Source organism: Mesorhizobium sp. M0145 (assembly GCF_040322355.1).
Classification (GTDB): Bacteria; Pseudomonadota; Alphaproteobacteria; order Rhizobiales; family Rhizobiaceae; genus Mesorhizobium.
In genome coordinates this window covers 280,597-389,729 of the sequence record NZ_JAMYTK010000001.1, presented here as the reverse complement: position 1 = coordinate 389,729, position 109,133 = coordinate 280,597, and the positions used below count along the sequence as shown (strand labels likewise).

The following is a 109,133-nucleotide window of genomic DNA, read 5'->3' as shown; positions in this document are numbered from 1 at the left end:
GGGCATGACCGGGCTTGGGCCCATAGGCAAACGCGTGCCGAGGCGGGAATGTTCCGGCACTCGGACCCGGTATTCCGACAAGGGCCGGCGAGAGCGCCGGGCTGCCTTTGATGGCTCGGTCGGCATCCGGCGGCTTAATCTACTAAATTGATAGAATTTAGAAAAATCTGTTTTGTGGTTAGCTCCTCCGGCCGCTAGAAAGGCAGCGGATCAAGGGCTGCAACAGCAGCTTCAATCTGCTCCGCATTTGAATGTGGAATATTTTTCTCTTGGCCTTCATGCTTGCAGAAAAGAGATTGCCTGCTACGAAGCGATGCGCGAGTGGGTGCCTTCTGGTTTTTCGCGCCCCCGCGTAGAACTGACAAACGGTTCCAGGATTCCGCTCGTCATGCCGCAAGCCACGCCCAAGCTCAATGCCTTTCCCGTCTTCATGCGGGTCGAGGGCGAAGCCATAGCCATCGTCGGCGGCGCAGAGGAAGCGCTGGCCAAGGCGCGGCTGCTCGCGCAGTCGAGCGCTGTGCTGCGCATCGTCAGCGATGAAACAAGCCCGGAGCTGCTGGCCTTTATCGCCGAGACGGGGGCCGCCCACATCGCCGACGCCTATGATGCAGCACATCTCAATGGTGCGGTGATGGTGTTTGCCGCCAGCGGCGACGAGGCGCTCGATCGCCGCGTTGCCGGGGATGCGCGCCGGCTGGGCATTCCGGTCAATGCCGTCGACCGGCCGGAGCTATGCGATTTCTTCACGCCGGCACTGGTCAACCGCGCGCCGGTCGCCATTGCCATCGGCACGGAAGGTGCCGGCCCGGTGCTGGCGCAGATGCTGCGCAGCCGCATCGACCGCATGCTGGCGCCCTCGCTCGGTCCGCTCGCGGCGCTCGCCGCATCGTTTCGCGACACCGCCGAAAGACTGCTGCCGAAGGGCAATGCCCGCCGCCGCTTCTGGAGCGATTTCTTTGGCGGCGCGCCGGCCCGCGCTGTCGAGGCCGGCGAGCTTTCGCAGGCGCATGATGCGGCCGTCGGCCTGCTGCTTTCGACAGAACCGGCATCGGGCCATATCGCGCTTGTTGGCGCCGGTCCAGGCGCCGAGGACCTTTTGACGCTGCGCGCCCATCGCCTGCTGATGGAAGCCGACGTGATCGTCCATGACGCGCTGGTGCCGGAGGCGATCGTCGCCATGGGCCGTCGCGATGCCGAGCGCCTGCCGGTCGGCAAGCGCAAGGGGTGCCATTCCAAGAGCCAGGCCGAGATCAATGCGCTGCTGGTCGAGCTTGGCCACGCCGGCAAGCGTGTCGTGCGGCTGAAGTCCGGCGACCCGCTCGTGTTCGGCCGGGCCGGCGAGGAGATGGCGGCACTTCGCGATGCCGGCGTCGCCTACGAAGTGGTTCCGGGCGTCACCGCGGCCTTCGCCGCCGCCGCCGATTTCGAACTGCCGCTGACGCTGCGCGGCGTGTCGTCGTCGATGGTGTTCACCACCGGCCACGACCTCAAGGGAAATTCGCTGCCAGACTGGGCAAAGCTCGCCATTTCCGGCGCGACGGTCGCCGTCTATATGGGCCGCTCGGTCGCCGCCGAGGTCGCCGGCCGGCTGATCGAAGCCGGCCTGTCGCCGGATACGGCCGTCGCCGTGGTCGAGAATGCCAGCCTTGCCAACCGCCGCCGTTTCCACGGCACGCTCGCCGACCTGCCGTCGCTGGAGGCGCGCGCCGACCTCAGCGGCCCGGTGATGACCATCATCGGCGACGCGGTCGCCGGCGCCAATTTCGAACGGTCCGAGCCGCTGGCGGCACACAGGCAGGAAAGCGTGGCCCGTGCTGCCGCGCAAGGAGTGAACCAATGAAAGTCCTGACCGCGAACCGCCTCACCGACGGCATAGCCGTCTGGTACGCCAATGGCGGCTGGGCCGAGACCATCGACCATGCCGACATCGCCCATGACAAGGCGGCCGAGGACCGGCTGGAGGCGATCGGCGCCGAGGCCTCCGCCAACAACGAAGTGGTCGACGTCAACCTGATCGACGTGACCGTGGCCAACGGCACGGTCGAAGCGGTCCGGCTGCGTGAAAAGATCCGTGCCGCCGGCCCGACCACCCGCAACGATTTGGGCAAGCAGGCCCGTCCGCAAGCCGCACGCGCGGCATAGATGACCCAAGCATGATCCCGATCATGCTCGAACGAAGAAAATAACGGGCGGACGCGCCCGGAAAGACCTGAATATGTACCGTTACGATGAGTTCGACCACGATTTCGTCAAGGCCCGCGTCGCCGAGTTCAGCGACCAGGTCGCGCGGCGCCTTGCCGGCGAGATCACCGAGGACCAGTTCCGGCCGCTGCGGCTGATGAACGGAGTCTATCTGCAGCTGCATGCCTATATGCTGCGCATCGCGGTGCCCTACGGCACGCTGAACAGCAAGCAGCTGCGCATGCTTGGCCACATCGCCCGCAAATACGACAAGGGTTACGGCCATTTCACGACGCGCCAGAACATCCAGTTCAACTGGCCGGCGCTGTCGGACATCCCGGCGATCCTGGCTGATCTGGCAAGCGTCGAGATGCACGCTATCCAGACCAGCGGCAATTGCATCCGCAACGTCACCGCCGACCACTTCGCCGGCGCCGCCGCTGACGAGATAGCCGATCCGCGCCCCTATGCCGAAATCCTGCGGCAATGGTCCTCGGTGCATCCGGAGTTCTCGTTCCTGCCGCGAAAATTCAAGATCGCGGTGACCGGCGCCGAGCGCGACCGCGCCGCCATCCAGACGCACGACATCGGCCTGCACCTGAAGAAGAACGCTGCCGGCGAGCTCGGTTTCGCCGTCTATGTCGGCGGCGGCCAGGGCCGCACGCCGATGGTGGCCAAGAAGATCCGCGATTTCCTGCCCGAAGCGGATCTGTTGTCCTACTGCACGGCGATCCTGCGCGTTTACAACCTCTACGGCCGGCGCGACAACAAGTTCAAGGCGCGCATCAAGATCCTGGTCCATGAGACCGGCGTCGAGGAGATCACCCGCCAGGTCGAGGCCGAATGGCAGGAGTTGAAGGACGCCGAGCTGAGGCTGCCGGAAGAAGACATCCGCGCCATCGATGCCTATTTCGCGCCGCCTCCGCTTGTCGACCGGCCGGAAGGCGACGAGGCGGTCAAGCTTGCCCGCCTCGACTCGAAGCGCTTTTCCGAATGGCTGGACCAGAATGTGGTCACCCATCGCCATCCCGACTACGCGGCGGTGACCATCTCGCTCAAGGGCATTGGCGAGACGCCGGGCGATGCCTCCGACAGCCAGATGGAAGCGGTCGCCGACATTGCCGAAAAATATTCATTCGACGAGCTGCGCGTCAGTCACGAGCAGAACCTGATCCTGCCGCATGTCGCGCGGGCCGACCTCAAGGCGGTCTATGACGCGCTTGTCGATATCGGGCTGGCGACGGCCAATTCCAACCTGATCAGCGACATCATCTCCTGCCCCGGCCTCGACTATTGCGCGCTGGCAACGGCGCGCTCGATTCCCGTGGCGCAGGAAATCTCGCGGCGCTTCGCCTCGTTGGAGCGCCAGCGCGAGATCGGCGAATTGAAGCTGAAGATTTCCGGCTGCATCAATGCCTGCGGCCATCACCATGTCGGCCATATCGGCATCCTGGGCGTCGAGAAGAAAGGCGCCGAGCTCTACCAGGTGACGCTCGGCGGCTCGGCCGACGAGAACACCTCGGTCGGCGAGATCATCGGCCGCGGCTTCAGTTCGGAAGAGATCACCGACGCCATCGAGCAGATCGTCGAGACCTATCTCGGGCTTCGGCTGGACAGAAACGAAAGATTCATCGACGCCTACCGCCGAGTCGGTCCCGCGCCGTTCAAGGAGGCGCTCTATGCTGGCGAAGCCAAGGCCGCTTGACCGTATTGTCGACGTGGAGGCCGGCATCGCCGCCCAAGCGGCGGGTCTCGACGCTCTCTACGGCCATCTGAAGCCGCTGGAGATCATCGAGCGGTCGACCCGGGAGTTCTTTCACGGCGAAATCGCCGCCGTCTCGTCCTTCGGCGCGGATTCGGCGGTGCTGCTGCACATGATCGCCGAGATCGACCGCACGCTGCCGGTGATCTTTCTCGACACCGGCAAGCATTTCGAGGAGACGCTCGGCTATCGTGACGCGCTGGCCGCCGATTTCGGGCTGAGCGATATCCGGGTGATCAGGCCCGACGATGCGGCGCTGGCAAGGATCGACCCGACCGGCAATCTGAACGAGACCGACACCGACGCCTGCTGCGACGTGCGCAAGGTCGAGCCGCTGGCGCGCGGCGTCGAGCCGTTCCGCGCCTGGTTCACCGGCCGCAAGCGCTTCCAGGCGGCGACCCGGGCAGCGCTGCCGGTGTTCGAGGCGGTCGGCTCGCGCATCCGCATCAATCCGCTGGCGCACTGGACGACATCGGACCAGGCCGGCTACATGCGCGCGCATGCGCTGCGTGAGAACCCGCTGGTCGCCTATGGCTATCTGTCGATCGGCTGTTTCCCATGCACGCAGCCGGTGCAACCGGGCGACGACGCGCGCAGCGGCCGCTGGGCCGGGCACGCCAAGACCGAATGCGGCATCCACTTGTCGGGGCTGGAAAGGTCGCTGACCGACGCCTCGCTTTAGGATATGTTGATATTCAGCCGGCCTGCAAACGGCGGCTTCCTGCGCTTCCGGCGCTCACGTACCCAAAGTACGCTCCGCTCCGGTTCTCGGAAGCCACCCAGTTTGGTCGCTTCGCGCCCGCCGTCGGCTTCGGCTCGGCCTGACCTGAATCTCAACGCACCCTGAGGTGTTTTGCACTTTAGAATCTTTGGACTTGGGAATTTTCTTGATGAGCGACTTGATAGCCGAAAACGCCATGAGGCTGTGGACACCGGATGGGTTCCGCGAGGACGAGTGGGTTCATGCCGAAAGCGCCGAGGCGCTGGTCGGCAATGGCCGTTTCATCCTGCCGTTGCAGGCGTTTCTCGGCCTCGATCCGGAGGTGCGGCGGTCGGCGAAGGAGCGCATCGGTGTGCTGCTGCAGCCCGGCGATCAGCTCGAAAAGATCGCAGGCCTGCTCGATCAGCTGTCGCTGGTGGCGCTGGCGTTTCCGGCGTTCAATGACGGCCGCTCGTTCTCCAAGGGCGAATTGCTGCGCAGCCGTTATCATTTTGCAGGCGCTATGCGCGCCACCGGGCAGGTGCTGATTGATCAGCTGCCGCATATGCTGCGCCTCGGCTTCGATGAATTCGAGATATCGCACCCGGTGCTGCTGAAGCGGCTCGAGCAAGGTCGGACCGGCGGACTGCCGCTGTCCTACCAGCCGGCGGTGAAGCCGGAGGCCAAAGGCCCGAAATATTCGTGGCGGCGGGTGCGCGCCGGCTGATCTGCTCCAGGGGACCAGAAGCCCTATCTGGTCGGACCACATTCCCGATTCAGCCTTTTATTTTGCGCCTCTCCGCCTTAGGATAGGCCCATTATTTCGTGATCCGAATAAATGTGGCCACAAGGGAGGAACCGGGTATGGCTGGCAAGAAGATATTGATGCTCGTTGGCGAGTTCAGCGAGGAGTACGAGATTTTCGTCTTTGAACAGGCCATGCATGCGGTGGGCCACACCGTCCATGTCGTTTGCCCCGACAAGAAGGCCGGCGATATCCTGAAGACCTCGCTGCACGACTTCGAGGGCCACCAGACCTATACGGAAAAGCTCGGCCACGACTACATCCTCAACAAGACGTTTTCTGAGGTCAATCCGGCCGACTACGATGCCGTCTACGCGGCGGGCGGGCGCGGGCCGGAATATATCCGCATCGACAAGCGCGTGCAGGCGCTGGTGCGGCATTTCCATGAGACGGGAAAACCGGTCTTCACCATCTGCCACGGCGTGCAGATCCTGATCGCGGTCGACGGCGTGGTGCGCGGCCGCGAAGTCGCGGCGCTGCAATATTGCGAGCCGGAAGTCACGCTGGCCGGCGGCATCTATATCGATGTTGCGCCGACCGGCGCCCATGTCGACGGCAATCTGGTGTCGGCCAAGGGCTGGCCGGGCCTTGCCGCGTTCATGCGCGAATGCCTGAAAGTGCTGGGCACCGAGATCCGCCAGGGCGATGTCCTGATGCGCGACCAGCGCCAGGCGGCTTAAGCTCGGAATGTGGAGCCCCGCCGCACCTTGATGCGGCGGTGCGTCTACACGGCCATCCGCGCTTCGCGGAACGATACCAGCTTGCTGCGGCTCTCGTCCCACAGCGCCAGCTTGACGCAGCGCAGGCTGTCGAGGAGTGTGACGCGGCCGATCTCACGCAGCTCCGGATAGTCCCTCAGCACTTCCGGAAGCCGGTAGCATGGCACCTTGGCCGAGAGGTGGTGCACGTGGTGGACGCCGATATTGCCGGTGATCCAGTTCAGCACCGGCGGCAGGTCGTAATAGGACGAACCGTGCAGGGCAGCGTGCTGGAATTCCCACTCGGAGTCCTTTGTCCACTCCGTCTCTTCGAACTGATGCTGGACATAGAACAGCCAGATGCCGGCCGATCCGGCGAGGATGACGATCGGCAAATGCACGACCAGAAACGCGCCGGGGCCAACGAACCAGATGAGCAGAGCGGCTATGACCGTGATGGCTAGGTTGGTGGACATCGACGACACCCAAGGGGTGAGGCCGCCCCGCATCATGCCCAAGGGCAGTCTCTGCTCGAAAATGAAAATCCAGATCGGGCCAAGGCCGAACATCACCAGCGGATGGCGATAGAGGCGATAGGCGAGCCGGCCCCGCCACGACAGTTGCCGGTATTCGGCGACGGTCAGTGTCTTGATGTCGCCGGTGCCGCGCTCGTCGAGATTGCCGGCGCTGGCGTGATGGGTTGCGTGGGCGCGGCGCCAGCAATCGTAGGGCGTCAGCGTCAGCACGCCAAGGACGCGGCCGATCCAGTCGTCGGCATAGCGATTGGCAAAGAAGGAGCCGTGGCCGCAATCGTGCTGGATCATGAAGATCCGCACCAGAAAGCCGGCGGCCGGAAGGATGAGGACCAGACCCCACCAATGGCCATAGGCATAAGCGGCCGAGGACAATCCCCACAGCGTGGCGAAAGGAATGAGGGTGATGGCGAGTTCGACGGCGCTGCGACGCCTGTCGGGCTTTTTATAGCGCGACAGGATTTTCAACCAGGCGCGCTTGCTGTTTGCCACAGCTTCGGGGGAAATCATGTTCATCATGAAACATAGGCGGAGCAGGGCGCTGCCGCAAGGCGGCGATCACGCAAAGTTACTGCGGGTAAATGTCGCGCGATGGCGAGGAATTGGTGGCCGCAGTCGCCGGGCGCACGGCCTGCAATGGTGTCTACCGACGGCGCCCGCCTGCGACCACCTTGGCTTCCACGCCGTCCAGGCGGTCGAGCAATTCCTTCAGACGGTCGGGAATATCGGACTCCGTGCGGAAGGCCGGCAAGGTGCGCAGAAAGCGCTTGGTCGCCTCGGTGCCGAGCTGGCGCCGGATATCGGCGGCGAGCCCGTCGCGTTTTTCGCCATTCCTGCGGGGCATCATCCAAAATCCTGTGTCGGCTTCGAAACTCTTCCAAGGGAGGAATGGTTCCCGCATTGTAGTGTCCCGGCAAGCAAAGCCGTCGGGTACGGTAAAGTTTGAATTAAAATCGAGAGGTCTGCGCCGTCCGCCATCAAGCAGCGACAGCGGCTGCAGTATCGCTTGCCCCTTGATTTTTGGCCGCTAAACCTCGATATCGGGCGCAAATCCACACCATTCGAAAATGACGGGAAACGGCGATGAGCGACCAGGCAAAAGACGAACGCGCGCCCGATGAAGCCGAGAAGACCGAGGCTGCCGCGGAGCCGAGGGAAGGTGGCGTCGACGGCGACTATGAAGCGCTTGTGCGGCTTCTGAAGGAAAACGAAGAGCTGAAGGATCGCGCGCTGCGCGTCGCGGCCGACATGGAGAACTTGCGTCGCCGCACCGCCCGCGACGTCCACGATGCGCGCGCCTATGCGGTTGCCAATTTTGCCCGCGACATGCTTTCGGTGTCAGACAATCTGCGCCGTGCGCTGGATGCCATCCCGGAGGAGGCCAAGGCTTCGGGCGATGCCGGCTTCAAGGCGCTGATCGACGGCGTCGAGATCACCGAGCGCGCCATGCTGTCGGCGCTGGAACGCCACGGCGTGAAGAAGCTCGAGCCCGAGGGCGAGAAATTCGATCCGAATTTCCACCAGGCGATGTTCGAGGTGCCCAATCCCGACGTACCGGCCAACACGGTCGTGCAGGTCGTGCAGCCCGGCTATTCGATCGGCGAGCGTGTTCTGCGGCCGGCCATGGTCGGCGTCGCCAAGGGCGGCCCCAAGCATGTCGCAAGCGAAGCGCCAGTGGAGCCGGGGCCGGTCAACGAGCAGGCTGAGAAGGATGCGTGAATGGTGAATGGTGAATAGTGAATGGTTAGTAGTGAATGGTTAGTAGTGAATGGTGAGTAGTGAATGGTGAGTAGTCAATTGCTGCTCCAGCAGTCAGTGCTAGGTTCTATTCACTATTCACTATTCACTATTCACTATTCACTATTCACTCACTATTCACTACTCAGGCCGCAAACCGCTGCGCTTCTCCGCCATAATAATTGACGTAGCGGGCGCCGATCTCCTTGACCGGCATCACCACGAACACGTCGACCGTCGAGAATTCACGGTCGATGACGCAACCGTCGCCAATGCGCGCGCCGACGCGCAGATAGCCCTTGACCAGTGGCGGCATCGCGGCGATCGCCGCCTTGGTATTGACCGCCTCGATCGGCATCAGATCCATGGAACAATAGCGCCCGGCGACGGCACGCACGTCCCAGGATGAATTCGTCCGGCAGTGGTGGGCAAGATAGGTCAGCGCCTCTGCATGTGCCGCCGGCACGGTGCCGTGGAACGACGCGCAGCCGGTCATCACGCCGATGCCGTAATGGTTGATGTAGGCCCAGATGCCTTGCCACAGCGCCTCGATGGTGCGCTTCGAGCGGTATTCCGGCAGAACGCAGGAGCGGCCGAGCTCGAGGAAGCGCTGGCCGGGATGCCGCGCGATCAGCTTGGTCAGTTCGAATTCACCTTCGGAATAGAAGCCTCCGGCGGCCGCGGCAATCTCCTGCCGCAGCAGGCGGTAGGTGCCGACGATGCGGCGATGCTCGGGGCCGGAAAGCGAAGTATCGAAGACCAGCAGATGGTCGCAGAGGGGATCGAAGCGGTCGGCATCGCGGCGGTCCTGCATCTGGAACAGGTCCTTCCTGGCACCAAGCTCGTCGTAGAACACCCGGTAGCGCACTTCCTGCGCGGCAGCGATCTCGGCCTCGTTGCGGGCGAGCCGCACTTCGAGATTGCCGATGCGGCCGAGCGATGCGCCTTTTATGACGGCATCGGCGTTCCGGCCGACGAGCAAAGGCCCGCTGGCGTTCGGCCGAGCATCACATTCCGGCATGACTGTATGCACGAGTGATTCTCCTTCGAGCCATCCCTCTTGGCACGGGGATACGGTGTAGGTGCAACAGGATTGTGACAGTACCGTGATACGCCTCTGCGGGCAATACTTCGTCGGCTGGGTAATCTATCAACCGTCTATGTTGTGCCTCAGGCGGCCGCTTGCCCTTCGACCGCATGAACCAGGGCATCGGGGTCGAGCGGCTTGGTGACGAAGCCGCTGGCACCGTGAGCGAGCACGGCGTGGCGGGTCTTTTCCTGGCTGTCGGCCGACAGCACCATGATCGGCACCGGCGGCACCGCGGTCTCCTCCTCATGGCGGCGGATGGCGGCGATGGCGTCCAGGCCGTCCATGACAGGCATATGCAAGTCCATCAGCACCACGTCGTAACGGTGCTTGTGGCCGGTGCTGATGACCGCCTCGACGGCGGCCTTGCCGTTGCCGACCACTTTCACGCGATGCCCGGCCTTCAGCAGCGTGGCGCGGGCCAGCATGGCGTTGATGTCGTTGTCCTCGGCGATCAGCACCGACAGGCCCTGCTGGCGGGCGCCAATGGCGTGCCCCGCCTGCGCGCCGCGCTTTTGCAGTTGCGGCTCGGCGATGACCGGCGCGTGGCTGGTCAAAAGCACGCGCAGCAATGTCTCGCCGCGCACCGGCCTCGCAAGGAAGGTGGCGTAACCATTGGCACGGAACTCGCCAAGCATGCCACGGTCGGTCGGTGCGATCAGCGTCACTGCCTCGCAATCGGCAAATCCGCTCTGGCGCAGGCGCCTGAGCAGCCTGCCGTCGCTTTGCTCCATGGCAGCATCAATCAGCAGCACGTCGCAGCTCTCGGCGAAAGGGGTGGCCTGGGCGGCGGCGGTGGCCAGATCGACCGTGCCGCCATTGGCGCGAATGGTGCGGGCGAGGGCTTCGGCCTCGACCAGGTTCTTCGATACGATCACCGCATGCCGGCCCGACAGCGCGTCCTGGCGGATCTGCGGCGCCTCGACGGCGGAAATAGCGGGAATCTCGAAGACGAATTCGGACCCCTGGCCAAGCCGGCTCGACACAGAGATAGTGCCGCCCATGGCGATCACCAGGCGTTTGGAAATGGCGAGACCGAGGCCGGCACCGCCATGCGCACGGGTCGAGGTGCCGTCAGCCTGTTCGAAGTCCTCGAATATGCGCTCCATGTCCTCCTCGCGCAGACCGGGTCCGGTGTCGGTGATGGTGAAGCGGATGCGGTCGGTGGTTTCGGTGCGGACGCGGGCGATGCTTGCCAGGACGCCGCCGCTGTCGGTGAACTTGACGGCGTTGCCGATGAGATTGAGCAGCACCTGCCTGACCCTGCCGGGGTCGGCGGTGATCAGCTGCGGCACGTCGGGTTCGACATGACAGCCGAGGCCGATATCCTTGGCAAAAGCCCGCGCCGCCAAAAGCTCGACGACATTGTCGGCGATCTCGCGCACCGACATCGGCTGCGGTTCGGGATCGAAGCGGCCGGCCTCGATCTTGGAGTAATCGAGCAGGTCCTCGATCAGCGCCAGCAGCGCGCTGGCCGAGGTCGAGATGGCGCCGACATAGGTCCGCTGCTCGGGCGAAAGGCTGGTGTCGGCGAGAAGCCGGGCCATGCCCATGATGCCGTTCATCGGCGTGCGGATCTCGTGGCTGACGGTGGCGAGGAAGCGCGATTTGGCCTGGCTCGCATATTCGGCCCGCTCGCGGGCGGTGATCAGCGAGGATTCGGCGCGCTTGCGAGCGGTGATGTCGCGGGCGATGGCGCGATGCGAAACGGCGCCGCTGTCCTTGTCGCGCACCGACAGCTCGATCCAAGAGAACCAGCGTGGGCCGTCCGGCGTGCGAATGGCGACGTCGGTGGAACTCAGGCATTCATGGTCGGAAAACGCGGCGTCGGGGACGATGCCGACATCGATGCCTAGTTCGGCCAGGGTCTTGCCGGCAAGGTCGCGCTGGTCGGTTTCGACAAGGTCGGCGAAAACCTTGTTGGCGTAGACAATGTGGCCGTCGCGGTCACGATGGAGGACGAGATCGCCGAGTGCATCGATCAGCCCGCGAAAGCGCTCCTCGCTCTCCTGCATCTCCCACATGCGGTCGGCCAGCGTCTCGATTTCGGCGCGGCTGCGGGCGGTCGTGGCATCGAGCAGGGCCACCGCGCGGCGCTCGGTGCGCCTGTTGCGCAGATGCATGGCGAGCCCGGCGATGGCTGTCGCCAAAAGGCCGATGGTGATGAAGATCGGCGCCCCGGTCAGATGCGAAAAGCCTGCCAGCACGACGATGGCGACGAGCGTCAGGAAGGGCAGGCCTTCGCGGTTGGAGGCCGGCAGTTCCGGCGCCAGCGGTGGCGCGGCGACAAGCTGCCGTCCTGGCGCCGCGGGGGCCGTCCCGTCGGCCCGTTCGGCTGGTTCCGCCTCTCTGATGCCGGGTTCCGCAATCATACGGAACTCCTGCCAGAGAGAGCTTATCGAAGGTTGTGGTTGATCGCTCGAATTTTAGCGGTCACGCTCTTTTTTATCCCTTGGGGGCTCACATATCCACTACCACGCGGCCGCGGATCTTGCCCTCGACGATGTCATGCGCGGCGCCGATGATGCCGTCGAAGCCGATGCTCGTCGACAGGCTGGCAAGCTTTGCGTGGTCGAGATCGGCGCCGATGCGGCGCCAGGCCTCGAGGCGGACCGCCTTAGGCGCCATCACCGAATCGATGCCGAGCAGCGAGACGCCGCGCAGGATGAAGGGGGCGACGCTTGCCGGCAGGTCCATGCCGCCGGCGAGGCCGCAAGCGGCGACGGCGCCGCCATAGGAGGTCATCGACAGAACGTTGGCCAGCGTGTGACTGCCGACTGCATCGACGCCGCCGGCCCAGCGTTCCTTGGCGAGCGGTTTTGCCGGCTGGGTGAGCTCGTCGCGTGAAATCACTTCCGCGGCGCCGAGGTCGATCAGATAGGGGCTTTCGGCAGCGCGGCCGGTCGAGGCGATGACGTGATAGCCGAGGCTGGACAGGATTGAGACCGCGACCGAGCCGACGCCACCGGCAGCGCCGGTCACCACCACCGGGCCGCGATCGGGCACGATGCCGTGGCGCTCCAGCGCGATGACGCAAAGCATGGCGGTGTAGCCGGCGGTGCCGACCGCCATCGCATCATGCGGGCTCATGCCGTCCGGCAACGGCACCAGCCAGTCGCTCTTGACGCGGGCGCGCCCTGCAAAGGCGCCGAAATGCGTCTCGCCGACGCCCCAGCCGTTCAATATGACCTTTTCACCCTTGCGCCAGTCGGGATTGGAAGACGAGATGACGGTACCGGCGAAATCGATGCCCGGCACCAGCGGCCAGCGGCGGATCACCGGCGCCTTGCCGGTAATTGCAAGACCGTCCTTGTAGTTCACCGTCGTCGCCTCGACCGCGACAGTGACGTCGCCCTCCATCAGGTCTGCCTCGGTAAGCTCGGTCACCGCGACTGACTGGTTTTTCTCGGCGTCACGCGAAACGAGGATGGCTTTGAAGGTTTCGGGCATTTTTTCTCCTCGGGCTTGCAGATCAGAATGTGCGGCGCCAGGCGAGTGAGGTCAATCGCTCGACGCTCCGCGCCGCCAGCCAATGAGTTCGTCGAAGACGACCAGCACGGCACCGACCGAAATGAAGGCATCGGCGAGGTTGAAGATCGCGAAGGACCAGACCGGCGTGTGAAACAGAATATAGTCGATGACATGACCGTAGATAGCGCGGTCGATCAGATTGCCGAGCGCGCCGCCGACGATCAGCGCGAAGCCGATGCGGGCAAGCAGGTGGCCCGGCGGCGTGCGGGCCGCAAGGTAGAGCACGAAAGCGACCACCACAACCGCGACGACCACCAGGCCGGTGTCGCCGAAGGACGAAAACAGCGAAAACGCGATGCCGGTGTTGTAGGTGCGGTACAGCGCCAGGAAAGGCAGGAGATCGAGCTTTTCCTGAAAGGCAAGGCCGGTCTCGACCAGATATTTCAGCCACTGGTCGAGCGCTATCGCGGCGACAACCAGAAAAGCGTAGGGGCTCCAGGACTTCATAGTTTGCAGTTTCACGGTTTGGGACGTCACGATCGGGCATCCTCCGGGCCGAGCTTCAGCGCGCCGCGCCGGATCTCGAACAGCATGACGCCGGTGGCCACCGCAAGGTTGAGCGAATCGGCGCGGCCGGCCTGCGGTATCCGCAGCAGTTTGTCGCAGCTTGCGGCAAGCTCGTCAGGCAGGCCTTGCTGCTCGTTACCCATCATCAAAAGCACCGGGCCTTTTGAAAAATCGACCGAGCGGTAGTCGACCGCACCCTTCAGATGGGTGCCGGCGACGAGGCCGGGAAAGCTCGTTCGCCAGGCGAGAAAAGCTTCGGGCGACGCCTTGGCGACCGGCACGGCGAAAATCGAGCCCATGGTGGCGCGCACCGTTTCGACCGAAAAGGGATCGGTGGTCTCGCCGACCAAGATGACGCCCCTGGCCCCGACAGCGTCGACCGTGCGGATGACGGTGCCGAGATTGCCGGGGTCGCGGACGCGGTCGAGCGCCACCCAGACGTCGCCGTCACGGGCGCGGATGTCCTTCAACGGCAGGAATTTCTGCGAGAACACGCCGACGACCATTTGCGGATTGTCGCGGCGGGTGATGGCGACCAGCACTTTTTCCGAAACTTCAAGGACGGTGCCGCCGGCGGCGACCGTGCGCGCCGCGATCTTTTCAACCGCCGTATTGCCACGTCCGGCCTTGGCGAAGACCAATGTCCTGATCGACCAGCCGAGATCGAGCGCGTCGATGACCAGCTTCAGGCCTTCGGCCATGAAGGCATTCTGCTGGTCACGGAATTTCTTCAGCGCGAGCGCCTTGATGTCCTTGACCAGCGGGTTGGCGAGGCTGGTGACTTCCTTCACCTGCCCTGGCGCGCCCGCGTGCCGTTCGTACGCACTCATTCAGGCCACCCAGCGTGAGAACAGCGAGGTCGACAGCGCCCGACCGGCAGATTTCTCGCGGATGATCAATTCACCCGACTCGACCGTGCCGCCCATGCCGGCGAAGGTGTCGCGCATCACGGCATGGATGGCGAAAAAAGAGGCGCGGATCGAATAGGCGGTCAGCACAACAGCGAGCGGCTTCGGCGTCAGGATCGCGCGGCAGATATCGGTCAGCGCCGGCAAATCCTCGAACAGCTGCCAGACCTCGCCCTTCGGTCCGCGGCCATAGGCGGGCGGGTCGAACAGGATGATGTCGTAGCGGCTGCCGCGGCGCTCCTCGCGTTCGGCGAATTTCACGGCATCATCGACGATCCAGCGGATCGGCTTTTGCGACAAGCCCGCCATTTCTTGGTTTTCGCGCGCCCAGCCGATCGCCTTCTTGGAAGCATCGACGTGGGTGACCTCGGCGCCGGCACGCGCCGCCACCAAGGAGGCAAGGCCGGTGTAACCGAACAGGTTCAACACCTTCACCGGCCGTTTTGCCGCCGCGATCAGTCCGGCCATGTGGTCCCAGTGCGAGGCCTGCTCGGGAAAGACGCCGACATGGCGAAACGAGGTGAAGCGGCCGAGATAATCGATGCCGTCATGCTTCATCGGCCAGGTCTCGCCGAGCGGCGTCTTGGGGAAACGCCAGCGGCCGATGCCTTCCTCGTCGGTATCGCCGGTGAAAATGGCGTCGGCGCGCTCCCAGTCCCTGGCCGGCAAAGCCTTTTGCCAGATCGCCTGGCCCTCCGGCCGAACGATGCGGTAGGGGCCGTATTGCTCGAGTTTTTCTCCGGCGCCGCTGTCGAGCAGCGCGTAGTCCTGATTGGGGCCGACCTCGAGGATCAGCGGCAGATGTTCGGCAGGCAGCGCGCCATCGCGGCGGGATAGAGGGCGCGGCGTGGCTTTCGGCTCGGACCGGTCCTGCAGTTTAGGCTCCGAACCGGCGGTCAGGCCGGCGTCGCGCCGCCGCGGCTGCTCCGCCCCGCCCTTCGCGGGCGGGCGGCTGTCGCGGCGTTTGTCGCGAAAAGGTTTCAAGAAGGCGCATCTCCGGAAGGCGGCTCGCCGCTTCTGCCACAGCACATTGACCGGCGCAACAAAAGGGCTGCCGACGTGTGCAACCGGATCAGCCGCGCCTGATCGAAAGCAGGCCGACTGCGAGCGCTATGAAACCAACGGCCTTGAAGCCGGTGACGACCATATGGCCGGTTTCCCAGCTGCTCCGGACACTTTCGAAATTGTCCGGGATCGGTCCAGGCACCCAGGTGGCCAGGACATCGTTTGCCGGTTTGACCAGGGTAAACCACGCCACGAGGGCCATCAGATAAAGCACGGTGGCGGCCAAAATCCACCAGAATGCCGGGCGGTCGCTGCGCAGCATCCAGGCGAGAAGCCCCGGACAGGCGATCGCGGCCACGTCCAGCGGTGCGCCGACAATCGCGAAGAATTGGAACTGAGCGTTGAAGACAGTGGTTTCACGCCAGAGCGAAGGCGGCCATCTGGTCAGCCGCGGCACCGATTCCAGCACATGGGCGAAGGATGGTCCGAGGCTGAGCGCAGCGACGATGGCGGTCAAAACCGACCAGAACAACAGGAACCCGCGTATATCCATAATGGCCGGACAACGGCGTCAGGGCGCAGACGTTCCCGTCCGCCACCATGTCGCTTGCCGCCGAAAGTGCTGGGGCTCTATCGTGATTGAAACCAGGTCATGATTCATGTCCCGTGCTGAACGCCTGCTCGACCTGATCCAGATCCTGCGCCGGCATCGCCGGCCGGTCAGCGGCCGCAGCCTTGCGGGCGAAATGGGTGTGTCGATCCGCACGCTCTATCGCGATATCGCCACGCTGCAGGGGCAGGGCGCGCCGATCGAGGGCGAGGCGGGGTTGGGTTACGTGCTCAGGCCCGGTTTCATGCTGCCGCCCTTGATGTTCACCGATGAGGAGATCGAGGCGATCGTGCTCGGTTCGCGCTGGGTGGCCAAGCAGCCGGACTGGCGGCTTGCGAACGCCGCCACCGACGCGCTGGCCAAGATCGCCGCGGTGCTGCCGGACGATTTGCGCGAAGAGCTCGATGCCTCGACGCTGCTGGTCGGGTCGCGCACCGAGGTCACCGAAGGCATCGATCTCGGTGTGGTGCGGCAGGCCATCCGCGAGGAGCGCAAGCTGAGCTTTGTCTATCGCGACGCCGGCGGCGCTGCCTCCGAGCGCACCGTCTGGCCGTTCGCACTCGGCTTCTTCGACAAGGTGCGCGTCGTCGCGGCCTGGTGCGAGATGCGCCAGGATTTCAGGCACTTTCGCGCCGACCGGATATCCGGTCTCAATGCCACCGAGATGCGCTATCCGCGCCGCCGTCAGGTGCTGCTCAAAGAATGGCGGGCGACGCTCGACACGCCAAGCTAAGGCTGCTGCTCAGTTGAGACTGCTGCCAGAATCTGGCAGTGGCATACGCTATGCTCCTCCAGTCGAAACCATCTGGAGAGCAATTCATGACACCGCCGAATTTCGTCATCCTCTATGTCGACAAGCCTGAGCAAAGCGGCGCCTTCTATAGCGCGCTGCTTGGGCGGCAGCCGGTCGAGACCTCGCCGACCTTCGTGCTGTTCGTGCTCGACAACGGCTTCAAGCTCGGCCTCTGGTCGCGTCACACCGTGGAACCGGCCGCCGCGGCAGCAGGCGGTGGCGCCGAGATCGTCTTTGCGCTGGACACGCCGGGTGCCGTCGACGCCACCCATGCCGAGTGGGCCGGCCGCGGGCTGAAAATTCTGCAGACGCCGACCGACATGGATTTCGGCCGCACCTTCGTCGCGCTTGATCCCGACAGCCACCGGCTGCGGGTTTATTGGCAAAGGGAGTAAGGCAGTAGGGGAGTAGGGCAGTAGGGGAGTATGTGACAGGAAATATAGCTGGCGCGGCGCCGCACGATCAGTACAGTTTCCTACTGCCCTACTGCCCTACTGCCCTACTGCCCTACGCTTGCGCGATACACGGCAATGCCAGCGGCGAGGTCCTCGAGGGCTGCGCCGACCGACTTGAACAGCGTGATCTCGTCGTCGTTCTGCCGGCCTTTTTTCTGGCCGCGCGTGAGTTCATAAAGGTCGGCGACGATGGCTTCCGGCTTCAACACGCCGGAGGCCAGCGGCTGGACGATGTCACCGGCTTCCTTGGTGGCGCCGGCGCGGGTATCGACATAGACGCGGGCGCGTGCAATCGCGTCGTCGTCGCTTTCGCGCATCGCCGGCGTGAAGCCGCCGACCAGATCGACATGGGTTCCGGGCTTCAAGAGGGCGCCCCTGATCAGTGGCGTGGTGGTGATGGTCGCCGATGACACAATATCGGCCTGGCCGAGTTCGGCGTCGAGATCGCCTGCGGCTTCGGCCGCAAAACCCTCGGCACGCAATTTTGCCACGACCTTTTCGGCATTGGCCGGCGTGCGGTTCCAGATGCGGATGTTCTTGATCGGACGCACCGCCGAATGCGCCCTTGCAAGGAATGGCGACAGCGCACCGGCACCGACCACCAGCAGCCGCGAGGCGTCCTTGCGGGCCAGATAGGAGGCGGCCAGCGCCGAGGCACAGGCGGTACGCCACTGCGTCAGCCGCTGGCCGTCGATCAAGGCCTGCGGCTCGCCGGTGGCGCCGTCGAGCAACAGGTAGAGACCCATCACCGCAGGCTTGCCGACGGCATTGTTGTCGGGCGACACGGTGACGATCTTGACGCCGATATGGCCACCGGCCGAGGTGCCGGCGGCGTTGAAGTCCGTCCAGGCCGGCATCAAAAGCAGGGTCGAGGCGGCGCCGTCGGGCCGCTCGACCGTGTGATGGTGCCTGACCGGCTGCACGGCGCCGTCGCGAAAAGCGGCGCGCAATGTCTCGACCAGCCCGGGAAAGGTCAGCGCGCGGTCGACCTCGGCGGCGGAAATGGTCAGCATGAAAGGCTCCGTGGAGAACTAGGCCAGCTGCGCTTCAGGCCCGAGCCGCGGCTCAGTTCGTCGGCTTCGGCAAGGCCGGGCCCTGCGACGCGGTGGGCGCGCGGCTGACCGCCTGGCGCAGGTTCTCGGCCTCGGCGCCGCGCTGGCGCGCCAGCTTGCGGTAGCGGCCCTGCTTGATCCAGGTCGCCAGGCTGCCGACGATCATGCCGATGGCCAGCGCCAGGAACAGGAAAATGAAGAGCGGCACGGTCAGCGTCAGCGCCGGATTGCCGGGATTGAACGGATCGAGTGTGAAGGCCACCGGTTCGCGGTTGGCTACGGCCAACGCAATCAGGATGACGGCCAGCGGCACGAAAACCACGATGAGAATGAAGCGATTGAACATGTTTTTCCGTTCGGAAGCAAATGCACCAGCGGTGGCGGGCGCCGCGCCTATTTGCCTCCGTTCAGCCTTTCACGCAATTCCTTGCCGGTCTTGAAGAACGGTACCCATTTCTCCTCGACCTCTACGGATTCGCCGGTGCGCGGGTTGCGCCCGGTGCGGGCAGGGCGATTTTTCACCGAAAACGCGCCGAAGCCGCGCAACTCGACCCGGTTGCCCTCGGCAAGCGCGTCGGTGATTTCATCGAAGATGGCGCTGACAATGTTTTCGACGTCGCGCAGGAAAAGATGCGGATTACGCGTGGCGATGATCTGCACAAGTTCGGATTTGATCATGAAAAGGCTCCCCGTAAAAGCAGTGCCGCCGAAATTATCAGAATGATTTTATTTGGTTTTTCACTCGTCCCAAGCGGTTCCTCAAGGGTGCCAGACGGAAACGAGACCGTCAAGAAACAAGCGGTCCGCTCCAATTTCGTGAAGCACGTCGCCGCCATGGCCGGCCAGGCCAAGCGCAGCACCGACGGTCTGCGCCATCGCCTTGGAGAACAGGAAACCACCACGTTTTTCCGTGTCCTTCCATTCCACCACCTTGAGCTTGGCATCGACACCCTTGCCTGCAAGCCAGTCGATTGCTTCGGCCTCGCCGCCGACCGCGTCGATCAATCTGTTGGTGACCGCCTGCCGGCCGGTGAAGATCGACCCGTCTGCGAGCGCCAGCGCCTCCGGCTTGGTCATGTTGCGGCGCTCGGCGACGATGCCGACGAACCAGTCGTAGCTGTCGAGGATGAGCTTGCGGACCATGGCGCGCTCATCCTCATTGGTCGGCTTGAAGGGAGAAGGCGAGGCCTTCAAGGGCGAGGATTTCACCTCCTCCAGCTTGACGCCGAGCTTGTCCATGAGGCCGCTGACGTCCGGGTACTGGATCAGCACGCCGATCGAGCCGACGATCGAGGATTTGCGTGCGACAATATGGTCGGCCGCGGTGGCGATCATGTAGCCCGCCGAAGCCGCGAGCGTGCCGACCTCGGCCACCACCGGCTTGTCGGCAGCGAGCTTGCGCACTGCCTCGTAGATCGATTCGCCACCGACGGTGGTGCCGCCGGGTGAATCGATCGACAGGATCACAGCCTTGACGCGCGGCGACTGACGGATGGCCTCCAGCCGCTTGATCAGTTCTTCGTCTTCGGTGATGGTACCTTCGATCTTGACCTTGGCGATGTGGTCGACAGCCGCGCCGGTGAAGTCGTCACCATAGATCCACGCCGAAAAGGCGATCAGCCCGGCTGCGGCGACGATAATCGCCGCGACACGCCAGAATGTCAGCTTGCGGCGCAAGCGGCGGCGGTCGATCAGGTCGTCGGCTCTCAATGCCATGGTCAGCCTCGTAGTCGGTGGGAGCAGATGCTTTTAAAGCAACCATTCGCGCCCGGCTACCGTTTCCTGACGGCCTTGCGGCAAAGGCCGTCTTAGGCATTCGCGGCAAGCCTCAACCTGTCACGTTCTACAGGCTCTAACACTGTGCGCCCATATCTGGTATGAGGTACAGGCTGCGCTGGGGCCATTTTCATTGTACAGAGGCGGCTGTCACATTTTTGCGGTTTTCCTCGGCTTGTGCTTGCTTGAGGGCGCCGGCACCCCACCTATAGGGCGGCCTGGCGGGCAGGGGTTTAGAAGAAGCAGTCATGTTAGCGGGACCAATCGAACCGACCAACACCGAGACGGAGTTGGCTCCCAAGGCCGCAGGCCGGGCGCGGGTCGACGCGTTTGACATTGCGCAGCGTCATTCGCGCCTGGTCCGTATCCTCAAGCTGGCCGTGCCGCTGGTCGCTGCCGTGATTGCGGTCGCGTTTCCGGTCTATTCCTATCTCATGGCTCCCGCTGCAATCGAGGTGCAGGCCGACGGCGGCGCCTTTGCCGATGGCAAGCTGGTGATGGCCAACCCCAAGCTCAACGGCTTCACCAAACAGAACCTGCCCTATTCGATGACAGCCCTGCGCGCCATACAGGATGTCAGCAAACAAGGCATCATCGATCTGGAAGGCATCAAGGCCAAGCTGCCGATTGCGGCCGACAACACGGCCGCCATCGATGCCACGCACGGCACCTATGATCGCGACGGCAACACGCTCAGCCTGACCAGCGATGTGACCGTGTCGACCACGGATGGTGTGGTGGCAAAATTCAAATCAGTCTATCTCGACATGGGCGAAGGCACTATGAAGACAAGCGAGCCCGTCGATGTCAGCCGCGGCGGGTCGCGGATCAGGGCGGATTCGATGTCGGTCCAGGACAATGGCAAGGTCCTGGTTTTCGAGAACAAGGTGCGCGTCGACATCGATCCCGCCAGTTTGAAGGCGGCAGAGGCAAAGAGCGGAGAGACCAATGCGGTTCAGTAGTTCGGCACGGCGCCTCGCCGCGATTTCGGCGTTGCTAACCTTGGGGCTGACCTTGGGGACGGCGCCGTCGCTGGCGCAGTCCAAGGCCACCAGCCAAATGTCCGGCCTCAGGCTGTCGGGCGACAAGCCGATCCAGATCGAAAGCGACAAGCTCGAGGTGCGCCAAGCGGAAAGCGTTGCCGTCTTCACCGGCAACGTCAACGTCGTCCAGGGTCCAACTGTGCTCAAGGCCGGCAAAATGACGGTCTATTACGTCAGGGATGCAGGCGCCGCCAAAAGCGCCCAGCCGGCGGGTGCCGCGGCAATGACCGGATCCGCCAACATCGACCATCTCGAGGTCGACGATAAGGTCTACATCAAATCGGACAATCAGGTTGCCACCGGCGACCGCGGCACTTTCGACATGAAGACCGAAGTGCTGGTGCTTTCGGGCAGCAAGGTCGTGCTCTCGCAAGGCGACAACGTGCTTGTCGGCTGCAAGCTCACTGTGCAGATGAAGAGCGGCCTTGCCCAGGTCGACGCCTGCGGCGGCCGCGTCATGATGTCGATCACGCCGCCGGCGAAGTCTGGAGCAGCGAAACCCTGATGACCGGCATATCGTCGCTGCTGGCGCGTCTTCCAGGGCGCGCCGCCAGCCAACTTGCGGCACCGGCCAGGGTCACCGTCGAAGCGGCAAAGTTCAAGGGAACCTTGATCGCCAAGGGGCTGACCAAAAGCTACAAGGGCCGCAAAGTCGTCAGCGGCGTGACGCTAGGCGTGCGCGCCGGCGAGGCGGTTGGGCTGCTCGGCCCCAACGGCGCCGGCAAGACGACCTGTTTCTACATGGTGACCGGCCTGGTTCCGGTCGACGAAGGCACCATCGAAATCGATGGCTTCGACGTCACGTCGATGCCGATGTATCGCCGCGCCCGTCTCGGCATCGGCTATCTGCCGCAGGAAGCGTCGATTTTTCGCGGCCTGAACGTCGAGCAAAACATCCGGGCCGTGCTCGAAGTGGTCGAAAAGAGCCGCAAGGAGCGTGAGCGCCTGCTCGACGAATTGCTCGAGGAATTTCATATCAGCCATCTGCGCAAGGCTCCGTCGCTGTCGCTCTCCGGCGGTGAGCGGCGACGCCTCGAAATTGCCCGCGCCTTGGCAACCCGCCCCGCCTACATGTTGCTCGACGAACCTTTCGCCGGCATCGATCCGATCGCCGTCGCCGACATCCAGCAGCTCGTGCGCCACTTGACGGCACGTGGCATCGGCGTTCTGATCACCGACCACAATGTCCGCGAGACACTTGGCCTGATCGACCGCGCCTACATCATCCATGCCGGCCAGGTGCTGACCCATGGTCGAGCCGACGAAGTGGTCGCAAATGCCGATGTGCGGCGGCTTTATCTCGGCGAGGGATTTACGCTCTAAGTGCGAAATTCCGGCTCGAGCGGGATTTCCGGCGTAGTCCAGCAGCTTTTTCTTCAATTTTCTGCCTGAAAACGCGCCGACAGGCGAGTTTTACCGCTCCTCGCCTTGACAAGCAAAAGCCGGGCCAGTTTCTATGCTGGCCTGGAAAATTCCTTCCAGCAGTGCGGGTGCGTAGACGGAGCGTTTGAAACCGAACCATGGCGTTGGCGGCAAAACTACAGCTACGACAGTCGCAGTCGCTGGTGATGACGCCGCAGCTGATGCAGTCGATCCGCCTGCTGCAGTTCACCCATCTCGAGCTGGAACGCTTCATCGACGACGAGATCGAACGCAATCCCCTGCTGGAACGCGCCGAACCGCAGGAGGACGCCGCCAGCGACCAGGCGCAGAAGGGCGACGCCGCATCGGAACCGGCTGCCGACGGCGACTGGTTCGAGGCGGAAACGGCGTGGAGCGCCGAGGCGATCTCGGAAAAGCTCGATACGTCGCTGGAAAACCTGTTTCCTGACGATCCTGGTACGAGCGAGCGGCTCGGGCCCGACCTGACGGCACAATGGAAATCGGCGTCCGGCAACGGTTCCACCTCTTCCTCCGACGGCTTCGACGTCGCGGATATGGCGGCGGCGGCCATCACGCTGCGCGACCATGTCGGCGAGCAGGTGGCGCTCGCCTTTGCCGATCCGGCGGCGCGCCTGATCGCCGGCGAGCTTGCCGACGGCCTCGACGAGGCCGGCTACATGCGTGCCGACATGGCCGAGATCGCCGCCCGCCTCGGCACGGACGCTACGGCGGTGGCAACGGTCCTGGCGGTCTGCCAGACATTTGAGCCCGCCGGCATATTCGCCCGCGACCTCGCCGAATGCCTGTTGCTGCAGCTGGCCGTGCGCGACCGGCTCGATCCGGCGATGAAGGTGCTGATCGCCAATCTCGAACTCCTGGCACGGCGCGATTTCCAGACGCTGAAGCGGATTTGCGGCGTCGACGAGGAGGATCTGCTCGACATGCTGGCCGAGATCCGGGCGCTCGACCCGCGGCCTGGAATGGCGTTTTCGCGCGGTGCCAGCGATGCGATCGTGGCCGACGTCGAGGTGCGTGCAGCCAATGACGGCAGCTGGACGGTCGAGCTCAATGCCGAGACGCTGCCGCGCGTGCTGGTCGATCACATCTATTTCGCCCAGGTCACGCCACATGCGAAAAACCAGGCGGAAAAGGATTTCCTTGCCGAATGCCTGCAGAACGCCAACTGGCTCACGCGCAGCCTCGACCAGCGGGCGAAGACCATTCTCAAGGTGGCCTCTGAGATCGTGCGCCAGCAGGACGCTTTTCTCGTCCACGGCGTGCGGCACCTGAAGCCGCTCAACCTGCGCACGGTGGCGGACGCCATCGGCATGCACGAATCAACGGTCAGCCGGGTCACGGCAAACAAATACATGCTGACGCCGCGCGGTGTGTTCGAGCTGCGCTATTTCTTCACCGCCTCGATCGCTTCGTCAGGTGGCGGCGATGCGCATTCGTCGGAAGCGGTGCGCGACCGCATAAAGCAGCTGATCGACGAGGAGAAAGCCATCGATGTGCTTTCCGACGATGCCATCGTGGACATGCTGCGGGAAAGCGGCGTCGACATCGCCAGGCGCACGGTGGCCAAATACCGGGAAGGCATGAACATACCCTCTTCGGTGCAGCGGCGGCGCGAAAAACGCGCTTTGGCCAGCGCCGGCCGTTGATCTCCGGCGGAATTTCCACAGCTTTCGCCCTTCATTGACAAGCGGCGACGAAGTGGCTAGAAGCCCGCCCGCATGAGACGGGCTGGCGAGTGGATTTGAGTTGGCCGATGCCCGCACGAGAGATGGTCCGTCACGACGTAGGCCACGGGACGGCCAAGAAGGCGGCTTGTGATCAACCGGAAAGTTCGGATCTAAAATCGGCGCAAGTGACGCCGCAAAAGCTTGTGCGCGCGGACCACGAGTATAAACTCGGGACAGTTTGAAGCCTGAGCAAGGAAGGTCAGTTTTCAGATGACACTGCGCATATCGGGAAAACACATGGATATCGGCGATGCGTTCCGTACGCGCATCAACGACCGTGTCGGGGAAGTGATCGGGAAATATTTCGATCGGGGCTTTTCAGGGCAAATCGTAGTCGTCAAATCGGGGTCGCGCTACACGGCCGATTGCATGATCCGGCTGGACTCCGGTGCTTCGCTGCAGGCGACCGGCGATGCCCAGGATCCAACGCTTGCCTTCGATACTGCGGCAGACCGTCTGGAAACGCGCCTCAGGCGCTACAAGCGCCGGCTGAAGTCGCACAATTCAGGCAATAGCAACGGCGAGCTCACCGACGTCGCCTATACGGTGATGGCGCCGCTTGCCGACGACGAGGAGGACATACCGGAGAATTTCGCGCCGGCCATCGTCGCCGAATCGACTATGACGCTGCGGACCATGTCGGTGGCGTCAGCGGTGATCGAACTCGACACCAAGGACAGCCCGGTCCTGGTCTTCCGCAATGCCGGAAATGACCATCTCAACATCGTCTATCGCCGGCCGGACGGGAATATCGGCTGGATCGACCCGTCCACGGCCAAGGTCGCGCAGGGGTAAAGACCAGCCGCACGCGAGCGTGGGGACTGGCGACGGCAGGCGAACAAGGGATTTCAAGCATGGATCTGAGCGATCTCGTCAGCGTTCCGGCAATCATGCCGGCGTTGAAGGCGAACTCCAAAAAGCAGCTGCTGCAATTGCTGTCCGAAAGGGCGGCGGCAATTTCCGGCATTCCGGAGCGAGAGGTGTTCGACACCATCCTGCAACGCGAGCGGCTCGGCTCCACCGGCGTCGGCAACGGCATCGCCATTCCGCACGGCAAGCTGGCTGGGGTGAAGCGGATCGCCGGCGTTTTTGCCCGGCTGGAGACACCGGTGGACTTCGAGGCCCTCGATGATCAGCCGGTCGACCTGGTGTTTCTGCTTTTGGCTCCCGAAGGTGCCGGCGCCGACCACCTCAAGGCGCTGTCGCGCATCGCGCGGGTGCTGCGCGACGCCGACACGGTTGCCAAGATCAGGGGCACGCGCGACGCCGTGGCCATCCATGCGCTGCTGTCGGACACGCAGGCCTCGCACGCCGCTTGAGGTTTTGATTAAATCCTTTGAAGGGCCGCCGTGAGCGGCCCTGTCCGTTTCCAGCCAGATCGCTGCGCCGTATTTGTCAGTCGATGGCGCCAATGTTGGTGGATAGCGACGTTAGTGGATAGCGACCGGGGTCAGATCGTTTTCCAGCGCGCCAGCCAGTGCCCGGTCGCGAGCGTCCGAAAGCAGGATCGGCTGGCCATTAGCGGCAAACAGGGCCCACAGTTCCAGACCCGGCGCGATTTCGCCGAGGCCCGGGAAACGGCCGCGCAGATCGTCGCTCGACACTTTCCTGAGATAGGCGACCGAACCTTCGCCGAGATGGGCGAATTCGCCGCTGGTCATGATGATATTCTCGTTAGTTCTGGTCATTTCAAGCCTCCTTGCCGCGAGACGCCGCTCAAGGCCATCCCGCATGAGAGCTATCGGCAAAAATCAGTCTTTCACCGATATGTTTATTTTTCGTACCAGCCGTTCGGATTCCGGCCGATCGAGATCGATCGACAGAAGGCCGTTCTTCAATTCCGCCGCAATCACCCGCATGCCGTCGGCCAGCACGAAACAGCGCTGGAACTGGCGCGCGGCGATGCCGCGGTGGAGAAATTCGCGCTCGGTGTCGTCGTTCTGACGGCCGCGCACGACCAACTGGTTCTCCTCCGTTGTGACATCGAGATCGCTTTCCGCGAAACCGGCGACGGCGAGCGTGATACGCAGCCTTTCGGTTTTGCCGTCGGCACCGCTGAGGCGCTCGATGTTGTAGGGAGGATAGCTGTCACCGGACTTTGCCAAGCGCTCCAGCGTCTTTTCCATGGAATCGAAACCGAGGAGAAGCGGGCTGGAAAAAGGCGTCATTCGGCTCATGTTACAGTGTCCTCTCAAGAGCGACATAAAGTGGAAAAACCCGGATGGCATTTTTCCCGATGGTCTTGATATGGTCCGCCGCCCGGCAGACTTCAAGCCGTCACACGTCCCGCCCAAAAAGACTTGCCAAAACAAGGAATTGAAATGCCCCAATCCAGCAGGATCATCATCGACACTGACCCCGGCCAGGACGATGCCGTCGCCATATTGCTGGCGCTCGGCAGCGCCGAGCTGGAGATCGTCGGCATCACCGCGGTGGCCGGCAACGTGCCGTTGAAACTTACCGAAAAAAACGCCCGCAAGATCTGCGAGCTGGCCGGCCGGCCGGACGTCAAGGTCTATGCAGGCGCCATCCGGCCGCTGGCGCGCGAACTGGTCACCGCCGAGGAAGTGCATGGCAAGACCGGCCTCAACGGGCCGCAACTGCCCGAACCAAAGATGAAACTGCAGGAAGAGTATGCGGTCGATTTCATAGTCGAGACACTGATGAGGGAGGAGAGCGGCACGATCACGCTTTGCGCGCTCGGGCCGCTCACCAACATTGCGCTGGCGCTGATCCGCGAGCCGAAAATCGCGCCGCGCATCAAGGAAATCGTGCTGATGGGCGGCGGCTTCTTCGAGGGCGGCAACGTCACGCCGACCGCCGAGTTCAACATCTATGTCGATCCGCATGCCGCCGATGTCGTGTTCAAATCCGGCATTCCGATCGTGATGATGCCGCTGGACGTCACCCACAAGGCGCTGACCACCGCCAAGCGCACGAAGGCCTTCCGCAAGCTCGGCACCAGGGTCGGCACGGCCACCGCGGACATGCTGGAATTCTTCGAACGTTTCGACGAGGAGAAATACGGTACCGACGGCGGCCCGCTGCACGATCCTTGCGTGATCGCGTATCTGCTGAAGCCGAAGCTGTTCAAGGGTCGCAATTGCAATGTCAGCGTGGAAACCGCCTCGGAGCTCACCATGGGCATGACGGTGATCGACTGGTGGGGGGTGACCAAGCGGCCGAAGAACGCCATGGTGATGCGCGACATCGACCATGATGCGTTTTTCGCGCTGTTGCTGGAAAGGCTGGGGCGGCTTTAGGGCTGCTCAGTAGTTGAGCAGGCGGTAGGTGGTGGTACCGTCCTGGCGTTGCTGTTCTTCGATCGATACTTCCGATCCGATCATGTGGGGTGTTTCCACCTCACCATCGACAAATATCCGAGCGTTGCCGTCATGGAGGCGGACTTCATATCTATAATAAAGTCCATGTCCGACGGAACCTTTCGGATTTAGAGGCATCGTCGCAACATCTTCGACGGTGCCTCCTACGAGTTGTGTGCCAGTGATCGGACTGTTCTGCCTAGTTACAATCGGCACAGCGATCGCGAGAGCGAGCGCGCACAAGATTGTGATGCCAACAACTCTGTCGCGAAACTCTTCCCGAAGCAAAAGAATGCGGGTTCTAAGAGAAATATTTGTCGGCCCCATACCTTAGAGTTGAGTAGCATAGGGGCTTTGTTCAAGAGCGATTCCCCGAAAAAGCCATGTCACTCGCTTCACCTTTGAAAACAGCTTATCGATCGATCGTCGTTCAATTTGCAAACCGGTAAAAGACGAAGCCATTGTCGCGCGTGACGCGCTCGATGCCGACGCGCGAGCCGATCAGATGCGGGAGGTCGTCGTAAACGAGGACCGTCGAACCGTTCTCAAGGACCAGCAGATATTGGATATTGCGCCCTTTACCCTGTCCACTTTTGATCGTTGCATCGACCGGGTCGAGCGACCGGATCGGACTTGCGTCATTCGCCCATTTGTTCAGAGCCGACGGAACCATCGCCGCGAACAAACCAATGAGCAGGATGACGCCAAACGCGTTCCTTTTCAAATCCGCGTAAGTCCACGGCATAGACATGAATCCCCAACTGTTGATCCATGTGGTGGCCTGAAGGCCGACTTTCAATCGGCCTTCCTATTCCAGGATGTGCTGTTGGCGTCGCCGGGCTCGCGGCCGTTACTTCGCCTTGGAAAAGGCCAGCCACAGGCCGCCGCCGACCAGGAAGCTGCCGCTGATCCTCGACAAGAGCTTGACGCGGCCGGCCGACAGCAGGCGTCCGGCGCGGCTGGCGGCCAGCGCGTAGGTCGAATCCGAGACTGCGGCGAAGATCATCGCGGTGAGACCCATGACGCCGATCTGTAGTGCGTAATTGCCTTCGGGAGCGATGAACTGCGGAAAGAAGGCGCCGAAGAACACCAGCGTCTTTGGATTGCTGATCGCCACCAGCAGGCCCTGCAGGAAGAAGCCGCCACGCGGCCTTTTTGCCGTTCCGTCGGCGTTAAGCTTGCCTTTCGAGCGGAACATCTGCACGCCCATCCAGATCAGGTAGGCGGCGCCGATCAGCCGGACCCACTCGAACCAGTGGCCCATGCCTGCGATCAGCGAGGTCAGCCCGATGCCGACGATGGCGATCATGATGGCCAGCCCGGCCTGGGTGCCGGCGACATTGGCGAGCCCGGCGCGCGAGCCGTGGCGGATGCTGTTGGCAATGATCAGCGTCACCGTCGGCCCCGGCACCAGGATGATGACGATGCAGGCGACGACATAGGTGGCGTAGAGTTCCAGCGACATTTTTTCCCTCCACAGATGCCGCTCGTGCGGCGCGCTGTCGCGATCAATGCATGGCGATGAGTTGCGTGCAAGTCGGCGAGGCGCCGACAATACGGAGCTGATTTCAGCAGGCGCCGGCCTGCCATGGCAGCGTGGCCTCATAGGCGGCAGCCGCCCTCAGCACGGAGAGGTCACCGCGCGGCCGCCCGATCAATTGCATGCCCATTGGCCGGCCCCTGGCGTCGAAGCCCGCCGGTACGTTGACCGCCGGGCAGCCGCCCAGCGTGGCGAGCGCTGAGACCTGCATCCAGCGGTGATAGCTGTCCATGGCACGCCCGGCCACTTCCCTTGGCCAGTGGGTGACGACATCGAAGGGAAAGACCTGTGCGGCTGGCAGCGCAATCAGGTCGAAACGCTCGAAGAGCGACAGCAGCATTCGATGCCAGGACGAGCGCCTCACCGTGGCGGCGTGGATCTGCGGCGCGGTGAGGCGCAGTGCATGTTCCACCTCCCAAACGGCCTCCGGCTTCAGCAGACTTCGTTTCAGGAGATCGTCGTAATGCGCCTTGAGTGCACAACCGCTGCTCGCCTGGCGAAGCGTTACAAAGGCTTGCCACAGCGCTTCGAAGTCGAATTCCGGCATCAGCGGCTCGGCCTCGAAGGATACATCCGCGAACCGGCCGAGTGCTGCCTCGCAAAGCTGTAGAATGCCTGCTTCAACCGGCAGATGGCCGTTAAGATCGCCGAGCCAGGCGATGCGCCCGCCGGCCGCCGGTGCTTCCAGCCCTTCGAGGAACGAGCCTGGTTTATCATGCGACAGCGGCGCGCGAGGATGATAGCCGGCCTGAACGTCGAGCAGCAACGCCATGTCACGCACGTTACGCCCCATCGGCCCTTCGACGCCCATTTGCGCAAGAAACACATCAAGGTCAGGGCCGGCCGGCACCAATCCCTGCGATGGACGGAAGCCATAGACATTGTTGTAGGCAGCGGGATTGCGCAGGGAACCGCCAAAATCGCTGCCATCGGCAACGGGAACCATGTCGAGCGCCAGCGCGACCGCCGCACCGCCGCTCGAGCCGCCGGCGGTCAGCGCCGGGTCAAATGCGTTGAGCGTCTGTCCGAACACGGTGTTGTAGGTGTTGGAGCCGAGCCCGAATTCGGGAACGTTGGTCTTGCCGATGATGATCGCGCCGGCCTTGCGGACGCGCTCGACGAAGAAGTCGTCTTCCTCAGGCACAAAATCGGCGAAGATCGGCGAGCCGAAGGTGGTTCTCAGGCCGTTTGTCAGCGCAAGATCCTTAATCGCGATCGGCAGGCCGAACAGCGATCCGGTATCTCCTCCTCGCGCCAGATGGGCGTCAGCGCTGTCGGCCTCGCGCAGGATGTCGGCACGCTCACGCAATGAAACGATAGCGTTGACCAGCGGGTTCACCGCCTCGATCCTGTCGAGGAATGCCGCGACCACTTCGCGCACCGAAAGCTGCCGGCGCCTGATCTTCCCGGCAAGCGCCACGGCAGACAGGCGGCAGATGTCGCCGGCGGGCGGCACCGCATGCTTGGTCGTCGGGCGCATGGCTGTCATCCGGCTTCAGCCTGTAGATTTCTGCAGGGCGGCATCGACGTCCCTGGCCAGCGGGATGGCCGGCTGTGCACCGGCTTTCAGGCAGGCCAGCGAACCGGCTGCGGCAGCGCGGGCAAGCGCCTGGTCGAGCGGCAGGCCGGCTGCCAGCCCGGCTGCAAAATAGCCGCAGAACGTGTCGCCGGCACCGACCGTGTCGAGCGGGGTGATCTTCAGCGCCGGAACCATCAGGAGATCGTCCGGCGTTGCCGCCAGAACGCCGTCCGAGCCAAGCGTGACGACGATGGTGCGGCCGGTTCTCGCGGCATAGTCGCGCATCCGTGCCGGGCGGTCGCGGCCATTCAACGACAGCGCCTCGCCATAGAGGTCGAACTCGGTTTCGTTGGCGACGAGATAGTCGGCCTTGCCGAGGAAGCCGGCCGCGTCGCCATGGAAAGGTGCGGTGTTGAGCACTGTGATCGCGCCGGCTGTCCTTGCCGCGTCGAGTGCTGCCTCGACGGTCTGCAGCGGGATCTCCAGTTGCAGCAGCACGACGTCGCCGTTTTTCAGGAAGGCCTTGGAAAGGTCACCCGGCACGACCGAATCATTGGCGCCCGGCACAACGGCGATCACGTTCTCGCCGTCGGCGCCGACCATGATCAACGCGGTACCGGTCGAGGCAAAGGTCTCGCCGACGCCGGACAGGTCGATCTTGCCGTCGCGCAGCAGCGCCAGAGCGTCGCTGGCGAAGCTGTCCTTGCCGACCGCGCCGACCATGCGCACCTTGGCGCCGGCGCGGGCGGCGGCCAGCGCCTGGTTGGCGCCCTTGCCGCCGGGGGCAGTAGCGAAACCGGAGCCGCGCACGGTCTCGCCGGGACCGGGCAAGCGGTCGACACTTGCGATGAGATCGAGATTGATGGAGCCGATGACGACGATCAAGAAATGCCTCCCGCTAGCGCATACCACTCTAATTGCGCGGGAAGCTACTCCGTAAGATCGCTGCTTGTCACCCTAGCGGTCCTTGCATCGCTCGTGTCGTTTCCATTCGTTGGCTATTCAAGAGACCTGTCCCGCCTCCCAGCCGAGGATGGCGCGTTTTCGGGTCAGGCCCCAATGGTAGCCGGTGAGTGCGCCGGACTTGCCGAGAGCCCGGTGGCACGGCACGACGAAGGACATCGGATTGGCACCGACCGCGGCACCGACAGCCCGGCTGGCGCTCGGTGCGCCGATGCGCGCGGCGATCGAGGAATAGGTGCAGGCCTGGCCCATCGGAATACGCAGCAAGGCCTCCCAGACACGGACCTGGAAGTCTGTGCCGATCATGACGACGCGCAGCGGCTGGTCGGCGCGCCACAGCGACGGATCGAAGATGCGCGCGGCATAGGGCGCCGTCGCCGCCATGTCCTCGACATAGGTCGCATTCGGCCAGCGGCTGGACATGTCGGCAAAGGCCGCACGCTCGCCGCCGGGATCGTTGAAGGCGAGGCCGGCAAGGCCGCGGTCCGTCACCATGATCAGCGCGATGCCGAAAGGTGAGATATGATAGCCGTAGCGGATGGTGAGCCCTGCGCCGCGGGTCTTGTAATCGCCCGGCGACATCGCTTCGTGGGTGACGAACAGATCGTGCAGCCGGCCTGGGCCGGACATGCCGAGTTCGAACGAGGTTTCAAGCAGCGGCATGCCGGCATCGAGCAGCTTGCGCGCATGATCGAGGGTGACGGCCTGCAGAAAAGCCTTGGGCGACAGGCCGGCCCAGCGGGTGAACAGCTTCTGCAGCCCGGTCGGCGTCTCGCCGACCTCCTCGGCCAGCACTTCCAACGAAGGCTGGTCGCGATAGTCGAGGCTGATCTTTTCGATGGCACGACGGACGATTTCGTAGTCTCCACCTTCAGGCGTGATGTCTTTCTGAAGGATTGCTGTCGTTTTGAGAGGCATTTGGGCGTTCATGGCAGTATCTCCTTGAGTGCGAATATCGTCCTTCGCGGCGCCGATCACCACCCGAAACTTGCTTTCCCGCAGCATGTACCCAGATAGAGTCGGCTTTGAATGGGAAGGACGGTCGTGGCTGGTGAAAAAGTAAACTTGACCGGGGCAAAGGAGACTTTGCTTTTGACACTTTACGGCAAGGCGCTGGAGAGCCGGCTGCCCAATTCGCTGCTCAGGGACTACTTTGCCGACGAGGCGGTGCGCAACATCGATTATGATTTCTCACGGCTCAAGGTCGACAACAATCTCGGCATCGGTCTAGCAATCAGGGCAAAGACGCTGGACGTCTGCGTTCAGGACTTTCTCGCCCGAAATCCTGACGCCATCGTACTGCATCTCGGGTGTGGGCTCGATACGCGCATATTCCGTATCGACCCGCCAGCCGGCGTGGACTGGTTCGACGTCGACTATCCCGAAGTCATCGATCTCAGGCGCAAGCTCTATCCAGTGCGGGATCACTACCATCTGATCGCTTCGTCGGTCACCGAACCTGGATGGCTGAACAAAGTACCTCGGGATCGCCCGGCCATAGTCGTGGCGGAAGGCCTGACTCCCTACCTGGGTGCCGAGGAGGGGCAGCAACTGTTTTCTCGTTTGGTGGGACATCTTTCGAGCGGCGAACTGGTTTTCGATGCCTATAGTCGCCTGGGACTGAAGATCATTCGCCTCAATTCCTCCTTCCGCGCCACCGGCGCCGAGGTCCACTGGAGCATCGAGAACCCGCATGAATTGGAGCGAGCCGTTCCGAAGCTGCGGTTCGTCGAGGACATCCCTGCCTATAAGCCGGAACATGCCGCTCGCATGCGCTGGTTCGCGAAACTGTTCGTTCGCCTTTGGAAATACATTCCAGCATTGCGCAAGATCGGCAGGCTGTTGCGCTATCGGTTCTGAAACGCTGGCTCAGCGCGCCTTGGCGGCTGCCAGAGCGCGCGAAAATGCGGTGGCAAAACTTTCGCGGTCGGCAGGGTTGAGGAAGCCGCCGATCGAGACGGTTTTTCCTTGCGCCTCGACCGCCATTCTGGTGATGCCGATCTCGGCGTGGCGGGCGATCGAAAAGCGCGCCCAGAACGGATTGAAGCGGTGTGCTTCCGATTTGCCTGACGGGGCAGTCTTGCGGATGTCGAGGCTGGTGCGCGACACCGATACCTCCTCGCGAGCCCGGGCGGCACGATAATTGGCGCGGAAGGCGATGTAGACGGCGATCACGTCGAGGCCGAAGAAGCCGAACACCGGCCAGGCGCCGCGCGACAGAAAAAAAGCTCCGGTCACCAGCCAGCCGAACAGCAGGGCGCCCATCAGGATGGCAAAGCCGGTCTTGCCCAGCGACCGGTGCGGTGTCAGCAGCGCCTGGAAAAATGGCTCGTCGGCCTGAAATGAGGCGTTTGTGTCGCTCATTGGGGAATATTATAGGAAGGCAATGACAAGCCCCAAGCCCAAAAACTCTTCTGCGCTAAAAAAAGACCTGTTGCCCGGCCGCCGCGACGGCTCGAACGTCAAGCCGCGTCCGCGGCCGGCGAGATCGCGGGCGCTTTACAGCGCGGCCGAGGTGCATGAGATTTTCCGGCGCTTTTCCGTTCAGCGGCCGGAACCGAGGGGCGAGCTCGAACATATCAACGCCTTCACGCTGTTGGTGGCGGTGGTGCTTTCGGCTCAGGCGACGGACGCCGGCGTCAACAAGGCGACGCGGGCGCTGTTCAAAATCGCCGACACGCCGCAAAAGATGCTGGCGCTAGGCGAGGCCAAGCTCGGCGACCATATCCGCACCATCGGGCTATGGCGCAACAAGGCCAAGAACGTCATCGCGCTGTCGGAGGCGCTGATCCGCGACCATGGCGGCGAGGTGCCTGAGGATCGCGATCAACTGGTCGAGCTGCCGGGTGTCGGCCGCAAGACCGCCAACGTCGTGCTCAACGTGGCATTCGGCCAGCATACGATGGCGGTCGACACGCACATCTTCCGCATCGGTAACAGGCTCGGCCTGGCGCCGGGCAAGACGCCGGAACAGGTCGAGCAAGGTTTCCTGAAGATCATTCCGGATGAATATATGCGGCACGCGCATCATTGGCTGATCCTGCACGGCCGCTATGTCTGCAAGGCGCGCAAGCCGGATTGCCCGGCCTGCGTCATCGCCGATATCTGCAAGGCCAAGGAAAAGACGACCAGCGTGCCTGCACCGCTGGTCGAGATCGCGCCGCTCGGGCCAGTAGAAGCGGCTACTGAGTCAGTGCCCGGCAAGTGACTCTGAAGTTCCTCGTATGTGGCGCCGTCCACATTCAGGAACTCTCCTCGACGAACACCTCCTCGCGCTTCTTCCTGACCGCGGGGAGAAACACAATGACGAGCACGGCAAGCGCGATGAGGAGCAGGCTGGCGCTGATCGGCCGCGTCACGAAGGTGCTCGGATCGCCGCGCGAGAGGATCATGGCGCGGCGTAGGTTTTCCTCGAGCAGCGGGCCGAGCACGAAGCCGAGCAGCAGCGGCGCAGGTTCGCAGCGCAGCTTGGTCAGGAGGTAGCCAAGCAAGCCGAAGAAGGCGACGGCATAGAGGTCGTAGACGTTGGTGTTGACGCTGTAAACGCCGATCGAGCAGAACGCCATGATGATCGGGAAGAGCACATAGTAGGGGATGGTAAGAAGTTTCACCCAAAGCCCGATCAGCGGCAGGTTCAAGATGATCAGCATCAGATTGCCGATCCACATCGAGGTGATGATACCCCAAAACAGTGCAGGCTGTTCGATGGCGACATTGGGGCCGGGCACGATGCCCTGGATGATCATCGCGCCGATCATCAGCGCCATTACCGGGTTGGCCGGAATGCCGAGCGTCAGCATCGGGATGAAGGAGGTTTGGGCGCCGGCATTGTTGGCCGATTCCGGTCCGGCGACGCCTTCGATGGCGCCCTTGCCGAATTCCCCGGGATTTTTCGAGACACGTTTTTCGACGGTGTAGGAGGCAAAGGCGGCAAGGATCGCGCCGCCTCCCGGCAGGATGCCGAGCGCCGAACCGATGATCGTTCCGCGCACGATGGGAGCCGCCATGCGCCGAAAATCTTCGCGGGTCGGCATAAGGCCGGAGATCTTTCGGATCAGCACGGAACGCTCATGCTCGTTTTCGAGGTTGCGCAGTATCTCGGCGACGCCGAAGACACCGACCGCCACTGCGACGAAATTCAGCCCGTCGGCATATTCGCGGATGCCGAGCGTGAAGCGGGGCGTACCAGTGTAAATATCGGTGCCGACAAGTCCCAGCAGCAGGCCGAGCACGACCATGGCCAGTGCCTTGACGATCGAGCCGTGGGCGAGCGCGACGGACGAGACCAGGCCGACGATCATCAGCGAAAAATACTCGGGCGCGCCGAATCTCAGCGCTATCGCAGTCAGCGGTGGGGCGAAGATGGCGACGAGGAAGGTCGACACCGTGCCGGCAAAGAACGAGCCTATCGCCGCGGTCGCCAGGGCTGCTCCGGCGCGGCCGTTCCTGGCCATCTGATAGCCATCGATTGCGGTGACGGCCGACGAGGATTCGCCGGGCATGTTGATGAGAATGGCGGTGGTCGAGCCGCCATACTGCGCGCCGTAATAGATACCGGCGAGCATGATGAGAGAGGAAACCGGGTCGCCGATCTGGAAGGTGATCGGCAACAGCATGGCGATGGTTGCGGTGGCACCGATGCCGGGCAGGACGCCAATCAGCGTGCCGAGAAGGACGCCGATCAGGCAGAAACCGAGGTTTGCCAAAGATGTGGCTGTCGAAAAGCCGAGTGCGAGGTTGTTGAGGAGTTCCATTTCATTTCCTCACAACGACAGTGGCAACCACGGGCCGAAACGCCGAAACGGCAGGCCGAGTGCGTAGCTGAAGACGACGAATGCGAACAGCGTCAGGCCGGCTGACAGCACGAGTGCAGTCAGCGGCTTCATACGGCCGCTACCGAAAGATGCGATCAGCGCAGTCAGGAAGATCGACGGGATGAAGCCGAGGCCGCGCACCGTCAGGCCGAAGAAGATCGGAGCAGGCAGGATGAACAGCATGCCGCGCCACGCAATGTAACCGATCGGCTCGCTCTCGAAACGCACCGCTTGGACGAGGATGGCGGCGCCAAGCAAGATCAGCACAATTGCCAGCACCAGCGGGAAATAGCCCGGCCCCATGCGAAAGGCGGTGCCGATTTCGAGGCCCAGCGACTGCAGCGCGAAAAAGGCGCCAATAAAGATCAACAGCGCGGCGCATATGCCGTTGGTTCTGTCGATTGCGAAAGGTTTCATGGCGTCCTCCCGGCCCGCCTCACGGGCGTGCCGATGCCGGTGTAAAAACGGGGCGCTGGCGGCGCCCCGTTAAAAACCTTTAGTCGGCGTACTGGCCGGCCGCTTCGATGATCGGCTTCCAGCGCGCAATCTCACTTTCCAGCTTGGCCTTGAGCGCGGCCGGCGTGGCATCGGCCTCGGGCGACGGCTTGGTGCCGAGTTCGGCAAATCGGGCGACGACGTTCTGGTCCTTCAGCGCCACCTGCAGAGATTTCGACAGGCGTTCGGTGATCTCGGCCGGCGTGCCCTTGGGTGCATAGATGCCGTGCCAGATGCCGACCTGCACCTGGGGAAGACCGGCCTCTATCGTCGTCGGCACGTCCGGCAGCACGTCTAGCCGTTGCGGCGAGGTTACGGCATAAGCCTTGATCGTGCCGCCCTGGATCTGCTTGGTGGTATTGGTCGTCTGGTCGCACATGATGTCGACCTGGCCGCCGAGAAGATCGGTCATGGCCGGGCCGGTGCCCTTATAGGGTACGGTGACCAGCGGCGTGCCGATGGCGCTCATAAACAGCATGCCGCACAGATGCGAGGCGGCACCGATCCCGGCATTGGCAACGGTGATGCTGTCCTTGTTGGCCTTGGCGTAGTCGACCAGCCCCTTCAGATCGGTCGGCTTGAGGTCCTTGCGGCCGACGATGGTCATCGGCACCTCGGTGACGAGGCCGACATATTCGAATGCGTTCAGCGTGTCGTAGGCGAGCTTTCTGTAGAGCGTAGCACTTGTCGCCATGCCGATGTGATGGAGGAGCAGCGTGTAGCCGTCAGGCTCGGCATTTGCGACGCGGCCCGCGCCCAGTGTGCCGCCGGCGCCGCCGACATTCTCGACGATGACCTGCTGGCCGAGGTCCTTCGACATGGCTTCCGCGACAAGACGCGTGACGGTGTCAGTAGGGCCGCCGGCCGAAAACGGCACGACAATGGTGATGGTGCGTTCGGGGTAGGTCTGCGCGCCAGCGGCCGGTGGGTAAAGCATGGCGGCCGCAGCGACAGCCAGCGCGGCGACGAATTTTCTCATCGTGATTCCTCCCAGGATACGAATTACCAACCGCTGCGCGGAGTTCCTCTCAAAACCGAATGTAGATGGAGCAATAACTAGCGCAACCCGACAAATGACAATCGGCCTCGAATGGCAAACTGCACGTTTGTCCGCACAAATGAGTGGAAAGGTTGGGCCGCGCGATGCCCTTCCTCCGACCTATCTTAATAACCGTAGCCGCGCCCCATCGCCGCCGCGAACACCGGGATCAAGAGGAAGATGAAGGCCGCGGTGCGGACATAGGTGCGAACGGACGCTAGCTCCGCCGCAGGCACCTGGAAGCCGGGACTGGCGCTCGCCTGCCTGTTCCAGGACAGGAATCGGACGGTCGGGATGATCGACAGCAGACCGACAATTGCGAAAGCGGCCATCTTTGCCCAGAACACCCAGTTGTGGACGTAGAATTCCCAGCCTTTCAGACCATAGACGACGCGGCCGATGCCGACGACGATGATCAGCATGGCGATGATGCCGTAGTGGCGGTCGATGCCGACGAGCCGCTTCAGCGTCGCGGCGGACAAGTCGCTGCGGATCAGGACGAATTCGGCGCCGATGATGCCTGCCAGCGAAAACACCAGCAGATGATGGAAGATGGCAAGCACAAGGTCGGTCGTGTCCATGCTGTTTTCCCTCTGTCGGACGGCAGCGCCGAACCCAACGCGCCTGAACCAGTACTGGAGAAAAACTAACACCGCCTGGCAGGATTCACATCAGCCTGGAAGATGATCTACACAGCCTTGGCTCTTGTTTTTCGCAACGGATTTGGATTTCCCGTCTCGGGCGTGTCGCTGTCCCCACTTTTGGAAGACCTGCATTAGGCACCGGCAACACAACCGAGACATGACCATGGCCAGTCCGCATACAATTGTCGCCCCAGTGATTGAGACCTCTCGCACGGTCCTGCGGCCGCACCGGCTTGACGATTTCGACGCCTATGTCGCGATGTGGGCCGATCCCGTCGTCACCCGCTTTATCGGCGGCAAGCCGCGCACGCGGGAGGAAAGCTGGATGCGCTTCCTGCGGCATGCCGGCCTGTGGTCGCTTCTGGGCTACGGCTTCTGGGCGATCGAGGAAAAGGCCACCGGCCGCTTCATCGGCGAGGCGGGCTTTCACGATCTGAAACGCGACATGACGCCGTCGATTGAGGGCATTCCGGAGACCGGCTGGGCTCTGGTTTCGGGCGCGCATGGCCACGGGTTGGCCAGCGAAGTCGTCGCACGGGTGCTTGCCTGGGGCGACGAGACGTTCGGCGCCGCGAAGACCGTCTGCATCATCGATCCGGAAAACACCGGATCGCTGAACGTCGCGGCAAAATGTGGTTATGGCGAAGTGCTGCGAACCGTCTACCAAGGCAAACCGACCATCCTGCTGGAGCGGCAGCCCTGACGGACGCTGTCTGGCCTCTGCCTGCCGCGTCGTCCGGCGTCGAGTTCGCCTGCCTGAAGATCGCACAGGCCGATTGTGCCGCATGCGGCGTGTTCTGTCTTTGACAGGAAGACGCAAACTCTGCATGAATTTTATCGAGCGGGTCTGAAGTCAGGCCACGTTTCTGGCAGGCACCGGAGGAGGTGTCGCGATTTGGAGGAATCCCATGCTGAACAGACGCCGATTCTTGATGAGCACCGCGGCAGCAGGTGCTGCCGGACTCGCGGCATCGCATTTTATCCCCGCCTTCGCGCAGGACGCGCCGCAGCTGCAGATTTTCGTGCCAGCGGCGCCAGGCGGCGGCTGGGACCAGACGGCGCGCGCCATGGACCAGGTGCTGCGCAGCGAAAAACTGATTTCCGGCTCGCAGATCACCAATGTCGGCGGCGCCGGCGGTACTGTCGGCCTGCCGCAATTCGTCAACCAGTGGAAGGGCAAGGGCAATGCGCTGATGGTGGCTGGCATGGTCATGGTCGGCGCGATCATCGCCAACAAGGCGGCTAACAACCTTACCGAGGTCACGCCAATCGCCCGCCTTACTGGCGAGTTCGAGGCGCTTGTGGTGCCGGCCGCCTCGCCATTCAAGACTGCGGCCGACTTTGTTGCCGCCCTCAAAGCCGACCCGACGCAGGTTCCGGTCGCCGGCGGTTCGGCTGGCGGCTCGGACCACATCTTGTTCGGCCTCATCGCCAAGACCGTCGGTGTTCCGGCCACCAATCTCTCCTATGTGCCGTTTGCCGGCGGCGGCGAGGCGCTCTCGGCGCTGCTCGGCAACCAGGTCGCGGCCGGCATCTCCGGCTATGGCGAGTTCGCCGAACAGGTCAAGGCGGGTGCGCTGCGGCTGCTGGCCATCTCCGCGGACAAACGCCAGGAGGGAATCGATGCGCCGACGATGAAGGAAGCCGGCATCGATGTCGAGCTGTTCAACTGGCGCGGCGTCTTCGCACCGCCCGGCGTCTCGGACGCCGACAAGGCAGCAATGATCAAGCTGATCGAGACCATGGCCAAGAGCGACGCCTGGGCCACCGAATGCAAGAACCGCAACTGGACGCAGATCCTGCTCACCGGTGACGATTATGCGAAATTCGTCGCCGAAGACACGGCCCGCATCGGGACGATCCTCAAGGACCTCGGTCTAGCGTGATGCTCTCGGCAAGGGGTGGCAGCCTGCGCCAACCCTTGCCGACTTTCGCCAGCCGCATGGACATACGCGGCGCCGGAGGTGAAACTACGCCGAGATCGGCCGAGTGAGACCGGTCCAAGGAGAACCGGCCCCAAGGGACCGACATTGGGAGGACGATGATGAGCACCAGCGACCAGCCGGCGCCGCCGCGCCTTGCAGTACCCGAACTGCTGATCGGCGTCGGGCTCCTCGCCTGTGCCGGTGCGGTTGCCTGGCAGACGCTGGCAATCCCGGTGTCGCCGCTCTATTCCAAGGTCGGTCCGACCGTCTTTCCCTACATCACCATGACCGGGATGGTGATCCTGTCGCTGCTGCTCATCATTGCCGCCTTGCGGGGCGGCTGGCAGCCGGAGGACGAAAAGGAGACGCCGACCGACTGGAAGGCGATGGGCATCGCCGCCCTCGGACTGATCGCCAACCTGGTGCTGATCCAGCCGCTCGGCTTTACCGCGGCATCTGTCATCATGTTCGTTCTCATCTGCCACGGTTTCGGCAGCCGGCGTCCGCTGCGTGACGTGCTGCTCGGGCTGATCCTGGCGCTGGCCGCCTATTTCGGCTTTGCCAGGGCGCTTGGCGTCAATATCGGTGCCGGCTTCATCGAAAACCAGCTGAACGCGACCGTCGATTCGATCGTTGCCATGCTGAGGGGCTGACGCCATGGAAACGCTTGGCCATCTCGCGCACGGATTTTCGGTCGCCTTCTCGCCGATCAATCTCATATGGTGCCTGGTCGGCACCACGCTGGGGACTGCCATCGGCGTGCTGCCCGGCCTCGGGCCGGCACTGACCATCGCGCTGCTGTTGCCGATCACCTATCAGGTGGCGCCGGAGGCATCCTTCATCCTGTTTGCCGGCATCTACTACGGCGCCATGTATGGCGGCTCGACGACATCGATCCTGCTCAACACGCCTGGCGAAAGCGCCACCATCGTCACCGCGCTGGAAGGCAACCGGATGGCCCGCTCCGGCCGTGGCGGTGCGGCCCTGGCGACCTCGGCGATCGGCTCCTTCGTCGCCGGCACGCTGGGCACGATCGGCGTTGCCTTCCTGGCGCCGATCGTCGTCAAATTCGCGCTGGCCTTCGGCCCGGCCGAATATTTCTCGCTGATGGTGCTGGCCTTCATCACGGTTTCGGCAGTGCTCGGCTCGTCGTCGGTGCGCGGCCTGACCAGCCTGTTCGTCGGCTTCGTCGTCGGCATGATAGGCGTCGACCTGCAGACGGGGCAGCCGCGCTTCACCTTCGGCACGAGCGAATTGCTCGACGGCGTCGACGTCATCGTCGTCGCCGTTGGCCTGTTCGCCGTTGGCGAGACGCTTTACATGGCCTCGCGCCGTTATGCCGGTAAGGACGATATCGTGCCGTTGAAAGGGTCGCTCTATATGACCGCGGCCGAATGGTCGCGCTCGTGGAGGCCATGGCTGCGCGGCGCCCTGATCGGCTTCCCGATAGGCGCCATGCCGGCCGGCGGCGCCGAAATCCCGACCTTCCTGTCCTATGCGATCGAGAAGAAACTCTCCAGACACAAGGAGGAGTTCGGCACCGTCGGCGCCATCGAGGGCGTTGCCGGGCCGGAGGCCGCCAACAATGCATCCGCGGCCGGCGTGCTGGTGCCGATGCTGACGCTCGGCCTGCCGACCTCGGCGACGGCCGCGATCATGCTGTCGGCGTTCCAGAGCTACGGTATCAATCCGGGGCCGCTGCTGCTGACGACACAGGCCGACCTGGTGTGGGGGCTGATCGCCAGCCTGTTCATCGCCAATTTCATCCTCGTCGTCCTCAACCTGCCGCTGATCGGGCTCTGGGTGCGATTGCTGAAGATCCCGGCCCCGCAACTCTATGCCGGCATCCTGGTGTTCGCCACGGTTGGCACTTACGGCATCTCGCAATCGCCGATCGACCTCGTCATCCTCTATCTGCTCGGTGCCGCCGGCTTTCTGATGCGGCGTTTCGATTTCCCGACCGCGCCCGTCATCATCGGCATGATTCTCGGGCCGCTTGCCGAAACGCAGTTCCGCCGCGCGATGACCATCTCCAACGGCGATTGGACGGTGTTCTACAAGCATCCGCTGTCGCTGACGCTGCTGACGCTGGCCTTCATCGGGCTGGTTGGACCGCATATCTGGGCCTACATCGAGCACAGACGCATGCGTGGACCGGAGCACGTGCCGGGCGATGCCTGAGCTGTTCGTGACGTCATGACAGACCTGCTTTCCGGCATCCGCATCCTTGACCTGACCAATGTGCTGGCCGGCCCCTATTGCGCCTACCAGCTGGCGTTGCTCGGGGCCGACGTCATCAAGGTCGAGACGCCGCAAGGCGGTGATCTGGCGCGCCAGCTCGGCGCCTCGCCGGAGCTCAACCGGGCGGGCATGGGCGCTTCGTTCCTGGCGCAGAATGCCGGCAAACGCTCGGTGGCGCTCGATCTCAAGCAGGAGGCCGGCCGCGAACGCTTCCTCGATCTGGTCGCTTCGGCCGACGCGCTGGTCGAGAATTTCCGCCCCGGCGTAATGGACCGGCTGGGGCTTGGCCATGCCAGGCTGAAGGAGGTCCGGCCAAGCCTTGTCTATTGTGCGATATCGGGCTTCGGCCAGACCGGGCCGATGCGCGACAATCCAGCCTACGACCAGATCATCCAGGGTCTTTCCGGGATTATGAGCATCACCGGTACACCGGAAACGGCGCCGCTGCGTGTCGGCTATCCGGTTGCCGATACGCTTGGCGGGCTGGTCGGGGCGTTCGCCATTACCGCCGCATTGGTCAAGCAGAAGACGACAGGCGAGGGCGCGTTCCTGGACGTGTCGATGCTCGAATGCACGCTTTCTGCGCTCGGCTGGCCGGTGTCGAACTATCTGACGGCGGACGTCGAGCCGCAGCCGATGGGCAATGAAAACATGACGGCCGCACCGTCTGGCGCGTTTCGCACCGGCGACGGCTTGCTCAACATCGCAGCCAACAAGCAGGAGCAGTTCATCGCGCTGTGCCGATTGATCGGCCGGCCGGAGCTGGCCTCGGATGTCCGCTTTGCCGAGCGAGAAACGCGCAAGCAGAACCGCATTGCATTGAAAGCGCTGATCGAGGATGCCTTGGCGAGCGGCTCGGCCGCCGCCTGGGAGGAGACGTTCAATCGCGCCGGCGTGCCGGCAGGCCGGGTGCTGACAATCCCGCAGATACTGCAGGAGCAACAGGTGATCGAGCGCGGCATGACGGCGCGCTTCCAGGCTGTGTCCGGAATGGACAAGCCGCTGACCGTGGTGCGCGGCGGCTTCATGGTCGATGGCAAGGCACCTTTGCCGAGCAGGCCGCCGCCGGGGCTGGGCGAGCATATGGACGAGGTTTTTGCCGACCTGCCGCCACGCGCCAGGAAAAGAGCGAAGGCATGAGCGGAACGCAAAACAAGACTGGTCGCGCGCGCGGCGAGGAATGGTGGCAGACCGGCATCATCGAGATGCGCCCCGGCGTCATCCGGCTGCGCGGCTATGAAATCCAGGATCTGATCGGTCGCGTCAGCTTTCCGGCAATGATCTGGCTCATGCTGCGCGGCGAAACGCCAAGCGAGGAGCAGGCGGCGCTGCTTGGCATCGCGCTGGGTGCTGCCGTCGACCATGGGCCGCAGGCGCCGTCGATCGCCATCGCCCGTATGGCGATCACCTGCGGCGTCGGCATCAACAGCGCCATGGCATCAGCCGTCAACGTGCTTGGCGATGTGCATGGCGGCGCCGGCGAACAGGCGCTTTCCTTCTACGGAGACATCGCTGCCGAACTGGACGCCGGCATGCCGCTTGCGGACGCCGTGTCGGCGCGGCTCGATCGTTTCCTTGCCGGGGAAAACGGTTATGTGCCCGGGCTCGGCCATCGTTTCCATCCGGTCGACCCGCGGGCGCCCCGCCTCATCGAGCTAACCCGCGACTTTGCCGCGCGCGGCATCGTCAGCGGGCGCTTCGCCGATATCGCCGAGGCGATCGAGGCCGAGGTGGCGCGGCGCAAGGGCAAAAAAATCCCGCTCAATATCGACGGCGCCACGGCCGTCATCTACGGCGAGCTCGGCTTTCCGCCGCCGCTGACGCGCGGCCTTTTCGTGCTGTCGCGCTCGGTCGGCATCCTCGCACATGCGTGGGAACAGTCGCAGGAAAGCGACCGCAACAAGGGGCCGCTGCCGCGCGAATGGCTGTGGGCCTATACCGGCACGCCGGCGCGGCCTCTGCCCGAGGAAGACGATGGCAGTCAGTGAGGCATCGGTTCAAGAGACGGCGGCGGCGGGCGCTGGAACCAATTCCATCCCGACACAGTCGGGGCAGGCCTCCATCTTCTATTGAGCGGGATCTTTTCCGAACGCCGGACCCTGCTTTTTGGGATTATGCTCCAGCTCGGCAATCCTGATGTTCCTCACCAGCGTCGAAAGATCCGGCTCGTCGATGAGCAACGCCGCGTCGGCTGGTGCCAGCCACGCACGCTGACGCCTCTTGGATTCCTGCCAGTCGGCAAGTTCCTCGGTTACCTCCAGCAAATAGACGACGACGTCGACACGGACGAAGCGGTTCGCCAGCCGCTTCCAGTAGCAATAGGTGCCGGCCGGCTGTTTCAGTGTCTTGCCGAGAACGCCGGCTTCTTCCTGTGCTTCGATGGTGGCCGCCTTGCGGCCGCTCTTGCCCTTCATCGGCCAGCCCTTCGGCACAATAAAGCGCCTTGTCGTTCGCGATGTGACCAGCATCACCTCGACTTCGCCATGCTCGTTCAGCCGAAACGGAATCGCCGCGACCTGGCGAATCCGGTCGCCCTCCCTTGCCTTGCGTACGACCTTCTTCTTGCTGGCTGCCATTCGATAATCCAGTCGAGGCGGTGCCCAAACGGCAAGGGCAGCGTTGCAAAGTCGGCCGCTTTCAATGGGGCGCAAGCGGAGCGGTTTCCACAATATATAAGTCGGCTAAATAAATGGAAAGGGCCGGTCGTCAGCGGCAGGTGCTGACAAAGCCGCTCCCCGACGGCAGCAACTGGCAAGTTGGCCTCATCTGCGGCACCTCCTGCCGTTGCGGTGTTGGGATTTGGCGATCCTGGGCACGGTACTGCTGTTGCTGCTGCTGGTATTGCTGCCGCCGCAGCCTGTTCTCCAACATCTGCAACTGGTCTTGCTGGATCAACACGTTGCGGTCGGCGGGACTGACGACCTGTGCCGATGCAGCAGGATTTACGCCCGACAGCATCGCCGCGGTCAGCATTGCCGACCCTAAAAACGTCAATAGACGAAGCCGTGACATCCATTCATTCCCGCACAAAACCGATCTTTCCTTAATATAGGGCTTTTGTCCGACGACACCATGGCCGCCGCTGATTTGAAGCGGATTGGAAGAGGCATTTCGGCTTCGGATGCTCCTCGCGTCAATCGACTTCGCGCAGCCGGTATCCGACGCCGGTCTCGGTCGTGATATAGCGGGGCTGGTCGGGCGTCTTCTCAATCTTTAGCCTGAGTTGCCGGACATAGACTCTGAGATATTGAACGTCGGTGGAATCGCCCCAGACCTGCTTCAGCAGGAACTGGTGGGTGAGAACCTTGCCGGCGTGCTGCACCAAGGTGCGAAGAATGTCGTATTCCTTCGGCGAGAGCTTTATCTCCTTGTCCTCGACCTTGACGACGCGCTTCACCAGATCGACGGAGAGGTCGCCGGTTTGGAACACCGGTCTCTCACCCTGCTGCTGAAACTTGTGGCGAAGCGCTACGCGGATGCGTGCGACAAGCTCGTTCATACCGAACGGCTTGGTGACATAGTCGTCGGCGCCGAGTTCGAGGGCGGACACGATGCCGGCCTCATCAGTGCGGCTGGAAAGAATAACCACGGGAATGTCCAGGCCATCATCCCGCCATTTGCGCAGCAAATCATGGCCGCTCATGCCGGGGAGGCCGAGATCGAGCAGGACAAGGTCCGGCTTTTCCGTCTCGATGAGTTCAATCGCCGCCCTGGCGTTCGGCGCCTCGCTGATCGCGTAGCCTTGGCTGCCAAGCCCGACGCGAAGCAGTTTCCGGATCGGCGGTTCATCGTCGACCACCAATATCCTGACGTCCAGGCTCGTCATGCCAGATCGTCCATATTTTGATGGCCCGCATCGGGTTCGCCGAGGTTGGGCAGTTCCGCCGGCACCAGTTGCATCCTGATGGTGAAAACCGCCCCCGAGCGGTCGGACCTGTTTGCCGCCGAGAGCGTCCCGCCCATCGCTTCGATGAAGCCGCGGCAAATCGACAGGCCGAGCCCCGTGCCGGCACGCACCTGGTCACCCTTGCGCACACGGTAGAAAGTGTCGAAAACGCGCTCTAGATCCGCTGGCGGAATGCCTGGTCCCTCATCCATGATCTGCAGGATGACGAAGCCGTTGTCGGCCCAGGCTTGCAGGCGGATCGTCGAACCTGGCGGCGCGTATTTTGCAGCATTGTCGAGGAGGTTGAACAGCACCTGTTCGAACAGAACGGGGTCGACCCGCAACATCGGCAGATCCGATGGAATGTCGATCTCGGTCTTATGCTCGCCGACGATTTTGCGGGCCCGATACAGAGCTGAACCGACAATGTCGCCGAGATAGTGAAACGCATAGTTCGGCTCCATCGTGCCGGATTCGATCTTGGTCATATCGAGCAGATTGGCAATGAAGCGGTTAAGCCTCTCCGCTTCATCGAGCACGGTCGACAGCAGTTCCGTCCGGTCCTGCTCGGGAAGTGCGGCCTCGAAGTCCCTGAGTGTTCCGGCCGCGCCCATGATGGCGGCAAGTGGCGTCTTCAAATCGTGGGAAATGGAGGTGAGCAAGGCCGAGCGCAGACGGTCTGCCTCGGCCGCGAGCTTGGCCCGGTCAACATCGGCGACGAGCTGGATGCGCTCGATGGCGACCGCCGCCTGGTCGGCGAGCGCATCGAGCAGACGCTGCTGCTCGGGTGTCAGCAGCGGACCTTGCTTGTCGTTGTCGAGGCCGACAACGCCCACCGCCGTGCGTCCGGTCCGCAAGGGCAGATAGAGGCGCTTTGCTCCGGGCAGCGTGTCGGCGCCGCGCCCGGCGGCGCGGTTATGCTCCCAGGCCCAGCGGGCTGCTGCGATGTCGGCCTCGGCCAGCGTGTCGTCGGGTGGGTAGCCGGCTTTGACCGCAATTGTGCCGTTCTCCGGCAGAAGCAGCACCACGCGCAGCTTCAGCATCGAGGCGATCTGGAAGGCAGTCGCCCAGAGAACGTCATCAAGCGTCCCAGCGCCGGCGAGCTTCTTTGAGAAGAGATAAATATCTTCTGTGGCGCGTGCCCGCGAGCGCGCAGCGACCGCCTGACGCTGCACGCGCGCTGTTAGATTGCTGGCAATGACCGCAACAACCAGGAAGACAGCCAGCGCAACGATGCTCTCCGGATCCTCGATCGTCAGCGTGTAGCGTGGTTCCAGGAAGAAATAGTTGAAGGCAATGGCGCTGATGAGGCAGGCATACAAAGCCGGCCAGAGACCGCCGGTCACCGCCGACGTCAGGACCCCAATGAGAAAGATGATCGCCAGATTGCGGACGTCGAGAAACTGGTCGAGAAGAACGGCGAAGGCGAGCGAGCCAACAACATAGGCCGTGGCCCTGAGATAGGGCCAGATCTCGAACTGCCACTGCTCGTCCGCCGCCTTGACGGTCCTCGACGTCGCCTCGGCGTTGCGTTCGTTTCCCGAAATGACATGGACGCTGATGTCGCCGGCATTGCGGATGAGATCGTAAGTGAGCGAGCCTTCGATCAATTCCCGCCAGCGCGATCGGGTCGGCCTGCCGATCACGATATGGGTGAAGTTGTTCGCCGTCGCATGCCGAACGATGTCTTGCGCGACGTTCTGACCCGGAATGGTCGTCACCTCGGCACCGAGCTGCTCGGCAAGGCGCAGCTGCGTCGCCAGCCGATCCTTGTCCTCCTCGGGCATGGCCGCTGAATGAGGGGTATCGACATGAAGCGCCGTCCAAGGGGCGCGGAGCCGGTCGGCCAACCTCCGCGCATAGCGTACACGGGCCGCCCCGCCCGGACGCGCATCGACGCAGACGAGAACCCTTTCCCCCGCCGCCCAAGGCCCGGGTATCGCGTGGGCCTGCATGTGGGTCAGCAACTGCTCGTCGACCCGCTGGGCAGTGCGGCGGAGCGCCAATTCCCGGAGCGCCGTCAGATTGCCCGGCGAGAAATAGTTCTCGATGGCGCGCTGGGCGGTGCTGGGGATGTAGACCTTGCCTTCCTCAAGCCGCTTGATCAGATCGTCGGGGGTGAGGTCGATGATCTCGATGTCGTCGGCCTGGTCGATTATGGAGTCGGGGACAGTTTCCCGCACCCTGACGCGGGTGATCTGCGCCACGACATCGTTCAGGCTCTCGACGTGCTGGATATTCAGCGTCGTGTAGACATCGATGCCGTGCGTCAGGATTTCCTGGACGTCGAGATAGCGCTTGGGGTGACGGCTGCCGGCGACGTTGGTGTGGGCGAGTTCGTCGACCAGAACTAGGGCCGGGTGCCGGGCGAGGATGGCGTCGAGATTCATCTCCTCAAGGATCCGCCCCTTGTAATCGATCTCAAGGCGAGGAATGACCTCGTAGCCTTCGACCAGCGTCTGGGTTTCCTTGCGGCCGTGCGTCTCGACGATGCCGATCACCACGTCGACCCCGTCGGCCAGCCTGGCGCGGCCCGACATCAGCATCTCGTAGGTCTTGCCGACACCGGGGGCGGCGCCGAGAAATATCCTCAGGCGACCGCGCTCCTCCCGCTCGGCATGCTCGAGCAGCGCGTCGGGAGAGGGCCTGGTTTCGGCGGTGCGGCTGTCGTCTGGCATAAGGGTCAATCATGAACGGCGCCGGCTTCGGTGTCGATCCCGGCGCCGGTCCTTCACTGTTTCATCGCATCGTCCAGCGCAAGGTTGAGGGCCAGCACATTGACCACCGCCTCGCCGATGAATCCCAATTCGCGATCTTCGACATGGCTGTCGACAAGCGATTTGATCCTGGATTCATCGACGCCCCTGGCCTTGGCCACCCTGGCAACCTGAAAATAGGCCGCATCGGGGCTGATATGCGGATCGAGGCCGCTGCCGGACGTGGTGACCAGATTCATCGGTACCGGCTGGCTCGGGTTTTCGGCTCTCAGCTTTTCGGCGTCGCTCTTGATCCTGTCGATGAGCTTCGGGTTGGTCGGGCCGAGATTCGAGCCGCCCGAGGCGGCGGCATTGTAGCCGTCGCCGGCAGCCGACGGGCGGCCATGGAAGTAGCGGTCGCTTTCGAAAGCCTGGCCGATCAGCTCGGAACCGACGAGCTTGCCGTCCTTCTCGATCAGGCTGCCATTGGCCTGGCGCGAAAACAGCGCCTGGGCAATGCCGGTCATGCCGATCGGATAGACCAAACCCGTCAGAATGGTGAAGAAGACGATCATGACGATCGCGGGCCTGATTTGATTGAGCATCGACGTGGTTCCTTAGGCGAGACCGAGAGCGGTGATGGCCATGTCGATCATCTTGATGCCGACGAAGGGCACTACGACGCCGCCAAGGCCATAGACAATGAGATTGCGGCTGAGCAGCGCACCGGCGCCGACCGCGCGGTATTTGACGCCCCTCAGCGACAGCGGGATCAGCGCAATGATGATCAGCGCGTTGAAGATGATGGCCGAGAGGATAGCGCTCTGCGGCGTCGCCAGATGCATGACATTGAGCGCTTGCAGCGGCCCGGCGGTCTGGCCCGGGGCGATGTAGAAGACGGCGAATATTGCCGGGATGATGGCAAAATACTTGGCCACGTCGTTGGCGATGGAGAAGGTGGTCAGCGAGCCACGCGTCATCAGGAGCGCCTTGCCGATTTCGACGATCTCGATCAGCTTGGTCGGATCGCTGTCGAGATCGACCATGTTGCCGGCCTCGCGCGCCGCGACCGTGCCGGTGTTCATGGCAACGCCGACATCGGCCTGCGCAAGGGCCGGCGCATCGTTGGTGCCATCGCCGCACATCGCGACCAGTTTGCCTTTGGCCTGCTCGTCGCGGATCAGCTTCAACTTGTCCTCGGGCGTCGCCTGGGCAAGGAAGTCGTCGACGCCGGCTTCCGCCGCGATCGCCGCCGCGGTCATCGGATTATCGCCGGTGATCATCACCGTGCGGATGCCTATGCGGCGCAATTCGGCAAAGCGTTCTGCGATGCCGCCCTTGACGATGTCCTTCAGATGGACGACGCCGAGCAGGCGCCCGTCGCGCTCTACCGCGAGTGGAGTGCCACCCGATTTGGCGATCTCGTCGGCGATCGCCTGAAGGTCGCGGACGGTGTCGCTGCCGGGGCGCGTACTGCCTGTGGCAACGGTCGAGAGGTTGACGTGGGCAAGTACCGCATCGACTGCGCCCTTGCGGACCGAGGAGCCTTCCAGATCGACACCGCTCATGCGGGTTTGCGCGGTGAAGGGCACGAAAGTCGCATGCAGACTTGCCATGTCGCGGGCGCGGATGGCGTATTTTTCCTTCGCCAGGACGACGATCGAGCGGCCTTCCGGCGTTTCGTCGGCAAGCGAGGCAAGCTGAGCCGCGTCGGCCAGTTCCTGTTCGGTGACGCCCTTGACCGGACGAAATGCCGTCGCCTGACGGTTGCCCAGCGTGATGGTTCCGGTCTTGTCGAGCAGCAGCGTGTCGACATCGCCGGCCGCCTCGACGGCGCGGCCCGACATGGCGAGCACGTTGAAGCGCACCAGGCGGTCCATGCCGGCAATGCCGATAGCCGACAGCAGGGCGCCAATTGTGGTCGGAATCAGGGTAACGAACAGGGCGACCAGCACGGTCACCGAGATATAGCCGCCCGAATACGAGGCGAAGCTCGGGATCGTCGCCGTCGCCAGCACGAAGATCAGCGTCATGCCGACGAGCAGGATGTTGAGCGCGATCTCGTTGGGTGTCTTCTGGCGCTCGGCGCCCTCGACCAGCGAGATCATGCGGTCGAGGAACGTATGACCGGCAGCCGCAGTGATGCGCACGCGGATCCAGTCGGACAAGACCTGCGTGCCGCCAGTCACCGCCGAACGATCGCCTCCGGATTCGCGGATGACCGGTGCGGATTCGCCGGTGATGGCCGCCTCGTTGACCGATGCTACGCCTTCGACCACCTCGCCGTCCGAGGGGATGATGTCGCCGGCTTCGACAAGCACGATGTCGCCGACCTTCAGGCTGGTGCCGGGCACCAGTTTGAACTTGCGGCGGTCGCCGCCGTTCAACAGCTTGGCCTGCGTCTCGGTGCGCGCCCGACGCAGCGAGTCAGCTTGCGCCTTGCCGCGGCCTTCGGCCACCGCTTCGGCGAAATTGGCGAAGAGCACGGTGAACCACAGCCAGATGATGATCTGCAGCGTGAAGCCAAGATCGCCGCCGCTGGTAACGAGATCCTTGACGAACAGCACGGTGGTGAGCGCCGAGACGACGGCGACGACAAACATTACCGGGTTTCGCATCAAGGTGCGCGGGTTCAGTTTTCTGAAGGAATCGCCGATAGCGGGCCACAGAATGCGGGTATCCATGATGCTCACGGATTTCGACGGGCTCATTTGGTAGCTCCAGTGTCGATGTTGTTGACCGGTCGATCGTGTGCCGAACGAAGGTGCGGCGGCCCGTAAGCCAGCAGCCAGATCATGATCAAGGCTGCCGCAATAGCGAGGAATGTGGACAGCGTCGGGAAAGGAGGAGGCGTTTTCTCCCCCTCCGGCTCGGGGCGATGCCGGACCTTTCGAGGCATGATCTCGAACCAGGGCATCGTCGTTTCAGAATGTCTGACCGTGAATCATCGCCAGGTGCTCGACGATCGGTCCGACCGCCAGGGCCGGGAAGAAGGTCAGGCCGCCGACGATCAGGATGACACCGGCCAGCAGCCCGACGAACAGCGGACCGTCGGTCGGGAAGGTGCCGGCGGAGGCAGGGACGGTCTTCTTCGCAACCAGCGAGCCAGCAATCGCCAACGCCGGAATAATGACCAGGAACCGGCCCATCAGCATGCCGATGCCGAGCGTTACGTTGTACCAGGGCGTGTTGCCGCTGAGGCCGCCAAAGGCGGAGCCATTGTTCGCCGCGGCCGAGGTGTAGGCATAGAGAACCTCGGAGAAGCCGTGCGGGCCGGCATTGGCGATGGAAGCAACGCCGGTCGGCAGCACCACCGCGATAGCGGTGAAGATCAGCATTGCAAGCGGCAGGCAGAGCACGGCCAGCATAGCCATCTTGACCTCCTTGGCCTCGATCTTCTTGCCGAGATATTCGGGCGTGCGTCCGACCATCAGCCCGGCGACGAAAACGGCAATGACGATGAACATCAGGATACCGTAGAAGCCGGCGCCGACGCCGCCGACAATGACCTCGCCGAGCTGCATGTTGATGATGGGGATCATGCCGCCGAGTGCGGTGAAGCTGTCATGCATGGCGTTGACCGCGCCGCAGGATGCGGCCGTGGTGATGACGGCAAACAGTGCCGACAGGGCGATGCCGAAGCGGCTCTCCTTGCCCTCCATGTTGCCGCCGTCGACGCCCAGCGCATGGACGAGCGGATTGCCGGCGGCTTCCGCCCAGTAGCAGACGGCAACGCCGGCGATGAACAGCACGCCCATAGCCGACAGAATTGCCCAGCCCTGGCGCTGGTTGCCTACCATGCGGCCGAAGACATTGGTCAACGCCGCGCCGAGGGCGAAGATCGTCACCATCTGGATCAGGTTGGAGATTGCATCGGGATTTTCGAAGGGATGCGCTGCATTGGCGTTGAAGAAACCGCCGCCATTGGTGCCGAGCATCTTGACGGCAACCTGGGAAGCGACCGGCCCGACCGCGATAGTCTGTTGCGCGCCTTCGAGCGTCGTCGCGTTGACGTAGGCAGCGAGCGTCTGCGGCATGCCGAGATAGACATAGACCAGAGTCAACACGATGCAAAAGGGCAAAAGCAGGTAGAGCGTGCCGCGGGTCATATCGACCCAGAAATTGCCGATCGATTTGCCTGAGGCCCTGGCAAAGCCGCGGATCAGTGCGACCGCAATGGCGATCCCGGTCGCCGCCGACAGAAAATTCTGCACGGTCAAGCCGGCCATCTGCACGAGATAGGACATCGTGCTTTCGCCGCCGTAGTTCTGCCAGTTGGTGTTGGTCATGAAGCTGGCGGCGGTGTTGAAGGCCAGCCCAGGTTCGACGGCGGTCATGCCGGCCGGATTGTAGGGCAGGCCGCCTTGCAGCCGTTGCAGCGAATAGAGCACCAGGAAGCCGGCCAGGTTAAAGAACAGCAGGGCCGCCGCATAGGAGGTCCAGTGCTGCTCCTCGCGCTCGCTGGTCCCTGATATGCGGTAGAGCCCGCGCTCGAGCGGGGCCAGAATTGACGACAGGAATGTGCGCTCGCCGCTGAAAACGCGATGCATGTAGCCGCCGAGCGGCTTGGCCAGCAGAACGACGATCCCGCAATAGACGAGGATCTGCAGCCATCCGTTGATTGTCATGGGGTTGGCTCCTTGCCAGCGGAGATCAGAAGCGTTCCGGGCGAACGAGGGCGTATGTCAGGTAGGCGAGAAGAAACAAGGTCACGGCGCCGCCGAGGATATAGTCTAAAAGCATGTTGCGATCCCCTAAACTTACAGCTTGTCGCAAGCTTTGATGTAGCCGAAGCATAGAGCAAAGAACGCGATTCCAATCGCGACAACAACTATGTCCACCGCGCGTTTTCCTTATGTTGTATTTGTTTGTTTACTTTAACAAACTATCCAAACCCGTCGCCGCATCATATCGGCGGCTGGATACACCGCTCCTGTGAATATGGATCAAAGTGCCATAAAGGTTCGAGACGGGACGCGGAGCAAAGAAATCAAAATCCCATAAGGATTTCGCCGCCTCGGCGCTGGCCGAAGCTTCAGGGGGGGAAGTGCGCACCGGCGCGCGAAGCTGCCGGGGCTCAGTCCGCGCGGGTGTAGATCACCGCGTAATCGTCCGCATACGCCCGCTTCCAGCCCAGTTCGTCGAAGAACGGAATGCGGCTGTCGTCGGCGGTCAACAATGCCCAGCCTATCGTATATTTGTCGAGTTGGGCTTTCAGGATCGGCTTGCCCCGGCTGTGCCCCGTCTGCTCATCCGTTTCCGTAAAGCCATTCAGGAAGAGCTGATCCGCGCGGCCGTCGATAAACGTCCTGATGCCGTGGAAAATCAGCGTGCCGCCGAAATCGTAGGAGTTCAGCAGATTGCCCGACAGATTATGGGTTTGGGCAAAGGCCAGTGCGTCCCTCGCCGAGGTCTTCTGGCTCGGCGCGACCGGATAGGTCGTGAAGGCGGCAGCCGCCAAAACCAGCAAAACGGCAAGTCCAGCACAAATCCTGGAAAATTGCCGTGCGAAAAATTGTTCAAGTCCGTCACGCTTTTCCGCCGCCCATTTCTCGGCTGAAAGCGCTGGATATTGTTGCGCGACCTCGACGGCAAGGACCACCGGCACGAGAAGAAAGAACAGGTACATGAACCGTATGTGGGTGAGATAGACGTGCAACGTGAAGACAAGGAACAGCGCCTTGGCCCAGCCAATGCGCAATCTCGACACGAGCAGCCCGAAAAACGCCACCAGCAGGGCCACCTCCTGGAGGGTGTGCCGCGAGGCGTCGAAGGGTTGCCACTCCGCAATGTAAGGCACCGCCTCATTGCCATAGGCCACGGTGAATGTGGCGAGTATGGCCTTGACGCCATAGGGATTGAGCAGGCTGACCAGCGGGCAAAGCAGCCCGAAAACGATCCACTTGGCCAGCAGCCAGGGGTTCGACAAGCGTGTGCGCGTGACGAGATCGAGGCCGGCGAAGGCGGCGATGACGAAACCGAAGGTGAAGGTGGCATGGAGATTGGCCCACAGGCAAAGCAGCGCCAGCAGCCATAAGGGCGGTGCTTTCTCGTTGCGTGCGGCCTGGAAAAGACCGGCGGTCCAGACGACGATGATGGGCAAGGTAAAGATGTGCGGCCGGGCGACATAGACTGGCCCGATCAAGAGCGCGAGAACCAGCGTCAGTCCTATCGCCAGCGTCGGCTTCAACCACGCGCTGAGATACCACGACGTCAAAAAGACCGTCAGCGCGATTATTGCAGTCGCCAGCAGCACCACGCCGTTCCAGCCGCCGGCTTCAAAGGCAATTGCAAGGAGAACCTGGCTAAGCCATTCCTTGGCGATCCATGGCTGGCCGGCAAAAGTATAGGAATAGATGTCGACGGTGGGGAATGTGCGGCTTGCCAGCATATCCATGCCGATCTTGATGTGCCACCAGCTATCAGGATCCTGCAGGAGGGAGGTGGCAAAGGCGAGGAGCGCCGCCGCCATCACGACCGCCGCCAGCAGGCAAAACATCGGCCTCACATGCCGTATGTCGTCTATCGACGGCCTCGCCTCACCAGATATCCCGCGCATATGGCATCCCTGAGCCGCGATAGCGGAAGGGATAGGCCGAATTTGTTAGAAAACCGATAAGCTGCAGGATTGCGGCCACAACCCTGTGCCGCGCGTCCAACCGGCTCGGCGGCTCAGCCCTCGGCCTTGAAGTTCTTGGCTTCCTTCTCGACCTTCGGGCTGTCCTTGCCGTGCTTGCGCATCAGATCCTTCGCCTGCTTCGGCGAAACGTCGGTGGTTTCGGCCAGGCGCAGAGCCTCCTTTTCGTCCGGATCGCGCGTCTTGCGGTCGGCCATTGCGGTTTTCTTGTCAGCCATTACGACGCTCTTATGCTTTCGGCGATTTCGTTCAGCACCTTGCGGTCGGTGCCGTGGCGCTTGATCAGCGTGCGTGCCTGATCCGGGGTGATGCCCGCTTCCTCGGCGAAGTGACGTACCTCGTAGTCTTCGCCGCCCGCCATTCGTGAGCGGTCGCGACTGTCGGTCTTGGTTTTGTCGTCGGCCATGGCAGCTCTCCTCATCTCGACGAGAGCATAACGGGCAAGATTTCAGCGAGTTCCTTCGAGCGTGTCGCCCAGTTGCCTGCCCTCGGGCATGACCGGGCATGCGCGGCGGTTTGCTCAAAGCAGGGGCTTGGCGTCAGGCCGGCCTTCGCGCACAAACAGGCTGGCCTCTTTGGCGGCGCTGCCAACCGCCCGCCACTGCTCCTGGGCGCAGCCTGGTATTCGTTCCGGATTGCTAATGGGAGCGATGGTCGAACACGACGCCCATGGTCCTACCAACGGCCGTCATGACGATAAGCTCGACCAGATCGTCGTCACTGTTGCCGCAGGCCGGGGCCGTCCTGCGAACGATGTCCAGCATCGCCCTCGTCGATATGGTGTCGCCGGCACCGAACCGTGAAAGCGCAGATGAAACAAGCTCTTGGGCCGTCAAGTCGGCGACGGTCACCCGCTGCACCACGTTCATTGGCTTCCTCCCACCATGAACCCTCTCCCGGGAGAATGATACGCCGAACGTCGCGTTTCGCCAGCGAAATGGTGGTCCTACCAGCGCGTGGGCAGCGACCGAAATCGTCGGTTTTGCGGGAGGCAATCCGGGCGCGAGGCGGCAGCGCTTTTGTGCCATGCGACTTCGCCATAGACCCAATCCCGGCGGCCGGGATCGGTCTCAATTTTATTTACTGGCAGTCTGATGCTTGGCAGTGTGGTCTGCTCGGTTGCGGCCGAAGCCAGCGCAGCAAGAACCACGGTGCGGGCAGGACCGGGACGGTTCGTCGTTTCACGGAAACGCCGAACCGGTCTGTCTTTTTGTTTGACGCAATTCCGGACGGAAAACCGTTCACACGTTTTCCTGGAATTGCTTGTCTTGTGACTCTAGGCGGCCAGGTCGCTCGGAAGCTTGCCGCCATTCTCGGCCAGCTTTTTCATCAGTGCGTCATGCAGCCACAGATTCATCGTTACAGTGTCGTTCATATCGCCGGTGTAGTTCAGCTCGTGGGCAAGCTCCTTGCGGGCGCCGAGGCTGCTGTCGATATTCAGAGCCTTCATCAGGTCGACGATCGAATTCTTCCAGTTGAGTTTCTGCCCCTTCGCGGCCACCGCCTTGTCGAGAATGGCAGCGATGTCCGGGGCAGAGGACGGCGCGGCCGGCGCGGCCGGAGCCGGGGTTGCAGCCGGGGCGGATCGGGTAGGCGCCGTCGGCTGGGTGGCCGTGCTCGAAGCAGGCGCGGGAGACGGTTGCGCCGGCGGCGCTTCGGCCGCAACCGCGCTTCCGAAAATCGCACCTTTGATACTGTCGAAAATGCCCATTGCTATCTCCTGTGTTGCCTTGACGGTCGGTGAGGCGACCGGTGCCGAATGCCGCATTGAGCGCCCTGGTTGTACGGGACCACGAACATGGCTGAAGGGCAACTCCGAACTGGCCGAAAGGTAAAGGCTTGGTTGCGCTGAAAAATCGGCCGATACGGCAACAGTTCGGGCCGTACACAGCTCGAGAGACCGTCAAGTGCAATGGATGACGGCCGGAATTGAGGGCTCTCGGCACGCATCGGGCTAAATTAGAAGTTGCAAATAGATATGCGGATGCCGAGCGGTTCCATACCAGTAAAATCAGTGTCGGTGGCTAATGGAGGCATTGGAGCGGTACGAGGAGGGAGACGCTCTTGATGATGAAAGTAGAAAGATCGTCTAGGTTTCGTATTCGCATCGTTGAGAGGAGCGAACCATGATCCTAGTTGTCGGAGCTGAGATGACCGTGCGCGCGGCATGCAAGCGGCTTGGCATCGTTACGCGCGTGCGTCACGGGCGGACAGTCTGATGGCGCCGGTCAAGGTCGACCCCGCCAAGGTGCGCGAGTTCAGGGATGCCGAAAGCTTCCATGCCTGGCTTGGCGAGCATCACGACAGCGAGGACGAAGTCTGGATCAAGATCCATAAGCTCGATTCGGGACTGCCGTCGATCACTCCGAAGCAAGCCATCGACGTGGCGTTGTGCTGGGGCTGGATCGATGCGGTGCGCAAGGCCTTGGACGGCAAAAGCTACCTGCAGCGCTACACCCCGCGCGGCAAGAAGAGCACCTGGAGCCAGATCAATGTCGACAATGTCGCCCGGCTGATCGAGGAGGGCCGGATGACCGAGCACGGGCTGAGGCAGGTCGATGCGGCCAAGGCCGACGGCCGCTGGGCGCGCGCCTACAAGAGCGGCAAGGAGATGAAGATCCCCGACGACCTCCAGGCGGCAATAGACACCGAGCCCAGGGCGAAAGAGATGCTGGCAAAGCTCAGCGGGCAAAACCGCTTCGCGCTAGCCTTCCGCACCCACAACATGAAAACCGAAGCCGGACGCAAGAAGAAGATCGCGGCGTTCGTGGAGATGCTGAAGCGCGGCGAGACCATCTATCCGCAGGGCAGAAAGTGACATCTGACGAGGCGTGCCGGCGCTGCGTCTTGTACTTGTCCCTACCGGCGAGCCCCGAACGCGGCCGGATCGCTGCTCAAGCCCACCTTCGATCCTGGCGATGTCGCAGACGATTGTTTTCGGCGAGCGTCGCCTGCCATTCCGACACCATCTCTCATTCGTTTAATCGATGCACGAACAAAGCTCCGTCCCCACAGTCGCAATAAGTATATTAGCAGGCGCTGTTATGAGGTTTTTGCCCATTCAGGAGCCGACTGGCACGTGGGCCGTGCTTGATGCGACCGTGGATGTGCCTGCGGATTTCGCTGGCAGTTGCCTTATCGGCTTGCCGCGGGAGCGGGCGGAGTGGCTCGCAGCAAGAGCCAATCGAGATGCTGCAAAAGGCACTTCGATTTGCCGGTTGTCAGTTGCCGGGCCAACACAAGCCGCGGTTCTTAGACTTAGACCGATAGGAGAGACTTCGATGATGCACGAACAGGTAATGGAAGCTGCGTTGGCAGCCAGGAACCAGGAAGTGGATATTTGTGGTGTCTTCGACATCACCAACAAAACCGATGCGCCAATTGGCTCTCGCCGATTGGGCGAGGCTATCCACTTTGTCGCCAATGCACCTATCGTTGGCTATGATGTTCACGCCGCCGTCATCAGATATGGCCCACTCGGAACCCCCAGCCTCAGAGCAACAGATTGCGAACAGCTGTGGGAGAAGTTTGGCGAGGCCCTGCTGCAACACTGACGGGCAGACCTTTGGCGCGTATGGGCACCACCATCGCGCAGGACAGTTCGCTAGCGAGAACGACATCGAAGCCTGGCCGGTGATGTTGCAATTAAATTAGCGTAAGCGCATATTTTTTGCCGGCTGGACTCGCAACCGGCTAGGCCCGGCGACCGGTCGCCAACGGGCTGTCAGGCCGGCAACACATGCTTCCGCAGGCCCGACGGTCCCTTGGCAAGATCGCCGGAACCACAGCATGATGCGGCGGCAAAACGGGTTTGGGAGAAATAGCATGCCTAAAGTTTCGGAGCTCTTTTTCAAGACAGCCATCGTCTTTCTTATTCTGGGAATTGCAGCTGGCCTGCAGATGGCAATTTCAGGCGATCACGGCGCGTTTCCGGCTCACGCGCACATCAACCTGCTGGGGTGGGTCACCAGTGCGATATTCGGCGGCTATTATGCGCTGAATCCGGCGAAGGCTGCCCGCAGGAGCGCCATGATCCACTACGGCGTCTACAATCTCGGCTTGGTCGTGATGCTGCCGGCGCTTTACCTGATGCTGCAAGGAAACCCGGCGCTCGAGCCGATCGTCGCCACCGGCTCAATGATTGTCGCTGTCGCCGTGCTGATCTTTGCCTTCGTGGTTTTCTCCGCCGAAACAGAGCGCTCGGTCTCGGGAATACAAGCGGTCCCGCGCTAGACGGGGCGGCGATGGCGCCGAGTCGACCAAGCCCGTGCTTCTGGTGAAGCGCGGGCCGATTGGTTGTAGGCTGATCTGAGGTAAGGGTGCGGCGAAGATGAAAGCCGCTCCGTAGCCTTCGCGCGCCCTCTGCCTGCCCCAAGATACCTGCACCGCAGCGGCAGTAGCCGTCCAGCGTCCCTTTAGGCTGGCGAACCGGTGAGATTTATCTGGCGGAGAGAGCGGCAGCCAGTCGGCTGTTCGTCTGCGGCCAATGACGTCCAATAACGCTTTGAAATCAAGTCGTTAATTTTTCAGTTCGTCCAACGACATTCATTGCCGTCCAACAAAATCGCCGATACAATGTGGGTGAAAATGTGGGGTGGGGTGAGTTGGGCGGACGATGCAAAAATCGGGAAAGCACCCGGACAAGGCGCTAAGCGCGATCGAGGTGCGGCAGGCTAAGACTCCGGGACGATATGCCGATGGCAATGGCCTTTACCCCGTCGTGGACCCGTCGGGAGCGAAGCGTTGGCTCCTCCGGATCATCGTCCAAGGCAGGCGTAGAGACATCGGATTGGGCGGCACGTCGATCATCTCGCTCGCCGATGCACGAGAAACCGCGCTAGCTTACCGCAAGAAGAGCCCAAATTTCGTGCGCGCAAACCGGATTCGATGACAAAATTTGCAGGCCGCGAACGCAAAATTCTACCCGCGCGAAGCACTATCAGAGGCAAAAATCAGCATGCAGAACAGCCAAAAATCGCTGCGCGGGCCCAAAGTGTCCCCTCTATTTGATCGTCAATCGACCGGTTAAATGCAACAATAGAAACAGCGCAAAGGACACAGTAACGGCAGCGAGAACTGCGATGCACGCCTTTCTTTCGGTCGGCTTGGCGTATCGCATCAGTATCAAGAGACCAAAAATGGAAGCCAGCGGAATCAGGTATTGCCTGACTAATTCGGGCTCCGCAATCCAAGCTCCGGGTACATCGTAGCGGAACATGTGCCAGATCAGTGAAGCAGTCAGTGCCGCATGCATCAATGCCAGCAGCCCAAGTACAGCGATGGCAATCCACTTCAGTATCGTCACCATCTTTCGCTCCCCACAGGATCGGGCGACAGGTCAACACGCCCACCAAAATCAAAGCCTCTCCACACACCCGCCAACGTCGCCGTCGTCCCCGTAGTGACAGGACCATCCGGCCCCAGACTCACATAGTTGGAGGGGCGCTCAACTTCGCTCCACAATGAAGCGCTCTTGCTAGAGATAGCGTCCAGAGAAAGCCTGTGACAGCCATTTTAATCCACACAATTATGTGGGGCAAAAAGTGGGTCAAATACTGCGAGCCATGAAATTTATTAGGTATTTCAGCAATTTGGCGAGGCAACTGGCGGAGAGAGCGGGATTCGAACCCGCGTTACGGTCTCCCGTAAACACACTTTCCAGGCGTGCGCCTTCAACCACTCGGCCACCTCTCCATCCTTTAGCATTTTCGCCGCGGCCGGTTTCGCCGCGCGGGTTGGGGAGATGCCTCTCCTGTGGGATTCCGGCCGGAATTCCGGCCGTGGGCGCCGTCAACCAGCGGATACCCTTTCCCCGCACCCGAGCCGTCAAAGCAACAGGCGCGGGGCTCATCTAGTCGATCCGGTGCCGAATGCCAAGACATAACGGCAGTCTATTCGCTTTGCCGGATACGGATGCTCAGCCCATGCCGCTGGGGCACCCGTTCGGAGCCTATCGAAACGATCGGCGGAGGTTGTGCTTGCCGTCCGGCGCACCACCGGTTCCGGCGAACCGGCGGTCGCGGGTTCAACTTCACGTGTCGCGATTGCGGATAAAGCGCGCAGGTCCTATTTAACAGTCCGACACGACATTCTGATAAACTCCTGGGGAGGAAGGGTCCGGATGTTCCGCTTCGTCTTTCGTCTCGCTGCAATGGTCGCGCTTTCGGTTTCGGTCATCATGGCCGTGCTCGATGCGACCCGCTCGGTGGCGGCTTCGGCGCTGGTGATGACCCCGCTCAACACCAGCTGGCTCGCTGTCTCGCCGGATACGCGCAGCGCCTTCGAAAGCTTCGTCCGCGATAAGATCAACCCGCTGCTGTGGGACGGTGCCATCGCCTGGGTGCTCAGCCAGCCCGGCTTTGCCGTGTTCGCGGTCCTGGCGTTCATTCTTTTTGCCATCGGTTACAGGCGGCAGCGCCCCAGCGGGCGGTTCGCCGCAACCTGACATTTCCAGCCTGACCCGGTGTTCCGTACCGGGGAGGCTCAACCAAGAAGAAAAGGAACCCACACATGTTTCTCAGCGACATGCTGAACAAGAAGCTCAACCTGCCGAAACCCTCCGAGGCGTTGCCCGGCCGCGACCGGCCGATCCCGACCGCATCGAAGCACTTTGTCTCGAACAGGCCGCTCAAGGGTCCTTATCCCGAAGGGATGGAAACGGCGATGTTCGGCCTGGGCTGCTTCTGGGGCGCCGAGCGCCTGTTCTGGCAAGTCAAGGGCGTCTGGGTCACGGCGGCCGGCTATGCCGGCGGCGTCACGCCCAACCCGACCTATCAGGAAACCTGCACGGGGCTCACCGGCCATGCCGAAGTCGTACTCGTCGTCTACGACCCCAAGATCGTGTCTTATGCCGAGCTCTTGAAGCTGTTCTGGGAAAGCCACGACCCGACACAAGGCATGCGCCAGGGCAATGATGTCGGCACCACTTACCGCTCGGCGATCTATACGCTCAACGACGCTCAACACCAGGCTGCGATCGCCTCGCGCGACGCCTACGAGGGTTCGCTGCGCGGCGCCGGACGCGGCAAGATCACCACGGAGATCGCGCCGGCGCCGGAATTCTACTTCGCCGAGGAAGACCACCAGCAATATCTGGCGAAGAACCCCTACGGCTATTGCGGCCTGCAGGGAACCGGCGTCTCCTGCGCCATTCCGGCCGCCGTCTCCGCCTGATTTTATGCTCCTGACGCAAGGAATATGCTGTGGCGCCGCGATGCGGCGCCATGCTTTTCCAAAGGGTCAAAATTCCACGTGAATTTTGTTTCGGGCCGTGCCAGATTGACCCGAAGCGGGAGGAAGACACTCCTGCCTGACGCCGCATGCCTGCCGGAGAACCGGGCCGGCATGCGGTGCATAATGGACAAATAACCGACAGGGGTGTGGATCACATGAAACGTATCGTTCTCGGCCTCATGGCCGCAGCTGCAATGGTTCTTCCGGCCTTCGCCGCGGACATTCAACCCGCGATCCTCTATGATCTCGGCGGCAAGTTCGACAAGTCGTTCAACGAGGCGTCGTTCCACGGCGCTGAAAAGTTCAAGACCGAGACCGGCATCCCCTATGTGGAATTCGAGGTCAGCAACGCCACCCAGCGCGAGCAGGCGCTGCGCCGTTTCGCCGAGGACGGTCGCAACCCCATCGTCATGGCGGGCTTCTCGTGGGCTGACGCGCTTGACAAGATCGCCACCGAGTTCCCCGACACCAAATTCGCCATCATCGACATGGTCGTTGACAAGCCCAATGTCCGCTCGCTGGTCTATAAGGAGCAGGAAGGCTCCTACCTCGTCGGCGTGATGGCGGCGATGGCTTCCAAGACCAAGAAGGTCGGCTTCGTCGGCGGCATGGACATTCCGCTGATCCGCAGGTTCGGCTGCGGCTATGTCGGCGGCGCAAAGGCGGCCGGCGCCACCGACGTCATCCAGAACATGACCGGCGATACGCCCGCAGCCTGGAACGATCCGGCCAAGGGCGGCGAGATCGCCAAGACGCAGATCGACCAGGGCGCCGACGTGGTCTACGCGGCGGCAGGCGGCACCGGTGTCGGCGTGCTGCAGGCAGCGGCCGACGCCGGCAAGCTCGGCATCGGCGTCGATTCCAACCAGAACGGCCTGCAGCCCGGCAAGGTGCTGACCTCCATGGTCAAGCGCGTCGACGTTGCCGTCTACAACACCTTCATGGATGCCAAGGACGGCAAGTTCACGGCCGGCGTCAACGATCTCGGCCTCAAGGAAGGCGGCGTCGACTACGCAATGGACGACAACAACAAGGCGCTTGTCGACGATGCGATGAAGGCGGCGGTCGAAAAGGCCAAGGCCGACATCATAGCCGGCACCATCAAGGTGCACGACTATATGTCGGACAATGCCTGCCCGTATTGATCGATTGCCGTTATTGATCGACTGGCACCGCTGAACTGACGAGCCGCCGGGTGAAAGCCCGGCGGTTTTGTCTTATCGGCCCGCTCACCAGTGTGGCGGCTTGGTCACCGGCACGTCGGGCGCGGCCTGTTCCTCCAGCGCCAGGAAGCGCTCGGCCAGCGCGTCGAGCTTGCGCTGCATGCGCTCGATCACCTTCCACTGCTCGGCGATCTGGCCGGACAGTTCCTCGATGGTCTTCTCCTGCTCGGCGGCGCGGATTTCCAGCGTCGTCAGCCGGTCCTCGGGCATGGTCATTTGAAATCCTCGATCAGGCGATTGTGCAGGCTGCGGCCACGTTGGAAATTGACAAGCATGGCGGGATTTGTCGAGAGTGAACCCTGCTCCGGCCAATTGGTACGGACCCAATTGGCACAGACTGGGCGTCATGCTAGGCGTTTGACCAAGCGGTAAAAAAATAACAGTGGGAACAGGCTGCATGGCGCAAGCCGCAATCGAGCTGATCGGCATCGACAAGAGCTTTGGCGCCGTGCGCGCCAACCGCGACATCAATCTGGAGATTATGCGCGGCACTATCCATGGCATCGTCGGCGAAAACGGCGCCGGCAAGTCGACGCTGATGTCGATCCTCTATGGTTTCTACCAGGCCGATTCCGGCGAAATCCGTGTCGGTGGGCAGCCGGCATCGATCAAGACACCGAATGATGCGATCGCGCTCGGCATCGGCATGGTGCATCAGCATTTCATGCTGGTCGACAATTTCTCGGTGCTGGAAAACGTCATTCTCGGCGCCGAAAGCGATGCGCTGCTGAAGAAGAGCATCGCCAAGGCGCGTTCCGAGCTGGAGCGGCTCGAGCGCGAATACGGGCTCGAAGTTGATCCGGACGCCATCATCGAGGAGTTGCCGGTCGGCCTGCAGCAACGCGTCGAAATCCTCAAGGCGCTCTATCGCGGCGCCGAGATCCTGATCCTCGACGAGCCGACAGGCGTGCTGACGCCGGCCGAGGCCGACCACCTGTTCCGCATCCTCAGGCAGTTGAAGGAGCAGGGCAAGACGATCGTGCTGATCACCCATAAGCTGCGCGAGATCATGGCGATCACCGACACGGTCTCGGTGATGCGCCAGGGCACCATGGTGGCGACACGCGAAACCAGGAAGACCACGGTCGAGGAGCTGGCCGAACTGATGGTCGGCCGGCGCGTGCTGCTGCGCGTCGAAAAGGGCGAGGCGAAGGCCGGCGGCGTCAAGCTCGCGGTCAAGAACCTGACGGTGAAGGATTCTCGCGGCGTCACCATGGTCGACGACGTCTCCTTCGACGTCCATGCCGGGGAGATCGTCGGCATTGCCGGCGTCGCCGGCAACGGGCAGTCCGAACTGCTCGAGGCGATTTCCGGCATCAGGCATGCCGTTTCGGGCTCCGTCATGCTCGACGGAAAGCCGATCGACCTCACCGGCGCCGCCGATCCCGGTGAACTGCGCGAGCGCGGCCTCGCCCATGTGCCGGAGGACCGCCATCATGTCGGGCTGGTGCTGGCCTTCGAGGAGAACGAGAATTCGATCCTCGGCTACCAGGACGACGAGCGCTATCTGAAGGGGCCGTTCCTTGACATCGACGCCATCCGTAACGATGCCCGGGACAAGATCGTCAAATATGACATCCGCCCGGCGGACTGCCGCCTCAAGACCGCCAATTTCTCCGGCGGCAACCAGCAGAAGATCGTGCTTGCGCGGGAAATGGAACAAGATCCCGGCGTGTTGATCGTCGGCCAGCCGACACGCGGCGTCGATGTCGGCGCCATCGAATTCATCCACAAGCGCCTCATCGCCATGCGCGACCAGGGCAAGGCGGTGCTGGTGGTTTCGGTCGAGCTCGACGAGATCCGCTCGCTGTCCGACCGCATCCTGGTGATGTTTGCCGGCCGCATCGTCGGGGAACGCGGCCCCGACGCGACCGAGGGCGAGCTCGGCCTGCTGATGGCCGGCGTCGAGCAGCGCGAGGCGGCGGAATGAGCACTCCCTATGCCAAGCTGCCGGCCTGGGCCGACTACGTCCTGATCCCGCTGATCAACCTGTTCGTCGCCTTCGTCGTTGCCGGCTTCGTCGTCATATTGGTTGGCGAGAACCCACTGCGCGCAGCCGTCGTCCTGGTCGAGGGTGCCTTCGGCCGCGGCCAAGGCATCGCGTTCACGCTTTTCTATGCCACCACCTTCATCTTCAGCGGGCTTTCGGTGGCGGTTGCGGCGCATTGCGGCCTGTTCAACATCGGTGGCGAGGGCCAGGGCTATATCGCCGGTCTCGGCATTGGCATTGTTTGCCTGGCCTTCGACAGCGTGCTGCCTTGGTGGCTGACCTTCCCGATCGCCATTATCGCCGCCGCGGCGATGGGCGCGCTGTGGGCGCTGATCCCGGCCTATCTGCAGGCCAAGCGCGGCTCGCACATCGTCATCACCACCATCATGTTCAATTTCATCGCCGCCAGCGTCATGGTCCGTGCGCTGGTCGGGTACTTGAAGCCCCCCGCCTCGATGGCACCGCAGACGCGCACCTTCCTCGAAGGCGCGCAACTGCCGAAGCTCAACTGGGTCATCGAGTTGTTCGGCGCCAAAATCCGTTCGGCGCCATTCAACGTCAGTTCCCTGCTGGCGCTAGCCATGGCCTTCCTGGTGTGGGTGCTGATCTGGCGCACCAAGCTCGGCTACGAGATGCGCACCTATGGCCACAGCCCGAAAGCGGCGCGCTATGCCGGCATTTCGGAGATCCGCATCATCATTATCGCGATGATGATCTCGGGCGCGCTAGCCGGCATGATGGCGCTCAACCCGACGATGGGCGACCAGCACAATGTCGCACTCGAATTCGTTTCGGGCGCCGGTTTCGTCGGCATCGCGGTGGCGCTGATGGGCCGCCTGCATCCGGTCGGCATCGTCATGGCGGCAATATTGTTCGGCATGCTCTACCAGGGCGGCGCCGAACTCGCCTTCGAGATGCCGGCGATCAGCCGCGACATGATCGTCATCATCCAGGGCCTGGTCATCCTGTTCGCCGGTGCGCTCGAGCATATGTTCCGGCCCTATGTCCAGGCGCTGTTCGCCTCGCTCAGCCCGAGATCGGTCGGCATGGAAGCGGTCAAGGGGAAGGGCGCCTGAGATGGATTTCTTCAACGCCATCGTGCAGGTCCTGGACTCGACCATCCGCCTGTCGGTGCCCTTGCTGCTCGCCTGCCTCGCCGGCCTCTATTCGGAGCGCGCCGGCGTCTTCGACATCGGGCTCGAGGGCAAGATGCTGGTCGGCGCCTTCGCCGGTGCGGCCGCCGCCTCGGTCTTCCACTCGGCCTATCTCGGCCTCGGCATGGCCATCCTCATTTCGGTTGCCTTCGCGCTGATCCACGGCTTTGCCTCGATCACCCATCGCGGCAACCAGATCGTCTCGGGTGTCGCGATCAATTTCATTGCCGCCGGATCGACGATCATGCTCGGCCAAGCCTGGTTCCAGCAAGGCGGGCGCACGCCGGCGCTGGCCGCCGGCGAGCGGTTCGAGGCAATCACCTGGCCGGGCGCGGAGGCGTTCAGGAGCGTGCCGATCCTCGGGCCGATCTATTCGGAACTCATCTCCGGCCATTCCGTGCTGGTCTATCTCGCCTTCCTGGCCGTGCCGTTCACCTGGTGGGTGCTGTTTCGCACCCGCTTCGGCTTGCGCCTGCGCGCCGTCGGCGAGAACCCCGCCGCCGTCGACACCGCCGGCATATCAGTCGCCTGGCTGCGCTACCGGGCGCTGATCTGCACCGGCGTGCTCACCGGCATTGCCGGCGCCTATCTGTCGATGGTGCAGAATGGCGGCTTCGTGAAGGACATGACCGCCGGCAAGGGCTACATCGCGCTGGCCGCGCTGATCTTCGCTAAATGGAAACCGGTCAACGCCATGTTCGCCTGCCTGCTGTTCGGCTTCCTCGACGCGGCGTCGATCCGCCTGCAAGGCACGCCACTGCCAATGATCGGCAAGGTGCCGGTGCAATTCATGCAGGCGCTGCCCTATGTGCTGACCGTCATCCTGCTTGCCGGCTTCATCGGCAAGGCAATCCCGCCGCGCGCCGGCGGCGTGCCGTATGTCAAGGAACGCTGATCTATCATGGCTCATGATCTGTTCGAAGCGGCGAAAGCCGCCATGGCCAAGGCCTATGCGCCCTATTCGAAATTTCCGGTCGGCGCGGCGTTGCGCACCGAGGACGGCCGTGTCTTCACCGGCGCCAATGTCGAGATCGCGTCCTATCCGGAGGGCTGGTGCGCCGAAACCACCGCGCTCGGCCACTACGTCATGGGCGGCGGCGGCAAGATCACGGAAATCGCCGTGATCGCCGAACGCGTGGCAAAATGCTCGCCCTGCGGCGGCTGCCGGCAGCGGCTGGCGGAATTCTGCCGGCCGGAGACGAAATTCTATCTCTGCGATGATAGCGGCGTGGTTGAGACCGTGACCATGGGCGAGTTGCTGCCATACGGGTTTGAAGGCGATGTGCTGAAATGAAGGAAGCGCTCGATCACCTCGTCGAAAGGCTGGACGGGCTGGCGCCGACCACCGCCTTGGTGCTGGGGTCAGGGCTTGGCGGGCTTGTCGACCAGGTCGAGGATGCGGTGCGCATCTCCTACGCCGACTTGCCGGGGTTTCCCCGAAGCGGCGTCAGCGGCCATGCCGGCGAGGTGGTGGCGGGGCTCTTTGCCGGCACGCCGGTGCTGATGCTGTCCGGCCGGGCGCATTATTACGAGCACGGCAACGCGGCGGCGATGCGGCCGGCACTCGAGGTGCTCGCCGGCCTCGGCATCTCCAGGCTGATCCTCACCAACGCCGCCGGTTCGGTCGATCCCGGGATGGGCCCGGGCTCGGTGATGCTGATCACCGACCACATCAATTTCTCGGGCTCCAACCCGCTGATCGGCGAACCGAGCGACCGCCGTTTCGTCGGCCTGACCGAAGCCTACGACGCCGGTCTCCGCTCCGCCATCGAGCAGGCGGCGAAGGCCATCGGGGCCACGCTGCACAAGGGCGTCTATATGTGGTTCTCCGGCCCATGCTTCGAGACGCCCGCCGAGATCCGCATGGCGCGCGTCATGGGCGCCAACGCAGTCGGCATGTCGACGGTGCCGGAGGTCATTCTCGCCCGCTTCCTTGGGCTGCGCGTCGCCGCGTGTTCGGTCGTGACCAACCTTGCCGCCGGCATGACCGGAGCCGAGCTGTCGCACCAGGAGACCAAGGACATGGCGCCGGTCGGCGGCGCGCGGCTGGCGACCATTCTGCAGCGTGTTTTTCAGGACGGGCTTCCGGAGCACAGGGTCGACGCCTGATGCTTCCCCAGGAAATCATCCGCCGCAAGCGCGACGGCCAGAAGCTCTCGGCTGAGGAGACAGCGTTCTTCATCGAGGGTCTGACCGCCGGCACAGTCACCGACGCGCAGGTCGGCGCCTTTGCCATGGCGGTGTTCTTCAACGGCATGAGCCGCGACGAGGCGGTGGCGCTGACTATGGCGATGCGCGATTCCGGCGATGTGCTCGACTGGTCGGATCTGCCCGGCCCTGTCACCGACAAGCATTCGACGGGCGGCGTCGGCGACAATGTCTCCTTGATGCTGGCGCCGATCGTCGCTGCCTGCGGCGCCTATGTGCCGATGATTTCCGGCAGGGGTCTGGGCCATACCGGGGGCACACTGGACAAGATGGATGCGATCCCCGGCTATATCAGCCAGCCGGATGTTGCGCGGTTCCGCAAGACCGTGCTCGAAACCGGCTGTGCCGTCATCGGCCAGACCGCCGATCTGGCACCCGCCGACGCCAGGCTCTACGCGATCCGCGATGTGACAGGAACGGTGGAATCGGTGCCGCTGATCACCGCCTCGATCCTGTCGAAGAAGCTGGCGGCCGGCCTTGGTTCGCTGGTGCTCGATGTCAAGGTCGGCAACGGCGCCTTCATGGAGAAATCGCGCGACGCAACCGCACTGGCCAACAGCCTGGTCGACGTCGCCAATGGCGCCGGCCTTAAGGCCTCGGCGCTGGTCACCGGCATGAACGAGCCGCTGGCGTCCGCCGCCGGCAATACGGTCGAGGTGCGCAACGCCGTCGATTTTCTCACCGGCCGCTTTCGCGACCGGCGGCTGGAGGACGTGACGCTGGCGCTGGCCGCCGAGATGCTGCAATCGGCAGGCCTGGTGTCGTCCAACCAGGACGGCCTGCGCCGCGCCGCCGAAACGCTGGCCGGCGGCCGCGCCGCTGCCGTCTTCGCGCGCATGGTGGCGGCACTGGGTGGTCCCGTCGACTTTGTCGACAATCCGGAAAAATATTTGCCGAAAGCGGCAACGGAATTCGCGGTCAAGGCGAGCGCGAACGGCTTTGTCACCGGCATCGCGACCCGCGAGATCGGGCTTGCCGTGGTCGGGCTTGGCGGCGGGCGGACGCGGCCCGACGACAGGATCGATCACGCCGTCGGCATCACCAGGCTGTTGCCGGTCGGCGCTGAAGTGCGGGCCGGCGAAGCGCTGGCGCTGGTCCATGCCCGCAATAGCGGGGATGCCGAAGCGGCCGCGGCCGCCGTGCTTTCGGCCTATACCATCGGCACTTCCAAACCGGCCACGGAGAAAACCGTCATCCGGCGGATCCTGCCGCGCGGGTAGAGCCATTCCGATGGTATCGGATGGGCTCTATCTTTCTTTGGACCACGATCTTGTCCGAAAACCGGTCCCCACTTTTCGCTGGCGCGGACCTGCGGTTCGGGATCACGTTTTACTGAACCAGCAGCAGCTTGCCGTCTTCGACCTGGTATTTTTCGAGTCGCTGCAGAAAGCTCATGCCGATCAGGTTGGTGTGCAGCGCCCTGTCGTCGAGCACGACGGCCTCGACGCCCTCGACGGTGATCTTGCCGATCTGCAGGCGATCAATCGTCACCACGGCGGCCTTGATCGCACCATTGGCGGTGTTGACCTGATGGCTGAAGTCCGTCGAATTGAGCGAGATGCCGATCCTGCGCGCAGTCGAGGTGTTGATGGCGACGAGCGTGGCACCGGTATCGATCATGCCGTCGATCTGGCGGCCGTTCAACTTGAAGACCGACATGAAATGCCCGCGCGAGTCCGCGGTGACCACGACCTTGCGGCCGAGCGGCTGCGGCGTTGTGGGCCTGTCCGGGACGGCGGCGAGATTCAGGTCGGTTTGTGTGTCGGCCGGCCTGGCTCCGATGGCGGATTTCAACAGCCGCTCGATTACCTGTGAATTGGACTGATAGACGATCGGCAGCGATGCCGACGTTCCGGCAAACACGCCAAGGATGAGGAGCTTGCGCAGCATGGACCGGCCTTTGTGGTTGCCGATCCTTAGTCCGACATGGTGATTGCCGCTTTAACGAGTGCGGAAACCAGCCGTTTGCGTAAACAATCGGTAAACGGATCTATTTGGTGCCGTACATGCGGTCGCCGGCATCGCCGAGACCCGGCATGATATAGCCCTTTTCGTTGAGCTGGCGGTCGATGGAAGCGGTGAAGACCGGAACATCGGGATGCGCCTGGGTAAACCGCTCGAGGCCCTCTGGTGCCGCCAGCAGGCAGAGGAAGCGGATGTTGGTGGCACCGCGGCCTTTCAGCTTGTCGATCGCCGCGATCGCCGAATTGGCGGTCGCCAGCATCGGGTCGACGACGATCACCAGCCGGTCGGCGAGGTCGCCCGGCGCCTTGAAGAAATACTCGACCGCTTCCAGCGTCTCATGGTCGCGATAGAGGCCGATATGGGCGACACGCGCCGCCGGCACCAGATCGAGCAGGCCTTCGAGCAAGCCGTTGCCGGCGCGCAGCACCGAGGCGAAGACCAGTTTCTTGCCCTCCAGCGTCGGCGCCTCCATCGTCTCGATCGGCGTCTCGATGGTCGTCGTCGTCAGTTCCAGGTTGCGGGTGACCTCGTAGCCGAGCAGCAGCGAGATCTCGCGCAGCAGCCGCCGGAAGCCGGCCGTCGAGGTTTCCTTCTTGCGCATGATGGTCAGCTTGTGCTGGACAAGCGGATGGTCGACGACGGTGACGCCCTTCATGGTGTTCTCCAACTGCGCAAATGAATGGTGAATGGTGAATAGTGAATAGTGAACTGGTTTGCGAGTCCTTGGTTGCGCGGAAAAACTCGCGGTTGACGAACCGAAGCGCCGGGTGAACCATTCACCATTCACCATTCACCATTCACCATTCACCTGCCCTTGGCGCCGAGCCTGCCCAGCAGCACCGCCCTGGTCTTCCTGTCGACGAAGGCTGCCTCGATGGCCGTCCTGGTGACGGCGGTGAGCGCCTTGTCGTCCATCGCAAAATGCTCGGCAGCGATGTCGTATTCGCGTTTCAGCGAGGTCCAGAAATAGGGTGGGTCATCGGAGTTGAGCGTCACCTTGCAGCCCGCTGCCCGCAAGGCGGGGAAGGGATGGTCGGCGAAGCTGTCGAAGATTTTCAGGGCGATGTTGGAGCCAGGGCAGCATTCGAGCACGACGCCTTCGTCGGCGATGCGCCGCACAAGCTCGGGGTTCTCGATGGCGCGCACGCCATGGCCGATGCGAGACGGGCGGATGTGGTCGAGTGCCGCCTCGACGCTCTCCCAGCCCATCAATTCGCCGGCATGGACGGTGATGCCGAGGCCGGCCTCGCGGGCGATCTCGAAGGCCCTGACATAATCTTCCAGGTCGCCTATCCGCTCGTCGCCGGCGACGCCGAAACCGGTGACCAGCGGATGCCCGCAGCGCGCGGCGAAACGCGCCGCTCGCTCGATCGATTCGACACCGAAATTGCGCACGCCGGTGACGATCATGCGGCCTTCGATGCCGGTCTTCGCCTTGGCGCGGGCCATGCCTTCGCCGAGCGCGTCGGTATAGGCCTTCGGCGACAGCCCGGCCTTGCTGGCATGGTCGGGCGAGGTGAAAACCTCGGAATAGATGGCGCCGTCGCGGGCGAGGCTGGTCAGGTAATGATCGGCCAGCCGCGCATAGTCTTCTTCGGTGCGGAACAGGTCCGACGAGAAGTCGTAGGCGGCGAGGAAAGAGGTGAAGTCGTGCCAGACGAAGGAGCCGTCCTGGATGTAGGGCGAGGCATCCTTGCCGTATTTCTCAGCCTGGCGGAGGACGAGTTCAGGCGCCGCTGCCCCTTCGATGTGGCAGTGCAGTTCTGCTTTCAAAGGCATTCAATTATCCCGTCAGGCTTTTTCTTATGACGCAAGTTCCTGTCGGAAAACCGTGTGACACTTTTCCGGAACCTGCTTCGAAGCGCGGCCGAACACCGCGCCTTAAACAATAGCGCCCGCACCATCGATCGGCTATGGTCCCGCCGATTTTATGGCGGATCAAAACGATGTCGGTTGAAAGAACCACTGCTGCGGGCGGCATGGAAACCTCCTATGGTTTCAGGCGGGTAGGACCAGGCGACAAGCAGTCCCTGGTCAATGATGTTTTCCACAAGGTGGCAAACCGCTACGACCTGATGAACGACCTGATGTCGGCCGGGTTGCATCGGTTGTGGAAGGACGCCATGGTCGCCTGGCTCAATCCACCGAAGCGGCCGGGCTGGAGCGTTCTCGACGTTGCCGGCGGCACCGGCGATGTCGCCTTCCGCATCGTCGAGGCGAGCGGCAGGCACGCTCATGCAACGGTTCTCGATATCAACGGCTCGATGCTCGCCGTCGGCCGCGACCGGGCCGAGAAAAAGGGCCTGTCGGCAAATACCGATTTCGTCGAAGCCAATGCCGAGGAACTGCCTTTTGCCGACGCTACTTTCGACGCCTACACCATCGCTTTCGGCATCCGCAACGTGCCGCGCATCGATGTGGCGCTTGCCGAAGCCTATCGCGTGCTGAAGCCTGGCGGGCGCTTTCTCTGCCTTGAATTCTCCGAGGTCGAGATGCCGCTGCTCGACAAGGTCTATGAAGCATGGTCGTTCAACGCCATTCCGCGGATCGGCAAGGCGGTGACCGGCGATGGCGAGCCATATTCCTATCTGGTCGAATCGATCCGCAAATTTCCCAATCAGCAGAATTTCGCGGCGATGATTTCGCGCGCGGGCTTCGAGCGCGCCTCGTTCCGCAACTACTCCGGCGGCATCGCCGCGCTCCACTCGGGCTGGAAGCTTTGAGGCTGGCCCGTATCTTTCGTACTCAATGTGCTCTTCGCCGGTCTAGGAAATCGGCGGGGCAAAGCCAGCCATGAGCAGCATCGGCGCTGGTTTCAGGCTCGTACGGGCCGGCTGGGTGCTGGTCCGCGAGGGTGTCATCGCGGCTTTGCCCGGTGACGAGCTCTTCGGCTTGCCGAAATTCGGCTGGCGCATGGCCCGGCTGTTCACCCGCCGTCGCGCGCTTGCCTATGAGCGCGGCGACAGGCTGGCCAAGGCGGTCGTGCGGCTCGGCCCGTCCTACGTCAAGCTCGGCCAGTTCCTGGCGACACGGCCGGATGTCGTCGGAAACGATATCGCGCTTGATCTCGCCATGCTGCAGGACAAGATGGAGACGTTTGCGAAGGCCGAGGCCGTTGCAGCGATAGAAGCCTCGCTCGGACGCAAGATCGAGGAGCTCTATGTCAGTTTCGGCGAGGCCGTCGCCGCCGCCTCGATCGCCCAGGTTCATACCGCCGAAGCCCTGCAGGACGGCGTCATTACCCGGGTAGCAGTAAAGGTCATCCGGCCGGGCGTGCGCCGCCGCTTCTTTCGCGATCTCGAGAGCTATTTCCTCGCCGCCCGGCTGCAGGAAAAATACATCCCGTCGTCGCGCCGGCTGCGGCCGGTCGAGGTGACCGAGACACTGGCCCAGACGACCAAAATCGAAATGGATTTGAGGCTGGAGGCGGCGGCTTTTTCGGAGCTCGGCGAGAATACCAAGGACGATCCCGGCTTCCGTGTGCCGTCGGTCGACTGGGAGCGCACCGGTCGTGACGTGCTGACCATGGAATGGGTCGACGGCATCAAGATGAACGATGTTGCCGGCCTTGCCGCCGCCGGCCACGACCTGAAGGCGATTGCCGCCAACCTCGTTCAGTCGTTTCTGCGCCATACGCTGCGTGACGGTTTCTTCCACGCCGACATGCACCCGGGCAACCTGTTTATAGAGGCCGACGGCACCATCGTCGCCGTCGATCTCGGCATTGCCGGCCGGCTCGGCAGGAAGGAGCGCCGGTTCCTCGCCGAAATCCTCTACGGCTTCATCACGCGCGATTACCAGCGCGTCGCCGAAGTTCATTTCGAGGCCGGCTACGTGCCGCGCCAGCACAATGTCGCGGCTTTCGCCCAGGCGATCCGGGCGATCGGCGAACCGATCCACGGCCAGCCGGCCGAGACCATCTCGATGGCCAAGCTGTTGACGCTGCTGTTCGAGGTGACCGACCTCTTCGACATGGCGACGCGGTCCGAGCTGGTGCTGCTGCAGAAGACCATGGTCGTTGTCGAAGGCGTCGCCCGCACCCTCGACCCGGCCTTCAACATGTGGAAGACGTCGGAGCCGGTGGTGAGCGGCTGGATTGCCCGCAATCTCGGCCCGCGCGCCCTGCTGGCCGATGCGCGCGACGGTGCCAACGCGCTGCTGGCGCTGGCCCGTCAGGCGCCGGACCTCGCAGCCCGTACCGAGCGGCTGTCGCGCGAAATCGACTTGATGGCCGAAAACGGCCTGCGCTTCGACGAGGGGACGGCGGACGCGATCGGCAAAGCCGAGGCGCGCCACACCCGCTCCGGCCGGCTGGCGCTGTGGGTGATCGCGCTGACGCTGGTGTATATCGCCTGGCGTATATTCTAGCGCTTGTTGCAAAGTGATTGCATTGCTATCATTGCACTCAGCAATTCCGGGCAAGGTGCAATCAGATGGCCAGCATCACGATCCGCAACCTTGATGACGAGGTCAAGGACCTGCTGCGCCGACTGGCGGCGGAGAATGGCCGGTCGATGGAAGACCAAGCGCGGGTGATGATCCGCGCAGCGGTCGAAGGTCAGTTCGGTTCGGCCGGTCGCATCGACCAGATCGAGAAAACACTGCGCGAACTGACGAGTTCGCAGAGTCCGGCAACGTCGGTGGTCGCCGTCTCCAGCCCGCGAGGCATCCTCTCCGGCAAGCGCATCCTGCTGATCATCGGCGGCGGCATCGCCGCCTACAAGGCGCTCGACCTGATCCGCCGGCTGCGCGAGCGCGGTGCGGCAGTGCGGGTGGTGATGACCGCGGCGGCGCAGGAGTTCGTCACTACGCTGTCGGCCGGGGCGCTGTCCGCCGACCATGTTTTCACCGAACTGTTCGATCGGCAGGACGAGCACGACATCGGCCATATCAGGCTGTCGCGCGAGGCCGACCTTTTGGTCGTGGCGCCGGCCACCGCCGACCTGATGGCAAAGCTCGCCAACGGCCACGCCAACGACCTTGCCTCGACGGTGCTCATCGCCACCGACAAGGAGGTTTTGATGGCGCCGGCGATGAACCCGAAAATGTGGGCGCATCCGGCGGTCCGCCGCAACCGCGCGATGCTGGGCAAGGACGGCGTCGCATTCGTCGGCCCGGCGAAAGGCGAGATGGCCGAAAGCAACGAGGTGGGCGAGGGCCGCATGGCCGAGCCGCTGAAGATCGTCACCGCGATCGAGGCGCTGCTCGACAGCCGGCCAAAGCCGCTGGCAGGCAGGAGGATCATCGTCACTTCCGGACCGACGCATGAACCGATCGACCCGGTGCGCTACATCGCCAACCGCTCGTCGGGCAAGCAGGGCCACGCCATCGCGGCGGCGCTGGCCAGGCTCGGCGCCGACGTGCGTCTCGTCTCCGGCCCGGTCGGCATTGCCGATCCGGCCGGCGTCGCCACGCTGCACGTCGAAACCGCCGTCGAGATGAAGGACGCGGTCGAGCAGTTGCTGCCGGCCGACGCGGCGGTGTTCGTCGCGGCTGTCGCCGACTGGCGCACTCAAAGTTCGGCCGGGGAAAAGATCAAGAAGATGGCGGGCGAGGGGCCGCCCTCGCTGCAGATGGTGGAAAATCCCGATATTCTTGCCGGTGTCGGGCACCACAAAAAGCGGCCGATGCTGGTGGTCGGTTTCGCCGCGGAGACGCAGGATCTGGTCAGGAATGCCGAGGCCAAGCTCGCAAAAAAGGGCGCCGATCTTATCGTCGCCAATGATGTCTCGCATGAAGATGGTTCCCCGGGCGTGATGGGCGGCGACCGCAACAAGGTGCGAATCGTCTCGAAGGCCGGCGTCGAGGAATGGCCGGAGATGAGCAAGGACGAGGTGGCGACGCGGCTCGCGGCACTAATCGCCGACCGGCTGAAGACGGTCGTTGTCTAGTCAATCTCCCCCACGGAGATTGACAGCTTCGCCGGCTTCGTGTCGGTCGTCCCCGAAATCCGCAGGGCGGCGAGGCATCCCAGGATGCCGAGCGGTATGAAGGCGAGGAACAGCCAGGCGGCGACGTTCGCCGCGGCCTCGCGGTTCAGGCCTTCGGAAAAGCCGCTGGCGTTGGCGACGATGCCGGTCAGTGCCGCACCCACGGCATAACCGATGCGCTGCATGGTCGGCACAGCGGCCGAGGCGATCGTCTGCTCGCCTTCCTTGGCCGATGCCACGATCACACGCGTGACGAACGGCCAGGCGATGCCGAAACCGCCGCCTTGCAGCAAGGCACAAAGCAGGATCAACGGGATAGAGCCGGCCGGCACCGTATAGGCGAAACCGGCGACGCCCGTGGCGATCATCAGCGCCCCGCCGACGATGATCAGCCGCTCTCGCTCTGGCGGCGCATTGGCGACGAGGATCGACAGGATCGACCAGGCGATCGATTCGGCGGCGATGATGTAGCCGGTGGTCAGGATCGGAATGCCTTGCAGGCTGGTCAGAAGCAGCGGCCCGTAGACCGCGAACGAGCAGGTCGCCACCGAAAACGCCGCGACCATGGTCATGCCCGCGCCGACCGGCGAGCGCCATGAGAACAGCCGCGACGGGAACAGGCGCGAGCGCGGCTTCAGTGCGTCGATATAGATAAACAGCGCCAGGCCGATCAGGCCGAGGGTGAGCAGCAGCGACGAGCGCAGCAGGGCGATGTCGACGCCGGCAGTGGCAATCAGCACGACGCTGCCGGCGAGGCAGCCAAGTGCCGCAAAGGGGAAGGGCGGCGCCGAGCCGCCCTTCGCCTGCGGCCTCGTTGCTTCAGGCGTATCGAGCACGAGGAAGCTTGCCAGCGCCATGGCCGTGCCGCCGAGGGTGAAGACGCCGAAGGCCCAGCGCCAGGACGAGAATTCGGTCATGACCGCGCCGAGCACCGGCCCGCTGAAGGCGGCGACACCCCAGATCGCCGACATGACGCCGAAAAGCTGCGGCCAGATCGCGCGGGCAAACAGCCGCTCGACCGAGACGAAGGCCAGCGACACCAGCGCGCCGCCACCGAGCCCTTCGATCAGGCGGCCGCAGAGGAACAGCGGCATCGAAGGCGCGGTGGCGCAGACCAGCGCGCCGACGGCATAGAGCATTGCGGCGACCATCATGTTGGTACGCAGCGCGACATAGCTCACCAGCCGTCCGGCGGCCGCACCGGCAACGATGGCGCCGAACTCGTAGATCGCCAGCGACCAGCCGACCAGTTGCACGCCGGCGAGGTCGCCGACCATGGCCGGCATGACCGTTGCTACCATGGTTTCGTTGGTGGCGTGCAGCAGGATGCCGAGGCCGATAAAGCAGAAGCGCGCCAGGTCGCCGCTCGCCCACAGCGCGCGCCAATCGACCCCGTTTGTGCTTGTTTTGGTCATCCAGCCCCCCGAGCTTCCCTAGACGCTGGTCTAAAATATTGGAGCGCTCTTCGTCTCCAAATGGGCACGCGGCGCTTCGGGGACGGCTTGTAAAACCTCAACCGCAGTTGAGTTCAAGCGGTTTCCGGTGTGCTGAGATGATGATGTAGGCCGGAAGCCAGGGTGATCGTGCATCTCGGCTCCACGATCAACCCGCTCTGCGGCGCAACTGATACTGGCTGACGCCGATTGCGATGTTCACGCCGTTCTACCAATCGATTTAGCAGCACCTCAACCGACGCATATCCCAGATACTGGTTGCCAGCTTCCGCAAATATGGTTAATATATTAGCAAGAAGAAATATTCCCGCTTACAGTCGTACTGGAGCACGACAATGGGCGCTGCCGATTTGCGCAGGCCAAGTATTGCGGCGATTCTGTGCGCCGCAGAGGGCCCTTCATCCGAAAGAGTCTTGTCACCCGAAAGAGTCTTGGGAGGCCCGGCGGCTTAAAGCCGTTGCTGGCGGCCTCATAACTTCCGCATCCCCCACAGCATAATCGATCGAACCGAATCGAGGGCTTTGTTGCGCCCTCATGCTGCCGACCAGTGCCAGAGATGGCCTGCGCAGCACCCTCTAGCTCTGGCAAAATCGGAGGAAAACATGATTATTGGATGTAGATGTAGTGGTTTAAAGGTGGCCGCGGCTGCGGCTTTCATGGGTGGGGCACTGTTGCTTGGAACAGGCGGAGCGCTAGCGCAGACCTGTCCCGGCGTATCGCAGACACAGTGCACGGACTTCTGCGGCACCGCTGGCGTGGCCTCCTGTACAAAGACGGGGTCGGTTCCGGACTGCGTGTGCAATGAGACCACGAAGGATGTGAATGGCAATGCGTTCGGCACGGCAACGCAGGATACGGCTGAAGGCCAAGGCAACATTGGCAACAAGACCGAGACGGCCTGCGAGGGTAATCCCGGCCACTGCAAGTAGTAATATCCGAAATTTTCGAATAAACATCTATGTATTTGGCTGTTGACGGGTTTATTCTATAGGTTCGTAGAATTCCTCTGCGGCACTGCCAAGTGCAGATTAAAGAGCTGGAAGGGACTACCTTTCCCTTCCGGCTCAGAGGTGGTCAGAACATGATGCGCAGCGTTTTGTTCGTTACGGTAATCCTCGGCGCGGCGGTAACGCCCGGGAGTTCCATGGGACCGACACCATCGGTGACTTCCGGCCAGGTTTTGTCGGCCTTCAATCAGCTCTCAGCTCTCCTCGAGCCGTCCTCCATCCGGCCCGATACCCCCGCCTATCGCTCGCAAGCCGTGGAGCGCGGCGATATCGTCACAACGGTGCAGGCGGCTGGCACGCTGAACGCGCTAGTTATGGTGGAAGTCGGTTCTCAGCTCTCGGGTCGGGTGAAGGAACTCTATGTCGACTTCAACTCCAAGGTCACCAAAGGCCAGGTGATAGCCCGGGTTGAGCCGGAGATTTACGAAGCGAGAGTAGCGCAAGCCCTTGCCGAACGGGAGATGGCGCAAACGCAGGTTTCGGTACATCGGGCGCAGATCGAGCGGGCCAGGGCAGAGATGGAGACCGCCGAGGCCAGATATGATTCTGCAGCCGCACAGACTACACGCGCCGAAATCGCGCTCGATGGTGCGGCGCAGGAAGTGAACCGCAAACGTTCCCTGGCTAAGCAGAAGATCATCGCGGTGGGAGAATGGGAGCGGGAGAATACCGCGCACAATTCTGCCAAGGCGCAGGCGACTGCCGCCCAGGCCGAGGAACTGTCGCAATCGGCAGTCGTTCGAGCCGCCAAGGCGACCCTCAACATGGCAGAAGCGGAGCTCGCCAACACGCTTGCCCAGGTGAAGCAGAAGGAAGCGGTGCTTCAGCAGGCCCAAATTGATCTTGACCGCACCTATGTACGCGCGCCGGTCACCGGCACAGTGGTCAATCGCGCCGTCAGTGGCGGTCAGACCCTGGCGGCTAGCCTGCAGACCCCGATACTGTTCACCATAGCTCAAGACCTGACTGAGATGCAGGTGGAAGCTTCCGTGGTGGAAGCCGACATTAGCCGTTTTGCGCTCGGGCAGCCGGTTACTTTCACTGCCGATGCCTATCCCGACCGAATTTTCACCGGCACGGTAAAACAGATACGCAAGGCACCGCAGGTCGTTCAAAACGTCGTCACATACATAGTGGTGGTCGGTACGCAAAATTCCGATGAGCTGCTGTTGCCCGGCATGACCGCCAATCTGAGCGTGGTAATGGCCAAGCGACAGGGGGTCTTGAAAGTGCCCAATGCGGCCCTGCGTTTTCGGCCGCCGAGTGATACCGGGGACGAGGCGCGATCAACCGCGCCGGCCATTGCCAAAACGGGCGTAGAGGCGGGAAGCCCGGGCGAGGTATTTGTATTTGGGCCAGACCGCGAGCCGAAGCTTGTCTCGCTCCGGCTTGGAATCACCGACGGTCGTGCAACAGAGGTGCTGGCAGGCGACCTGACTGAGGGGCAGCAGGTCATTACGGGGCTTGCTACTGCTCCGCGTCGGGACGATGACGCGTCTTCCGTCCTGGTCAAGTTCCGGTTGTGGTGAGGTATTCATGGCTCTGATTGACGTCGACCGGCTGCGCCATTGCTACCGTGTTGGCGGAGAGCCGGTGTGGGCGCTCGAAGGGGTGAGCATGACGATTCAACGAGGCGAATTCGTCGCGGTGATCGGATCTTCAGGATCGGGCAAGTCTACCTTCATGAACATACTGGGCTGCCTCGACAGTCCGAGTGAAGGCCGCTATCGGCTGAACGGGGTAAACGTCGGTGGACTCCATCACGATGAACTCGCTGCGATCCGCAATAGGAACATCGGTTTCGTGTTTCAGTCGTTCAATCTGCTGCCGCGGGCCAGCGCACTAGAAAATGTGGAACTGCCGCTTGTCTATCGCCGCATGTGGGCTGGTGAGCGGCGGCGCGCAGCGCTGGCGATGCTGGCCAAGGTAGGGCTCGCCGATCGGGCCAGACATACTCCTGCCGAACTCTCGGGCGGACAACAGCAGCGCGTTGCCATTGCCCGCGCCCTGGTGACGGAGCCTTTACTTTTACTGGCCGATGAACCCACTGGTGCGCTCGACAGCCAGACAGGGCTGGAGATCATGGCAATTTTCCGCCGACTCAATGGAGAGGGCCTGACCATTGTGCTGGTCACCCATGAGGCTGAGATAGCTGCCCATACGGATCGCATTGTAGCCTTTCGAGACGGCCGCGTTCTGTCAGACACCCCTGTCATACAGCAGGTCCGACCTTTGGATGACACTCGCCGTCTAGCGCTGGCGTACAACAATGTCCGGTAGCACAAGAACCGCCCTGCGATCATTACGCTCCCATCATATGCGCAGCGCGCTCACCATGTTGGGCATCATCATCGGTGTGGCCGCTGTCGTGGTGATGATCGCGATCGGGGTTGGTGCGCGCGAACGGATCACTGCGCAGATCCGCAGCCTCGGCGCCAACCTCATCAGCGTCAGTCCGGGCAGTGCGAAGATGGGCAGCGTCCGCCTTGGGGCCGGTGGCGCGCCGCGGCTGAGTGAAGAGGACGCGGCGGCGATCGGAATGGAAATCCCCGGCGTCGTGGTGGCGGCGCCACTCCTCTACGCCCGCGAGCAGTTCACGATCGGCTCCGCCAATTGGCAAGGCGTGCTTCGCGGCGTGACGCCGGAATATTTCTCAGCGCGCGAGTGGAGGGTTGTTGCCGGGCAGGAGATGACCCCGGAGGACAACAACCGCGTCGCCAACGTGGTGCTCCTCGGAACGACGATGCGGGAGAAGTTGTTCGGAAAAGCCGATCCGCTGGGCGCCGCGATCCGCATCCGCGACGTGCCGTTCACGGTGATCGGACTGCTGGAGCGGAAGGGCCAGAGCGTGTGGGGCGATGATCAGGACGATGTGGCACTTGTGCCGCTGAGGACGGCGCGACGTCAGTTCATTGGCACGAGCCGTGCCAATCCGACCTTCGTACACAACATCACCGTCAAGTTCGCCGATTGGACCTCGGCCGAGGGCACGATGGCAGCGATCCGCCAACTCCTGTGGCAGCGTCACCGGTTGCGGACAGGTCAGGAAGACAGCTTCATGGTGAGCAACCTCGCCGAAGCTGCGAATGCCGAAGGTTCGACCACACGCGTGGTGTCGCTGCTGCTTTCGGCGGTGGCCTCAATTTCGCTGGTCGTGGGCGGGATCGGCATCATGAACATCATGCTGGCGACGGTGACGGAGCGGGTCCGCGAGATCGGACTGCGGCTTGCGGTGGGCGCGCGACGGCGAGATATCCTTGCCCAGTTTCTCGTTGAGGCAGCAACGCTTGCCCTGCTCGGGGGTATTCTAGGTGCTGGTATTGGGATTGTTGCTGCAATCGCCGTTGGGTCTATCGCTCAATGGCCGGTGATCATCGATCTCAGCGCCGTCCTGCTGGCTATCGGCTTTGCCGCGGCTGTAGGCGTCTTTTTCGGCTACTATCCCGCCCGCAAGGCCGCAAGCCTACAGCCGATCGAAGCGCTGCGCGCAGAATGAGTTTGGCGCCACCGCGCGATCATCGGTCAATTTCGAAGCCGCAAGGCGCCCAATCAAAAGGCTGCCACGCGCCGGCGACTACGCGGCGCGGAACCGTCCTATCCCGGCGCATGATGAAAGGCCACGGGCCGTATTTGCCAGTGGCCGTTATTTGAACGAGTGGATCAGGTCCAGCGAAGTGACGGCGACCGCCAGGTTGACGCCGGTCTGTGCCTGGACACTGAGCGGCTGCAGCGAAAAGGCGCTGTCGAGGCCGCCGACCAGGAGATTGGCGCCGCCACCGGTGACCACGCTGGCCTCGGCGTTCACGCCATAGTAGCTGCCGGCAAGGTCGCCTTCATCGTGGTTGCGGGTCGCCGCCAGAACCGCCCATACCAGCTGGCCCTGATGCGTCCGGCCGACATCGACGCCGAGCTTGGAAATCACCCCGGTATAGACTTCGGAGGGGCCACCACGATGCGGACGAAAGACACAGGAAACACCCTTGTTGGAGGTGACGAGATAGGCCGTGCCGCCGTCGATGGTGCAGTCGAGCACGCCGAGCTGGAGCTTGCTGGCGCTGGCGGGAGCGGCAACGACGGTCGTGGCGAGAGCAGCGGCACAGGCGAGTTTCTTGATCATGGCAGGGTCCTTTCGAAATTGCCTTGTACAAACGGCTGAGCACGCCGAGCGTTCCGCCGAAAACTTGGCGCCAGCAAGGCGAAGCTAAACGCAGGGTTGTCGGAGTGCGGAAACGGAGGCCCGATTAACCGGCCGCTCAGCCGGCACTGGTGCGGGCCAGGCCGTCCTTGGCCGGCTGGTAGGTCGGATTGAGGTGCACGGCTTCGCGGTAGGATTTCGCGGCCCTGACCTTGTCGCCGCGCCGCTCGTAGATCAACGCCTGGTTGGACCAGGCCTCGGCATTCTTGCCGTCGAGCTTGATGGCCATGTTGAAGTCGGCGAAGGCATTGTCCTCGTCGTTCATGGCAAGGTAGGAGAGGCCGCGCCCATTGTAAGGCTCGGAGGCATCCGGCGCCAGCGAAATGGCGGTCGAGAAATCCTCGATGGCAAAGGCGTGCTGGCCCTGACTCTGGTAGATCAGGCCGCGATTGTGATAGGCGCGCGCATCGGTCGTGTCGAGCTGGATGGCCTTCTGGAAATCGTTGAAGGCTTCCTGGACCCGGCCCGCCCTGCGGTAGAGATTGCCGCGGCCGATATAGGCGGCGTCATAGTTGGAGTTGATCTGGATCGAGCGGTTGTAGTCGGCGAGCGCGCTCGCCTGATCGCCGAGGAAGCGCTGGATGAGCGCCCGGTTCGAATAGGCCTGGTAAAAATTCGGATTGAGCTGGATGGCGGTGTTGAAGTCCTTCAGCGCCGCCTGGTACTGGCCGCCGCGGCCATAGGCCGAGCCGCGCACATTGTAGGCTTCCGGATCCTGGGGGTTGCGCTGGATCACCGCCGACAGCGAGGAGATGTTCTCGCTCGAGCCTTGCGCCTTGTCGATGTTGTTGAACTCGCCGGTCGGAACGCTCTGGCAGCTGGCAAGCGCCATCCCGGAAAGCAGGGCTGCCGTCAGGGCGAGGCCGCGCCACGCGGTTCTGCGCTCTACGGTGATTGCGTCCATGTCTGCCCTGTCCTTACTGCGCCGTCTGGTCCGTTCCCCCTCCGAACCGGCATCTCTCCCAACCGGTCCTCTCGGACCGGGTCGAACTCACAACAAAAAGGTGGCGGCGATTCCGCATCGCGCCACCTTGGATATCCTTGGAAAAGGACGAAAAATTGACGTCAGAACCGCGGCGGACGCGGAGCACCGGCACCGGCAGCACCGGCCGCGACCGGACGCGGGGTCATCGGCAGCAGGCCTTCGCGCTGGGCGCGCTTGCGGGCCAGCTTGCGGGCACGGCGCACGGCTTCCGCCTTTTCACGGGCGCGCTTCTCGGAGGGCTTCTCGTAATGTCCGCGCATCTTCATTTCGCGGAAGATGCCTTCACGCTGCATCTTTTTCTTGAGCGCGCGAAGCGCCTGATCAACGTTGTTGTCGCGGACGAGTACCTGCACGTGCAATCCTGTCTTTCGGGTTTGAAATCAACAGGCAAGCGGCCATAGCCGCAAGCCTCCGCGGCGCGTTACACCACGAATTGGGGCGGCTGATAGCAGAATCACGGGGCGCTGTCCACAGCCGATTGAGAGGCGGTGCCGATCCCGAAACGAACAACCCGCCTCAGGGCCGTCCTTGGTGTGAATCAGCACCATATGGAGATTAGTAGCATAGCTGCCGGCACAAAGCAAGAACAAAATTCGCCTTGGGCCAGATAGGCGCCGCTACGCCGTGGCCAGGTGGAGCTGCTCGAAACCCTCGAAGAACTCGCCGTAGTCGCAGGTTATTTCCTCGCCGGCGGCGATGTCGCGGGTCGCGGTGGCCCCGCCATATTGCGAAAAGTCGGTGTTCGGCTTGTCGGCGTGGTTCATGAAGCGGCCATTGTCGACCTCATAGACCATGAAGCCCGGCCGGTCCGGACTGGGATAGGCATATCTGTCGAGCAATTCCTTGAGGTGCGGCGGCGCCGTCTCGTATCTTTCCATCGGGATCAGCCGGTCGAAGTCCGGATCGAGCCGCCAGATCTGCGCCCCTTTCCGGATCGGCTCGGCGGCGAACACGCCGACGCCTTCGATTGCGCTTGCAGCGATATAGGTCCTGATCAGCAGCATGTTTCCAACCCGTTTTCGAGGAGAAGACGGAATCGTCAAATCGCCGGAAAAAGCAAGACCGGTTTTTCCGGTATTGCGGCTGGCGGGCCGACGCCGACCGCGAAAACGCTTCACGTGCGGGTGATCGAGACGCCGCCGTCGGCGAACAGTGCCGTGCCGGTGGTGAAGCTCGATGCATCGGAAGCCAGGTAAAGCGCCGAGCGGGCGATCTCCTCTGGCTCGGCGACGCGCTTCAAGGCATGCAGGTTTTCGACGAAGGCTCGCGATTCCGGTGTCTTGAACGTTGCCGAAGGCGTGTCGGTGCCGCCCGGCAGCAGCGCGTTGACCCGAATCCCCTTGGCGCCAAATTCAGCGGCCAGCACCTGCGTCAATCCGATCAGTCCGGCCTTGCTCGCGGCATAGCTGGTCATGCCGGGCATGCCGAGCGTGTGGCCGACGAAGGTCGAGGTGAAGATCAACGAGCCGCCGCCGCGTTCGACCATCGCCGGCACCTGGTATTTCGCGCCGAGAAAGGCGCTGGTCAGATTGGTATCGAGCGTCTCGCGCCAGCCCTTCAGCGACAGCTCAGAAACCGGCCCCATCCTGCCGACCGAGCCGGCATTGTTGAAGGCGATGTCGAGCCCGCCGAATTTCTCGACCGCCAGGTCGACCAGGACTTTCGCGTAGGCTTCGTCGCGGACGTCGCCGGCAAGCGCAATGGCGGTGCCCTCGGCGTCTTCGATTTCGGCAACCAGCGCATCGAGTTCCGCCCGGCGGCGGGCGGCGACGACGAGCCTGGCGCCTTGCTCGGCAAAGAGTTTTGCCGTGGCGCGGCCGATCCCGGAACTGGCGCCGGTGACGATGGCGACCTTGTTGGTGAGTGCGAACATTTTCTGCATCCTTTTTTCGCGCCGGCTCTGGCCGGCAATCGGGATGCTTGGTCGCAAATCGGGGCGGCGCGAGCCACCCGATACCTGCGCTGCCCTCGACAGCCCTTCTTGACGTCCGCTTGCCACCAGGCTACGGATCGTCATCCAAAACTCGCGGGTGGACGCGCCACCCATTCCAATGACCCCCCAAGACATAATGAGCAGGTTGTTGGCCCCCGGCTTCGAGGGCGACAGCGAGTTGACGTCCGCCCTTCAATCGGAATTTGGCAAAGGCTTTCCGATAGAAAATCTCCGGCCGCTGCTGACGTCCGGCAACCTTCATACCCAAGCCGCCGCCGCTTTCTTGGTGGCCGAAGCCAGTCCCAAAACAAGCTACAAGATGAATTGCGTTGTCGCGGAAATAGCCGATCTGCTCGACAGCGAATCTTCGGGCATCCGGTGCGACGCGATCGAGGCGCTTCTAGGGTGCACCACGCCTGCGGACGGCACCATTCTCGGCCGCGTGATGCTGCGGCTGGATGACGAACATGCCGGCGTTCGGTGGAGGGTCGTCCAATTCATCTGCCTTGCACAGCGCTGGCAGCTAAGGCTTGCGGTGGAAAATGCCGCCGCGCTTCGTCTGGACTCAGCTTTCACGACACTGGTCGACGCCTATGGTCACTATGTCATGCCGAGTTCCAAGGACCTGCCACGGTTACTCGAACATCCGGATGCGGTTTTGCGGCGCTTTGCGGCGGCAGTGGCGATCAGGCCACGCGAGGTGATCGTCGAGCGCTTCGTTGCCATGGCGGAGCAGTCGAACGACGCGGAAGTTCGCAAAATCGCGGCCGATTGCCGTGAGGGTTATTTGCGATCGATCTATGCAATCGGGCCGTGCATCGTGAAGCGTGCTCCGGCTGACCCAACGAAAAGCGAAGCTCAGAACAGCGACCAGTGAAAGCACGGCGCAAACGGCAAGCGCCGTCGCAAACGGTGCAAGGCCACTATTGCCTAAGCAGCCAGCCGAGCCGATCGAGCGAAAATGCGTAGCTGACGGCGATCAGCAGGGCGACGGCCATGCCGGCCGTCGTGTAGCCGGCCAGGTGGAATCCGGCAGCGCCGCCGAACAGGATGACGAGTTCGAGCACCAGCCGCAAACCGCCCGGCACCGGAACCGGCGCCCGCCCCGAGCGGCTCGGATCGTTCGGCACCGCGAAGATTCCCCAGAGCGCGGCGGCAACGAACGGCAATGCCACGGCAAGGATCCAGCGCCACATGCCCGCTGAGAGGCTCCAGCCCGCCATGCCGAGGCCGAGCAAAGCGGCGAGCTCCAGCAAGAAGCGCAATGTCAGATTCCACCAGACGTTAGCCACCGCCATAATCCTCCGATCGTCAGGCGACGGATAGCGGTGGAAGGCAATTGCATCAACCTGCCCGGATGCGGCTTTTTCACCACGGCGCAAAACGGCAAGCGCCGTCGCAAACAGTGCAAGGCTGGCAGCACGGTTTCGCTAGTGATACAAGCTCGCGCGCCGGGGCTGGCTGATCTGCCCTGCCGCCATTTGCGAGGCCTGCGACGTTGAAGAAATACTCGGTATTCGCCATCGCCCGCGAGGCCATGCGCGGTCATAGAGGCTGGGAGGAACAGTGGTCCTCGCCGGAGCCGAAGAAGGAGTACGACGTCATCATCGTCGGCGCCGGCGGCCACGGCCTGGCCACAGCCTATTATCTCGCCACCGTGCACGGCATCACCAACGTCGCGGTATTGGAAAAAGGCTGGCTCGGCGGCGGCAATACCGGGCGCAACACCACCATCATCCGCTCGAACTATCTCTACGACGAGAGCGCCGGCATCTACGACCATGCGCTGAAGCTGTGGGACGGGCTCAGCCAGGAGCTCAACTACAACGTCATGTATTCGCCGCGCGGCGTCATGATGCTCGCCCACAACATCCATGACATCCAGGTGCTGAAGCGGCACGTCCACGCCAACCGGCTGAACGGCATCGACAATGAATGGCTGACGCCGGAGCAGGCCAAGGAATTCTGCCCGCCGCTCAACATTTCGCGCGATGCACGCTACCCGGTTATGGGCGCCTCCCTGCAGCGCCGCGGCGGCACGGCGCGCCACGATGCGGTCGCCTGGGGCTATGCGCGCGGCGCCTCGGCGCGTGGCGTCCACATCATCCAGAATTGCGAGGTCACCGGCGTCAAGCGGGCGCCGAACGGCGCGGTAACCGGTGTCGAGACGACGCGCGGCTTCATCGGCGCCAGGAAGGTCGGCGTGGTTGCCGCCGGGCATTCGTCGGTGATCATGAACATGGCCGGCGTGCGCATGCCGCTGGAAAGCTATCCGCTGCAGGCGCTGGTATCGGAGCCGGTCAAGCCGGTGGTGCCTTGCGTGGTGATGTCGAACACGGTGCATGCCTATATCTCGCAATCCGACAAGGGCGAGCTGGTCATCGGCGCCGGCACCGACCAGTATGTCTCCTATTCGCAGACCGGCGGCCTGCACATCCTCCAGCACACACTCGACGCGATCTGCGAGATGTTCCCGATCTTCACCCGTATGAAGATGCTGCGCTCATGGGGCGGCATCGTCGACGTGACGCCGGACCGTTCGCCGATCCTGGCCAAGACGCCGGTGCCCGGCCTCTATGTCAATTGCGGCTGGGGCACAGGCGGCTTCAAGGCGACGCCGGGTTCGGGCCATGTCTTTGCCCATACGATCGCCAGGGACGATCCGCACCCGATCAACGCGCCCTTCACCATCGAGCGCTTCCGCACCGGCCGCCTCATCGACGAGGCGGCGGCGGCAGCGGTGGCGCACTGATGATGACCGAGATGGCCATCGCTATGCCGCTGATGCTCGCCGGCGAGCAAGGCCTGTTCCATATCCCCACGCCAGAGGAGGTGCGCCTGCAGCCCATCAGCCGGGCCGGCAATGAAGCAGATTGGCCGTTTTCCGTCGACGAGGGTGTACTCGCCTGCGCCTGGAGCGCCGGTCAGAGAGTGGTCACCTTTATGGAGAACCGGCCAGCCGATCTCGAGGAAGGCGAAAAATTCGAGCGGCGCTACGTCATCGTGACGACCGAACCGATGACGCTTTCGGTCGGCAATATGGCGTATCGCGACCTTTTCCGCCCGGTAGCCAGCATCGAGGAGCGCATCCGGCTGGTGGCGCCCTTCGTGACGATGGGCCAGAGGCTTTGCGACCAACCTGCCGGCGCTCGCGTCGGCCACGGCGAACTGTAGGACCGACCATGCTTCTCATCCGCTGCCCCTATTGCGAGGAAGAGCGTCCGGAGCTCGAATTCCGCAACGCCGGCGAGGCGCATATCGCGCGTTCCCCAAACATCGCCGGCGAGAGCGACGACGATTTTGAAAAGTTCTTTTTCATCCGCTCCAATCCCAAGGGGATCATCTATGAGCGCTGGCGGCACATGCATGGCTGTGCGCGGTTCTTCAATGCCGTGCGCGACACCGTCAGCGACAGGTTCCTGATGACCTACAAGGCCGGCGAACCGAAGCCCACCAAGCTGCCGGGAGCCGCCAAATGAGCGCCACGTTCCGCATTGCCGGCGCCGGGCGGCTCAAACAGGCAAAGATAGCTGGCTTCAGCTTCGACGGCCGCCCCTATACCGGCATCGAGGGCGATACGTTGGCCTCGGCGCTGCTTGCAAACGGCGTCCATCTCGTCGGCCGCTCGTTCAAGTACCACCGGCCGCGCGGTTTTCTGTCGGCCGGCGCCGAAGAGCCGAACGCGCTGGTCGAGATCAAGCGCGACGCGGCACGCAAGACGCCGAACGTTCGTGCCACGGTGCAGGAACTCTATGACGGATTGACCGCACAGTCGCAGAACTGCTGGCCGTCGCTCGCTTTCGACATCGGTGCCGTCAGCAGTATTGCCTCGCCGATGCTTTCGGCCGGCTTCTACTACAAGACCTTCATGTGGCCGAAGGCCGCGTGGAAAAACCTCTACGAGCCCAAGATCCGCGCCGCCGCCGGTCTCGGCGTCGCTCCTGACCAGCCGGATCCCGACCACTATTCGGCGCGCTTCGCCCATTGCGAGGTGCTGGTGCTTGGCGGCGGTGCCGCGGGCATCGCCGCGGCATTGGCCGCGGCCGAGACCGGCGCGCGCGTCATCCTTGCCGACGAGCAGGCGGAATTCGGCGGCAGCCTGCGCTTCGAGAGCGGCGCCAGGATCGAAGGCCAGGACGGTTTTGCCTGGGCGCAGTCCGCTGTTGCCAAGCTCCGGACGATGGACAATGTCCGCGTGCTGCCGCGCACCACCGCCTTCGGCTATTACGCGCAGAATTTCGTCGGGCTGGTCGAGCGCGTCAGCGACCATCTGCAGAACCCCGGCCGCGACCTGCCGCGCGAGCGGCTGTGGCAGGTTCGCGCCAGCCGCGTGGTGCTGGCGACCGGCGCCATCGAGCGCCACATGGTGTTTGCCGATAACGACCGCCCCGGCATCATGCTGGCGTCGGCGGCGCGCACCTGTCTTAACCATTACGGCGTCGCCGTCGGCAGGAATGTCGGCGTCTATACGGCAAACGATTCCGCCTATGCGGCGGCGATCGACCTGAAAAAGGCCGGCATCAACGTAGCGGCGATCGTCGACCTGCGCGACAACCCGACCGGGCCGGCGATCGACGAGGCGAGGGCGCTCGGCATCGAGGTCAATTTCGGCCGCGCGGTGATCCGCGCCGGCGGCAAATTGCGGGTGTCGTCGATGACTGTGCAGCCGAAGAATGGCGGCGGCGAACGCACCATCCCGGTTGACGCGATTCTGATGTCGGCCGGCTGGACGCCATCGGTGCATCTGTTCTCGCAATCGCGCGGCAAAGTTGCCTTCAACGACGAGACCAAGCGCTTCGTGCCCGGAATTTATGCGCAGGACTGCGTCTCGGTCGGCGCCTGCAACGGTACCGACGGGCTGTCGGCGACGATCGACGAGGCCTATGCAGCGGGCGCCAAGGCGGCCAAGCACGCCGGCAGCAGGCCGGCCAAGGGCACCAAGCCGAAGGTCGACGCCGGCGAGAGCTGGTCGCGCGGCATGCTGGGTGCAGCACCCGGTGCCGGATCGGATACGACGGTCAAGGCCTTTGTCGACTTCCAGAACGACGTCACCGCTAAGGACATCCGCCAGGCAGTGCATGAGGGCATGCGCTCGATCGAGCACGTCAAGCGCTTCACCACCAATGGCATGGCGACCGACCAGGGCAAGACCTCCAACATGCACGGCCTGGCGATTGCCGCCGAGACGTTGGGCAAGCCGATCCCGCAGGTCGGGCTGACGACGTTCCGCGCGCCCTATACGCCGGTGACATTCGGCTCGATCGTCGGGCACGCGCGGGGTCCGCTGTTCGACCCGACCCGCAAGACCGCGATCCATCCCTGGGCCGAGCGCCAGGGCGCTGTATTCGAGGATGTCGGCCAATGGAAGCGCGCCTGGTATTTCCCGAAGCCGGGCGAGGACATACATGCCGCCGTCGACCGCGAATGCGTCACGGTGCGCAAGACAGCCGGCCTGTTTGACGCCTCGACGCTGGGCAAGATCGAGGTGGTCGGGCCGGATGCGGCCAAATTCATGGAACTGCTCTACACCAATCCATGGGAGAAGCTCGAGCCCGGCCGCTGCCGTTACGGCATCATGCTGCGCGAGGACGGCTTCATCTATGACGACGGTGTCGTCGGCAGGCTTGCACCCGACCGTTTCCATGTGACGACGACGACCGGCGGCGCGCCGCGCGTCATGAACCATATGGAAGACTATCTCCAGACCGAGTTCCCGCATCTCAACGTCTGGCTGACCTCGATCACCGAGCAATGGGCGGTGATTGCCGTGCAGGGACCGAAGTCTCGCGACATCATTGCGCCGCTGGTCGAGGGCATCGACATGTCGGATGAGGCGCTGCCGCATATGTCGGTGCGCGAAGGCCGGATCTGCGGCGTGCCGACCAGGCTGTTTCGCATGTCGTTCAGCGGTGAGCGCGGCTTCGAGATCAACGTGCCGGCCGATTACGGCGAGGCAGTCTGGGAAGCGCTATGGGCCGAGGGCCAGAAGCATGGCGCCTGTGCTTACGGCACCGAGTCCATGCATGTGCTGCGCGCTGAAAAGGGCTACATCATCGTCGGCCAGGATACCGACGGCACGGTGACGCCGAACGACGCCGGGCTCGACTGGGCGGTCGGCAAGAAGAAGACCGACTTCGTCGGCATTCGCGGCATGGCGCGGCCGGATCTGGTCGCCAAGGGCCGCAAGCAGCTTGTCGGCCTGAAGACCAGGGATCCCAAGGTGGTGCTGGAGGAGGGCGCGCAGATCGTCGCGGACCCGAAGCAGGCAATCCCGATGAAGATGATTGGCCATGTCACCTCGAGCTATTGGTCGCAAAATTGCGGCCGCTCGATCGCGCTGGGGCTGGTCGCCGGCGGCCGCGATCGCACGGGCGAGACGTTCTATGTGCCGATGCCGAACGGCGTGATCGAGGTGGAGGTCACCGGCATGGTGTTCTTCGACGAGAAGGGGGAGCGCCTCAATGGCTAAGGCCGCTTTGAAAACCGACGCCGCCGGACCCTCAGTCGAACGCCGTCCGGCTCTCGCCGGCCAGTCGCTTTCCGCCGCCGGCGTTACACTTGCCGTGCTGCCGCCGGCCGAGCGCATATCGCTGCGCGCGCCGGAAGCCTCGATTGCGGCACTTTCGAAAGCGCTCGGCGTCATCCTGCCGCAAAGGCCGAAAACCTCGGCGGCAAAGGCCGGACGCACGGCCTTGTGGCTCGGGCCGGACGAATGGCTGGTCATCGACGAGAGCGGAAAAGATCCGCTCGCCGACTGCGCCAGCATTTCCGTACTGCATTCGGCGGTCGGCATCTCGCACCGCAACGTCGCCATATCGGTTATCGGTCCGGCTGCCGCGGCGACGATCAATGCCGGCTGCCCGCAGGATCTGTCGCTCGACGCCTTTCCGGTCGGGGCGGCGTCGCGCACCATTCTCGGCAAGGTCGAAATCGTGCTGTTGCGCACGGCGGCCGACGCGTTCCGCGTCGAATGCTGGCGTTCCTTTTCCGATTATGTCTTTACTTTTCTATTGGAGGCAGCGCGCGACGCGGCAGCATAGGCATGTTCGCCGCGCCCGACCGTTCTGCGACAGCGAGCCGAGGGAGAATGCAAATGCCGCCGAACTCCGCGCCGAAGTCGCCGGTCAAGACGCCGGCCGTGCGCTCTTTCGAAGACGAGCAGCGCACGGGGACGGATATCGAAGAGGAACTCGAGGAAGGCCTCGAGGATACATTCCCGGCCAGCGATCCGGTGTCGATCACCGGAACGGCCATTCCCGGCGCACCGGCAAGACCCGGCAAGCCCAAAAGCGTGGTGGGACAGAAGCGCAAGAAGTGATCTGCGCGGGGTGACAAAAAGCAGGGCTGAGGCCGGCACGATGGGCGGCCGGAAATTGCTGCCGCCCTTTCGTTTCCTCACCGCGTATTGTCGCCCGATCGGCTCAGAAGCTGCTTGGCACGATCCACGGGTCGATGCCGATGCCGAGCCTCGGGCCCTTGCTGCCGACCTTGTGGGCCGCGGCATCGGCCTTTTCAAGCGATCCGGTCGGCGCGCAATCAAGCTTCGCACCGGTCTTGGTATCGATGCAGGTCACTTCTTGCTTGCCTGACTGATTGCTGCCGGCAAATGCGGCGCCAGAGAGTGCCAGCAGGGCGGCGAGCGTGAGGATTGCCTTCTTCATCGTCGGTCTCCGGTTCAGCTATTGAATTTCTCGTACATGTACGGCATTGCGTACAGATACGCCCTGGACTCCCGATATTCAAGCAAAATCGTACGCGTACGGAGAATTGCCGAACGCTCGGCGCCGCAGCGCAGATCGTTCGGAGAAGATCCTGCAGATCGGGAGGAGCGCCGCTCTTCAGCAGTTGACCGGCGGCGTGAGCGGCGCAATCTCGTGCGCGGCGATGGCTTCGAGCATGATGTCGCCGATCCGTGTGATGAACGTCGTCTGGTCGCCGAACGGGTAGAACGGGAAGGTGATCAGCAGCGAGATGGCGCCGTGGCCGACCGCCCACAGCATGGTGGCGATGGCGCGTGGATCGCCTTTGAGCCTGCCGGCGGCAACGCAGGCTTCGACCCTCGCGATCAGCACTTTCATCGCCGGGTTGCCGCTCTCCATTTCGGCGAAGGTCTTTCCGGCTGGCGGCCTGACTTTTTCGGTCATGAAGACGGTGCGGTATTCGTTGGGATTTTCCAGCCCAAAGGCGGCGTATTCGACAAGCACCGCCTTGAGCGCCTCGATCGGGTCGTCGGCCGTATGATTTGCGATGCGCCTGGCCAAGGTCTCGAAGGCATCCTCGGCCAGCGCGAACAGGATGTCCTGCTTGTCGGCGAAATAGGAATAGACCGACATCGGCGCATAGCCAACGCGCTTGGCGAGCTTGCGGATGGTGAGGCCGTCATAGCCTTCTTCCTGGACAAGCTTGTGCGCGGCGTCGACAAGTTCGGAACGCAGTTCGGCCTTTTGTTTTTCGCGGCGCTCCTGGACGCTTAGCTGCAACTTTCTACTGCCTTATGACTGATGGCTGGATGCAGCATATATACGCTGTACGGCGTCGGGCAAGGGTGGCACGAAGCAGAAGCTTGACTGTCGTATGGCTGGCGATCGCGCTCGGCTTCGCCATGGAAGCTCTCATTCTGACCGTCAGATTTGCGGCAGGTGCCTACCCCGCGACGAGGCAGGTTCTGATCGAACTGGCGCAAGGCGTGACCTGGTGGTTCTTCGTCTGTGCCGGCGTCAGCCTCGGCACGGCGCTCACCAAGGTGCGCGCCTCGCTCGGTGGCCTGATCGGTGCGATTTCGGCGCCACTGGCGATGGGCATCGCCAAAGGGACGCAAAAGGTTATGGTCAGCGCGCTGGACGCGGCGGCAAAGCCGGCCATCCTGTCGCTCACGACCCTGGGTGTGCTGCGGGCGATCGAATACGGGCTGCTCGGCTGGGCACTGGCGTCGCTGGCATCGAAGGAAGAACCGCGTCCGCTCCATTTCGCGCTGGCAGGCGCCCTGATAGGCGCGGTATTCGGCGGCGGCATCACGGTGCTGACCATCGAGACGGCCGCAGCGAACGACGCTGCTCTCGCAATGCCACAGGCGATCGCAACCGGCCTCAACGAGATCGTGTTCCCAATCGGTTGTTCACTGGTCGTCTACATTGCGCTGCAGGTCAGCCGTCACATGAAGTACGTCGCGGCCGAAGCTAAATAGATTTGGCACAGATAGATTTGGGCTTCTCCGCCCGACGAGAGTCAGACCGCTTCCGGCTGGCGTTCGATCAGCGTCAGCGTCAGCCAGCGCGCGGTCAGCGCCGGTTTTTTCGAGCCCTCGATCTCGATCGTCACGTCGTGCGCCGTCTGCACCCACCCCGACGGCCTGACCTTGACGTCGGCCAGCACGAAACGGGTGCGGATGCGCGAGCCGGTCTTCACCGGCGCCAGGAAGCGCAGCGAATCGAAGCCGTGATTGACGCCCATCTTGCTGTTTTCCAGCGGCGGCATGGTTTCGAAGGTCATCGCCGACAACAGCGAAAGCGACAGGAAGCCATGCGCGATGGTGCCGCCGAACGGCGTTTCGCGGCTGGCGCGTTCCGGATCGCAATGGATGAACTGATGGTCGTCGGTGGCATCGGCGAACTGGTCGATCATGCGCTGGGTGACGACCCGCCATGGCGACACACCGACTTCCTTGCCGACGTTGGCCAGAAGCACATCGAGACTGATCGGTTCCACGCTGATGTCCTCCATCTTCACCCCCGGCATTTCACTCGCCGGATGGCGTGCGTCTCATTCCTTGAACAATGTCAGCCCGTGTTGCACCGACTGCCCGCCATCGATCGGCAGGATGGCGCCGGTGACATAGCTGCCGGCCCGGCTGCACAAATAGAGCGTTGCGCCGGCAATGTCATCCGGTGCGCCGATGCGGCCGATCGGAACGTGGTTGCCGATATGTCTTGCCTGGTCCTCGGTGCCGGTGGCGAAGGCCGTCATCCGGCTCTGGAAAGGGCCAGGCGCAAAGGCGTTGACGGTGATGCGGCGGGCGGCGAACTCGATTGCCAGGATGCGCGTCAGGTGGTGAACCGCGGCCTTCGAGGCCGAGTAGGAGTAGGCATCTTCGGCTAAAGGCTGCGTGCCCATCACCGATCCGAGGTTGATCACCCGGGCCGGGTCGGCGTCGCTGGCCGCGGCCTCGAGCAGAGGCAGCAATTCGCGCGTCAGGTGGAAGACCGAGGTGACGTTGACGCCGAACACCTTGGCCCAGGCATGGTAGGGAAAGCTTTCCAGCGGCGCGCCCCAGGAGATGCCGGCATTGTTGACCAGGATATGCAGCCGCTCGGTCCGCGCCCTGACCTCGGCCACAAGCGCCGCAATGCCGGCCTCGCTGGAGACGTCGCCGGCAAAACCTTCCGCCCGGCCGGATGCGCCAAGGCCGTTCAACTCGCCCGCTACCCTGACGCAATCCTCGCTCTTGCGCGAGGCGATCATCACCGCGGCGCCGGCCATGACCAGAGCGGTCGCCGCCATGCGGCCGATGCCGGTCGCGGCGCCGGTGACCAGCGCCGTCTTGCCGGCGACTGAGAACAGCTCGTCCAGATAGCTCATCGAATTCCTCCGTGCAGTTCACCGCGCTTTGGTTCAGGAAGCGGCTTCGCGTCGACAAGGCTAGCCGAACTTCGATCATGCTTGCCATGGGTAAAGTAGCTGGGGTGGGGCACGCTTTAGCGGCTGAATGGTTAAGCCCGAAATGCAAGGTGGTCATTCGGCCGTGACATGGGTCGGATGAATGATGCGGCCGTGCCCGTTAGCGAGCACCTTGGTAAGCTGTTCATTTCGCGCGTGAACCAGTCGTCGTTACTCCTCCGCCCCAGCCGCAGGCGGGTCTTGAGGAGTTGGGAGGTGGCCGAGCAGTGGGGCGGGACTGACATTCGTATTCGTGGACGGGGACTATGCTTTCGGGGGGAAAGCCATGGGTAAGAAACAACGCACCGTCCTGCTGGCAGCGGTTTTTGCGACTGTCTTTGGCGTCTTTTTGCTGATCCTGATCCTGCAGATGATCAGTTTTTTAGAGGACTAGACCGAAGCGAAACGCGTCCCTTTCCGGAGGGGCTCTACCGCAGGCTTTCCAGCTCGCGGATGCGTTTGGCGCCGTCGGCCTCGAGCTGCCTTGTGACGGCGCCGATCAGCGCTTCGGCAACGACGAAAAGGGCGGCGGATGAGTCCCAGGCCGAAGGCACGGCGGTGCGCCCGGCGATGACGTGGCGGGCGAAGCGGGCGATCGGCGACAGCCACTGGTCGGTAAACAGCACGATCTGCACGCCACGCTGGTTGGCCGTCTCGGCAAAGCGGACCAGGCTGTCCTGGTAGCGCCTGATGTCGAAGATCACCAGCACGTCGCGCTTACCCATGTCGATCAGTCGGTCGCGCCAGACGCTTTCCTGCCCGCCGAGGTGAAAAACGTTGGGCTGGATGATGGCGAGGTGGGCGGCCATGTAGCGCGCCAGCGGGTCGGTGAAGCGGCCACCGATCAGGAATGTCTTGCCGCGCCGGTCGGCAAGCTTGGCGACGATGTCGGCAAGCTGTTTGTCCGAGAGATGCCGGAAGGTCTCGCGCATGTTGTCGAGGGTCGCCTCCAGCATCGGCGACACGGCGCTGCTGCCCGGCGATGGCGGATTGAGCGTGCGCGAGGCCGGCGACTGCAATTGCGCCGCCAGCTCGTCTTGCAGCGTCGACTGGAATTCCGGATAGTTCTGGAAGCCGAGCCGGGCGACGAAACGCAGGATCGTGGGCGATGATACGCCGGCCGTAGCCGAGAATTCGGCGACCGTCTTCAGCCCGATCAGCGGATAGCTGGCGATCAGCGCTTGCGCTGCGCGCCGCTCGCCTGCCGGCATGGTGCCGATGCGGTCGGAGATCAGTTCGGCAATGCTGGAAACCATGTTTTTCCCCACCCTGGCCGTGCCGTTAGCGCATTATCGAAATCGCGTTTGACAAAGCCGGCCAAACTGTATGAAATCATCCGCAGGGACGCAATGAGGCAAAATACGTAACATACGATACAGCGCTCCCCGGGGACAGCAGACAATGGAGACAGCACGGCCCGCCAGCCTTGCATCGCCTGAAACCGTAAGGGTGACGAACCCCGGCGGATCGAGCCCCTTCGTGCTGACCTGCGACCACGCCTCAAATTTCCTGCCACCGGAATTCGGAACGCTCGGCCTTGCCGCCGAGGATCTTTCCCGCCACATCGCCTGGGATCCCGGCGCCTTGCCGGTGGCGCGCCGCATGGCCGAGGCGCTCGATGCGACGCTGGTCGAGACCTGCATCTCGCGGCTCGTCATCGACTGCAACCGCCCGCTCGACGCGCCGGACCTGATAGTGACGGTCAGCGCCAGCGAAAAAACCGTGGTCCCGGCCAACCAGGGACTTTCGGCCGACCAGCGGGAGGCGCGCATCGCGCTGGCGTGGCGACCGTTTCACGAGCGGATCGCAACGATCGTAGACGAGCGCCCGGCGGCCGGGCGGGAGACCAGGCTGGTCTCGATCCATTCCTTCACGCCGCTCTACAAAGGCAAAAGCCGGCCCTGGCACATCGGCATCATCCATGACGAGGACCGCCGGCTGGCGGCGCCGCTGATCGCGGCGCTGAAGCGGCTCGCCGGCGTCACCGTCGGCGTCAACGAACCCTATTCGCCGGCCGACCGGGTCTATTTCACGCTGGAACGCCATGCGCGCTCGCGCGGGCTGCCTTGCGCGATGATCGAAATCCGCAACGACGAGATCTCCGGCGCGGCCGGGCAGCGGAAATGGGCGGATCTGCTCACCGGCATTTTTCTCAATCTGGAGCCCGAGGCGGCCAATGGCCCCAGACCAAGCGCAGTCGGAAAGTCAGTTCAATCGGCCAGCTAAGAAACCAAAAGGGGACTTCAAAATGGTAGCACCGGGTTACAGTGAAGTTGATAAGAAGGAGGACCTGAAAGTTCTCCATGGAATGGGCTATGCTCAGGAACTTTCTCGAAGCATGAGCCGCTTCTCGAATTTCGCGATCTCGTTCTCGATCATCTGCATTCTCTCAGGCGGCATCAATTCCTTCGCGCAAGCGACATCGTCCATTGGTGGCGCGGGCGCTGGTATCGGCTGGATCGTCGGCTGCATGGTTTCGGGACTTTTCGCGCTCGCCATGGCCCAGATCGCCTCTGCATTTCCGACCGCGGGCGGCCTCTATCACTGGGCATCTATTCTGGGGAACCGTTTCACTGGCTGGCTGACCGCATGGCTCAACCTGCTCGGCCTGATCACCGTGCTCGGTGCGATCAACATCGGCACGGCTTTCTTTTTCGTCGGCACTTTCGGCGCAGCCTTCGGCATGACCGGCACGCCTGGTGAGATCGTCGGGTTTGTCGCCTTCATCACGGTGTTGCAGGCGCTGCTCAATCATTTCGGCATCAGGTTGACGGCTATGCTGACGGACGCCTCCGGCTTCCTGATCCTGGCAACGACAGCCGTGCTGATCGTCGCTTGCCTGGTGTTTGCGCCAGCGATCGACATCACGCGGCTGTGGACGTTCACGAACTATTCGGGCGATGCGGGGGGCGGTGTTTTCCCGCAGTCCGATTCCATGACGTATCTCTTCCTGCTCTGCCTGCTGCTGCCGGTTTACACCATCACTGGCTATGACGCGTCGGCGCATACTTCGGAAGAAACGTTGAGGGCGGCCCACTCGGTTCCGCGGGCAATCGTTTCGTCCGTACTCTGGTCGTCGCTGATCGGCTGGGTGATGCTGTGCGCGATCGTACTGGCGATTCCGGATCTGGCGGCCGGCGCCAAGCAGGGCTGGGGCGTGTTCTTCGCCACGATGGACGCAATCTTGCCGGCGTGGCTGAAGACACTGCTCTATCTGGGCATTCTGATCGCGCAGTTCCTCTGCGGTCTGGCAACGGTCACCTCTGCCTCGCGCATGCTTTTCGCCTTTTCGCGTGACGGCGGCATGCCGGTCGGCTCGGCCTCGCTAGCCAAGGTCAGCCCGACCTGGCGCACGCCGGTCAATGCGATTTGGACGGCTGCTGTGCTCGAGGTCATCTATGTCTTTCTTGCCCAGTTCATCTCGGTCGGCGGCACGAACATCTATACCATCGTCGTCAATTCGACATTGGTGTTCCTGTTTCTGTCCTTCATTATTCCGATCGTGCTCGGCATGATGGCTTTCGGAACGGAGAAATGGCCGAACCCCGGCCCATGGAATCTCGGCGCCGGCCTGTTCAAGCTGTTTTGCATCCTGTCGGTCATCGGCATGGCGATCATCTTCTACATCGCCATCCAGCCGCCGAACGACAAAGTGCTCTATATCACCCTGGGCTTCATTGTGCTGACCGCGGTGCTTTGGTTCGGTTTCGAGAACCGCCGCTTCCAGGGTCCGCCCATCGGCGACCAGATCGCAAAGCGCCAGGCGGCGATCAAGGCAGCCGAGATAGCCGTCGGCGAAGCCGGCGCCTGACGCTCTCTGATGACCATGGCCGGCATCGTGCCGGCCATGGATTTCCGTTTCCTTTTCAAAGTGACAAGCCCGAAACGACAAGCGCTGGAGTGCCAAAGGAATGGCCGGAAATTTCTCCTTCGATCAGTTGAAGCAAGCGGTCTCCAGCGGCGAGGTCGACACGGTGCTGGCCTGCATCGTCGATATGCAGGGGCGGCTCGCGGGAAAGCGGTTCCTGGCCCGGTATTTCGTCGATTCCGCGCATGACGAGACGCATGGCTGCAACTATCTCTTGGCCGCAGACATCGATATGGAACCGGTGCCCGGCTACAAGGCGGCGAGCTGGTCGAAGGGTTATGGCGATTTCGTCATGAAGCCGGACCTTGCGACGCTGCGGCGCGTTCCGTGGCTGGAGAAGACGGCGCTGGTGATCTGCGACGTGCTCGACCACCATACCCATGACGACCTGGCGCATTCGCCGCGCGCCATGCTGAAGAAGCAGGTCAAGCGGCTGCAGGATCGCGGCTATATCGGCTATTTCGCTTCCGAGCTCGAATTCTATCTGTTCAGCGAAACCTACGATTCCGCCCGCAAGAAGCACTGGCAGGGCCTCGAGACGGCATCGCCCTACATCGGCGACTACCAGATCGGCATCACCACCAAGGAAGAAGGCGTCATGCGCCGGCTGCGCAACGAGATGGAGGCGGCCGGCATCCCGATCGAGAATTCGAAGGGCGAGTGGGGGCCAGGCCAGGAAGAGATCAATGTCCGCTACGCCGAGGCGCTCGACATGGCCGACCGCCACGTCATCCTGAAGAACGGCGCCAAGGAAATCGCCGAGTCCGAAGGCAAGGCGATCTCGTTCATGGCCAAGTACAATTACGGGCTCGCCGGCAATTCCAGCCACATCCATAATTCGCTGTGGAGCGCCGACGGCAAGACGCCGTTGTTCTACGACAAAAATGCCGAGTGGACGCTGTCGACACTCGGCCAGCAATGGGCGGCCGGCCAGCTCAAATATGCCAAGGAATTCACCTGGTTCCTGGCGCCCTACATCAATTCCTACAAGCGCTTCCAGGCCGGCACGTTTGCGCCGACCAAGATCATGTGGAGCGAGGACAACCGCACCGCCGGCTTCCGTCTTTGCGGCGAGGGCACCAAAGGCATCCGCATGGAATGCCGCATCGGCGGCGCCGATTTGAACCCCTATCTGGCTTTCGCCGCGCTGATCGCGGCCGGGCTTGCCGGCATCGATGAAAAGCTTGAGCTGCAGAAGCCCTTCGTCGGCGATGCCTACCAGGCCTCGCAGCTGCCCGAAATTCCAAAGACATTGCGCGACGCCGCGGCGACACTGGCGGAATCGAAAATGCTGAGGCAGGCGCTCGGCGACGATGTGCTGGAACATTACGTCCACACGGCACACTGGGAACAGTTCGAGTACGACCGCCGGATTACGGACTGGGAACTGCACAGGGGGTTCGAGCGGTATTGAATAATCTGGCAACGTTGGCGCCGCTCCTCACCCTCAGCCTCTCCCGTGAAGAACGGGGGAGAGGGGGGCCCGGCGCTGAGCTTGTCCCTTCTCCCCGTCAGTATACGGGAGAAGGTGCCGGCAGGCGGATGAGGGGCGGTGCTAACCAACGACATTATTGTAGAATGCGAGGACCCAAGGCATGACCGAAACGGTCAAGATAAAATCCCCCGTCGACGGTTCGATCTATGCCGAACGGCCTCTTGCCACGGACCAGGCGATCGGTGCCGCGGTCGAACGTGCCAAGGCGGCGCAGGAGAAGTGGGCTGAGACGCCGGTCGTCGAGCGCGGCAAATACATGCTTGCCATGCTGGAAGCGCTGGTCGCCATGACCGACGAGATCGTGCCGGAGATCGCCTGGCAGATGGGCAGGCCGGTGCGCTATGGCGGCGAGTTCGGCGGCGTCAGGGAACGCGTCAGCTACATGGTCGAGATCGCCGAGGCGGCCCTGAAGCCGGTCATGGCCTCCAATCCGAAGGACGGCTTTCGCCGCTATGTGAAGAAGGTGCCACTCGGCGTGGTCATGGTGATCGCGCCGTGGAACTATCCCTATCTCACCGCCGTCAACACCATCGTGCCGGCGCTGATGGCGGGCAGCGCCGTCATCCTCAAGCATGCGGCACAGACATTGTTGGTCGGCGAGCGGTTTCAGCAGGCGTTTGATAAGGCCGGCCTGCCCAAGGGCCTGTTCCAGAATCTCGTCATGAACCACGCGCAGACTGAAAGGCTGCTCGGCTCCGGCAAGATCGACCACGTCAACTTCACCGGCTCGGTCGCCGGCGGCCGCGCCATCGAGAACGCGGCGGCGGGCACCTTCATGACGCTCGGCCTCGAACTCGGCGGCAAGGATCCGGCCTATGTGCTGCCGGACGCAAAGATGGACCATGCCGTTGCCAATCTGGTCGACGGCGCCTTCTATAATTCCGGCCAGTGCTGCTGCGGCATCGAGCGCGTCTATGTCCACGAGAAGGTCTACGATGAATTCGTCGAGGGCTTCATTGCCGAGACCAGGAACTACGTCGTCGGCAATCCGCTCGACCAGGCGACCACCATGGGGCCGATGGCGCAGGCGCGCTTCGCCGACCTGATCCGCGAGCAGAAGGCCGAGGCGCTGCGCAAGGGCGCCAGGGCACACATCAATATGAAGGTGGCCAACGACAGGCAAGGTTCCCCCTATCTGGCGCCGGAAGTGCTGACCCAGGTCGACCACCAGATGAGCGTCATGCGCGAGGAAAGCTTTGGCCCGATCGTCGGCATCATGAAGGTGCGCAACGACGAGGAGGCGATCGCGCTGATGAACGATAGCCCCTATGGGCTGACGGCCTCTATCTGGACGCGCGACACCGACCACGCGGCGGCGATCGGCGACCGCGTCGAGACCGGCACCGTGTTCATGAACCGCTGCGACTATCTCGACCCGGCGCTGGTCTGGACCGGCGTCAAGGACACCGGCAAGGGCGCGGCACTGTCGGCCATCGGCTACGACAATCTGACCAGGCCGAAATCATACCATCTGCGCGAGGTGATCTAAGGTGGCGATCGACAGGCATGCGATCGCTGTTGAGGGGGAGTAATGGCGGATACACAACAATCGGTGCTGCCAGATGGTGAGGGTCCCGAGGGTATCGGCGGATGGCTTGTCCTGCCGATGCTCGGGTTGATGCTCACGCCGATACTGGGGTTGGTACAACTGCACAATACCGACTATCTCGGCTTCGACTGGCAGGCCTTCAGTTTTTCTCAAGGCGCGCTGCTCGTTGCCGAACTGGTGACAGCAGGCGTTCTAAGCCTTACAGCCCCGGTCCTGTTATTGTTCTTCATGTTCAAGCGCTGGGAGATATTCCCGGGCTGGTACATGATTTGGGCAGTCGCGATGCCGGTATATGCCATCCTCGACCCATGGGCCGCGCATCTGGTTTTTCGCGAGAGCTTTCCAACCTTGGCTGATGCGTTCGACAGCGAAACGATGCGCGGAATTTACCGTTCCGTCTGGGCCGCAGCCATCTGGATTCCGTACATGATGCGGTCAGACCGTGTGGCCAATACCTTTGTGAATTGACGACATCCGAGAGCACGAAAGCAGTCAAGAAGGTCGAAATGACAAAACTCGTTTCCAAATGGAATTACCCGACGACCGTCCGCTTCGGCGCCGGACGCATCAAGGAGCTGCCGGAGGTGCTGGCGGCGACCGGCATCAAGCGGCCGCTGTTCGTCACCGATCCGGGACTGGCCAGGCTGCCGGTGGTGGCCTCGACGCTGAAGATCCTCGACGACGCCAAGGTGCCGTATGGCGTATTTTCCGAGGTCAAGCCGAACCCGGTGGATTCCAACCTGACCGCCGGCATTGCCGTGTTCAAGAAGGGCAAGCATGACGGCGTCATTGCCTTTGGCGGCGGCTCGGCGCTCGACCTCGGCAAGCTGATCGCCTTCCAGGCCGGGCAGACGCGGCCGGTCTGGGATTTCGAGGATGTCGGCGACTGGTGGACGCGCGCCGATGCCGATGCGATCGCGCCGATCATCGCCGTGCCGACCACGGCCGGCACCGGCTCGGAAGTCGGCCGCGCCGGCGTCATCACCAATGAAGCGACCCATACCAAGAAGGTCATCTTCCATCCAAAGCTTTTGCCGGCGATCGTCATTGCCGATCCGGAGCTGTCGGTCGGCATGCCGGGCTTCATCACCGCCGGCACCGGCATGGATGCGCTTGCCCATTGCCTCGAAGCCTATTGCGCGCCGGGCTATCACCCGATGGCCGACGGCATCGCCGTGGAAGGCATAAGGCTGGTCTTCGAAAACCTGCCGAAAGCCTATGCCAACGGCAAGGATCTGGTCGCCCGCGCCAACATGATGAGCGCCGCTGCCATGGGAGCGGCCGCCTTCCAGAAAGGGCTTGGAGCGATTCATTCGCTGTCGCATCCGATCGGCGCGCTCTACGACACCCACCATGGCATGACCAACGCCGTGTTCATGCCCTACGTGCTGGCCTTCAACCGAGAGGCGATCGAGCCGCGCATAGCCCGGCTCGCCGCCTATTGCGGCATCAAGGGCGGCTTCGACGGTTTTGCGAAGGCGATCATCAAGCTGCGCAAGGAGCTCAAGGTGCCGCATGCGCTGCCCGGCCTGATCAAGGGGCTCGACATGGACAAGAAACGCAAGGGCCTGATCGCCGACATGGCGGTGGTCGATCCGACCGCCGGCGGCAACCCGGTCAAGCTGACCAAAAAGGCGGCGCTGACGCTGCTCGAAAACGCCATCGCCGGCACCGTCTGAGAAAATTTTCGCATCGGAAATCGACTTGGGAAAAGAGGCAAAGGAAAGGGGGAAAGATGAAAGGCAAGATCGAAACTAGTTAGCCGGAAAAAGAATCGCGAAGCGATTGCTACAGCCGGTTAAAAAGAGTTTACTTTTTCGTACTGCGGGGCATCGCTTTCACAAAGCTTTCATCTGGCTGTCACACGAAAACGATACCGCATCGCAGGCGTCCAACGGCGTCAGTTCAACGGAGAGAACACATGTTCAAATTCACGGGAAAACTGCTTTCCCTTTCGGCCGTCGCCCTGATGGCGACCTCTGCCATCTCGTCGGCCCAGTCCATGGATGAACTGGTCGCCGCAGCCAAGGCTGAAGGCCAGCTCACGGTCATCGCGCTGCCGCATGACTGGTGCGGCTACGGCGCGGTCATCGACGGCTTCAAGGCAAAATATCCGGAACTCACCATCAACGAGCTCAACCCCGATGCCGGCTCCGGCGACGAGGTCGAGGCGATCAAGGCCAACAAGGACAACAAGGGCCCGCAAGCGCCCGACGTCATCGACGTCGGCCTGAGCTTCGGCCCGACCGCAAAGAAGGATGGCCTGATCCAGGCTTATAAAGTATCAACCTGGGACTCGATCCCGGACAGCGCCAAGGATGCCGAAGGCTTTTGGACCGGCGACTATTACGGCGTGCTTTCGTTTCTGGTGAACAAGGACCTGGTCAAGGAAGCGCCGGCCGACTGGGCCGACTTGCTGAAGCCGGAATTCGCCAATACCGTGGCGCTCGCCGGTGACCCGCGTGCTTCGAACCAGGCCATCCAGGCAGTCTATGCCGCCGGCCTTTCCGGCGGTGCGGCTGCCGGCGAAGCCGCCGGCACGGCTGGTCTCGACTTCTTCAAGAAGCTCAACGCCGCCGGCAATTTCGTGCCGGTCATCGGCAAGCCCGCGACGCTTGCCCAAGGCCAGACGCCAATCCTGGTGACCTGGGATTATAACGCGCTTGCCGGCCGTGATACGCTGAAGGGCAATCCGCCGGTCGACGTCGTCGTGCCGAAGACCGGTGTCGTCGCCGGCGTCTATGTTCAGGCGATTAGTGCTTACGCGCCGCACCCGAATGCTGCCAAGCTATGGCTGGAATATCTCTATTCCGACGAAGGCCAGATCGGCTGGCTGAAGGGCTATTGTCACCCGATCCGCTTCAACGACCTCGCCAAGAGTGGCAAGCTCCCGGCTGACGTGATGGCCAAGCTGCCGCCGGCCGAGTCCTATGCAGCCGCGGTGTTCCCGACGCTCGACGAGCAGGGCAAGGCCAAGGAAGCCATCACCAAGAACTGGGATGCCGTCGTCGGCGCCAACGTCAAGTAAGACTTGAGATCAGCCGGGCGGCTTAGATCGCCGCCCGGCATACCTCCAGGACGGTAGCCGGCGCATGACCGATATCTCGTTGTCCGATCACGCTGTTGCCGGGAAGACCGCGCCTCCTGCCGACGCCCGCAGCATGAGGCTGCCGACGCAATGGCTTGGCGTTGCGCCTTTCTTCATCTTCGCCATCATGTTCCTGATCCTGCCCACGCTCTATCTGATGCTGGGCGCATTCCGGAACGATGCCGGCGAATTCACTTTCGAAAACATAGCGGCCTTGGCGCAGCCGTCGATCGTTGCCGCCTACTGGATCTCAATCAAGGTCAGCCTCGCCTCGTCGCTGATCGGTGCTTTCGCGGGGCTTGCCATTGCCATCGCCATCGTGCGCGGCGGGCTGCCGGAGTGGATACGCTCGGCGACACTGACCTTTTCCGGCGTGGCCTCCAATTTTGCCGGCGTGCCGCTGGCCTTCGCCTTTCTCGCGACGCTCGGCCGGCTTGGGCTCGCCACGGTGCTGCTCAACGTCTTGGTCGGCTTCAACATTTATGCCCATGGTTTCAACATCCTGTCGTTCTGGGGCCTGACGCTGACCTATGTCTATTTCCAGATCCCGCTGATGGTGGTGATCATCGTGCCGGCGATCGATGGGCTGAAGAAGGAATGGGGCGAAGCGGCGGCAACGCTTGGCGCGACCCAGGCGCAGTTCTGGCGCATGGTCGTCATTCCGGTGATCTGGCCAAGTTTCCTCGGCACCGTCATCCTCTTGTTCGCCAACGCCTTCGGTGCCATCGCCACCGCTTACGCTCTGACCGGCTCCTCGCTTAATATCGTCCCTATCCTGCTCTACGCGCAGATCCGCGGTGACGTGCTGCACAATGCCCATCTCGGCTACGCCATCGCCTTCGGCATGATCGTCATCACTGGGCTGGCCAATGTCTTCTACATCTGGTTCCGGACGCGCTCTGAGAGGTGGCTCAAATGAAGTCCGGCAGATTCTGGGCCTGGATCGTCTTCGCGCTGGGCGCGGCCTATTTCTTCATTCCGCTGATCGCGACCGTGGAATTCTCCATGCGCATGCGGCGCGGCGCCTATTCCTTCGATGCTTATCAGGTCGTGCTCGGCGATCCCCGCTTCCAGGCGACCTTCATCTATTCGGTGGTCGCCGCCATCTTCACTATCGTCCTTGGCGTGCTGGTGGTGGTGCCGGCGGCGTACTGGATTCGTCTGCGGCTG

General features: G+C 62.9%; 116 protein-coding genes and 1 tRNA gene (1 of these 117 running past the window's edge). 60 read left to right on the top strand and 57 right to left on the bottom strand.

The features are described from left to right. The first annotated feature begins 388 nt into the window (after positions 1-388). The 6 genes from cysG to NKJ28_RS01980 all read left to right on the top strand — a co-directional run bounded on the left by cysG (position 389) and on the right by NKJ28_RS01980 (position 6,128). Positions 389-1,840, top strand: coding sequence for a siroheme synthase CysG (gene cysG / locus NKJ28_RS02005; RefSeq protein WP_352568241.1), 1,452 nt, complete (start codon positions 389-391; stop codon positions 1,838-1,840). Beyond that, a complete protein-coding gene (locus NKJ28_RS02000; RefSeq protein WP_352568239.1) occupies positions 1,837-2,142 on the top strand; it encodes a DUF2849 domain-containing protein in 306 nt (101 codons plus the stop codon). Before cysG ends, NKJ28_RS02000 begins: the two co-directional genes overlap by 4 nt. A gap of 73 nt (positions 2,143-2,215) precedes the next feature. Next, positions 2,216-3,886, top strand: a complete 1,671-nt coding sequence (locus tag NKJ28_RS01995) for a nitrite/sulfite reductase (protein ID WP_352633765.1) — start codon at positions 2,216-2,218, stop codon at positions 3,884-3,886. Continuing rightward, positions 3,861-4,625, top strand: a complete 765-nt coding sequence (locus tag NKJ28_RS01990) for a phosphoadenylyl-sulfate reductase (protein WP_352448339.1) — start codon at positions 3,861-3,863, stop codon at positions 4,623-4,625. Before NKJ28_RS01995 ends, NKJ28_RS01990 begins: the two co-directional genes overlap by 26 nt. Positions 4,626-4,833: 208 nt before the next feature. After that, positions 4,834-5,370, top strand: coding sequence for a DUF934 domain-containing protein (locus tag NKJ28_RS01985; RefSeq protein WP_352453969.1), 537 nt, complete (start codon positions 4,834-4,836; stop codon positions 5,368-5,370). Between the two features lie 137 nt (positions 5,371-5,507). Then, on the top strand, positions 5,508-6,128 hold the full coding sequence (locus NKJ28_RS01980; RefSeq protein WP_352620261.1) for a DJ-1/PfpI family protein: 621 nt from the start codon (positions 5,508-5,510) through the stop codon (positions 6,126-6,128). Positions 6,129-6,172: 44 nt separating this feature from the next. Here NKJ28_RS01980 and NKJ28_RS01975 read toward each other — a convergent pair whose 3' ends face one another. Both NKJ28_RS01975 and NKJ28_RS01970 read right to left on the bottom strand, forming a co-directional pair. Next, positions 6,173-7,195, bottom strand: coding sequence for a fatty acid desaturase (locus NKJ28_RS01975; RefSeq protein WP_352620263.1), 1,023 nt, complete (start codon positions 7,193-7,195; stop codon positions 6,173-6,175). 127 nt (positions 7,196-7,322) lie between these two features. Continuing rightward, entirely contained in the window at positions 7,323-7,526 is a 204-nt protein-coding gene (locus NKJ28_RS01970; RefSeq protein WP_023675249.1) for a hypothetical protein, read from the bottom strand. A 236-nt stretch (positions 7,527-7,762) separates the two neighbouring features. Here NKJ28_RS01970 and grpE point away from each other — a divergent pair, with 236 nt between their 5' ends. Continuing rightward, entirely contained in the window at positions 7,763-8,398 is a 636-nt protein-coding gene (gene grpE / locus NKJ28_RS01965) for a nucleotide exchange factor GrpE (protein ID WP_023675250.1), read from the top strand. A 163-nt stretch (positions 8,399-8,561) separates the two neighbouring features. Here grpE and olsB read toward each other — a convergent pair whose 3' ends face one another. The 7 genes from olsB to NKJ28_RS01930 all read right to left on the bottom strand — a co-directional run bounded on the left by olsB (position 8,562) and on the right by NKJ28_RS01930 (position 16,007). Further along, positions 8,562-9,437 (bottom strand): l-ornithine N(alpha)-acyltransferase, encoded by an 876-nt coding sequence (olsB, locus tag NKJ28_RS01960; protein ID WP_023675251.1) that lies wholly within the window; start codon positions 9,435-9,437, stop codon positions 8,562-8,564. Positions 9,438-9,586: 149 nt separating this feature from the next. After that, complete coding sequence (locus NKJ28_RS01955; protein ID WP_352633762.1) at positions 9,587-11,875, bottom strand: response regulator; 2,289 nt, start codon at positions 11,873-11,875, stop codon at positions 9,587-9,589. Between the two features lie 88 nt (positions 11,876-11,963). Further along, positions 11,964-12,953, bottom strand: coding sequence for an acrylyl-CoA reductase (NADPH) (gene acuI, locus NKJ28_RS01950; RefSeq protein WP_352633760.1), 990 nt, complete (start codon positions 12,951-12,953; stop codon positions 11,964-11,966). 51 nt (positions 12,954-13,004) lie between these two features. Beyond that, positions 13,005-13,481: a signal peptidase II gene (gene lspA / locus NKJ28_RS01945; RefSeq protein WP_352588495.1), complete on the bottom strand. Its 477-nt coding sequence runs from the start codon at positions 13,479-13,481 to the stop codon at positions 13,005-13,007. Between the two features lie 26 nt (positions 13,482-13,507). Continuing rightward, positions 13,508-14,371 carry a TrmH family RNA methyltransferase gene (locus NKJ28_RS01940; protein WP_023675255.1) on the bottom strand — a complete coding sequence of 288 codons (864 nt, stop codon included), beginning with the start codon at positions 14,369-14,371 and terminating at the stop codon, positions 13,508-13,510. After that, positions 14,372-15,433, bottom strand: coding sequence for an RsmD family RNA methyltransferase (locus NKJ28_RS01935; protein ID WP_023675256.1), 1,062 nt, complete (start codon positions 15,431-15,433; stop codon positions 14,372-14,374). Between the two features lie 88 nt (positions 15,434-15,521). After that, positions 15,522-16,007: a DUF1772 domain-containing protein gene (locus NKJ28_RS01930; protein ID WP_023675257.1), complete on the bottom strand. Its 486-nt coding sequence runs from the start codon at positions 16,005-16,007 to the stop codon at positions 15,522-15,524. A gap of 106 nt (positions 16,008-16,113) precedes the next feature. On the opposite strand from NKJ28_RS01930, the gene NKJ28_RS01925 reads away from it, so the two are divergent. Further along, the gene (locus NKJ28_RS01925) at positions 16,114-16,797 is read left to right on the top strand and encodes a helix-turn-helix transcriptional regulator (RefSeq protein WP_352468341.1); all 684 of its coding nucleotides are present in this window, start codon (positions 16,114-16,116) and stop codon (positions 16,795-16,797) included. An 86-nt stretch (positions 16,798-16,883) separates the two neighbouring features. Then, positions 16,884-17,252 carry a VOC family protein gene (locus tag NKJ28_RS01920; RefSeq protein WP_352506606.1) on the top strand — a complete coding sequence of 123 codons (369 nt, stop codon included), beginning with the start codon at positions 16,884-16,886 and terminating at the stop codon, positions 17,250-17,252. Positions 17,253-17,356: 104 nt separating this feature from the next. Here NKJ28_RS01920 and lhpI read toward each other — a convergent pair whose 3' ends face one another. From lhpI to sppA, 4 genes are all read right to left on the bottom strand, one after another. Then, entirely contained in the window at positions 17,357-18,325 is a 969-nt protein-coding gene (lhpI, locus tag NKJ28_RS01915; RefSeq protein ID WP_352633757.1) for a bifunctional Delta(1)-pyrroline-2-carboxylate/Delta(1)-piperideine-2-carboxylate reductase, read from the bottom strand. A 52-nt stretch (positions 18,326-18,377) separates the two neighbouring features. Continuing rightward, positions 18,378-18,710 (bottom strand): LapA family protein, encoded by a 333-nt coding sequence (locus NKJ28_RS01910; RefSeq protein WP_352633755.1) that lies wholly within the window; start codon positions 18,708-18,710, stop codon positions 18,378-18,380. A 47-nt stretch (positions 18,711-18,757) separates the two neighbouring features. Continuing rightward, positions 18,758-19,042 (bottom strand): integration host factor subunit beta, encoded by a 285-nt coding sequence (locus NKJ28_RS01905; protein WP_023675261.1) that lies wholly within the window; start codon positions 19,040-19,042, stop codon positions 18,758-18,760. Positions 19,043-19,123: 81 nt separating this feature from the next. Next, positions 19,124-20,080, bottom strand: coding sequence for a signal peptide peptidase SppA (sppA, locus tag NKJ28_RS01900; protein WP_352633753.1), 957 nt, complete (start codon positions 20,078-20,080; stop codon positions 19,124-19,126). A gap of 308 nt (positions 20,081-20,388) precedes the next feature. Between sppA and lptC the strand changes: the two genes are divergently transcribed. From lptC to ptsN, 6 genes are all read left to right on the top strand, one after another. After that, positions 20,389-21,102 (top strand): LPS export ABC transporter periplasmic protein LptC, encoded by a 714-nt coding sequence (gene lptC, locus NKJ28_RS01895; protein WP_352633751.1) that lies wholly within the window; start codon positions 20,389-20,391, stop codon positions 21,100-21,102. Next, entirely contained in the window at positions 21,089-21,688 is a 600-nt protein-coding gene (locus NKJ28_RS01890; RefSeq protein ID WP_023675264.1) for an LptA/OstA family protein, read from the top strand. Before lptC ends, NKJ28_RS01890 begins: the two co-directional genes overlap by 14 nt. Further along, positions 21,688-22,506, top strand: a complete 819-nt coding sequence (gene lptB, locus NKJ28_RS01885; protein ID WP_023675265.1) for an LPS export ABC transporter ATP-binding protein — start codon at positions 21,688-21,690, stop codon at positions 22,504-22,506. Before NKJ28_RS01890 ends, lptB begins: the two co-directional genes overlap by 1 nt. A gap of 197 nt (positions 22,507-22,703) precedes the next feature. Further along, positions 22,704-24,230 (top strand): RNA polymerase factor sigma-54, encoded by a 1,527-nt coding sequence (gene rpoN, locus NKJ28_RS01880; RefSeq protein WP_352633748.1) that lies wholly within the window; start codon positions 22,704-22,706, stop codon positions 24,228-24,230. Between the two features lie 291 nt (positions 24,231-24,521). Further along, positions 24,522-25,106: a ribosome hibernation-promoting factor, HPF/YfiA family gene (gene hpf / locus NKJ28_RS01875; protein ID WP_023675267.1), complete on the top strand. Its 585-nt coding sequence runs from the start codon at positions 24,522-24,524 to the stop codon at positions 25,104-25,106. A gap of 59 nt (positions 25,107-25,165) precedes the next feature. Further along, entirely contained in the window at positions 25,166-25,630 is a 465-nt protein-coding gene (gene ptsN, locus NKJ28_RS01870; RefSeq protein WP_023675268.1) for a PTS IIA-like nitrogen regulatory protein PtsN, read from the top strand. 111 nt (positions 25,631-25,741) lie between these two features. Here ptsN and NKJ28_RS01865 read toward each other — a convergent pair whose 3' ends face one another. Continuing rightward, positions 25,742-25,999 (bottom strand): BQ00720 family protein, encoded by a 258-nt coding sequence (locus NKJ28_RS01865; protein WP_023675269.1) that lies wholly within the window; start codon positions 25,997-25,999, stop codon positions 25,742-25,744. 63 nt (positions 26,000-26,062) lie between these two features. Beyond that, positions 26,063-26,488, bottom strand: coding sequence for an Hsp20 family protein (locus NKJ28_RS01860; RefSeq protein WP_023675270.1), 426 nt, complete (start codon positions 26,486-26,488; stop codon positions 26,063-26,065). A 144-nt stretch (positions 26,489-26,632) separates the two neighbouring features. On the opposite strand from NKJ28_RS01860, the gene NKJ28_RS01855 reads away from it, so the two are divergent. Then, positions 26,633-27,574, top strand: coding sequence for a nucleoside hydrolase (locus tag NKJ28_RS01855; protein WP_352633747.1), 942 nt, complete (start codon positions 26,633-26,635; stop codon positions 27,572-27,574). Positions 27,575-28,064: 490 nt separating this feature from the next. Here the strand turns inward: NKJ28_RS01855 and NKJ28_RS01850 are convergent, their stop codons facing one another. The 5 genes from NKJ28_RS01850 to NKJ28_RS01830 form a co-directional block, all read right to left on the bottom strand. Beyond that, positions 28,065-28,433, bottom strand: coding sequence for a hypothetical protein (locus NKJ28_RS01850; protein WP_352633745.1), 369 nt, complete (start codon positions 28,431-28,433; stop codon positions 28,065-28,067). Positions 28,434-28,484: 51 nt separating this feature from the next. Continuing rightward, positions 28,485-29,099, bottom strand: coding sequence for a LysE family translocator (locus NKJ28_RS01845; protein ID WP_352633743.1), 615 nt, complete (start codon positions 29,097-29,099; stop codon positions 28,485-28,487). Between the two features lie 103 nt (positions 29,100-29,202). Next, positions 29,203-30,663: an amidase gene (locus tag NKJ28_RS01840; protein ID WP_352588334.1), complete on the bottom strand. Its 1,461-nt coding sequence runs from the start codon at positions 30,661-30,663 to the stop codon at positions 29,203-29,205. A gap of 6 nt (positions 30,664-30,669) precedes the next feature. After that, positions 30,670-31,578, bottom strand: a complete 909-nt coding sequence (locus NKJ28_RS01835; RefSeq protein WP_352633741.1) for a ribokinase — start codon at positions 31,576-31,578, stop codon at positions 30,670-30,672. A 117-nt stretch (positions 31,579-31,695) separates the two neighbouring features. Further along, positions 31,696-32,586: a methylated-DNA--[protein]-cysteine S-methyltransferase gene (locus tag NKJ28_RS01830; RefSeq protein ID WP_031211349.1), complete on the bottom strand. Its 891-nt coding sequence runs from the start codon at positions 32,584-32,586 to the stop codon at positions 31,696-31,698. Between the two features lie 162 nt (positions 32,587-32,748). Between NKJ28_RS01830 and NKJ28_RS01825 the strand changes: the two genes are divergently transcribed. Then, positions 32,749-33,516 (top strand): class I SAM-dependent methyltransferase, encoded by a 768-nt coding sequence (locus tag NKJ28_RS01825; protein WP_352576236.1) that lies wholly within the window; start codon positions 32,749-32,751, stop codon positions 33,514-33,516. Positions 33,517-33,525: 9 nt separating this feature from the next. Here the strand turns inward: NKJ28_RS01825 and NKJ28_RS01820 are convergent, their stop codons facing one another. Further along, on the bottom strand, positions 33,526-34,020 hold the full coding sequence (locus NKJ28_RS01820) for a DUF2244 domain-containing protein (RefSeq protein ID WP_023675281.1): 495 nt from the start codon (positions 34,018-34,020) through the stop codon (positions 33,526-33,528). 22 nt (positions 34,021-34,042) lie between these two features. Between NKJ28_RS01820 and nth the strand changes: the two genes are divergently transcribed. Next, positions 34,043-34,864, top strand: a complete 822-nt coding sequence (nth, locus tag NKJ28_RS01815) for an endonuclease III (RefSeq protein ID WP_023675282.1) — start codon at positions 34,043-34,045, stop codon at positions 34,862-34,864. A gap of 34 nt (positions 34,865-34,898) precedes the next feature. Here nth and NKJ28_RS01810 read toward each other — a convergent pair whose 3' ends face one another. The 4 genes from NKJ28_RS01810 to NKJ28_RS01795 all read right to left on the bottom strand — a co-directional run bounded on the left by NKJ28_RS01810 (position 34,899) and on the right by NKJ28_RS01795 (position 38,585). Next, on the bottom strand, positions 34,899-36,410 hold the full coding sequence (locus tag NKJ28_RS01810; protein WP_023675283.1) for a tripartite tricarboxylate transporter permease: 1,512 nt from the start codon (positions 36,408-36,410) through the stop codon (positions 34,899-34,901). Positions 36,411-36,419: 9 nt separating this feature from the next. Beyond that, on the bottom strand, positions 36,420-36,887 hold the full coding sequence (locus NKJ28_RS01805; RefSeq protein WP_292663247.1) for a tripartite tricarboxylate transporter TctB family protein: 468 nt from the start codon (positions 36,885-36,887) through the stop codon (positions 36,420-36,422). A 79-nt stretch (positions 36,888-36,966) separates the two neighbouring features. Further along, the gene (locus NKJ28_RS01800; protein ID WP_352633738.1) at positions 36,967-37,944 is read right to left on the bottom strand and encodes a tripartite tricarboxylate transporter substrate-binding protein; all 978 of its coding nucleotides are present in this window, start codon (positions 37,942-37,944) and stop codon (positions 36,967-36,969) included. 185 nt (positions 37,945-38,129) lie between these two features. Beyond that, entirely contained in the window at positions 38,130-38,585 is a 456-nt protein-coding gene (locus tag NKJ28_RS01795) for a DUF2214 family protein (protein ID WP_352633736.1), read from the bottom strand. A gap of 226 nt (positions 38,586-38,811) precedes the next feature. Between NKJ28_RS01795 and NKJ28_RS01790 the strand changes: the two genes are divergently transcribed. From NKJ28_RS01790 to NKJ28_RS01765, 6 genes are all read left to right on the top strand, one after another. Beyond that, positions 38,812-39,351: a GNAT family N-acetyltransferase gene (locus NKJ28_RS01790; RefSeq protein WP_352616458.1), complete on the top strand. Its 540-nt coding sequence runs from the start codon at positions 38,812-38,814 to the stop codon at positions 39,349-39,351. Between the two features lie 205 nt (positions 39,352-39,556). Further along, positions 39,557-40,534 carry a Bug family tripartite tricarboxylate transporter substrate binding protein gene (locus NKJ28_RS01785; RefSeq protein ID WP_352453995.1) on the top strand — a complete coding sequence of 326 codons (978 nt, stop codon included), beginning with the start codon at positions 39,557-39,559 and terminating at the stop codon, positions 40,532-40,534. Positions 40,535-40,692: 158 nt separating this feature from the next. Beyond that, a complete protein-coding gene (locus NKJ28_RS01780; RefSeq protein WP_352576249.1) occupies positions 40,693-41,226 on the top strand; it encodes a tripartite tricarboxylate transporter TctB family protein in 534 nt (177 codons plus the stop codon). 4 nt (positions 41,227-41,230) lie between these two features. After that, positions 41,231-42,754 carry a tripartite tricarboxylate transporter permease gene (locus NKJ28_RS01775; protein ID WP_352568211.1) on the top strand — a complete coding sequence of 508 codons (1,524 nt, stop codon included), beginning with the start codon at positions 41,231-41,233 and terminating at the stop codon, positions 42,752-42,754. A 15-nt stretch (positions 42,755-42,769) separates the two neighbouring features. Continuing rightward, positions 42,770-43,954, top strand: coding sequence for a CaiB/BaiF CoA transferase family protein (locus NKJ28_RS01770; protein ID WP_352633734.1), 1,185 nt, complete (start codon positions 42,770-42,772; stop codon positions 43,952-43,954). Continuing rightward, positions 43,951-44,802 (top strand): citryl-CoA lyase, encoded by an 852-nt coding sequence (locus tag NKJ28_RS01765; RefSeq protein ID WP_352465928.1) that lies wholly within the window; start codon positions 43,951-43,953, stop codon positions 44,800-44,802. Before NKJ28_RS01770 ends, NKJ28_RS01765 begins: the two co-directional genes overlap by 4 nt. 78 nt (positions 44,803-44,880) lie before the next feature. On the opposite strand, the gene NKJ28_RS01760 is transcribed toward NKJ28_RS01765, so the two are convergent. The 14 genes from NKJ28_RS01760 to NKJ28_RS01695 form a co-directional block, all read right to left on the bottom strand. Continuing rightward, positions 44,881-45,390, bottom strand: coding sequence for an NUDIX hydrolase (locus NKJ28_RS01760; RefSeq protein WP_352465927.1), 510 nt, complete (start codon positions 45,388-45,390; stop codon positions 44,881-44,883). 130 nt (positions 45,391-45,520) lie between these two features. Beyond that, the gene (locus NKJ28_RS01755) at positions 45,521-45,826 is read right to left on the bottom strand and encodes a hypothetical protein (protein ID WP_023675294.1); all 306 of its coding nucleotides are present in this window, start codon (positions 45,824-45,826) and stop codon (positions 45,521-45,523) included. Positions 45,827-45,947: 121 nt separating this feature from the next. Continuing rightward, positions 45,948-46,640: a response regulator transcription factor gene (locus tag NKJ28_RS01750; RefSeq protein WP_023675295.1), complete on the bottom strand. Its 693-nt coding sequence runs from the start codon at positions 46,638-46,640 to the stop codon at positions 45,948-45,950. Then, a complete protein-coding gene (locus tag NKJ28_RS01745; protein WP_352588308.1) occupies positions 46,637-49,378 on the bottom strand; it encodes a DUF4118 domain-containing protein in 2,742 nt (913 codons plus the stop codon). The genes NKJ28_RS01750 and NKJ28_RS01745 overlap by 4 nt, the downstream gene beginning before the upstream one ends. 53 nt (positions 49,379-49,431) lie before the next feature. Further along, positions 49,432-50,001 carry a potassium-transporting ATPase subunit KdpC gene (gene kdpC / locus NKJ28_RS01740; protein WP_023675296.1) on the bottom strand — a complete coding sequence of 190 codons (570 nt, stop codon included), beginning with the start codon at positions 49,999-50,001 and terminating at the stop codon, positions 49,432-49,434. A gap of 12 nt (positions 50,002-50,013) precedes the next feature. Further along, entirely contained in the window at positions 50,014-52,107 is a 2,094-nt protein-coding gene (kdpB, locus tag NKJ28_RS01735; protein ID WP_352633731.1) for a potassium-transporting ATPase subunit KdpB, read from the bottom strand. Continuing rightward, positions 52,104-52,313 (bottom strand): hypothetical protein, encoded by a 210-nt coding sequence (locus NKJ28_RS01730; protein WP_352588302.1) that lies wholly within the window; start codon positions 52,311-52,313, stop codon positions 52,104-52,106. Before NKJ28_RS01730 ends, kdpB begins: the two co-directional genes overlap by 4 nt. A 7-nt stretch (positions 52,314-52,320) precedes the next feature. Continuing rightward, positions 52,321-54,024: a potassium-transporting ATPase subunit KdpA gene (gene kdpA, locus NKJ28_RS01725; protein WP_352588299.1), complete on the bottom strand. Its 1,704-nt coding sequence runs from the start codon at positions 54,022-54,024 to the stop codon at positions 52,321-52,323. 25 nt (positions 54,025-54,049) lie between these two features. After that, positions 54,050-54,139: a K(+)-transporting ATPase subunit F gene (locus NKJ28_RS01720; protein WP_352588296.1), complete on the bottom strand. Its 90-nt coding sequence runs from the start codon at positions 54,137-54,139 to the stop codon at positions 54,050-54,052. Between the two features lie 334 nt (positions 54,140-54,473). Beyond that, positions 54,474-55,955, bottom strand: coding sequence for a hypothetical protein (locus NKJ28_RS01715; protein WP_352633729.1), 1,482 nt, complete (start codon positions 55,953-55,955; stop codon positions 54,474-54,476). Positions 55,956-56,068: 113 nt separating this feature from the next. Then, complete coding sequence (locus NKJ28_RS01710; RefSeq protein WP_254816845.1) at positions 56,069-56,251, bottom strand: hypothetical protein; 183 nt, start codon at positions 56,249-56,251, stop codon at positions 56,069-56,071. Beyond that, entirely contained in the window at positions 56,251-56,439 is a 189-nt protein-coding gene (locus NKJ28_RS01705) for a DUF3606 domain-containing protein (RefSeq protein WP_023675302.1), read from the bottom strand. The genes NKJ28_RS01710 and NKJ28_RS01705 overlap by 1 nt, the downstream gene beginning before the upstream one ends. Before the next feature lie 232 nt (positions 56,440-56,671). Then, positions 56,672-56,902, bottom strand: coding sequence for a hypothetical protein (locus tag NKJ28_RS01700; protein WP_023675303.1), 231 nt, complete (start codon positions 56,900-56,902; stop codon positions 56,672-56,674). Between the two features lie 407 nt (positions 56,903-57,309). Then, complete coding sequence (locus NKJ28_RS01695; RefSeq protein WP_352633726.1) at positions 57,310-57,744, bottom strand: DUF3597 domain-containing protein; 435 nt, start codon at positions 57,742-57,744, stop codon at positions 57,310-57,312. Positions 57,745-58,251: 507 nt separating this feature from the next. Between NKJ28_RS01695 and NKJ28_RS01690 the strand changes: the two genes are divergently transcribed. From NKJ28_RS01690 to NKJ28_RS01675, 4 genes are all read left to right on the top strand, one after another. Then, complete coding sequence (locus tag NKJ28_RS01690) at positions 58,252-58,851, top strand: YdeI/OmpD-associated family protein (RefSeq protein WP_352633724.1); 600 nt, start codon at positions 58,252-58,254, stop codon at positions 58,849-58,851. Between the two features lie 463 nt (positions 58,852-59,314). Beyond that, the gene (locus NKJ28_RS01685) at positions 59,315-59,587 is read left to right on the top strand and encodes a hypothetical protein (RefSeq protein WP_352448287.1); all 273 of its coding nucleotides are present in this window, start codon (positions 59,315-59,317) and stop codon (positions 59,585-59,587) included. A gap of 271 nt (positions 59,588-59,858) precedes the next feature. Further along, positions 59,859-60,266: a hypothetical protein gene (locus NKJ28_RS01680; protein WP_352448423.1), complete on the top strand. Its 408-nt coding sequence runs from the start codon at positions 59,859-59,861 to the stop codon at positions 60,264-60,266. A gap of 382 nt (positions 60,267-60,648) precedes the next feature. Next, a complete protein-coding gene (locus tag NKJ28_RS01675) occupies positions 60,649-60,924 on the top strand; it encodes an Arm DNA-binding domain-containing protein (RefSeq protein ID WP_352633722.1) in 276 nt (91 codons plus the stop codon). 111 nt (positions 60,925-61,035) lie between these two features. Here the strand turns inward: NKJ28_RS01675 and NKJ28_RS01670 are convergent, their stop codons facing one another. Together NKJ28_RS01670 and NKJ28_RS01665 are read right to left on the bottom strand one after the other, a co-directional pair. Next, on the bottom strand, positions 61,036-61,341 hold the full coding sequence (locus tag NKJ28_RS01670; protein ID WP_352448285.1) for a hypothetical protein: 306 nt from the start codon (positions 61,339-61,341) through the stop codon (positions 61,036-61,038). A 296-nt stretch (positions 61,342-61,637) separates the two neighbouring features. Further along, positions 61,638-61,727 (bottom strand) — tRNA-Ser (locus tag NKJ28_RS01665). Between the two features lie 427 nt (positions 61,728-62,154). On the opposite strand from NKJ28_RS01665, the gene NKJ28_RS01660 reads away from it, so the two are divergent. From NKJ28_RS01660 to NKJ28_RS01650, 3 genes are all read left to right on the top strand, one after another. Then, complete coding sequence (locus NKJ28_RS01660) at positions 62,155-62,478, top strand: hypothetical protein (RefSeq protein ID WP_352633720.1); 324 nt, start codon at positions 62,155-62,157, stop codon at positions 62,476-62,478. 65 nt (positions 62,479-62,543) lie between these two features. After that, complete coding sequence (gene msrA, locus NKJ28_RS01655; RefSeq protein ID WP_352633718.1) at positions 62,544-63,206, top strand: peptide-methionine (S)-S-oxide reductase MsrA; 663 nt, start codon at positions 62,544-62,546, stop codon at positions 63,204-63,206. 215 nt (positions 63,207-63,421) lie between these two features. Next, the gene (locus tag NKJ28_RS01650) at positions 63,422-64,411 is read left to right on the top strand and encodes a BMP family lipoprotein (protein WP_292657345.1); all 990 of its coding nucleotides are present in this window, start codon (positions 63,422-63,424) and stop codon (positions 64,409-64,411) included. Positions 64,412-64,495: 84 nt separating this feature from the next. On the opposite strand, the gene NKJ28_RS01645 is transcribed toward NKJ28_RS01650, so the two are convergent. Next, a complete protein-coding gene (locus NKJ28_RS01645; RefSeq protein ID WP_031211352.1) occupies positions 64,496-64,705 on the bottom strand; it encodes a SlyX family protein in 210 nt (69 codons plus the stop codon). Positions 64,706-64,886: 181 nt separating this feature from the next. On the opposite strand from NKJ28_RS01645, the gene NKJ28_RS01640 reads away from it, so the two are divergent. From NKJ28_RS01640 to deoA, 6 genes are read left to right on the top strand one after another with little or no spacing between them, the layout of a single operon-like run. Further along, positions 64,887-66,419: an ABC transporter ATP-binding protein gene (locus NKJ28_RS01640; RefSeq protein WP_352616400.1), complete on the top strand. Its 1,533-nt coding sequence runs from the start codon at positions 64,887-64,889 to the stop codon at positions 66,417-66,419. Then, complete coding sequence (locus tag NKJ28_RS01635; RefSeq protein WP_352576208.1) at positions 66,416-67,555, top strand: ABC transporter permease; 1,140 nt, start codon at positions 66,416-66,418, stop codon at positions 67,553-67,555. Before NKJ28_RS01640 ends, NKJ28_RS01635 begins: the two co-directional genes overlap by 4 nt. Before the next feature lies 1 nt (position 67,556). Then, positions 67,557-68,528 (top strand): ABC transporter permease, encoded by a 972-nt coding sequence (locus NKJ28_RS01630; RefSeq protein ID WP_352576206.1) that lies wholly within the window; start codon positions 67,557-67,559, stop codon positions 68,526-68,528. 6 nt (positions 68,529-68,534) lie between these two features. Then, positions 68,535-68,927, top strand: a complete 393-nt coding sequence (cdd, locus tag NKJ28_RS01625; protein WP_023675315.1) for a cytidine deaminase — start codon at positions 68,535-68,537, stop codon at positions 68,925-68,927. Further along, a complete protein-coding gene (locus NKJ28_RS01620) occupies positions 68,924-69,742 on the top strand; it encodes a purine-nucleoside phosphorylase (protein ID WP_352633715.1) in 819 nt (272 codons plus the stop codon). Before cdd ends, NKJ28_RS01620 begins: the two co-directional genes overlap by 4 nt. Beyond that, the gene (gene deoA / locus NKJ28_RS01615) at positions 69,742-71,061 is read left to right on the top strand and encodes a thymidine phosphorylase (protein ID WP_352633713.1); all 1,320 of its coding nucleotides are present in this window, start codon (positions 69,742-69,744) and stop codon (positions 71,059-71,061) included. The genes NKJ28_RS01620 and deoA overlap by 1 nt, the downstream gene beginning before the upstream one ends. Positions 71,062-71,170: 109 nt before the next feature. On the opposite strand, the gene NKJ28_RS01610 is transcribed toward deoA, so the two are convergent. The 3 genes from NKJ28_RS01610 to NKJ28_RS01600 form a co-directional block, all read right to left on the bottom strand. Then, positions 71,171-71,731, bottom strand: a complete 561-nt coding sequence (locus NKJ28_RS01610) for a TIGR02281 family clan AA aspartic protease (RefSeq protein WP_352568187.1) — start codon at positions 71,729-71,731, stop codon at positions 71,171-71,173. A 100-nt stretch (positions 71,732-71,831) separates the two neighbouring features. Beyond that, the gene (gene upp, locus NKJ28_RS01605; RefSeq protein ID WP_023675320.1) at positions 71,832-72,461 is read right to left on the bottom strand and encodes a uracil phosphoribosyltransferase; all 630 of its coding nucleotides are present in this window, start codon (positions 72,459-72,461) and stop codon (positions 71,832-71,834) included. A gap of 149 nt (positions 72,462-72,610) precedes the next feature. Then, entirely contained in the window at positions 72,611-73,585 is a 975-nt protein-coding gene (locus tag NKJ28_RS01600; protein WP_352454014.1) for an adenosine deaminase, read from the bottom strand. Positions 73,586-73,752: 167 nt separating this feature from the next. Between NKJ28_RS01600 and ubiE the strand changes: the two genes are divergently transcribed. The 3 genes from ubiE (at position 73,753) to coaBC (ending at position 77,697) form a co-directional block, all read left to right on the top strand. After that, positions 73,753-74,529 (top strand): bifunctional demethylmenaquinone methyltransferase/2-methoxy-6-polyprenyl-1,4-benzoquinol methylase UbiE, encoded by a 777-nt coding sequence (gene ubiE, locus NKJ28_RS01595; RefSeq protein WP_352633711.1) that lies wholly within the window; start codon positions 73,753-73,755, stop codon positions 74,527-74,529. A 70-nt stretch (positions 74,530-74,599) separates the two neighbouring features. Further along, entirely contained in the window at positions 74,600-76,174 is a 1,575-nt protein-coding gene (ubiB, locus tag NKJ28_RS01590) for a 2-polyprenylphenol 6-hydroxylase (RefSeq protein WP_352568185.1), read from the top strand. A gap of 65 nt (positions 76,175-76,239) precedes the next feature. Continuing rightward, positions 76,240-77,697 (top strand): bifunctional phosphopantothenoylcysteine decarboxylase/phosphopantothenate--cysteine ligase CoaBC, encoded by a 1,458-nt coding sequence (gene coaBC / locus NKJ28_RS01585; RefSeq protein WP_352568184.1) that lies wholly within the window; start codon positions 76,240-76,242, stop codon positions 77,695-77,697. On the opposite strand, the gene NKJ28_RS01580 is transcribed toward coaBC, so the two are convergent. Further along, positions 77,694-79,151, bottom strand: coding sequence for an MFS transporter (locus NKJ28_RS01580; RefSeq protein WP_352633708.1), 1,458 nt, complete (start codon positions 79,149-79,151; stop codon positions 77,694-77,696). The genes coaBC and NKJ28_RS01580 overlap by 4 nt on opposite strands. Before the next feature lie 1,120 nt (positions 79,152-80,271). On the opposite strand from NKJ28_RS01580, the gene NKJ28_RS01575 reads away from it, so the two are divergent. Genes NKJ28_RS01575 through NKJ28_RS01565 form a run of 3 tightly spaced genes read left to right on the top strand, consistent with a single transcriptional unit; the run spans position 80,272 to position 83,693 of the window. Then, positions 80,272-81,726 (top strand): efflux RND transporter periplasmic adaptor subunit, encoded by a 1,455-nt coding sequence (locus tag NKJ28_RS01575; protein ID WP_352568183.1) that lies wholly within the window; start codon positions 80,272-80,274, stop codon positions 81,724-81,726. A 7-nt stretch (positions 81,727-81,733) separates the two neighbouring features. Continuing rightward, positions 81,734-82,477 carry an ABC transporter ATP-binding protein gene (locus NKJ28_RS01570; RefSeq protein WP_352568182.1) on the top strand — a complete coding sequence of 248 codons (744 nt, stop codon included), beginning with the start codon at positions 81,734-81,736 and terminating at the stop codon, positions 82,475-82,477. A gap of 37 nt (positions 82,478-82,514) precedes the next feature. Next, positions 82,515-83,693: an ABC transporter permease gene (locus tag NKJ28_RS01565; RefSeq protein WP_352568181.1), complete on the top strand. Its 1,179-nt coding sequence runs from the start codon at positions 82,515-82,517 to the stop codon at positions 83,691-83,693. A 147-nt stretch (positions 83,694-83,840) separates the two neighbouring features. Here the strand turns inward: NKJ28_RS01565 and NKJ28_RS01560 are convergent, their stop codons facing one another. The 5 genes from NKJ28_RS01560 to NKJ28_RS01540 all read right to left on the bottom strand — a co-directional run bounded on the left by NKJ28_RS01560 (position 83,841) and on the right by NKJ28_RS01540 (position 87,250). Continuing rightward, a complete protein-coding gene (locus NKJ28_RS01560; RefSeq protein ID WP_023675329.1) occupies positions 83,841-84,314 on the bottom strand; it encodes a DUF992 domain-containing protein in 474 nt (157 codons plus the stop codon). A gap of 136 nt (positions 84,315-84,450) precedes the next feature. Then, complete coding sequence (locus NKJ28_RS01555; protein WP_352469482.1) at positions 84,451-85,296, bottom strand: tetratricopeptide repeat protein; 846 nt, start codon at positions 85,294-85,296, stop codon at positions 84,451-84,453. Between the two features lie 161 nt (positions 85,297-85,457). Continuing rightward, positions 85,458-85,730, bottom strand: coding sequence for a 30S ribosomal protein S21 (gene rpsU / locus NKJ28_RS01550; RefSeq protein WP_023675331.1), 273 nt, complete (start codon positions 85,728-85,730; stop codon positions 85,458-85,460). Between the two features lie 264 nt (positions 85,731-85,994). Continuing rightward, positions 85,995-86,381, bottom strand: a complete 387-nt coding sequence (locus NKJ28_RS01545) for an SET domain-containing protein (RefSeq protein ID WP_352454023.1) — start codon at positions 86,379-86,381, stop codon at positions 85,995-85,997. Between the two features lie 110 nt (positions 86,382-86,491). Then, a complete protein-coding gene (locus tag NKJ28_RS01540; RefSeq protein ID WP_352633705.1) occupies positions 86,492-87,250 on the bottom strand; it encodes an SDR family oxidoreductase in 759 nt (252 codons plus the stop codon). 157 nt (positions 87,251-87,407) lie between these two features. Here NKJ28_RS01540 and NKJ28_RS01535 point away from each other — a divergent pair, with 157 nt between their 5' ends. After that, the gene (locus NKJ28_RS01535) at positions 87,408-88,187 is read left to right on the top strand and encodes a hypothetical protein (RefSeq protein WP_352633704.1); all 780 of its coding nucleotides are present in this window, start codon (positions 87,408-87,410) and stop codon (positions 88,185-88,187) included. Between the two features lie 46 nt (positions 88,188-88,233). Here the strand turns inward: NKJ28_RS01535 and NKJ28_RS01530 are convergent, their stop codons facing one another. Further along, positions 88,234-88,608, bottom strand: a complete 375-nt coding sequence (locus NKJ28_RS01530) for a YrdB family protein (protein WP_352588229.1) — start codon at positions 88,606-88,608, stop codon at positions 88,234-88,236. Positions 88,609-88,808: 200 nt separating this feature from the next. On the opposite strand from NKJ28_RS01530, the gene NKJ28_RS01525 reads away from it, so the two are divergent. From NKJ28_RS01525 to NKJ28_RS01500, 6 genes are read left to right on the top strand one after another with little or no spacing between them, the layout of a single operon-like run. Next, positions 88,809-90,062, top strand: a complete 1,254-nt coding sequence (locus tag NKJ28_RS01525; RefSeq protein WP_352588227.1) for a sarcosine oxidase subunit beta — start codon at positions 88,809-88,811, stop codon at positions 90,060-90,062. Next, complete coding sequence (locus NKJ28_RS01520; protein WP_352588224.1) at positions 90,062-90,484, top strand: hypothetical protein; 423 nt, start codon at positions 90,062-90,064, stop codon at positions 90,482-90,484. The genes NKJ28_RS01525 and NKJ28_RS01520 overlap by 1 nt, the downstream gene beginning before the upstream one ends. 8 nt (positions 90,485-90,492) lie before the next feature. Then, positions 90,493-90,789: a sarcosine oxidase subunit delta gene (locus NKJ28_RS01515; protein WP_292519105.1), complete on the top strand. Its 297-nt coding sequence runs from the start codon at positions 90,493-90,495 to the stop codon at positions 90,787-90,789. After that, complete coding sequence (locus tag NKJ28_RS01510; RefSeq protein ID WP_352633701.1) at positions 90,786-93,779, top strand: sarcosine oxidase subunit alpha; 2,994 nt, start codon at positions 90,786-90,788, stop codon at positions 93,777-93,779. The genes NKJ28_RS01515 and NKJ28_RS01510 overlap by 4 nt, the downstream gene beginning before the upstream one ends. Beyond that, the gene (locus NKJ28_RS01505; protein ID WP_352633699.1) at positions 93,772-94,350 is read left to right on the top strand and encodes a sarcosine oxidase subunit gamma; all 579 of its coding nucleotides are present in this window, start codon (positions 93,772-93,774) and stop codon (positions 94,348-94,350) included. Before NKJ28_RS01510 ends, NKJ28_RS01505 begins: the two co-directional genes overlap by 8 nt. A 53-nt stretch (positions 94,351-94,403) precedes the next feature. Further along, positions 94,404-94,628, top strand: a complete 225-nt coding sequence (locus NKJ28_RS01500; protein ID WP_023675341.1) for a hypothetical protein — start codon at positions 94,404-94,406, stop codon at positions 94,626-94,628. Positions 94,629-94,731: 103 nt separating this feature from the next. On the opposite strand, the gene NKJ28_RS01495 is transcribed toward NKJ28_RS01500, so the two are convergent. Next, positions 94,732-94,971 carry a DUF680 domain-containing protein gene (locus NKJ28_RS01495; RefSeq protein ID WP_352633697.1) on the bottom strand — a complete coding sequence of 80 codons (240 nt, stop codon included), beginning with the start codon at positions 94,969-94,971 and terminating at the stop codon, positions 94,732-94,734. Positions 94,972-95,148: 177 nt separating this feature from the next. Next, a complete protein-coding gene (locus tag NKJ28_RS01490) occupies positions 95,149-95,790 on the bottom strand; it encodes a TetR/AcrR family transcriptional regulator (protein ID WP_023675343.1) in 642 nt (213 codons plus the stop codon). Between the two features lie 83 nt (positions 95,791-95,873). Between NKJ28_RS01490 and NKJ28_RS01485 the strand changes: the two genes are divergently transcribed. Next, positions 95,874-96,494 (top strand): hypothetical protein, encoded by a 621-nt coding sequence (locus tag NKJ28_RS01485; protein ID WP_352633696.1) that lies wholly within the window; start codon positions 95,874-95,876, stop codon positions 96,492-96,494. A gap of 41 nt (positions 96,495-96,535) precedes the next feature. On the opposite strand, the gene NKJ28_RS01480 is transcribed toward NKJ28_RS01485, so the two are convergent. From NKJ28_RS01480 to NKJ28_RS01470, 3 genes are all read right to left on the bottom strand, one after another. After that, the gene (locus NKJ28_RS01480) at positions 96,536-97,030 is read right to left on the bottom strand and encodes a MaoC family dehydratase (RefSeq protein ID WP_031211357.1); all 495 of its coding nucleotides are present in this window, start codon (positions 97,028-97,030) and stop codon (positions 96,536-96,538) included. A gap of 39 nt (positions 97,031-97,069) precedes the next feature. After that, a complete protein-coding gene (locus tag NKJ28_RS01475) occupies positions 97,070-97,885 on the bottom strand; it encodes an SDR family oxidoreductase (RefSeq protein WP_023675346.1) in 816 nt (271 codons plus the stop codon). 506 nt (positions 97,886-98,391) lie between these two features. Then, a complete protein-coding gene (locus tag NKJ28_RS01470) occupies positions 98,392-99,219 on the bottom strand; it encodes a MurR/RpiR family transcriptional regulator (protein WP_023675348.1) in 828 nt (275 codons plus the stop codon). Between the two features lie 145 nt (positions 99,220-99,364). Between NKJ28_RS01470 and NKJ28_RS01465 the strand changes: the two genes are divergently transcribed. From NKJ28_RS01465 to NKJ28_RS01425, 9 genes are all read left to right on the top strand, one after another. Beyond that, positions 99,365-100,189: an N-formylglutamate amidohydrolase gene (locus tag NKJ28_RS01465; RefSeq protein ID WP_352633694.1), complete on the top strand. Its 825-nt coding sequence runs from the start codon at positions 99,365-99,367 to the stop codon at positions 100,187-100,189. 22 nt (positions 100,190-100,211) lie between these two features. Further along, positions 100,212-101,774 carry an amino acid permease gene (locus NKJ28_RS01460; protein WP_352588205.1) on the top strand — a complete coding sequence of 521 codons (1,563 nt, stop codon included), beginning with the start codon at positions 100,212-100,214 and terminating at the stop codon, positions 101,772-101,774. 100 nt (positions 101,775-101,874) lie between these two features. Further along, positions 101,875-103,245 (top strand): glutamine synthetase family protein, encoded by a 1,371-nt coding sequence (locus NKJ28_RS01455; protein ID WP_352633692.1) that lies wholly within the window; start codon positions 101,875-101,877, stop codon positions 103,243-103,245. A 181-nt stretch (positions 103,246-103,426) separates the two neighbouring features. Beyond that, a complete protein-coding gene (locus NKJ28_RS01450) occupies positions 103,427-104,815 on the top strand; it encodes an aldehyde dehydrogenase family protein (RefSeq protein ID WP_023675352.1) in 1,389 nt (462 codons plus the stop codon). A gap of 42 nt (positions 104,816-104,857) precedes the next feature. Beyond that, positions 104,858-105,343: a DUF2569 domain-containing protein gene (locus NKJ28_RS01445; RefSeq protein WP_023675353.1), complete on the top strand. Its 486-nt coding sequence runs from the start codon at positions 104,858-104,860 to the stop codon at positions 105,341-105,343. A gap of 38 nt (positions 105,344-105,381) precedes the next feature. Beyond that, positions 105,382-106,554 carry an iron-containing alcohol dehydrogenase gene (locus NKJ28_RS01440; protein WP_023675354.1) on the top strand — a complete coding sequence of 391 codons (1,173 nt, stop codon included), beginning with the start codon at positions 105,382-105,384 and terminating at the stop codon, positions 106,552-106,554. Between the two features lie 242 nt (positions 106,555-106,796). Beyond that, positions 106,797-107,903 (top strand): ABC transporter substrate-binding protein, encoded by a 1,107-nt coding sequence (locus NKJ28_RS01435; protein ID WP_023675355.1) that lies wholly within the window; start codon positions 106,797-106,799, stop codon positions 107,901-107,903. Between the two features lie 64 nt (positions 107,904-107,967). Beyond that, a complete protein-coding gene (locus NKJ28_RS01430; RefSeq protein WP_023675356.1) occupies positions 107,968-108,882 on the top strand; it encodes an ABC transporter permease in 915 nt (304 codons plus the stop codon). After that, a protein-coding gene (locus tag NKJ28_RS01425; protein ID WP_023675357.1) for an ABC transporter permease crosses the window boundary here: on the top strand, positions 108,879-109,133 show its start. The gene runs 537 nt beyond the window's last position; the window shows 255 of its 792 coding nt (coding positions 1-255); the start codon lies at positions 108,879-108,881; the stop codon falls past the right edge of the window. Before NKJ28_RS01430 ends, NKJ28_RS01425 begins: the two co-directional genes overlap by 4 nt.

Bases quoted from the DNA above. Each gene is read 5' to 3' on its own strand.
- cysG (WP_352568241.1), top strand. From the start codon at position 389: ATGCCGCAAGCCACGCCCAAGCTCAATGCCTTTCCCGTCTTCATGCGG.
- NKJ28_RS02000 (WP_352568239.1), top strand. From the start codon at position 1,837: ATGAAAGTCCTGACCGCGAACCGCCTCACCGACGGCATAGCCGTCTGG.
- NKJ28_RS01995 (WP_352633765.1), top strand. From the start codon at position 2,216: ATGTACCGTTACGATGAGTTCGACCACGATTTCGTCAAGGCCCGCGTC.
- NKJ28_RS01990 (WP_352448339.1), top strand. From the start codon at position 3,861: ATGCTGGCGAAGCCAAGGCCGCTTGACCGTATTGTCGACGTGGAGGCC.
- NKJ28_RS01985 (WP_352453969.1), top strand. From the start codon at position 4,834: ATGAGCGACTTGATAGCCGAAAACGCCATGAGGCTGTGGACACCGGAT.
- NKJ28_RS01980 (WP_352620261.1), top strand. From the start codon at position 5,508: ATGGCTGGCAAGAAGATATTGATGCTCGTTGGCGAGTTCAGCGAGGAG.
- NKJ28_RS01975 (WP_352620263.1), bottom strand. From the start codon at position 7,195: ATGAACATGATTTCCCCCGAAGCTGTGGCAAACAGCAAGCGCGCCTGG.
- NKJ28_RS01970 (WP_023675249.1), bottom strand. From the start codon at position 7,526: ATGATGCCCCGCAGGAATGGCGAAAAACGCGACGGGCTCGCCGCCGAT.
- grpE (WP_023675250.1), top strand. From the start codon at position 7,763: ATGAGCGACCAGGCAAAAGACGAACGCGCGCCCGATGAAGCCGAGAAG.
- olsB (WP_023675251.1), bottom strand. From the start codon at position 9,437: ATGCCGGAATGTGATGCTCGGCCGAACGCCAGCGGGCCTTTGCTCGTC.
- NKJ28_RS01955 (WP_352633762.1), bottom strand. From the start codon at position 11,875: ATGATTGCGGAACCCGGCATCAGAGAGGCGGAACCAGCCGAACGGGCC.
- acuI (WP_352633760.1), bottom strand. From the start codon at position 12,953: ATGCCCGAAACCTTCAAAGCCATCCTCGTTTCGCGTGACGCCGAGAAA.
- lspA (WP_352588495.1), bottom strand. From the start codon at position 13,481: ATGAAGTCCTGGAGCCCCTACGCTTTTCTGGTTGTCGCCGCGATAGCG.
- NKJ28_RS01940 (WP_023675255.1), bottom strand. From the start codon at position 14,371: ATGAGTGCGTACGAACGGCACGCGGGCGCGCCAGGGCAGGTGAAGGAA.
- NKJ28_RS01930 (WP_023675257.1), bottom strand. From the start codon at position 16,007: ATGGATATACGCGGGTTCCTGTTGTTCTGGTCGGTTTTGACCGCCATC.
- NKJ28_RS01925 (WP_352468341.1), top strand. From the start codon at position 16,114: ATGTCCCGTGCTGAACGCCTGCTCGACCTGATCCAGATCCTGCGCCGG.
- NKJ28_RS01920 (WP_352506606.1), top strand. From the start codon at position 16,884: ATGACACCGCCGAATTTCGTCATCCTCTATGTCGACAAGCCTGAGCAA.
- lhpI (WP_352633757.1), bottom strand. From the start codon at position 18,325: ATGCTGACCATTTCCGCCGCCGAGGTCGACCGCGCGCTGACCTTTCCC.
- NKJ28_RS01910 (WP_352633755.1), bottom strand. From the start codon at position 18,710: ATGTTCAATCGCTTCATTCTCATCGTGGTTTTCGTGCCGCTGGCCGTC.
- NKJ28_RS01905 (WP_023675261.1), bottom strand. From the start codon at position 19,042: ATGATCAAATCCGAACTTGTGCAGATCATCGCCACGCGTAATCCGCAT.
- sppA (WP_352633753.1), bottom strand. From the start codon at position 20,080: ATGGCATTGAGAGCCGACGACCTGATCGACCGCCGCCGCTTGCGCCGC.
- lptC (WP_352633751.1), top strand. From the start codon at position 20,389: ATGTTAGCGGGACCAATCGAACCGACCAACACCGAGACGGAGTTGGCT.
- NKJ28_RS01890 (WP_023675264.1), top strand. From the start codon at position 21,089: ATGCGGTTCAGTAGTTCGGCACGGCGCCTCGCCGCGATTTCGGCGTTG.
- lptB (WP_023675265.1), top strand. From the start codon at position 21,688: ATGACCGGCATATCGTCGCTGCTGGCGCGTCTTCCAGGGCGCGCCGCC.
- rpoN (WP_352633748.1), top strand. From the start codon at position 22,704: ATGGCGTTGGCGGCAAAACTACAGCTACGACAGTCGCAGTCGCTGGTG.
- hpf (WP_023675267.1), top strand. From the start codon at position 24,522: ATGACACTGCGCATATCGGGAAAACACATGGATATCGGCGATGCGTTC.
- ptsN (WP_023675268.1), top strand. From the start codon at position 25,166: ATGGATCTGAGCGATCTCGTCAGCGTTCCGGCAATCATGCCGGCGTTG.
- NKJ28_RS01865 (WP_023675269.1), bottom strand. From the start codon at position 25,999: ATGACCAGAACTAACGAGAATATCATCATGACCAGCGGCGAATTCGCC.
- NKJ28_RS01860 (WP_023675270.1), bottom strand. From the start codon at position 26,488: ATGAGCCGAATGACGCCTTTTTCCAGCCCGCTTCTCCTCGGTTTCGAT.
- NKJ28_RS01855 (WP_352633747.1), top strand. From the start codon at position 26,633: ATGCCCCAATCCAGCAGGATCATCATCGACACTGACCCCGGCCAGGAC.
- NKJ28_RS01845 (WP_352633743.1), bottom strand. From the start codon at position 29,099: ATGTCGCTGGAACTCTACGCCACCTATGTCGTCGCCTGCATCGTCATC.
- NKJ28_RS01840 (WP_352588334.1), bottom strand. From the start codon at position 30,663: ATGACAGCCATGCGCCCGACGACCAAGCATGCGGTGCCGCCCGCCGGC.
- NKJ28_RS01830 (WP_031211349.1), bottom strand. From the start codon at position 32,586: ATGAACGCCCAAATGCCTCTCAAAACGACAGCAATCCTTCAGAAAGAC.
- NKJ28_RS01820 (WP_023675281.1), bottom strand. From the start codon at position 34,020: ATGAGCGACACAAACGCCTCATTTCAGGCCGACGAGCCATTTTTCCAG.
- nth (WP_023675282.1), top strand. From the start codon at position 34,043: ATGACAAGCCCCAAGCCCAAAAACTCTTCTGCGCTAAAAAAAGACCTG.
- NKJ28_RS01810 (WP_023675283.1), bottom strand. From the start codon at position 36,410: ATGGAACTCCTCAACAACCTCGCACTCGGCTTTTCGACAGCCACATCT.
- NKJ28_RS01805 (WP_292663247.1), bottom strand. From the start codon at position 36,887: ATGAAACCTTTCGCAATCGACAGAACCAACGGCATATGCGCCGCGCTG.
- NKJ28_RS01800 (WP_352633738.1), bottom strand. From the start codon at position 37,944: ATGAGAAAATTCGTCGCCGCGCTGGCTGTCGCTGCGGCCGCCATGCTT.
- NKJ28_RS01795 (WP_352633736.1), bottom strand. From the start codon at position 38,585: ATGGACACGACCGACCTTGTGCTTGCCATCTTCCATCATCTGCTGGTG.
- NKJ28_RS01790 (WP_352616458.1), top strand. From the start codon at position 38,812: ATGGCCAGTCCGCATACAATTGTCGCCCCAGTGATTGAGACCTCTCGC.
- NKJ28_RS01785 (WP_352453995.1), top strand. From the start codon at position 39,557: ATGCTGAACAGACGCCGATTCTTGATGAGCACCGCGGCAGCAGGTGCT.
- NKJ28_RS01780 (WP_352576249.1), top strand. From the start codon at position 40,693: ATGAGCACCAGCGACCAGCCGGCGCCGCCGCGCCTTGCAGTACCCGAA.
- NKJ28_RS01775 (WP_352568211.1), top strand. From the start codon at position 41,231: ATGGAAACGCTTGGCCATCTCGCGCACGGATTTTCGGTCGCCTTCTCG.
- NKJ28_RS01770 (WP_352633734.1), top strand. From the start codon at position 42,770: ATGACAGACCTGCTTTCCGGCATCCGCATCCTTGACCTGACCAATGTG.
- NKJ28_RS01765 (WP_352465928.1), top strand. From the start codon at position 43,951: ATGAGCGGAACGCAAAACAAGACTGGTCGCGCGCGCGGCGAGGAATGG.
- NKJ28_RS01760 (WP_352465927.1), bottom strand. From the start codon at position 45,390: ATGGCAGCCAGCAAGAAGAAGGTCGTACGCAAGGCAAGGGAGGGCGAC.
- NKJ28_RS01755 (WP_023675294.1), bottom strand. From the start codon at position 45,826: ATGTCACGGCTTCGTCTATTGACGTTTTTAGGGTCGGCAATGCTGACC.
- NKJ28_RS01750 (WP_023675295.1), bottom strand. From the start codon at position 46,640: ATGACGAGCCTGGACGTCAGGATATTGGTGGTCGACGATGAACCGCCG.
- NKJ28_RS01745 (WP_352588308.1), bottom strand. From the start codon at position 49,378: ATGCCAGACGACAGCCGCACCGCCGAAACCAGGCCCTCTCCCGACGCG.
- kdpC (WP_023675296.1), bottom strand. From the start codon at position 50,001: ATGCTCAATCAAATCAGGCCCGCGATCGTCATGATCGTCTTCTTCACC.
- kdpB (WP_352633731.1), bottom strand. From the start codon at position 52,107: ATGAGCCCGTCGAAATCCGTGAGCATCATGGATACCCGCATTCTGTGG.
- NKJ28_RS01730 (WP_352588302.1), bottom strand. From the start codon at position 52,313: ATGCCCTGGTTCGAGATCATGCCTCGAAAGGTCCGGCATCGCCCCGAG.
- kdpA (WP_352588299.1), bottom strand. From the start codon at position 54,024: ATGACAATCAACGGATGGCTGCAGATCCTCGTCTATTGCGGGATCGTC.
- NKJ28_RS01720 (WP_352588296.1), bottom strand. From the start codon at position 54,139: ATGCTTTTAGACTATATCCTCGGCGGCGCCGTGACCTTGTTTCTTCTC.
- NKJ28_RS01715 (WP_352633729.1), bottom strand. From the start codon at position 55,955: ATGCGCGGGATATCTGGTGAGGCGAGGCCGTCGATAGACGACATACGG.
- NKJ28_RS01710 (WP_254816845.1), bottom strand. From the start codon at position 56,251: ATGGCTGACAAGAAAACCGCAATGGCCGACCGCAAGACGCGCGATCCG.
- NKJ28_RS01705 (WP_023675302.1), bottom strand. From the start codon at position 56,439: ATGGCCGACGACAAAACCAAGACCGACAGTCGCGACCGCTCACGAATG.
- NKJ28_RS01700 (WP_023675303.1), bottom strand. From the start codon at position 56,902: ATGAACGTGGTGCAGCGGGTGACCGTCGCCGACTTGACGGCCCAAGAG.
- NKJ28_RS01695 (WP_352633726.1), bottom strand. From the start codon at position 57,744: ATGGGCATTTTCGACAGTATCAAAGGTGCGATTTTCGGAAGCGCGGTT.
- NKJ28_RS01690 (WP_352633724.1), top strand. From the start codon at position 58,252: ATGGCGCCGGTCAAGGTCGACCCCGCCAAGGTGCGCGAGTTCAGGGAT.
- NKJ28_RS01685 (WP_352448287.1), top strand. From the start codon at position 59,315: ATGATGCACGAACAGGTAATGGAAGCTGCGTTGGCAGCCAGGAACCAG.
- NKJ28_RS01680 (WP_352448423.1), top strand. From the start codon at position 59,859: ATGCCTAAAGTTTCGGAGCTCTTTTTCAAGACAGCCATCGTCTTTCTT.
- NKJ28_RS01675 (WP_352633722.1), top strand. From the start codon at position 60,649: ATGCAAAAATCGGGAAAGCACCCGGACAAGGCGCTAAGCGCGATCGAG.
- NKJ28_RS01670 (WP_352448285.1), bottom strand. From the start codon at position 61,341: ATGGTGACGATACTGAAGTGGATTGCCATCGCTGTACTTGGGCTGCTG.
- NKJ28_RS01660 (WP_352633720.1), top strand. From the start codon at position 62,155: ATGTTCCGCTTCGTCTTTCGTCTCGCTGCAATGGTCGCGCTTTCGGTT.
- msrA (WP_352633718.1), top strand. From the start codon at position 62,544: ATGTTTCTCAGCGACATGCTGAACAAGAAGCTCAACCTGCCGAAACCC.
- NKJ28_RS01650 (WP_292657345.1), top strand. From the start codon at position 63,422: ATGAAACGTATCGTTCTCGGCCTCATGGCCGCAGCTGCAATGGTTCTT.
- NKJ28_RS01645 (WP_031211352.1), bottom strand. From the start codon at position 64,705: ATGACCATGCCCGAGGACCGGCTGACGACGCTGGAAATCCGCGCCGCC.
- NKJ28_RS01640 (WP_352616400.1), top strand. From the start codon at position 64,887: ATGGCGCAAGCCGCAATCGAGCTGATCGGCATCGACAAGAGCTTTGGC.
- NKJ28_RS01635 (WP_352576208.1), top strand. From the start codon at position 66,416: ATGAGCACTCCCTATGCCAAGCTGCCGGCCTGGGCCGACTACGTCCTG.
- NKJ28_RS01630 (WP_352576206.1), top strand. From the start codon at position 67,557: ATGGATTTCTTCAACGCCATCGTGCAGGTCCTGGACTCGACCATCCGC.
- cdd (WP_023675315.1), top strand. From the start codon at position 68,535: ATGGCTCATGATCTGTTCGAAGCGGCGAAAGCCGCCATGGCCAAGGCC.
- NKJ28_RS01620 (WP_352633715.1), top strand. From the start codon at position 68,924: ATGAAGGAAGCGCTCGATCACCTCGTCGAAAGGCTGGACGGGCTGGCG.
- deoA (WP_352633713.1), top strand. From the start codon at position 69,742: ATGCTTCCCCAGGAAATCATCCGCCGCAAGCGCGACGGCCAGAAGCTC.
- NKJ28_RS01610 (WP_352568187.1), bottom strand. From the start codon at position 71,731: ATGCTGCGCAAGCTCCTCATCCTTGGCGTGTTTGCCGGAACGTCGGCA.
- upp (WP_023675320.1), bottom strand. From the start codon at position 72,461: ATGAAGGGCGTCACCGTCGTCGACCATCCGCTTGTCCAGCACAAGCTG.
- NKJ28_RS01600 (WP_352454014.1), bottom strand. From the start codon at position 73,585: ATGCCTTTGAAAGCAGAACTGCACTGCCACATCGAAGGGGCAGCGGCG.
- ubiE (WP_352633711.1), top strand. From the start codon at position 73,753: ATGTCGGTTGAAAGAACCACTGCTGCGGGCGGCATGGAAACCTCCTAT.
- ubiB (WP_352568185.1), top strand. From the start codon at position 74,600: ATGAGCAGCATCGGCGCTGGTTTCAGGCTCGTACGGGCCGGCTGGGTG.
- coaBC (WP_352568184.1), top strand. From the start codon at position 76,240: ATGGCCAGCATCACGATCCGCAACCTTGATGACGAGGTCAAGGACCTG.
- NKJ28_RS01580 (WP_352633708.1), bottom strand. From the start codon at position 79,151: ATGACCAAAACAAGCACAAACGGGGTCGATTGGCGCGCGCTGTGGGCG.
- NKJ28_RS01575 (WP_352568183.1), top strand. From the start codon at position 80,272: ATGATGCGCAGCGTTTTGTTCGTTACGGTAATCCTCGGCGCGGCGGTA.
- NKJ28_RS01570 (WP_352568182.1), top strand. From the start codon at position 81,734: ATGGCTCTGATTGACGTCGACCGGCTGCGCCATTGCTACCGTGTTGGC.
- NKJ28_RS01565 (WP_352568181.1), top strand. From the start codon at position 82,515: ATGCGCAGCGCGCTCACCATGTTGGGCATCATCATCGGTGTGGCCGCT.
- NKJ28_RS01560 (WP_023675329.1), bottom strand. From the start codon at position 84,314: ATGATCAAGAAACTCGCCTGTGCCGCTGCTCTCGCCACGACCGTCGTT.
- NKJ28_RS01555 (WP_352469482.1), bottom strand. From the start codon at position 85,296: ATGGACGCAATCACCGTAGAGCGCAGAACCGCGTGGCGCGGCCTCGCC.
- NKJ28_RS01545 (WP_352454023.1), bottom strand. From the start codon at position 86,381: ATGCTGCTGATCAGGACCTATATCGCTGCAAGCGCAATCGAAGGCGTC.
- NKJ28_RS01540 (WP_352633705.1), bottom strand. From the start codon at position 87,250: ATGTTCGCACTCACCAACAAGGTCGCCATCGTCACCGGCGCCAGTTCC.
- NKJ28_RS01530 (WP_352588229.1), bottom strand. From the start codon at position 88,608: ATGGCGGTGGCTAACGTCTGGTGGAATCTGACATTGCGCTTCTTGCTG.
- NKJ28_RS01520 (WP_352588224.1), top strand. From the start codon at position 90,062: ATGATGACCGAGATGGCCATCGCTATGCCGCTGATGCTCGCCGGCGAG.
- NKJ28_RS01515 (WP_292519105.1), top strand. From the start codon at position 90,493: ATGCTTCTCATCCGCTGCCCCTATTGCGAGGAAGAGCGTCCGGAGCTC.
- NKJ28_RS01510 (WP_352633701.1), top strand. From the start codon at position 90,786: ATGAGCGCCACGTTCCGCATTGCCGGCGCCGGGCGGCTCAAACAGGCA.
- NKJ28_RS01505 (WP_352633699.1), top strand. From the start codon at position 93,772: ATGGCTAAGGCCGCTTTGAAAACCGACGCCGCCGGACCCTCAGTCGAA.
- NKJ28_RS01500 (WP_023675341.1), top strand. From the start codon at position 94,404: ATGCCGCCGAACTCCGCGCCGAAGTCGCCGGTCAAGACGCCGGCCGTG.
- NKJ28_RS01495 (WP_352633697.1), bottom strand. From the start codon at position 94,971: ATGAAGAAGGCAATCCTCACGCTCGCCGCCCTGCTGGCACTCTCTGGC.
- NKJ28_RS01480 (WP_031211357.1), bottom strand. From the start codon at position 97,030: ATGGAGGACATCAGCGTGGAACCGATCAGTCTCGATGTGCTTCTGGCC.
- NKJ28_RS01475 (WP_023675346.1), bottom strand. From the start codon at position 97,885: ATGAGCTATCTGGACGAGCTGTTCTCAGTCGCCGGCAAGACGGCGCTG.
- NKJ28_RS01470 (WP_023675348.1), bottom strand. From the start codon at position 99,219: ATGGTTTCCAGCATTGCCGAACTGATCTCCGACCGCATCGGCACCATG.
- NKJ28_RS01465 (WP_352633694.1), top strand. From the start codon at position 99,365: ATGGAGACAGCACGGCCCGCCAGCCTTGCATCGCCTGAAACCGTAAGG.
- NKJ28_RS01460 (WP_352588205.1), top strand. From the start codon at position 100,212: ATGGTAGCACCGGGTTACAGTGAAGTTGATAAGAAGGAGGACCTGAAA.
- NKJ28_RS01455 (WP_352633692.1), top strand. From the start codon at position 101,875: ATGGCCGGAAATTTCTCCTTCGATCAGTTGAAGCAAGCGGTCTCCAGC.
- NKJ28_RS01450 (WP_023675352.1), top strand. From the start codon at position 103,427: ATGACCGAAACGGTCAAGATAAAATCCCCCGTCGACGGTTCGATCTAT.
- NKJ28_RS01445 (WP_023675353.1), top strand. From the start codon at position 104,858: ATGGCGGATACACAACAATCGGTGCTGCCAGATGGTGAGGGTCCCGAG.
- NKJ28_RS01440 (WP_023675354.1), top strand. From the start codon at position 105,382: ATGACAAAACTCGTTTCCAAATGGAATTACCCGACGACCGTCCGCTTC.
- NKJ28_RS01435 (WP_023675355.1), top strand. From the start codon at position 106,797: ATGTTCAAATTCACGGGAAAACTGCTTTCCCTTTCGGCCGTCGCCCTG.
- NKJ28_RS01430 (WP_023675356.1), top strand. From the start codon at position 107,968: ATGACCGATATCTCGTTGTCCGATCACGCTGTTGCCGGGAAGACCGCG.